Origin of the sequence: Rufibacter hautae, from assembly GCF_008271695.1 — a bacterium.
In the GTDB taxonomy this organism is placed as follows: Bacteria; Bacteroidota; Bacteroidia; order Cytophagales; family Hymenobacteraceae; genus Nibribacter; species Nibribacter hautae.
Window position 1 is genome coordinate 230,686 of sequence record NZ_VKKY01000002.1, and the last position, 115,343, is coordinate 346,028.

Annotated in this window: 72 protein-coding genes and 1 tRNA gene (2 of these 73 only partly in view); 50 read left to right on the forward strand and 23 right to left on the reverse strand. The window is 48.5% G+C overall.

Annotated elements, in window-relative coordinates; all coding sequences use genetic code 11:
- The 19 genes from FOA19_RS10010 to map form a co-directional block, all read left to right on the forward strand.
- A protein-coding gene (locus tag FOA19_RS10010; RefSeq protein WP_149090698.1) for an acylase crosses the window boundary here: on the forward strand, positions 1-1,672 show its 3' portion. Its footprint begins 545 nt before the window's first position; the window shows 1,672 of its 2,217 coding nt (coding positions 546-2,217); its start codon lies off the left edge, out of view; it ends in the stop codon at positions 1,670-1,672.
- A gap of 569 nt (positions 1,673-2,241) precedes the next feature.
- Positions 2,242-4,695, forward strand: a complete 2,454-nt coding sequence (locus FOA19_RS10015; protein ID WP_149090699.1) for an outer membrane beta-barrel family protein — start codon at positions 2,242-2,244, stop codon at positions 4,693-4,695.
- A 233-nt stretch (positions 4,696-4,928) separates the two neighbouring features.
- On the forward strand, positions 4,929-7,355 hold the full coding sequence (locus FOA19_RS10020; RefSeq protein ID WP_149090700.1) for a DUF4982 domain-containing protein: 2,427 nt from the start codon (positions 4,929-4,931) through the stop codon (positions 7,353-7,355).
- A 165-nt stretch (positions 7,356-7,520) separates the two neighbouring features.
- Positions 7,521-7,673 (forward strand): hypothetical protein, encoded by a 153-nt coding sequence (locus FOA19_RS23345; protein ID WP_190300356.1) that lies wholly within the window; start codon positions 7,521-7,523, stop codon positions 7,671-7,673.
- Between the two features lie 275 nt (positions 7,674-7,948).
- Positions 7,949-8,137 carry a hypothetical protein gene (locus FOA19_RS10025; RefSeq protein ID WP_223808826.1) on the forward strand — a complete coding sequence of 63 codons (189 nt, stop codon included), beginning with the start codon at positions 7,949-7,951 and terminating at the stop codon, positions 8,135-8,137.
- Between the two features lie 171 nt (positions 8,138-8,308).
- Positions 8,309-8,851 carry a hypothetical protein gene (locus FOA19_RS10030; RefSeq protein WP_190300357.1) on the forward strand — a complete coding sequence of 181 codons (543 nt, stop codon included), beginning with the start codon at positions 8,309-8,311 and terminating at the stop codon, positions 8,849-8,851.
- Between the two features lie 154 nt (positions 8,852-9,005).
- Positions 9,006-9,470 (forward strand): YybH family protein, encoded by a 465-nt coding sequence (locus tag FOA19_RS10035; RefSeq protein WP_149090702.1) that lies wholly within the window; start codon positions 9,006-9,008, stop codon positions 9,468-9,470.
- Positions 9,471-9,642: 172 nt separating this feature from the next.
- Positions 9,643-10,101, forward strand: coding sequence for a hypothetical protein (locus tag FOA19_RS10040; RefSeq protein WP_149090703.1), 459 nt, complete (start codon positions 9,643-9,645; stop codon positions 10,099-10,101).
- 173 nt (positions 10,102-10,274) lie between these two features.
- Positions 10,275-10,859: a hypothetical protein gene (locus FOA19_RS10045; protein ID WP_149090704.1), complete on the forward strand. Its 585-nt coding sequence runs from the start codon at positions 10,275-10,277 to the stop codon at positions 10,857-10,859.
- 94 nt (positions 10,860-10,953) lie between these two features.
- The gene (locus FOA19_RS10050; RefSeq protein ID WP_149090705.1) at positions 10,954-11,511 is read left to right on the forward strand and encodes a hypothetical protein; all 558 of its coding nucleotides are present in this window, start codon (positions 10,954-10,956) and stop codon (positions 11,509-11,511) included.
- Positions 11,512-11,593: 82 nt separating this feature from the next.
- A complete protein-coding gene (locus FOA19_RS10055) occupies positions 11,594-12,208 on the forward strand; it encodes a hypothetical protein (RefSeq protein ID WP_149090706.1) in 615 nt (204 codons plus the stop codon).
- A 76-nt stretch (positions 12,209-12,284) separates the two neighbouring features.
- Positions 12,285-12,515 carry a hypothetical protein gene (locus FOA19_RS10060; RefSeq protein ID WP_149090707.1) on the forward strand — a complete coding sequence of 77 codons (231 nt, stop codon included), beginning with the start codon at positions 12,285-12,287 and terminating at the stop codon, positions 12,513-12,515.
- Positions 12,516-12,631: 116 nt separating this feature from the next.
- Positions 12,632-12,877 (forward strand): hypothetical protein, encoded by a 246-nt coding sequence (locus FOA19_RS10065; RefSeq protein ID WP_149090708.1) that lies wholly within the window; start codon positions 12,632-12,634, stop codon positions 12,875-12,877.
- Between the two features lie 644 nt (positions 12,878-13,521).
- Positions 13,522-14,373 carry a sialate O-acetylesterase gene (locus tag FOA19_RS10070; protein ID WP_149090709.1) on the forward strand — a complete coding sequence of 284 codons (852 nt, stop codon included), beginning with the start codon at positions 13,522-13,524 and terminating at the stop codon, positions 14,371-14,373.
- A gap of 326 nt (positions 14,374-14,699) precedes the next feature.
- A complete protein-coding gene (locus FOA19_RS10075; protein WP_223808941.1) occupies positions 14,700-15,578 on the forward strand; it encodes an alpha/beta hydrolase in 879 nt (292 codons plus the stop codon).
- A 325-nt stretch (positions 15,579-15,903) separates the two neighbouring features.
- Positions 15,904-17,580 carry a glycoside hydrolase family 43 protein gene (locus FOA19_RS10080; RefSeq protein ID WP_223808827.1) on the forward strand — a complete coding sequence of 559 codons (1,677 nt, stop codon included), beginning with the start codon at positions 15,904-15,906 and terminating at the stop codon, positions 17,578-17,580.
- 150 nt (positions 17,581-17,730) lie between these two features.
- Complete coding sequence (locus FOA19_RS10085) at positions 17,731-20,259, forward strand: glycoside hydrolase family 9 protein (RefSeq protein ID WP_149090711.1); 2,529 nt, start codon at positions 17,731-17,733, stop codon at positions 20,257-20,259.
- A gap of 324 nt (positions 20,260-20,583) precedes the next feature.
- Positions 20,584-21,042: a hypothetical protein gene (locus FOA19_RS10090; protein ID WP_149090712.1), complete on the forward strand. Its 459-nt coding sequence runs from the start codon at positions 20,584-20,586 to the stop codon at positions 21,040-21,042.
- A 102-nt stretch (positions 21,043-21,144) separates the two neighbouring features.
- Positions 21,145-21,909 (forward strand): type I methionyl aminopeptidase, encoded by a 765-nt coding sequence (gene map / locus FOA19_RS10095; RefSeq protein ID WP_149090713.1) that lies wholly within the window; start codon positions 21,145-21,147, stop codon positions 21,907-21,909.
- A gap of 118 nt (positions 21,910-22,027) precedes the next feature.
- On the opposite strand, the gene FOA19_RS10100 is transcribed toward map, so the two are convergent.
- Positions 22,028-25,108: a beta-L-arabinofuranosidase domain-containing protein gene (locus FOA19_RS10100; RefSeq protein ID WP_149090714.1), complete on the reverse strand. Its 3,081-nt coding sequence runs from the start codon at positions 25,106-25,108 to the stop codon at positions 22,028-22,030.
- Between the two features lie 595 nt (positions 25,109-25,703).
- Complete coding sequence (locus FOA19_RS10105; RefSeq protein WP_149090715.1) at positions 25,704-26,972, reverse strand: anthranilate phosphoribosyltransferase; 1,269 nt, start codon at positions 26,970-26,972, stop codon at positions 25,704-25,706.
- A 496-nt stretch (positions 26,973-27,468) separates the two neighbouring features.
- Here FOA19_RS10105 and FOA19_RS10110 point away from each other — a divergent pair, with 496 nt between their 5' ends.
- The 12 genes from FOA19_RS10110 (at position 27,469) to FOA19_RS10165 (ending at position 42,589) form a co-directional block, all read left to right on the forward strand.
- A complete protein-coding gene (locus FOA19_RS10110) occupies positions 27,469-28,578 on the forward strand; it encodes a neutral zinc metallopeptidase (RefSeq protein ID WP_223808828.1) in 1,110 nt (369 codons plus the stop codon).
- An 863-nt stretch (positions 28,579-29,441) separates the two neighbouring features.
- On the forward strand, positions 29,442-30,311 hold the full coding sequence (locus FOA19_RS10115; RefSeq protein ID WP_317132027.1) for a sugar phosphate isomerase/epimerase family protein: 870 nt from the start codon (positions 29,442-29,444) through the stop codon (positions 30,309-30,311).
- Positions 30,312-30,473: 162 nt separating this feature from the next.
- Positions 30,474-31,136 (forward strand): 3-keto-disaccharide hydrolase, encoded by a 663-nt coding sequence (locus FOA19_RS10120; RefSeq protein ID WP_317132028.1) that lies wholly within the window; start codon positions 30,474-30,476, stop codon positions 31,134-31,136.
- Between the two features lie 64 nt (positions 31,137-31,200).
- Positions 31,201-31,671 carry a VOC family protein gene (locus FOA19_RS10125; RefSeq protein ID WP_223808830.1) on the forward strand — a complete coding sequence of 157 codons (471 nt, stop codon included), beginning with the start codon at positions 31,201-31,203 and terminating at the stop codon, positions 31,669-31,671.
- A 77-nt stretch (positions 31,672-31,748) separates the two neighbouring features.
- A complete protein-coding gene (locus FOA19_RS10130) occupies positions 31,749-33,101 on the forward strand; it encodes a Gfo/Idh/MocA family protein (protein ID WP_149090718.1) in 1,353 nt (450 codons plus the stop codon).
- A 76-nt stretch (positions 33,102-33,177) separates the two neighbouring features.
- On the forward strand, positions 33,178-34,245 hold the full coding sequence (locus tag FOA19_RS10135) for a DUF6807 domain-containing protein (RefSeq protein WP_149090719.1): 1,068 nt from the start codon (positions 33,178-33,180) through the stop codon (positions 34,243-34,245).
- A gap of 102 nt (positions 34,246-34,347) precedes the next feature.
- On the forward strand, positions 34,348-36,666 hold the full coding sequence (locus FOA19_RS10140) for a DUF7133 domain-containing protein (protein ID WP_149090720.1): 2,319 nt from the start codon (positions 34,348-34,350) through the stop codon (positions 36,664-36,666).
- A gap of 508 nt (positions 36,667-37,174) precedes the next feature.
- A complete protein-coding gene (locus FOA19_RS10145) occupies positions 37,175-38,143 on the forward strand; it encodes an MBL fold metallo-hydrolase (protein ID WP_149090721.1) in 969 nt (322 codons plus the stop codon).
- A gap of 516 nt (positions 38,144-38,659) precedes the next feature.
- Positions 38,660-39,280: an RNA polymerase sigma factor gene (locus tag FOA19_RS10150; RefSeq protein WP_223808831.1), complete on the forward strand. Its 621-nt coding sequence runs from the start codon at positions 38,660-38,662 to the stop codon at positions 39,278-39,280.
- Position 39,281: 1 nt separating this feature from the next.
- Entirely contained in the window at positions 39,282-39,941 is a 660-nt protein-coding gene (locus FOA19_RS10155; RefSeq protein ID WP_149090723.1) for a hypothetical protein, read from the forward strand.
- Positions 39,942-40,002: 61 nt separating this feature from the next.
- Positions 40,003-40,632 carry a hypothetical protein gene (locus FOA19_RS10160; RefSeq protein ID WP_149090724.1) on the forward strand — a complete coding sequence of 210 codons (630 nt, stop codon included), beginning with the start codon at positions 40,003-40,005 and terminating at the stop codon, positions 40,630-40,632.
- A gap of 673 nt (positions 40,633-41,305) precedes the next feature.
- A complete protein-coding gene (locus FOA19_RS10165; protein ID WP_223808832.1) occupies positions 41,306-42,589 on the forward strand; it encodes a DUF5690 family protein in 1,284 nt (427 codons plus the stop codon).
- A gap of 1,451 nt (positions 42,590-44,040) precedes the next feature.
- On the opposite strand, the gene FOA19_RS10170 is transcribed toward FOA19_RS10165, so the two are convergent.
- The 7 genes from FOA19_RS10170 to FOA19_RS10200 form a co-directional block, all read right to left on the reverse strand.
- On the reverse strand, positions 44,041-44,640 hold the full coding sequence (locus FOA19_RS10170; protein WP_149090726.1) for a hypothetical protein: 600 nt from the start codon (positions 44,638-44,640) through the stop codon (positions 44,041-44,043).
- A gap of 757 nt (positions 44,641-45,397) precedes the next feature.
- Entirely contained in the window at positions 45,398-48,604 is a 3,207-nt protein-coding gene (locus FOA19_RS10175; protein ID WP_149090727.1) for a type I restriction endonuclease subunit R, read from the reverse strand.
- Positions 48,605-48,611: 7 nt separating this feature from the next.
- Positions 48,612-50,657 carry a DUF262 domain-containing protein gene (locus tag FOA19_RS10180; protein WP_149090728.1) on the reverse strand — a complete coding sequence of 682 codons (2,046 nt, stop codon included), beginning with the start codon at positions 50,655-50,657 and terminating at the stop codon, positions 48,612-48,614.
- Positions 50,635-52,137 (reverse strand): DUF262 domain-containing protein, encoded by a 1,503-nt coding sequence (locus FOA19_RS10185; RefSeq protein ID WP_149090729.1) that lies wholly within the window; start codon positions 52,135-52,137, stop codon positions 50,635-50,637. Before FOA19_RS10185 ends, FOA19_RS10180 begins: the two co-directional genes overlap by 23 nt.
- A 13-nt stretch (positions 52,138-52,150) precedes the next feature.
- The gene (locus FOA19_RS10190) at positions 52,151-53,419 is read right to left on the reverse strand and encodes a restriction endonuclease subunit S (RefSeq protein ID WP_149090730.1); all 1,269 of its coding nucleotides are present in this window, start codon (positions 53,417-53,419) and stop codon (positions 52,151-52,153) included.
- The gene (locus FOA19_RS10195) at positions 53,416-54,984 is read right to left on the reverse strand and encodes a type I restriction-modification system subunit M (protein WP_149090731.1); all 1,569 of its coding nucleotides are present in this window, start codon (positions 54,982-54,984) and stop codon (positions 53,416-53,418) included. Before FOA19_RS10195 ends, FOA19_RS10190 begins: the two co-directional genes overlap by 4 nt.
- Positions 54,985-55,109: 125 nt before the next feature.
- Positions 55,110-56,690 (reverse strand): reverse transcriptase/maturase family protein, encoded by a 1,581-nt coding sequence (locus FOA19_RS10200; protein WP_149090732.1) that lies wholly within the window; start codon positions 56,688-56,690, stop codon positions 55,110-55,112.
- A gap of 503 nt (positions 56,691-57,193) precedes the next feature.
- Between FOA19_RS10200 and FOA19_RS10205 the strand changes: the two genes are divergently transcribed.
- Complete coding sequence (locus FOA19_RS10205) at positions 57,194-58,444, forward strand: WYL domain-containing protein (protein ID WP_149090733.1); 1,251 nt, start codon at positions 57,194-57,196, stop codon at positions 58,442-58,444.
- A 66-nt stretch (positions 58,445-58,510) separates the two neighbouring features.
- Here FOA19_RS10205 and FOA19_RS10210 read toward each other — a convergent pair whose 3' ends face one another.
- Positions 58,511-63,388, reverse strand: a complete 4,878-nt coding sequence (locus FOA19_RS10210) for a RecQ family ATP-dependent DNA helicase (RefSeq protein ID WP_149090734.1) — start codon at positions 63,386-63,388, stop codon at positions 58,511-58,513.
- A gap of 851 nt (positions 63,389-64,239) precedes the next feature.
- Between FOA19_RS10210 and FOA19_RS23350 the strand changes: the two genes are divergently transcribed.
- The 3 genes from FOA19_RS23350 (at position 64,240) to FOA19_RS10225 (ending at position 69,202) form a co-directional block, all read left to right on the forward strand.
- Positions 64,240-64,584: a hypothetical protein gene (locus FOA19_RS23350; protein ID WP_223808833.1), complete on the forward strand. Its 345-nt coding sequence runs from the start codon at positions 64,240-64,242 to the stop codon at positions 64,582-64,584.
- A gap of 174 nt (positions 64,585-64,758) precedes the next feature.
- A complete protein-coding gene (locus FOA19_RS10220) occupies positions 64,759-66,354 on the forward strand; it encodes a hypothetical protein (RefSeq protein WP_149090735.1) in 1,596 nt (531 codons plus the stop codon).
- A 1-nt stretch (position 66,355) separates the two neighbouring features.
- Positions 66,356-69,202, forward strand: a complete 2,847-nt coding sequence (locus FOA19_RS10225; RefSeq protein ID WP_223808834.1) for a phospholipase D-like domain-containing protein — start codon at positions 66,356-66,358, stop codon at positions 69,200-69,202.
- A 420-nt stretch (positions 69,203-69,622) separates the two neighbouring features.
- Here FOA19_RS10225 and FOA19_RS10230 read toward each other — a convergent pair whose 3' ends face one another.
- Complete coding sequence (locus FOA19_RS10230; RefSeq protein ID WP_149090737.1) at positions 69,623-70,336, reverse strand: helix-turn-helix domain-containing protein; 714 nt, start codon at positions 70,334-70,336, stop codon at positions 69,623-69,625.
- A gap of 31 nt (positions 70,337-70,367) precedes the next feature.
- Positions 70,368-73,493, reverse strand: coding sequence for a DUF6371 domain-containing protein (locus tag FOA19_RS10235; RefSeq protein WP_149090738.1), 3,126 nt, complete (start codon positions 73,491-73,493; stop codon positions 70,368-70,370).
- Between the two features lie 142 nt (positions 73,494-73,635).
- On the opposite strand from FOA19_RS10235, the gene FOA19_RS10240 reads away from it, so the two are divergent.
- The 3 genes from FOA19_RS10240 to FOA19_RS23755 all read left to right on the forward strand — a co-directional run bounded on the left by FOA19_RS10240 (position 73,636) and on the right by FOA19_RS23755 (position 76,778).
- Positions 73,636-74,559 (forward strand): hypothetical protein, encoded by a 924-nt coding sequence (locus FOA19_RS10240; protein ID WP_149090739.1) that lies wholly within the window; start codon positions 73,636-73,638, stop codon positions 74,557-74,559.
- Positions 74,560-74,692: 133 nt separating this feature from the next.
- Positions 74,693-75,094, forward strand: a complete 402-nt coding sequence (locus FOA19_RS23355) for a hypothetical protein (RefSeq protein ID WP_190300359.1) — start codon at positions 74,693-74,695, stop codon at positions 75,092-75,094.
- Positions 75,095-75,098: 4 nt separating this feature from the next.
- A complete protein-coding gene (locus tag FOA19_RS23755; protein ID WP_223808943.1) occupies positions 75,099-76,778 on the forward strand; it encodes a recombinase family protein in 1,680 nt (559 codons plus the stop codon).
- On the opposite strand, the gene FOA19_RS10255 is transcribed toward FOA19_RS23755, so the two are convergent.
- The 4 genes from FOA19_RS10255 to FOA19_RS10270 all read right to left on the reverse strand — a co-directional run bounded on the left by FOA19_RS10255 (position 76,738) and on the right by FOA19_RS10270 (position 82,642).
- Positions 76,738-76,812, reverse strand: a tRNA-Glu gene (locus FOA19_RS10255). The two genes, FOA19_RS23755 and FOA19_RS10255, sit on opposite strands and share 41 nt — an antisense overlap.
- Before the next feature lie 406 nt (positions 76,813-77,218).
- On the reverse strand, positions 77,219-78,526 hold the full coding sequence (locus FOA19_RS10260) for a hypothetical protein (RefSeq protein ID WP_149090741.1): 1,308 nt from the start codon (positions 78,524-78,526) through the stop codon (positions 77,219-77,221).
- Positions 78,527-78,806: 280 nt separating this feature from the next.
- Entirely contained in the window at positions 78,807-79,352 is a 546-nt protein-coding gene (locus FOA19_RS10265; RefSeq protein ID WP_149090742.1) for an RNA 2'-phosphotransferase, read from the reverse strand.
- Between the two features lie 68 nt (positions 79,353-79,420).
- On the reverse strand, positions 79,421-82,642 hold the full coding sequence (locus tag FOA19_RS10270; protein ID WP_149090743.1) for a S41 family peptidase: 3,222 nt from the start codon (positions 82,640-82,642) through the stop codon (positions 79,421-79,423).
- A 489-nt stretch (positions 82,643-83,131) separates the two neighbouring features.
- On the opposite strand from FOA19_RS10270, the gene FOA19_RS10275 reads away from it, so the two are divergent.
- Positions 83,132-84,442 carry a PepSY-associated TM helix domain-containing protein gene (locus FOA19_RS10275; protein WP_149090744.1) on the forward strand — a complete coding sequence of 437 codons (1,311 nt, stop codon included), beginning with the start codon at positions 83,132-83,134 and terminating at the stop codon, positions 84,440-84,442.
- A gap of 490 nt (positions 84,443-84,932) precedes the next feature.
- On the opposite strand, the gene FOA19_RS10280 is transcribed toward FOA19_RS10275, so the two are convergent.
- Positions 84,933-86,603, reverse strand: coding sequence for an amidase (locus FOA19_RS10280; protein ID WP_149090745.1), 1,671 nt, complete (start codon positions 86,601-86,603; stop codon positions 84,933-84,935).
- Positions 86,604-86,766: 163 nt separating this feature from the next.
- On the opposite strand from FOA19_RS10280, the gene FOA19_RS10285 reads away from it, so the two are divergent.
- On the forward strand, positions 86,767-87,903 hold the full coding sequence (locus FOA19_RS10285; RefSeq protein WP_149090746.1) for a DmpA family aminopeptidase: 1,137 nt from the start codon (positions 86,767-86,769) through the stop codon (positions 87,901-87,903).
- Positions 87,887-88,738, forward strand: coding sequence for an aminotransferase class IV (locus tag FOA19_RS10290; protein ID WP_149090747.1), 852 nt, complete (start codon positions 87,887-87,889; stop codon positions 88,736-88,738). Before FOA19_RS10285 ends, FOA19_RS10290 begins: the two co-directional genes overlap by 17 nt.
- Positions 88,739-89,133: 395 nt before the next feature.
- Here the strand turns inward: FOA19_RS10290 and FOA19_RS10295 are convergent, their stop codons facing one another.
- The 4 genes from FOA19_RS10295 to FOA19_RS10310 form a co-directional block, all read right to left on the reverse strand.
- Positions 89,134-90,261: an endo-1,4-beta-xylanase gene (locus FOA19_RS10295; RefSeq protein WP_149090748.1), complete on the reverse strand. Its 1,128-nt coding sequence runs from the start codon at positions 90,259-90,261 to the stop codon at positions 89,134-89,136.
- A 175-nt stretch (positions 90,262-90,436) separates the two neighbouring features.
- Positions 90,437-91,195 carry an SDR family NAD(P)-dependent oxidoreductase gene (locus FOA19_RS10300; protein WP_149090749.1) on the reverse strand — a complete coding sequence of 253 codons (759 nt, stop codon included), beginning with the start codon at positions 91,193-91,195 and terminating at the stop codon, positions 90,437-90,439.
- 22 nt (positions 91,196-91,217) lie between these two features.
- Positions 91,218-93,386, reverse strand: coding sequence for an alpha-glucuronidase family glycosyl hydrolase (locus FOA19_RS10305; RefSeq protein ID WP_149090750.1), 2,169 nt, complete (start codon positions 93,384-93,386; stop codon positions 91,218-91,220).
- Positions 93,387-93,540: 154 nt separating this feature from the next.
- Positions 93,541-94,593: a LacI family DNA-binding transcriptional regulator gene (locus FOA19_RS10310; protein ID WP_149090751.1), complete on the reverse strand. Its 1,053-nt coding sequence runs from the start codon at positions 94,591-94,593 to the stop codon at positions 93,541-93,543.
- A 582-nt stretch (positions 94,594-95,175) separates the two neighbouring features.
- Here FOA19_RS10310 and FOA19_RS10315 point away from each other — a divergent pair.
- From FOA19_RS10315 to fsa, 8 genes are all read left to right on the forward strand, one after another.
- Complete coding sequence (locus FOA19_RS10315) at positions 95,176-98,301, forward strand: SusC/RagA family TonB-linked outer membrane protein (protein WP_149090752.1); 3,126 nt, start codon at positions 95,176-95,178, stop codon at positions 98,299-98,301.
- Between the two features lie 10 nt (positions 98,302-98,311).
- Complete coding sequence (locus tag FOA19_RS10320) at positions 98,312-100,273, forward strand: RagB/SusD family nutrient uptake outer membrane protein (protein WP_149090753.1); 1,962 nt, start codon at positions 98,312-98,314, stop codon at positions 100,271-100,273.
- Between the two features lie 301 nt (positions 100,274-100,574).
- A complete protein-coding gene (locus FOA19_RS10325; RefSeq protein ID WP_149090754.1) occupies positions 100,575-102,176 on the forward strand; it encodes a glycoside hydrolase family 43 protein in 1,602 nt (533 codons plus the stop codon).
- A gap of 95 nt (positions 102,177-102,271) precedes the next feature.
- Positions 102,272-103,960, forward strand: a complete 1,689-nt coding sequence (locus tag FOA19_RS10330; protein WP_149090755.1) for a glycoside hydrolase family 43 protein — start codon at positions 102,272-102,274, stop codon at positions 103,958-103,960.
- 117 nt (positions 103,961-104,077) lie between these two features.
- On the forward strand, positions 104,078-105,250 hold the full coding sequence (gene uxuA, locus FOA19_RS10335) for a mannonate dehydratase (protein ID WP_149090756.1): 1,173 nt from the start codon (positions 104,078-104,080) through the stop codon (positions 105,248-105,250).
- A gap of 11 nt (positions 105,251-105,261) precedes the next feature.
- Complete coding sequence (uxaC, locus tag FOA19_RS10340) at positions 105,262-106,725, forward strand: glucuronate isomerase (RefSeq protein WP_149090757.1); 1,464 nt, start codon at positions 105,262-105,264, stop codon at positions 106,723-106,725.
- Positions 106,726-106,732: 7 nt separating this feature from the next.
- Positions 106,733-109,666, forward strand: coding sequence for a glycosyl hydrolase 115 family protein (locus tag FOA19_RS10345; RefSeq protein WP_149090758.1), 2,934 nt, complete (start codon positions 106,733-106,735; stop codon positions 109,664-109,666).
- A 426-nt stretch (positions 109,667-110,092) separates the two neighbouring features.
- Entirely contained in the window at positions 110,093-110,767 is a 675-nt protein-coding gene (gene fsa, locus FOA19_RS10350) for a fructose-6-phosphate aldolase (protein WP_149090759.1), read from the forward strand.
- Between the two features lie 422 nt (positions 110,768-111,189).
- Here the strand turns inward: fsa and xylA are convergent, their stop codons facing one another.
- Together xylA and FOA19_RS10360 are read right to left on the reverse strand one after the other, a co-directional pair.
- Entirely contained in the window at positions 111,190-112,521 is a 1,332-nt protein-coding gene (xylA, locus tag FOA19_RS10355) for a xylose isomerase (protein ID WP_149090760.1), read from the reverse strand.
- Between the two features lie 27 nt (positions 112,522-112,548).
- Positions 112,549-114,030, reverse strand: coding sequence for a xylulokinase (locus FOA19_RS10360; protein ID WP_149090761.1), 1,482 nt, complete (start codon positions 114,028-114,030; stop codon positions 112,549-112,551).
- A 384-nt stretch (positions 114,031-114,414) separates the two neighbouring features.
- Between FOA19_RS10360 and FOA19_RS10365 the strand changes: the two genes are divergently transcribed.
- Positions 114,415-115,343, forward strand: partial view of a LacI family DNA-binding transcriptional regulator gene (locus FOA19_RS10365; RefSeq protein ID WP_149090762.1) — the 5' portion only. Its footprint extends 100 nt past the window's final position; only the first 929 of its 1,029 coding nucleotides appear in the window; it begins with the start codon at positions 114,415-114,417; the stop codon falls past the right edge of the window.

Consider the following 115,343-nt stretch of genomic DNA (forward strand, 5'->3'; position numbering starts at 1 on the left):
CTACGAGTCAAACAAATCACTGGGCTACAACAGCTACGGCGATGGACTGGAACATCCGGCCTTGTTGGCCGAACCGAAAGGCTCCAACGGCTTCACCATCTCGGGCAAGCACACCGCCTCCGGTAAGGCCATGCTGCTGATCAATCCGCACACGTCTTTCTTCTTTCGGGGTGAAGTCCACGCGGTGAGCGAGGAAGGCCTTAATGCCTACGGTGCCGTGACCTGGGGGCAGTTCTTCATCTACCAGGGCTTCAACGAGAAAACTGGCTGGATGCATACCTCAGCCTACGCCGATGTGGTAGACGAGTTTGAAGAAACCATAGTGAAGGAGAACGGCAAATTGTTCTACCAGTACGGCAAGGAGAAGCGGCCGGTGACCTCGTCAAAAGTGACCCTGGCCTACAAAGACGGCCGCGAGGTGAAAGAGAAAACCTTTACCACTTTCCGGACACACCACGGACCCATCACGCACCAGAACGGCGACAAATGGGTAGCCACGGCCCTCATGTGGAAACCTGTGGAGGCGCTGACCCAATCCTACACCCGCACGAAGAAAAGCAACCTGAAGGAGTTCAACGAGATGATGAAGATCAGGACGAACTCCTCCAACGGCACTGTTTACGCCGATGCCGACGGAAACATTGCCTACTACCACGGCAACTTCTTTCCGCGCCGCGATGCAGCCTTTGACTACACCAAACCCGTGGACGGCTCAAACCCCAAAACCGACTGGCAGGGAATCCACCCGCTGGAGGAAACCATCATTGTCACCAACCCGGCCAACGGCTGGATTCAGAACTGCAATTCCACGCCGTTCACCAGCGCCGGCGAATACAGCCCCAAAAAAGAAAACTACCCCGTGTACATGGGGCAGTCGCCGGAGAATTTCAGGGGCATCCACGCGGTTCGGCTGTTGAAGAAAGCCAATGACCTTACCCTGGACAAACTCATCAAACTGGCGTATGACCCGTACCTGCCGGCGTTTGAGGTGTTGATCCCGGGCCTGGTGAAAGCCTACGATGTCCAGAAACCAATCGACCCCAAGCTGAAGGAAGCCATAGACGTGATGCGCAACTGGGATTACGCGGTGTCCAAAGAATCCGTGCCCATGTCCCTGGCGCATTTTTACGCGACCAACCTGTTCAAGAACGGCAGCGCGCCGCAGGGACTGAGTTTGATTGACCGCATTTCCTATTACGCCAACACTGCTCCCGAGAAAGAGCGCCTGGAGATTTTCTCCCAGACCGTAGCGCAAGTGCAAAAGGACTTCGGGACCTGGAGAACACCTTGGGGCGAGATCAACCGGTATCAACGTTTAACTGGCGACATCAAGCAGCCCTTCAATGACGCGGCGCCCAGCATTCCGGTGGGCATGGCCTCGGGGAACTGGGGAGCATTGGCCTCCTTCGGGTCCAGCGCTTACAACACCAAACGCCTGTACGGTACTCTGGGCAACAGTTTTGTGGCGGTGGTGGAGTTCGGTGACAAGGTGAAGGCCAAAACCCTGTTGGCTGGCGGCCAGAGCGGCGACCCTAAATCCCCGCATTTCTCCGACCAAGCCCAGCGCTACGCCGATGTCCAGTTCAAAGACGTCGCCTATTACCGCGAAGACGTAGAGAAACGCGCTGAAGCCACCTACCATCCGGGCCAGAAACCAATCTTAACCAAGTAAGAATCTGTTTATGAGCCGTTTTGAGAAAAATGGCTCATAAACGGGATATCAACTTAAAAGGCCTCTCCAACCGGATAGGCCTTTTGGTTTTAGGTCCAGGCAGCCGAAATTCCCTTACAAACCCAGACCTTCCTGGCTAATCAAAGATAAGGCTGTGGGACAAACCAGATTTGCCTTAAAACTAGACTTGTAATTGATTATTATCCTTTGATCATGAGGTTATTAATTCTTGAAGTTGACGCTCATCTTTTTCCCAATCAGAGTAGAAGATCTTTGAAATTATGTTAACTTTAATATAGTAAATGATACGTTTTCGTTTTTGCCGATAATGAGTTTGGCTACCTGGCAAAAAGCAACGGCCTCCTTGTCCTTGTTTTCTGTGGTCTCTGTTCTGGGGAGCATGCGTTTCTGAGAAACAGTTGTCACAGTACTTTCATCAGGCTTCCCCCCATCCTTATAGTTCTCTACAGAGTTCCAATCGCCCATCCCTAATGGAGTGCTTCGGCCTCAGATAAACTGTCCCTGGTATTTGAAATCAATTCCTGCAGAGGATTTCAGGAAGCTTATCTATGGAACAATCAAACAAGTCATGTTGGGTCATTTTGCTGACCTTTCTGCTGATGGGCCACTCGGCTTTGGGGCAGTTCTCCATCTCAGGGAAAGTGGGGGAGAGGGCCGCCGAGCCGATGCCTTTTGCCAATGTGTTGCTGCTCAACGGCACGGACTCGGTATTGATTAAAGGCATGCTGGCCAGGGAAAACGGTACGTACGTGTTTGAGAACGTTAAGGCAGGGCAATACCGGGTGGCCGCTTCCATGGTGGGGTACGGGAAATCCTTCAGTCCGGCGTTTTCGGTGCCTTTTTCTGAAAACGGGTCAAAAGAAGTCAACCTGGTTCTGTCTGGGGGCAGCACAGCCTTGAAGGAGGTGAAAGTGGTGGGGCAGAAGCCTTTGTTTGAGCAGCAACTGGACCGGCTGGTGGTGAATGTGCAGGGCAGTATTGTATCTGCGGGGGCTACGGCGCTGGAGGTGCTGGAACGTTCTCCGGGCATTACCGTGAATCGGCAGAGCAGTACCATGAGCATTGCCGGGAAGGACGGGGTGATCGTGATGATCAACGGGAAACAGAACCGGGTGCCTATCTCGGCCCTAATCCAGATGCTGGGCGGCATGAACGCGGGCAACATCGAGAAAATAGAGATCATCACCACGCCCTCGGCCCAATACGATGCCGAAGGGAATGCCGGCATCATCAACCTGGTCCTGAAAAAGAATGAGAACTTTGGAACCAACGGGGCCTATTCGCTCACCCTGGGCTACGGCTGGTATGAAAAACCGTCTGGCACCTTCAACCTGAACCACCGCACTGAAAAACTAAACCTCTACACCGATTATTCCTTTTTCCGGGATCATTCCTACAACCGGATAAAGAACACCCGGCAGGTTTCATATGAAGGTGAGATTCTCCAGACCAGCAGTGTGAACCGGCGCGAACCAGTGACTACCAACCATACGGCCCGCGTAGGATTTGATTATACATTTTCGGGCAAGACTACTCTAAGCGGGTTGGTTTCGGGATTCAGTGACAGATGGTCAACCGGGCCCAAAGAAGAAAGGGGAGCCTCGCAGACGTTAAGGAACGGAGTCTTAGAATCAGGTGTGCGGTCTACCCACGTGGAGGAAAACCATTGGCGCCACATTATGGGGAACCTGAGTTTTAACCACAAGCTGACTCAAACCCAGGAGTTCAGCCTGGATACCGATCTCCTGTTCTACCACGACAGAAATCCGCATGAATACACCAATGCCTACACCTTTTATTCCCCTGCCGAAGTACGGGAAGAGAAGCTCACCATGGAGAAAACTACGCCCATCCACCTGTGGGTGAGCAAAGCCGATTACCGGAACAAACTAAGTGAAAACACTACCCTGGAAGCCGGGCTCAAGGCCACGCTATCTGAACTGGAGAACGAAGTGGCGGTACAGGACAACCGGGACGGGGTCTGGACGCCCAATGCTGAGTTCAGCCAGCACATCCGCATGCTGGAAGACATTGGGGCGGCCTACGTGAATTTCTCGCACCTACTGCCTTTCAAAGTGAAACTTCAGACGGGCCTGCGCTATGAATATACCCATACAGACCTGAGCACTATTGAGGGAACGCCCATCGTGAACCGTCGCTACGGCAATCTCTTCCCCAGTATTTTCGTGTCCCGGGACCTGACCAAAAAGAGCAGTCTGCAAGTGTCTTACAGCCGCCGGATCATGCGCCCCACCTATGATAACCTGGCGCCCTTCGTCTACTTTATTGACCCCAATACGTTTCTGTCTGGCAACACCAACCTGAAGCCCACCATCACCGATGCCCTGCAGACCACCTACCGTTTCCATGACAGGTTCCTGGTAACCTTGGGCTACAGTTATGATCATACACCCATAATTGATTGGCAAATGCACCTGGATTCGGCCACAAACAAACAGTATGCCCGGGCCGAAAACCTCAAGCACCGCCGTAATTACTCCCTCACGTTGTCGCTGCCTTTCAACCCAACGGGTTGGTGGCAAATCCAGAGCAATTTCTTGGCCACCTGGATAAACAACACCGGCCTTTACGACGGCAAAGAGATTACCCTCAACAGCGGTTTCGCCAACGTGAACCTGAACCAAACTTTCAAGCTGCCCAAAAGTTTTACGGCGGAAGTCTCCGGCTCTTACCAAACCCGCACACCGTTTGGGATCTCCTACATCAATCCCTTCGGTTCTCTCAATGCGGGAGTCCAGAAAGAACTACCCGATGAGAAAGGCGTTTTTAGGTTATCAATAAACGATATTTTCTGGACCGACCGGTTTAAGCTTTTATCCGATGTAAAGGAGTTGAACCTGTACTCCAGTTTCAGCGGCGTTTTCTCCGATCCCCGCATTGTGCGACTCACGTACTCGCGCAACTTCGGGAACCGGAAAATGAAAGTCGCCACCCGCCGCGAGACCAGTTCTGAGGAAGAGCGGAAACGGGCCAAAAACTAAATGCCATTCAATAGAAAGGTTTTGCCTTTGTTTTCTAAAAAGCCTCTCTAAATGCTTGGAGGGGCTTTTTGTATGAAGCGGCGGTAGTTGCCTTTGGTTTGCCTTACATTGAAAAGCAATTGCGTAGATTTGTAGTTGTTTTTAGCGGAAGGATTGTCCTTTAAACTGTTGGGAAAAGGTGCCAAATCCGCTAAAAGGCCAAAGTGTAATTTTTGATTTTCATAAAGAAAAGTATGACAAACAAGTGGTTATTCTCCTTGTTGCTGTTGGTCTCGCAGATCTCCTTTGCGCAGGTAAGGGTGGTGACGGAGCTGACGGATAACTGGAGGTTTAAGAAAGGGAAGCATGACCAAGCCTTCCAGGTCGGGTTCAACGACAAGGGCTGGCAGAAGGTAACGGTTCCGCATGATTGGGCCATCTACGGTCCTTTTGACAAGGAGATCGACAAACAGGTGGTCGCCATTGAGCAGAACGGCGAGAAGGTCCCCACGGAGAAAACCGGCCGCACCGGGGCGTTGCCCTACATAGGGGAGGCCTGGTACCGCAACGAGTTTACGCTGCCCAATTACAAAAAGGGGCAGAAAGTACTCCTCGTCTTTGAGGGCGCCATGAGCGAGCCCAAGGTGTTTTTGAACGGGCAGAAAGTTGGGGAGTGGGCCTACGGATACAGCTATTTCTACTTTGATGTCACAAACCAAATCCAGGAAGGGAAAAAGAACACCCTGGCGGTGCAACTGAGCAACCGGGGAGAATCCTCGCGTTGGTACCCGGGCGCCGGTTTGTACCGCAAGGTGCAGCTTATAGTGAAGAACCCCGAGAGCATTGACCAGTGGGGCACTTTTGTGACTACCCCGTTCATCTCCGCGAACCTGGCCAAGGTGAACATCAAAACCAAGGTATCGGGCAGCAACGTGCGCATGGTTACCCAGGTCCTGGACGCCAAAGGCAACACCGTCGCTACCGACAGCACGGGCAAACTCTTCGGGAACCAGTTTGAGCAGAACCTGGCCGTGGCCAACCCGCAGCTGTGGAGCCCCGAGACACCTTACCTCTACACGGCCGTCACCAGACTGTACGCGGGCAACGTGTTGCGCGACGAGGTGTCTACCCGCTTCGGGATACGGGAGATCAGCTACAAACCAACAGTAGGATTCAGCCTGAACGGCAAGGTGCGCAAGTTTAAGGGCGTCTGCCTGCACCATGACCTGGGTCCGTTAGGCGCCGCCGTGAACAAGGCCGCCCTGCGCCGGCAGCTGCAGATCCTGAAAGACATGGGCTGTGACGCCATCCGGAGTTCGCACAACATGCCCTCCATGGAACAGCTGGAGCTGGCCGATGAGATGGGCTTCATGTTCCTGGCCGAGAGTTTTGATGAGTGGGCCAAACCCAAGGTCAAGAACGGCTACAACCGCTTTTTTGAGGAGTACGCCGAGAAAGACATCGTGAACCTGGTGCAGGCCACCCGCAACCATCCGTCCATCGTGATGTGGAGCTCGGGCAACGAGGTCCCCGACCAGTGGGGCGCCGAGGGCGTGAAACGCGCCAAGTGGCTGCAGGAGATCTTCCACCGAGAAGATCCTACCCGCCCGGTAACCGTGGGCATGGACCAGGTGAAAGCCACCATGGCCTCGGGTTTTGGGGCACTTTTGGACATTCCGGGTCTGAACTACCGCGTGCACCTGTACGAGGAGGCGTTCAAAGCCTTCCCGCAAGGCTTTATTCTGGGTTCTGAGACCGCTTCTACCGTGAGTTCGCGCGGCATCTACAAGTTCCCGGTGGAGAAAGCCGTAGAGAAGCAGTACCCCGATTTTCAAAGCTCCTCCTATGATCTGGAGTACTGCTCCTGGTCTAACCTGCCCGATGATGATTTCGTGCTGCAGGACGACAAACCCTGGGTTATCGGCGAGTTCGTCTGGACCGGCTTTGACTACCTGGGCGAGCCCACCCCGTATGACGATAAGTGGCCTTCACGCAGCTCTTACTTCGGGATCAATGATCTGGCCGGGTTGCCCAAAGATAGATTCTACCTATACCGCAGCCGCTGGAACAAGGAGGCCGAGACTCTGCACATTTTGCCGCACTGGAACTGGGAGGGAAGAGAAGGCCAGACCACCCCGGTGTTCGTGTACACGAACTACGACAGCGCCGAGCTGTTCGTGAACGGCAAGACCATGGGCGTGCAGAAAAAGCACGCCGCCACCCCGCAGAACCGCTACCGCCTCATGTGGATGGACGTGAAGTACGAGCCCGGCACCGTGAAAGTGGTTGCCTTCGGGAAGGACGGCAAGCCGGTGGCCGAAAGAGAAGTGAAGACCGCCGGGAAACCGCACCGGATTGTGCTGCAGCCAGATAGAACCCAAATTTCTGCCGATGGAAAAGATATCTCCTTCGTGACGGTTTCGGTGGTGGACAAGGACGGAAACCTTTGCCCCAAGGCCACAAATCAACTTAACTTTAGCGTAAAGGGCACAGGCACTTACCGCGCTGCCGCCAACGGCGACCCCACCTCGCTGGAGCAGTTCCACTTGCCTACTATGAAGCTGTTCAGCGGCAAATTGGTAGTACTGGTGCAGTCTACCGAGGAAGCTGGAAACATGGAACTTGAGGTGAAAGGCAAAGGCCTGCAGACCGGAAAGGTAAGCCTGACCTCTACCCGTTAGTTTAGAGCAGTTTTTCTAGAAACGCTTCAAAAACCACAACAGCAGTATCTTGTCTTGCAAAAGATGGGGTACTGCTTTTTTTGTTTCCTAGGGGGGTTACTTGGTAAGTGACTACCTGAGGAAAGATGCTTCGCCCTAGATACCGGCTCCTTTGGGATATGTGCCTTGCTGGACAGACTGCGGGGCTTGGCTCTTGTATGGCTCAGCACCACCGTTGAAGTAAAAGACATGTCGGTGCTGCGAAAGTCTTGGGAACAGACCTACCTCAAGGAAGATGCTTACCTCAGCTGCTCAATCACTTATCTGAAGAAACTGTAGCTGCTAAACTATTCCCTGAGGATTATTCGAACTTATCACTCTCTGCTGGTGTGTTTTCTTCTTGCCCACCGGGATTATGGTATAGGAGAAATAGACGCATTTACCACAGAGCAGATAACCTAATAACACCGCCAGATGGTACTAGCCAGGCGTACTCTTTTACCTTTGTGAATCAGAGCATCCACGCCGTTACGTTCTACTAGCAACGGGTTTTAGGCCACCAAGGGCTGGAGTTAAACGAGATTGGGTGCCCGGAAAAGCCAAACAGGCTACCCATGGTGCTGAGCAAGGGGGAAGTAGCTCGGATTCTTTCCGCCACTCGTTCGCAGCGCACTTCCTGGAGCATGAAAACGGATCTGCGCTACATTCAGGCGCTGCTAGGCCACCAAAGCAGCAAAACTACTGAAATTTACACGCACATTACCAGCCATGGCTTGGAGGGGAAGGATCAAGAGCCAGCTTGACAATCTATAAGTAATGGGTATATTGGATGACAAACATATAAGGAAGGGAATCTATTAAAAGGGTTTTATCAAAAAGCCTTGCAAAAAAAGGTTGCTGTTACTCCAGCCAAGGTGCCAATAACCGGAACTGCTCCTTATATACTGTAGTTGGGCAAAATTGAAAAATTAAACATGTTTAAAAATAGACTTTTCATCCCTGTTTTATTGATAGTCCTTTTTGGAACCTTCTATTTTCTGGATAACAGATTGAATAAGGATTACTATGACTATAAAACAGTAAAGGTAAATGACAACGAATTTTTAATCTTAAAAAGGAATTCAGAAATATCAATCCTTAAGTTGAAGAACCAATCGATTGAGACAGCCACGGCGAATTACGACTGGTTTATTGGTAAGGAAGCAAATATTGACTTAAATAATAGTAATACCTATAAAACTGGAAGTGGAATCACAGGAGATGGAATAAATAAAAACAAATTGACTCCTATAAAATTTTCAGATTACTTATTCTATTGGTCACCAAATACAAATGGGAAGGGGTTTATCTATCTTAATCATTATCCTGAAGTAAATGAAAACAATGGTCTATTTTATTGGATTGTGGTACCAGAAGAATTGATGACTAATTCTAAAATCCGAAATTTAGAACCCAAAATGAAACCATTAGGAGTAAAAAAGGAGAATCTAATTAGCTGGGCTGTTAGCAAAATATAAAACAACTTTGCCCAACGGTCTCGTATAAAAATCATGCTACGGCCGACGGCCTTGCACGTTTTTTATACGAGACCGTTGGGCTTAATTTGAAGAATTCTGCAAAGCGAAAAGCCTAGAATTTTATTAGCATCAAACTAATTATCACAAAAATTAAATGAAAAGGCTTTTTCTCATCTTAATAGTAACTTTCTATTTTGTTGTGCAAGCTAATTTAACGGCTTATGCTCAAAACTTACAATCAGTAAAGCAGACTCTTACTGATTGGAATGAAGCGATAATGTATAAGGATATTGAGAAGGCTATTAGTGTTTTTGACGATAATGCGAATGTAATTGTGATTGGTTCAGGAAAAGAAGAGGTTCACAAGGGAAATGCAGAAATAAGAAAGTTTTTGGAGCGCTTCTTTACCAATCCGTTTAGCGCTTCATGGGATATGAGCAATGTGAGTATTGACAGTAATAAAAAAACTGCATGGGCATTTGTGAATGGAGAAGCTACTATAAAGGGGGATGATGGCTCAATAATTAAAATGCCATATCGAATAACTGTAGTAATGGTTTGGAAAGGGGCCACCTGGAAGTGGAGACTCTTTAATGGATCAGTTCCCGAGAAGGATTAGGATCGCCACCTTTTAGGTGATTGCCCTTAAGACAGGAAATATAAAATATAATTGTCAATTATTGTAAACAACAAACTAAGCCCAACAACGTGTAAACGCCAGCATCGGCCGACGGCCTCCGCCGCCGTTTACACAAGTACGTTGGGCGCCATATTTAGACAGTAAACCACACATGGACGAGCTAACATCTATTAGAGAAATTTTAGCAAGGCTTGAAAAATTGCTTTATGGATTTAACTATGAATGTTATTTCCAATTTGAGCTTCTGGTTGAAACAACAGACCTGACAACTGCTCGGCACAAACTCAATTCTACTTATGATTTAACTTGGCAAAAAGACCAAGGTATTACACCTATCTCGCACAACGAGTTCAAAGAAGACATCAATGATAAACTCAATTATCGTGGCCATGAGGGTGCTGGAGTTAGCCTATCTGAAGAACAAGAAAAGCTCTTTCAGCAAGAGGTAAGTAATTTATGGACTTTAATTGAGCGGAAATTTAACCCTAATAAGACAGATATATTTATTCACCCAGAAATTTATACTTGGATTTTCTGGGGGTTCTGTTTTTTGATTGTTTCAAACGAAGAAGACAGAGTTTACTTATTTGAAGGTTTGTCAAGTGATTAACTAAAAGATAATCTGACCGCCTAAAATGGCCTTTATGCAAGGGTGGCTGACGTGCATGTTACCAGCTTCAGAAATTTAAATCAGCTTTTTATCTCCTTCCAGAACTGATGGAACAGGAAATACCACCACTTCATAAATACCCGTTTCGTTTGGGGTAAGCTATAAATAAAATTATGAGTCAAGGCTTTTTATTAAAATCAGAAAATAAGCCTACTCTGTTTTCTTGGGATTTAGAAACCGAAACCAAGAATGTAGAGCGTTGGGTATTGGATAATAAAAATTACTCAAAAAGAGATATAGAGAAGGAGCTTTCAATCTTGAAGAATCTTGCTTTTGACTTTTTGCAGGTAATTCAGGAAAAACATGTTTCACCAGAGCAACTTGACAGGTTAGAACAAGCCATTTCAAGCGGGGCAGCAGGTGTTTGGGAAAACGCGGCATTGAAACTGGAGCGACTTTCTTACCACTTCATAACTGCAAAAGAAAGGATAGAAAAACTAATTTACAGTACTGATGTAAAGATTGTGGACAGAGCCTTGACAATGCTAAATGAATCATTTTCAGAAAGGGAGCAATACGATATTATTTCATGCGCATTATCTCATAATTCCAAAAAAATAAGAGCCAGGGCTTTAGGAACAGTTTACAAGCTAAAAAAGAAAGTATTCCTCAACATCCTGGAAAGAAGAAGAGGAATAGAAACAGAATCAGAAATTAAGGAAACAATAGATTTTACATTAGACTTTTTGAAAAATTAAAAAAAGCCTATCCCTAACGGCCTCGTATAAACGTCACCTCGGCCGACGGCCTCAGCAGTCTTTTACACTAATCGTTAAGTGTGATTATATAAAAATGAATAAAGAACAGAGACGGAAACTTAGTCAAGAATATAAAAGGAAAGACTTGGAAAAGTTTCTTGAATCCGACAATTCTGTTTTGGTGAAGTATGCTAAAGTCAAATTGGGCTTAAACTCAAAACCATTAACAAGCACGGATACTTTAAACATTCCTGATGAGCAGTTGATTGAAGCATTGAATTATAAAATTGAGGAAGCGGCAGAAAAGACTTATAGAGGAAACCCTAAACTGCACAGAAGCAGCGAGAATGTTTTAAAGAATTTTCCAGGCTCTTACCAACTCGTTCACTATACCCGACAATTTGAAATGCTTACGGACTTAGGAGATGGTGTTAAGTTTTTTGAAAATACCCCAAAGGAAGAAATAGAGATTATCGCTGAAAGTTACGTTTTGATTGGGTTTGAGAGCTTCAGCAACCTGATTAGGGAAGTTGCTAAAAATAACCAAAACTTAGAATTGGTTGAGAAAGAGTATGCAGTTCTTAAAACAGCTATAGATAAATCAAGAATTGAGTTTATAAGAAAAAACGCATCCCAGTTTGAAATAAAATAAAACCCTTAACAAGGTGTAAACGGCATCTCAGGCGACGGCCTTGCTTGTAGTCTATACTGGACCGTTGATAAAAATAAAGAATATGAAAAACCAACATTTACTTCTAATCCTACTGATTCCCTTTCTAACCAGTCAAAATTCTTGCACTCAGCCTGAAAAACAGGAACGATCAATACTTGCAGAGCCCTCTCCTTCAGCGCCCCTTACTACTTCATACAAAGGAGGGGAGATAGAATACTTAGATGGGGGGAGTGTCCGCATAGCCGGCAAGCTACCCTTGGTTTCAACAGTCCAAAGGATGAATAGTCTACTAGGTAAACCAGATAGTGTCGTAGCTATCGATTTGGATGGTTGCACCTCTGGGTTCAGGAGCGAAGAATCTAAGATGGTTTATTACAGCGGGTATGTGTTTGAGCAGTTTCGGGACACTTTATATTTTATGGATGCCACCTTCACTAAGAGCAATGGTAATTTTTTACAGTTCAATGACCTGAGGCTGGATTCCTCCACCACATTGGAGGAAATCCAAAGGCGCTTTCCCGCTTCAGCCAAAGAATTAAACCCAGTAACAATGACCGAGTTCGGTGAGGTACTACAACTTTCCCTAGCTCCCTACAAAGAACCTACCGATAATAGATGGGTTCTAATTTTGAAGAATGGGAACTTGGTTTTAGTGGAGAATTGGTTCGGTTGTTAAAATTTCATTTGTCAACCACACCTATAGGCCACCTGAGTCGCTCATAGCTTAATCCGTTGTATCAAAGTAGAATCAAATGTCAAAAAAGCATTACATAGCTTTGGTTTACCCAATTGGAGAAGAGGTGAAAACACGTATTGATTTTGACTCCGAGGATGCGGAAACAACAGTCTATGAACTTCTCAAACTTGAGGGATATGAAATCTATCAATTCATCCTCCCCGACTACCAGTATCTTATGCCTATAAGTGATCTTGGGGATAAAGGTATTAGGTTGAAAAAGAAAGAAAGACTTGGTTCGGCTTAAGCAAGAAAGTAGAGCAAGAACTTCTTATCTTCCCTAAGAAGGGTTTCTTCTATCCTTACCAGTACGGCAGCTATCTCTATCTCTATAGCAGGGAAGACATAAAGGCAACTGAGTTCATGAAATGGATGGAAGAGCAGTTTCCCCAAAGATGGGCTGACTTTGATGATGCTCTGGCAGGTGTGAACAGCAACGCCATCCACCTCATCAACGATACCGCTTACATTCTTATAACCAACCACGATTACCAGCAAGAGTTCGGCTTGATTGCAAGCCAGGAAAGTTGCGCTGCTTTAACAGCCAAACTGAGGGAAGCAGGCTTTGAGAATTTTGAAGCTGAAGAGTACGTGCAGAACAAAAATTAACATGTTACAATAACAACTATGCGGCAACTCTGTCGCCGCATAGTTGAGTACGCTGCTATTAGAACAAAGGAAAGGTTACCTTAGAATTCTAACTGGAGGCCTTTCCTTTATTAAAAGATTATCTTCTAAGAACTAATCAACCAAAGCATTTAAGGTAGCGCTGGAGAGCGCATGGCAACGGTTGCTTGCTACGTGCCTGGAGAATTACCTACCTATAACAACCAACTTGTCCTGAGCCGCAATTCGCCCTTTTACAACCTTACACCTTACCTTCGCTCTCCATTAATCCTTGGACCAAGCTAGAGAAGCGGTCTTTCTGTTCCTGGTTCTTAGTTTGCTTAGCGAAGGGCAGGCCAGGATAGCGCCAGCATACTGCCCACCGCAGGCAGGTAGTTCGAAGCAGAACAAATTACCCTATGCTTTTAAACAGAGACAATACACCAAAAGCTGTACTAAAATCTATCCTTCAGTTCCGCAATTGAGGATACAAGTAGGGGTTTGACAGAAATTAAGTGATTACTTGAGCTATTTGGTTAATTTTTGATATCTTAATGCCAACGTTGGCATTTGTATGCATGTATAGTGGCAAAAGGTAGTTTAACCTTAAGGACAAAAGAAATAGAAAGAAGTAAACAGAAGCGGCTATGAAATTTAAATTGAGCTTTTCCTTGCTGGTGGTCCTGTTTGTGATGCACACGACAGCCTTCGCCCAGGATCCTAATTTTTACATCTTCCTGTGCTTCGGGCAATCCAACATGGAGGGGCATACCAAGTTTGAGCCGCAGGACACCACCGCCAATAAGCGGTTCATGGTCATGGAAGCGGTAGATTGTCCTAAACTGGGGAGGAAGAAAGGGGAATGGTACCCCGCTACGCCTCCTTTAACCCGATGCAATACCGGTCTTACCCCCGCTGATTATTTCGGCCGGACCCTGGTAGCCACGCTCCCAGACAATATCAAAGTAGGCGTCATCAATGTAGCGGTGGGAGGCTGCAAAATTGAGTTGTTTGAAAAAGGCAGTTACCAATCTTATGTGGCCACCGCCCCCTCCTGGATGACGGCGGCCTTGGAGCCGTATAATAAAAACCCTTACGGCCGCCTGGTGGAGATGGCAAAACTGACCCAAAAAGACGGGGTCATCAAAGGCATTCTGATGCACCAGGGAGAGTCGAACACCGGTGATACCACTTGGCCCACCAAAGTGAAAGGAGTATACGAGAACCTGTTGAAAGACTTGAATCTCAAACCTAAAGCAGTGCCCTTGCTGGCCGGGGAAATGGTAAGTAAGGAGGAGGGAGGTAAATGCGCCAGCATGAATGCTATCATCGCCCATCTGCCCCAGGTGATATCTAACGCGCATGTCATTTCCTCTGAAGGCTGCCCGGCTCTGGAGGACCAACTGCATTTCACCGCCGAAGGATACCGAAAACTAGGAAGACGTTACGGCGCCAAGATGCTGTCTTTGTTGGGGTACAAAAATATCCGGACTGAGTAAAGAAGACCTCAGAAAGGAAAAACGCTGAGGCTCAAAAATGGTAGTTGTTAAGTCAACACCAAGGGAGCATTCCAACTCTTAAGAAAGGTAAAGATAGGAGAAGGCCTTCTTCATGGGCCCACCAATTGCTTCGCTGCTCATCAAGGAAAAGTTTTGCAATACACCATTGCCTAATGATAATACAGGGAATAGGGAAACTCTGAACTCCTGTAAACATGACAAATCATTTAACGATCATTTATAATCATCTCACCATGATGCACCATCAGATAAAATTGACCCGAAGATTCCTACTGGCCTTCTTCTTAGTCTCTTCTGCCACCGCCATGGCGCAGGACGGCACCATCTATCCGCTCAAAGCCCCTGCCGAGCCGAAAGCTATTTCGCTGGGCACAGGTGGTGTCAAAAACCAGAAAGCGCCCGAAACTTGGTTCCGCCAGTGGGGTGACCCTATGGCGCGGAACATCTCTACTGCCACCCTCACGCCCTTTCTGCCTGCCCCCGGCAAGGCGACTGGTGCGGCCGTGATCGTGGCTCCTGGCGGCGGTTTCAGATGGCTTTCCATGGACAACGAGGGCTGGGAAGTGGCCAAGGCACTGGCCGATAAGGGCATCGCGGCTTTTGTCCTGAAGTACCGCCTCAATCCTACTCCGGAATCGCTCGAAGACTTCAAGGCATCCATGAACCAGCCCCGCCCGGCTCCAGCCGCGTCTGCCAGCACATCGGCAAGCGCAACCCCGCCCAGCCCACCACAAATGGACCTGTCTAACCAGCTACAAGATGCCGAGACGGCTTACGCCATGATCCTCAAGCGGTCCAAAGAATGGGGGGTAGATACCAGCCGCATAGGCATGATCGGCTTCTCGGCCGGCGCCATGCTCACCATGCACTCCACCCTCCACTCCAAGACTATGAAGCTGGCCTTCATCGGCCCGATCTATGGCGGAATGGGGCCGGTGGAGGTTCCCAAGAACGCTCCGCCCATGTTCAACGTGATCGCCACCGATGATTTTCTTTTCCGCGGCCAGTTCGGGGTGGTGGACTCCTGGTACAAAGCGCGCATCCCCGTGGAGTTCCACCTTTACCAGAACGGTGGCCATGGGTTCGGCTTGGGCAACCCAGACCGAACCAGTAATCGCTGGTTTGATGCCTTCCTCCATTGGCTGGATGTCAATAAATTTCTCAAGCCCCAGGCTAAGAAGTAAAAAGAAGGTCCGCTAAGTGATTGTTTTTCACAACAAAGGCGTACGCACTCGGCGACTACCGGATAAGTCGGCAAATGCGAGAAAGATGCCTGTGGGTTAAAGCCATTTATCTGGCACCTCCTGAATTGGAATCGTTTTAGGCATGAAAATCAAAAAGTAGTGCCAAAATCCTTTTCCTGCTCTTCTGATTCAGGAGAAAAGCCAGGAATCTAGATTGAACATTAACAGCTAAAATTATAAGATGAAGAGAATTGAATTTGGATTTGCTCCTCAGGGAAAAAGGCGGGTAGCGATGCTATGTGTTTTAGTGGCCTTATTTTCATTTATGGCCCTACCTGGAAATAGCCAGAATATAAAAAAGAAGGCTAAAAACGCCCCGGTGTTTTCCAACTCTGTCTATGAAGGCAACGACAAAGTTTACAGTGACAATCCCCTGAAACCAGGTGAGTTTTACAACCCTATCCTACAGGGCGCCTATCCAGACCCAGCCATCACGCGCAAGGGCAACGACTACTACCTGGTAGCTTCCACTTTCGCTATTTTCCCCGGGGTACCAGTGTTCCATTCAAAGGACCTGGTGAACTGGACGCAGATCGGGCACGCGTTGGACCGGGTGTCGCAGCTGGACGTGCATGATACGGGAATCAGCGCCGGTGTGTATGCCCCGGACATTGAGTACAACCCCAACAATGACACCTTTTACATGATCGTGACGGCATTTGCCGGGGGCGCAGGGAACATTGTGGTGAAATCGAAGGACCCGGCCAAAGGATGGAGTGAGCCGTTCAAGCTGAATTTCCAGGGGATAGATCCCTCCCTTTTCTTTGATGACAACGGGAAAGCCTATGTGGTCCACAACGATGCCCCGGATAAAGGGACAGAACTGTATGAAGGGCACCGCGTGATCAAGGTGTGGGACTATGACCTTGAAAAAGACCAGGTCATTGCCGGAACCGACAAGATTATTGTAAACGGCGGCGTTGACCTCTCCAAAAAACCGATCTGGATTGAAGCTCCCCATATCTACAAAAGGAACGGAAAGTATTACCTGATGTGCGCCGAAGGCGGTACCGGCGGAAACCACAGCGAAGTGGTGTTTATAAGCGACAGCCCTAAAGGTCCTTTTACCCCTGCCCCCAACAACCCAATCCTGTCCCAAAGACACCTTAGCCAGAACAGGCCCAACAAAGTAGATTGGGCCGGCCACGCCGATTTAGTAGAAGGCCCCGATGGCAAGCACTACGGCGTGTTTCTGGGTATCCGCCCGAACGAGAAGAACCGCGTTAACATCGGGCGAGAGACCTTCATTTTGCCTGTTGATTGGTCGGGCCAGTTCCCGGTTTTTGTCAATGGACTTGTACCTATGGAACCGAAGCTGAAAACGCCTGCCGGTGTGGAAAACAAAACCGGGAAAGAAGGCTTCTTCCCCAATGGCAACTTCACCTTCACGGACAACCTTACTTACAAGAACCTGGACTACCGGTGGGTGGGTTTAAGAGGCCCCCGCGAGGCGTTTATTTCCCAGACAAAGAAAGGGCTGCAGATCAATCCGTTTCCAGTGAACATCAAAGAGGTGAAGCCCACCTCCACGCTCTTCCTCCGGCAGCAGCACAATAGTTTCACCTATACCACCACCCTGGATTACAAGCCTGCCTCAGAAAAGGATCTGGCGGGGATTACGTTGCTGCAAAGCGAGGCCTTCAACTACGTGTTCGGCTTGACCAGAAAAGGCAAAGACGCTTACCTGGTTCTGGAAAGAACCGAGAAAGGAGCCTCTAAAGTAATAGCCAGCCAAAAAGTTGATATCCAAAAGCCAATACAGTTGCGGGTAAAGGCAGAAGGAGATGCCTACCAATTCAGCTACTCAACGGATGGGAAAAGCTTTATGGATCTGGGCAGCCCGGTCTCGGGAGATATTCTTTCCACCAACGTGGCGGGAGGTTTTACGGGCACATTGATAGGCTTGTACGCTACGTCAGCCAATGATGTACAGCCGCAGTAAGAAGTTCAGATAGCACAGATTCACACCAGTAGCTGACCGGTGGTTTAGACTACATTTTTGATTTTTGGCTTTAAAACGCTAAGGCGTTTGGTTTGCCTTGCCACCTTTGAAACCGGGCCATTATTGAAGACCTATTATAATTAAATCAACATGAAAAGACGGATACTTTTACTAGCAGCCATGCTATTCCTGGGGGCATACCAGTATGCCTCGGGCCAGGATCTGAAGCTCAATGACCGTGAGTATTTTGAGCAGCAAGGCGTGAATGTGCTGGTGTACAACAACCTGTTTACCGGAGGCTTCAACGATGAGAAGAACGCCGGGATAGAATTGATTCACCACGGCGTGAGAACGGCGCAGGGCGGGGCAGTGCGGCTCTCCAACACGCCGGAGCAATGGGACCTTGTTCCTGATATTCTCAATCGCAAAGTAGACCGCGCCGCTAAAACGGTAGAGGCTACGCTACAGTACAAAGAGTACAACTTTGATTCAAGGGTAGTGGTGACGGCCAAGGGCAAAGGCGTGGAGATCGCCGTTTACCTGGACAAACCCGTTCCCAAGGAATTGGAAGGAAGCGCCGGCTTTAACCTGGAGTTTCTGCCCTCGCAATACTGGGCGAAGAACTATCTAGTGGATGGTCGCCCCAACCTCTTTCCGCGGTATGTGGTAGGCAACACCGTTGCCAGGCCCAACACCCAGAAACCGAAGCAATACAAAGGCTACGTCACTTCCGATGATCGGGGAACCGGCAAATTCATAGATCCGCTTCCGCTGGAAACAGGCCGCACCTTTCTGTTTGCGCCTGATTCCCCGGAGCGGATGGTAAGAATTACCTCGCCAGATGCCGACCTGATGCTGTTTGATGGCCGTATGCTGGCCCAGAACGGCTGGTTTGTGGTGCGTAGTTTGCTTCCAGCCGGTAAAACAGGCAAGGTATTGACCTGGACTGTGGAGCCAAATGCCATTAAAGGCTGGGTGAGAGATCCTAATATTGGGTTCTCTCAGGTAGGCTACCTCCCTGCGCAACCCAAAGTTTCTATTATTGAACTAGACAAGAAAGACAAACCCGTTAAAAGCGCGGCCATCTTCAAAGTAGGCGATGACGGCAAAGCGACCAAAGTATTTACCGGCAAAATCAATACCTGGGGTGACTACTTCAAGTACCACTACGTGAAGTTCGATTTCTCTCCCGTGAAGACGCCCGGTATCTACTACATCCAGTACGGAGACACCAAGACCAACAATTTCCTGATTGGCGAGCAGGTGTACAGCAAGATTACCGATGCCACCAGCGACATCTGGATTCCCATCCACATGAACCACATGTTCGTGAACGAGGCATACCGAGTGTGGCACGGCGAGCCTTTCAAGGAAGGATACCGCCAGGCCCCGCCCAACACCGATCACTTTGACCTTCACGCCCAAGGACCAACTACCGATACCAAGTACAAAGCCCTGGACCTGATCCCCGGCCTGAACGTAGGCGGTTTCTTCGATGCCGGGGACTTTGACATTGAGACCGGCTCGAACATCAGCGTGGTGCAGAATTTTGTCAAAACTTGGGAGAGTTTCAAACCCCAGCGCGACCAGACGTTTATTGACCAGAAGCAGCGTTATGTAGATCTTCACCGCCCCGATGGGATTCCGGACGTGTTGCAGTTTATTGAGCATGGCACCCTGAACCTGGTAGCCCAGGCAGAGATCATCGGTCACATGGCCCAGACCCTCTCCAACGCTGTGCTGGATAACTACCACCACCTGGGTGACGCCGCCTCCTTAACAGACGGCCTTCCTTACAACCCCAAGCTTGGCCCGTACGAAGTAGCCAAGGATGGCCGCTCCAGCGGCGTAAAAGATGATCTTTGGGCCTTCACCAGCCGCGAGCCTGAACTGGACCTCAGAGCAGCCACTATGTTTGCGGCCGCCAGTCGGGCCTTGAAGGGGTACAACGACGACCTCTCGGCGAGAGCGTTGACACAGTCAAAAAGACTCTTGAAAGAAGCTACCGCCTTACTGGCGAACCAGAAGCAGGATACAAGTGGCCGGGGCAATGCTGCCAACATGGCCACCAACCTGCAACTGTACATCGCCACTAACGAAAAGCAATACCTGGATAGATTCCAGGAGCTTCTATGGCCTTCTTTGGAGCGTAACGTGAGCGGCAACCTGTTGACCGCTCTGGATGCTATCCCGCACCTGGAGGCCTCCTACAAAGAAAAGCTCCGCCCCTATGTGGTGAAGTACAAAGAATACATTGGTGGCCTTGAAAAAGATAATCCTTACGGCGTGCCCATTGGCCTTACCAACTGGGCCGGCAGCGGAGACGTGATGAGCTTTGGGACCACCGTTTGCTTTGCCAGCAAATACTTCCCCGAGATCATTGAGGGTCAGCATGCTTTCAAAGCCACCAACTACCTGTTTGGCGCGCATCCGTACCACAACTATTCTTTAGTAGCTACCGTGGGTGCTACCCGTCCTAAAGCAGTCTTCTACGGGAACAACCGGGCTGATTTCTCCTTTATTCCGGGCAACGTGGCCCCGGGTATCCTGTTCAGAAAACCCGACCACTTTGAGAACTACGACGACTGGCCTTTCCTGTGGGGCCAAAACGAAGGCACCATTGGTGGTAATACCGCTTACCTGATCTTTGGGTCGGCGTTTAAGAACTTAGTGAAGTAATCTGGTTTCCCGATTCAGGTTAGCGCAAGAAATAAGAGCATTGGGTAGCTGCTTATTTCTTGCGCTATTTTTTTAAAGTGGGCATAAAACGGAATTGGATTTATGGGCAGTGCCAGCAAGAAGATAGAACACCTCCCTTAAACTGAAAACACTAACTTTGGCTAAAATGCAGTGGGGTAGGTGACGTGCCTGAAGTTTCATCAACAGGTGTAGACTGCTGCCACGGGTAAGTTGTTTGTCAGGAGACCGCTGGCAAACTGCAATCATTCCTACCTCTGTTGGTTAAGTCTACAGTTGGCAATACTATTAAAGCATTCAGAACCATTGAGAAAATCTCTAAAGTATTTGATCTTACTTATTGTATCAATATGTTATGGTTGTGCATACGAATCTAAAAATAGAGAAAAACTCACTTCTTCTTTCGAGGACAATTTCGGATTTAAGCCACCTGAAAAGGTCAAGGAAATAAAACTCAAAAATTTAGCCATTTATGACACAGAAGCTAAATGGATGGCATTCACATATGACTCACAAGTTTTTGAAAAAATTATTGCTCACGACCAGCCTTTGAAAATAGCTGAAAATAATAGTTCTGAATTCGAAAGCATTGTTGAAGAATTAAAAGGAAGTGTAAATAATCCTAAATGGATGAAGATTCCGAATGAAAAAGTGGCTCGGATTTATTACAAAAATGATTTTTTGGACCATACATTTAGTGAATATTACTTGTGGACTGATTGCGAAACTGGATTGACATATTTATACGTGAGCTTTTTTAACTAAAAATACCATTGCCAATCACATGTATACGCCTGCATTGGCCTAAGGCCTTAGCCATTCGTCGCTTACACAAGAACTGTAAATGAAATTCTTAATAGTTAGCCTATGTCAATATCAAGTGAATCCGAGTTCATCGGGATGCAGAAAATAAGCGAGGTGGTGGCGTTAACCCTTAAGGAGATGCGGAACTATGCCCAGCCCGGGATGACCACCAAAGAGGTGGATAATTTTGGAGGAGCGTTGCTGAAGCAATTCGGGGCTAAATCAGCGCCTGCTTTGTCCTATGGCTTTCCTGGGTGGACCTGCATCAGTCTGAATAATGAAATCGCCCATGGGATTCCCTCAGGTCAAAAGGTGCTCCAAGAGGGTGATTTGATCAATATTGACGTGTCTGCGGAGCTTGATGGTTTCTGGGCAGATAATGGAGGCTCTTTCGTGTTAGGGCAGGACATCCATAACCATTTGCCCTTGGTAAACGCTTCCAAGAGGATCCTAAGAAAGGCCATTGATCACATAAAAGGGGGAGTGCGCATTGCTGAAATAGGCCGCTTGATTGAAAATGAAGCAAGTAAATCTGGGTATAAGGTGATCAAAAACCTGACGGGCCATGGCATTGGCCGGAAACTGCACGAAGAACCCAGCGAAATCGCCAACTACTATGACAGGCTGAACCTGAAGAGATTCAAAAAGAATTCGGTAGTGGCCATTGAAACCTTTATCTCCACCAACTCCACCATTGCCAATACTATGAAAGACGGCTGGACATTGGTTGGGAACAGGGGCGGGTTTGTTACCCAACATGAACATACCATTGTGATCACCGATGGCAAACCGATCATTCTCACCGAGATGAATGAGGTTTGGGAGTAAGGATAGTATTGGTGCTGGCAAGGGAGAGTTAAGGAAGTAGAAAGCATCAACGCCAGCAAAGCAGGAAGGGGCCATCAATATGTAAGTGATGGCCCCTTCCTGCTTTTGGGTTTTAGGCTTATTTTAGGGTAACATCCAGGTAAACAGAATGCCGGCCGTAAGAGTCATAGAAGGGTTTGTACACCACATCGTCAATCGTGAATTGTAACTGCTGGGGATCACCTTTGATGGACTTGCCCAGGTCTTCCGCATCCAGGGTTACCTTACGCCATTCTTTTCTTGCCTCCGGTTCCTGGGCTGCGAGCAAAATAGGGCCGTAAAACAGACTGGCGATGTTGGGCTGGTCCATCACTGGGTCCAAGTGAAACTGGAAAGGCATTTTCAATTCTATGACATCCCCATTTTTCCAGCTGCGGTTCAAGGTGAGGTAACTGCCCGGTTTGGCATCAAGCTTTTGTTCTTTGCCATTGATCTTCACAAAGAAGCCTTTGGTGGCCCAGCCCGGCACCCGCACATTGACATCAAATTTTCCGCTGCCTTTAATCGTCAATCGCGTTTGGTCTTCCTTCGGGAAATTGGTGGTTTGCTCCACGGTTACCTTGTGTTCCGTCCAATCCAGGGTGGAGGGAATGAAGAGGTTTACATAGAGCGCCTTGTTGTCCTTGCTCTTGAAGTAGATGGAGTTCTGGAGTTTGGTACTGCTTTCAATGGCCGTACCGTTGCAACACGTAAAACCTGCCATGTTGGAGTTGCTGAACTGTTTTGTAGATCCGGGTCTGAGCGGAACGTGGTAGGTATTGGCAGGGCTATCCTCCGCTACCGAGGCTAGGATGTGGTTGTACAGCGAGCGCTCATAATAGTCCATCAACTCACCCCGCTGGTCATAGCGAAACAGGTCACTGGTTAATTTCAGCATGTTGTAAGTGGCGCAGGTCTCGTTCTGCCCGCCGGCCGCGAAGCCGTTTTCATACAGGGTTCCCGGTTGGGCCACGAAACATTCCGCATTGTTGGGGTTTCGCGCGCCTGCCACGCCGCCAATGCTGTACATGTAATCATTGACCATTTTGTACCAGAAATTATCGGCTATGTGGTAGTACTCCGGGTTTTTGGTGGCCTGGTACGTTTCTATACTTCCCACCACTTGCGGGATGTGCTGGTTGGCATGTAATCCCCGGAAGAGGTCCACGTTTTTGGCCAAACCATGGACGTGGGATTTGTCGCCGTAGAACACCCTGATGTTGTCAAACAATTGCGCTGTTTTAAGGTGATTCGGTTTGCCGGTGATTCGGTACAGCCGGGCCATGGCCTCATTCATGCCGCCAAACTCCCCGGCAATGTAGGTGTTCCACATCTTGATGAGGGTATCGGTGGGCAGCTTGTTCAAGCGGGCGTACACCCAGTCTCCCATGCCAGACGCGGTGGCCAGGGCTTTCTTGTTGCCGCTCACTTCGTATACATCCATGAGGCCCGCCAGGATCTTATGTAAAGTGTAATATGGGGCCCAGACCTGGTTTTTCTGCCCTCCGTACTTGGCTCCGTTTTCCAGCATGATAAACTGGTCCGGAGGGTAAGCGCTGATGTAGCCCACGCCCCAATTCCAGTAATCGGTCCGGATGCCTTCATCGCTCAGGTCTGAGTCGTATGCTGATTTACCGGGACCATGCGGCACCTTGGTAGGGTCTGTCACTTGCTTTCCGCCGGCTTCTTTCGCCTTCCCAGACAGAAGGGATAACTCATGGAGGGTGTTCACCATATCCCCCATCTTTTTAGAAAAGTTGGCTTGAAGCGCCTTGTCATAGCCGGTGCCGGCATAGGCTTGGGCAATGGCCGTGAGGTAGTGGCCGGTGGCATGGCCTCTTAGTTTGGTGTCCTGGCTGTCCCATACCCCCAAAGGCTTTGCGCCTGCGGGTTGTTTCTGCCCGAAAGCATGGCGGAACATGTAGAGAAACGAATTAGGGTCAGTTTTCGCGAGGGTGGTTATAAACTTGTCTCTGTTCTCAATGAACTGAGTTTCCTGGCCCTGCGCATCTTTTTTCAAGGTCACCTTGCCCAAGTTAAAGGCCATCAGTTTTAACTCTGGCTTAGCAGTTTTCTGAGCCGCCTTCACGGTGACCAATGCCTTTGGCTGGAAAGGTGTGCCTGCCACCCGCCCGGTCACGGTATAGCGGCCGGGCTTCAGAACAGCGCTGTTGTCTGTATCTGCTGGCCAGATTACTCGTACCTTGGGGCCTTTGCCTTTCAGTTCATTTTTGTAGGTGCCCGGTACGTGGCTGGGTAAGCGGGGCAGATTTCCTACTTCCGTCTCCACTTCCACATCAGAGACCTGAACTAAATAGGCGTTGTATAGCTGCGGCTGGGTTGAGGAAAAACGAGGCAGGTCATCCTCGGCCTGCTTGCCGGTGGTGTTTACCATCCCGTCATTGACGCCTCTGCCTTTCTGGGCATTGGTGTAGATGCCGGAGACTTGTCTGCCCGTCAGGGGCACGCGGTAAATCCGGAAATCATGAACTAACGCGTTCAGATTGGGGTCCCCCGGCAACAGCGATTTTCCAATATAAAGCAGGTTGCCGCCGGTTTGCTGACCGAACACCTCGGTTAACTCCCGCGGTATATCTTTGGCTTCGCCCACCCGTTTGCCGTCTACATAGGTGAGCAAGGCCTTTGAAGGAACATCTACCACAATGGCCAGGTGCACCCACTTGTTTCCTTCTATGGCCGGCGAAACGGCTCCTTTTTTAGTTCCTTTTTCACCCGTGATCAAGGCCTGGAAACCTTCCTGCGCTTTTGTGCCCACAGGAGCCGCAAAGAAATGCCGGTTGGCATCTTTCCCGAAATCAAAAAAGCGTTGCCCCGGCTGCGTTGAGCGCAAGTAGACCCACCCTGAGATACTCAGCGCTTCTAAATCTGTCAGGGCTTCTACCGGAAGGGTCACAAAGGCATTGTCATTGCCGGAAAGTGACAACACCTTGCCAAACTTGGGGTCGTTGACAAAGGTTACCTGGGAACTCTGAGCTTTGCCATGCAGGGTATTCCGGGACCAGTCTTTCAGGTCTCCGTTGAACACATAGCGCGCGATCATTCCCGTTTCGCCAATCCCGTCCAGTATCTGGTCTCCATTCTGTGCCTGCGCGGTGTTCAGGCGCTGGGTCAAGACAAAGCCTATCAGGAGGACGTGTAAGAGTACTTTGTGCATTTTCATATTTTAAGTCTATTTTTTTAAAAACCAGATTCCAGGATAGGAGCTGATGAAGGTGAAGTGCGATGAACAGAATTTTCTTCATAGCACGCTCTGTTCACCTGAAGCGGTATTGCTCTACCCGGTTTGCATCAACTCTGTCTTTATCCTTTAGGAAATTGATAACAGTGTGATAACGTCCTGTTAACCAATTCTTTTATAGAAATGAGGTATCGTTTATTTACTTCTTTAAAACTATTAAGAGTCGGTGGGTTTCTATAAGCTTATTTTAGCCGATAATCATATGATATTAACAAGTGCCTTTTTGTGCGGAAGGATTGGTACTGGAGGAGGAGGGTTGGCTTTGGGGTAGGGAAGTGATTTCAAATGCCTGGGATTTGGAGGCACTTGGAAAACCTTAAGCCAGAACTAACGAGTGCCTTCGATCTACTTAGGTAAATTATTATCATCACTGAACCAGAGATTGGCTTTGTTCAATGATTACTGCTTCAATTTGTTTGGAGGACAATTCCTTCTAGTAGCGTTTTCTTCTGGATGGTAAATAATAACAGAATGGAATGTTGATTCGATAAAAGGCCGATAGGGAAACTCGCCTTCGCTAGCCTTGAGGCAAATGGGCCTGAATCCATTCCAACCCCTCCAAGTAGAGGTGAATTCCCAATCGTACCCGTTTGTCGAAATCTTCGTTTTGGGTAGAACCCTTTTGGCTAAACTGGCCGATGAGTTGGAGGTTGTCTTCCAGTTTCAGGTCTGTCACGTGCTCATCCGCCTCCGTTCTGAAAGGGGTGAATTTCTCCTGGGTTGCCTCAAGGGTGTGCGATAGAAAAGAGCCGTCCGGTTGCAGTACAGCACAGGTGATTCCGCTGGCTTTGGCCAGGGAGGGAGCCAGGGTACCTTCCAATCCTCGCTTCAGCACAATGACTCCTTTAAAGCCCGCCATGCCCGCCAGTTTGATCATTTTCTCTATGTAGGTGATATGGAAAACAGAGGTAACCAGAATCTGGGCCTTACAGGGATTCAATACTTTCTCCAGGGTAGCCAGGAACGGACGTTTAAAAATTAATTTCCTCCTTTCAACCCACGCATCCAAGGCCGGTGAAAGAAGCTGCTGATTCAAGGCCCACCCATAGACTGGGGCAGTTGTCTCCAGATCAAGGGTACTTTTCAAAAAACGGCCCGAAAGCGCCTGGTAAATATCCAGTGTATTCAGGGAAACTTTAGGCCCGGACGATCTTCCCATCGAGACAATGGCCATCAACCCAGCCTTCTGGAAAGCTTCGGCCAGGAGAGGCGTGATCATATAGGAATGCTCTACCCCGTCAAAAGGCTCCGCTAACTGGACAAGTACTTCTGTTTCAGGCCTGATTTCCTGAAAACCTGCCGAAAAGGTGGCATTTGCTGCTTCTATCAAGCCATGGTACTCCTCTTCTGTTTCATACCTGATGCGGAGCATGCTCGCGGCCATTCCCCTGAATGTTTCTCCCGGGGCATCAGAATAGAGAAAGGTCCCCAATTGCTTTGCTTCGTCTTTGGTGAGGTGCGCCTTGTCCAGTAGTTTGATGCCTATCTCCTGAAGGGAGGCTGGGGCATCGGGGCAAAGCACGTGATAAAGGTCTTTTACTCCGGTAATAGGTCGGTTATCTAAGGCAAAAAGCAGTTTTTGTTCCTCCTCGGTTACTCCTTTCGCCAGCAAAGAACCAAAGAAAGCTCCTTTTTGAATAGGGATAAGTTCACCGTAAGTGAGATAGTGGGTAATCTCTTCTATCTGAGCGCTGGACAAGGGCTTGCTGCCATGTTTTCCTATTCCTATCACCTTGATGCCTTGCACCAAGGGGTTGTCTAATGAAGCTGAATAAGAAGTATCCATGGGGAAGTGATTTACTGTTTACTGGTAATACCTTTAGAAAAACGTTGAGCTGGCGCTTGCACCACCAGAAAAGCCAGTTCTCCAGCTTTCTTCGGCTCAAAGGCTTTGTGTTTCAAGGCTGTTTTGCCAAAAGTAAGCGGAAAAGAACCTTTAACACCTAATGATCATAGATCGGATACAAAAAGAAGTTTCCTCACAAGTATGGATATGTTAAGCAACTAATCCCAAAATGGAAAATATATAAATTGATAGCACTACTAAGTGGCGCAAGGCAACATACCTGTGTCTGTATATATTTAGGGTTATCTGCTGATGAGAAGCACCCGTTGCCAATAGATAATTTCCAATTTTAAAATTTTTATAGAAGACATAGCTAATTAAACTAATTCTTATAATAAGTTGTATATTAGAGTACTACAATCCAAATTATCCTTTCTCAGTATCATATTAACACCTTAACTAAATAAAAAATTTTATGCGATTAAGATCCCTTACAATGGCATTGCTTTGCGGCGGGGCTACATTCCTAACCGTTTCTTGCGAGAACGAAATTGAAGAGATGGACATGAAAACCGTCTCGGCACGTAATGCCGTGGGTTTGGCTATCGGCCAGGATAATCTTGTCCTTAATCTGCCCCCGGATTACGGGCAGATGAGTGAAAACCTCAGGAATGCCATCGTAGGCGAAGCGGTGGCCCCAAGCGAATGCTACAATACGCAATTCGTGGCTGTCCAGCGCAAGTACGCCGTGCCCCTTGTGGCCGACCCGGTGGCTATTCAGAATTACAGCCTGTATACACAGATCAACCAGATCTACTCCTACTTTTTTGACAGGGGAGAGCAGTACTTCGGTGCAGGAGGTGAGTACACGCAGTTGATGACCAAGCGTACGCGCGAACTGGAGAAGTTCTGGAACATGCCCGGCGAGATTATCGTGAATGGCCAGCACGTCGCCACGCTGGAAAACCGAGAGGCCCTCGCAGATGTCATTGAGGCATTTGCCGAAGGCGTGACCTCACGCGAGCAGGCGTATGCCATCGCCGATGTGTTACTGGCGGAAAATGCCAAGTCTCCGCTTCTGCCTGAGTCCCCATACTTTTCGCTCGATGGCTTTGCCACGCCTTACGATAACCTGATTGTGATAGGTGATGGCCTGGTGCAGATGGTATCCGAGTCCGGCGTGGATGCCGACATCGTCTGGACGGGAGTTCTTGCCCACGAGTGGGCGCACCAAATCCAATTCAAGAACATGGGTACCTGGTATCCCAATGGAGCCGCCGCCGATCCGGCAGAAGACACCCGCTATACCGAGCTGGAGGCCGACTTCCTGGCTGCGTACTACATGACGCACAAACGTGGCGCTACTTATAACAGCAAGCGAGTGGCTCAGTTCTTTGAACTATTCTTCCAGGTTGGTGACTGTGGCTTCTCTAGCCCGACCCACCACGGCACACCTCTGCAGCGCATGGCCGCTGCACAATTGGGGTTCAACCTAGCCGACAATGCCCAAAAGCAAGGCCACATCATGAGCATCGAAGAGGCGCATAGGTACTTTGTGGCTAACGTGGGTAAGATCGTAACTCCGGCCACCGTGTACGTACGGTAGCCCAAGCTAAACAATAGAAAAGGCTGGCCCACAAGGTCAGCCTTTTTTGTGTCCAGAAAATGGCATTGTCGTTACCAGTGTTGAGGTTCTATTAAACAAACCATGGTGGAGCAACTTCGCAGCGGGGGGGTAGACTGCAGATATTTTGACCTTGATGATTCACAAACGTTTGCGCTTGACCTTGCCGACGTTGATGGTACCTTTCCGCCAACTGGTTACAAGGTTGGCATGCTCACGTAGAGCAGGCGGTAGCCATATCGTGCATGTGGGCGTATTCGCCGAGAGGATAACATGGATGCTCACTTTACATGGCACCAGATGATCGAGTGGGATTCTATAGACACACCTCCACCCGGATATTTTTATGGAAACCTTCACAGATCCTTACCTGCCAAATAACCTTACTTATGGCTGCGGATAGTTGGCACGCAAGCGCAAACATCTAATTGGTTAAGCAGGTGCTGGATGGAAGAATGTCGTATATTTCGATGATCCAGAAAAATATAATTTACATCCTCGGCAGGCCTGCAAAGCAATCGGAGGGTTCTTGCTTGAGAACATAGACGCGCTAAAAGCCTTGGATAGCCAAAGAGAGTAGGTATCCTTTTAGCTCACAAGCTTTTCATTATTTCTTTAATTTCTGTTGTCACTGAATCTAGTTGAGGGGTAGGATGCTTGATCACCAACTGAACCCGCTTATGCTAAGAGCCCTATAGTTGGTTCCTGTTTAGTTTTGCTATATTGAGGAATACTATTGTAATATGTAATTAATCTCCCTTTTATTAGTCCAAATACAAAAACTAATTCTCTTGAATTTTATGACTTCAGAAATTTCGCGCAGGGAGTTTATTGTAAAAGCAGGAGTGGCAGCGCTAGCACTTCCGGCTTTGTCCTTTATAGGCAGTGTCGGAGCCGTTTCGGTGCCGGGTATGAAATTAGGGTACGCCTCTATTACCTGGGGCGGAAATGATGAACAGGCCATCAAAGATATTTCCTCTCTAGGCTTTAAAGGCATACAGTTACGCGCGAATACCTTTAAGGAATACGGGACAAGACCTGATGCTCTGCTGGATATTCTCAAAACTCATAAACTGGACCTGTGCATGTTCTCCAGCGGGAATGCCAACATCAACACCGGCAACGACAAAGCGGTAATCGACCAGCATCTGGAGAACGCTGCCTTCATCAAGAAACTAGGTGGCCAGTTGATGCAGGTGACCAATTCCTCACGTCCGAAAGAAGGTGCCCCTAACACGGCCGACCTGAAAAGCTATGGCCGCCTGCTAAATGATATTGGCAAGCGCACGCTCGACCTTGGGGTACAGACGGTCTACCATAACCACATGCACCAGCTAGGGGAAACACCCGAGGAAATAGCAGTCATCATGGAGAACTGCGATGAAAAATATGTAAACCTGCTGCTGGATATCGCCCATTACCAACAGGGGGGAGGAAATCCGGAAGCGGCCATTAGACAATACAAAAGCAGGATAAAGGCATTGCACCTGAAAGACGTGCGGCAGACCCCAGAAGCGGGCCCTAAGGCGTACAAATTTGTGGAGCTTGGGCAAGGTGAGGTAAACCTGGCCACTGTGCTAGTGGCTCTTCAAGAAATCCAATTCAAAGGCTGGGGAATAATCGAGTTAGATGCGGTGCCTGACAAAGACAAGACGCCGCTAGAGTGTGCTAAAATCAGCCATACGTACCTGAAGTCTAAAGGAGTAAAAATTTAATGATTTCTGTAAAACAGGCCATAAATGAGAAACCTAAGAAACAACATAATAATGGGCGCTATGGCAATTGGAACGGTAGTAGCCTGCAATAGCCAACAACAGATGACAGCAAGTGCTACGTCTACTGCTGAAGGAATTACATCACCTGAAAGCCATAATACCTTGACTGCAGTAGAGAAAAAGGCAGGCTGGAAGTTGCTCTTTGATGGCAAAACCACCACCGGCTGGCGGGGTGCCTACAAAGATGCGTTCCCGGAGCAAGGCTGGAAGATAGAAAACGGCGAACTGGTCGTGCTCAAATCGGGTGGCGGTGAATCCAGAAACGGGGGCGATATTATCACAGAGCAGCAGTACGACAACTTTGAGCTGACCCTGGAAGCAAAACTAACCCCGGGCGCCAACAGCGGTGTCAAGTATTTTGTAACGGAGCGTCTGCCTAAAAGCCCGGGCTCTGCCATTGGCCTGGAGTTCCAGATTCTGGACGACGATCTGCACCCCGATGCTAAGATGGGAAAAGACGGCAACCGCACCATCGGCTCGCTCTATGACCTGATTACTGCCCGAAATAAAAAAGTAATGTCCATTGGCGAGTGGAACAAAGTGCGCATTGTTTCCAACAACAAGCACGTGGAGCACTGGCTGAATGGGGTAAAGGTGGTGGAGTATGAGCGGGGTAGCCAGAAGTTCAGAGATTTGGTAGCGGCCAGCAAATACCAGAAGTTTGAAGGATTTGGGGAGGCGCCGCAAGGCCACATTCTGCTACAGGACCACGGCGATGAGGTGCGTTACCGCAACATCAAACTCCTGAATCTGAATACGAAATAAAACATAACATTACAGAACTTCAGAATAGGGCTTGCCATTACCGGAAGCCCACCCCATCTGCCACATGAAACTACTTCTCAAGTTCTTATTAATTGGCTTATTCATGACCCAACTACATTCTGCGCAGGCACAGACCACTGCTGCTACAGAGAAATCCGCCATCAGATTCAACCATCTTGCTTTGCACGTGTATGACCTGAAAAAGAGCTCTGCTTTTTACGAGCAGGTCATGCAGTTCAAAAAGATACCGGAGCCTTTCAAAGACGGCCTGCATGATTGGTTCAGCATAGGTGATCCTTACCAGCTGCACCTGATACAAGGCGCACCCAAAGAGATCTACCAGGATATCACCCGTCATTTTTGTTTCAGCGTGCCATCTCTTGATGCTTTTATGGAGCGCATCCGCAAACACAACATCAGGTACTACAACTCAAAGGGGGAGCCCGACAAGATAAATGTGCGGGCCGATGGCGTGCAGCAGATTTACATCCAGGACCCGGACGGTTACTGGCTGGAAATAAACAACGAGTATTAATCAGCAATAGCATTAGATAAAAGTGCTCTTTTTATTCTGAAGAACGTGTAAAATCAAAATCTAAAACAGCAATACCTATGGACTACAAAGACCACAACCCCCGCCGGGACTTTATCAAAAAAGCTGCGCTCGGAACAATAGGCTTCTCTTTAATGGGCATCGGCATCAGTGCAAAAAGTTACGGCCGAATTTTAGGTGCCAATGACCGCGTACAGGTAGGTATTGTAGGGTTTTCGAACAGGTTTAAGCACTCGTTGTATCCGGCGTTCATGAACCATTCCAAAGAGCTGAACTTTGAGTTTGTAGGTGTTTCAGACATCTGGAACCGCCGCCGCGATGAGGCCGAAGCCTTCATCAGAGAGAAGTCGGGTGGTAAGATCAAGAAGTACCGCAACAACGATGAGCTGTATGCCTCCAAAAACCTGGACGCGGTCATCATCAGTACCGCCGATTTTCAGCATGCCCTGATGGGGGTGGAGGCGGTGCGGAACGGGAAGGATGCCTACATAGAGAAGCCGCTGGCAGAAACCATGGAAGATGCCCGTGCGGTATTGAAGGCAGTAGAGGAAAGTGGTAAGATAGTACAAATAGGATCTCAGCGACGCAGCGCGCCCAACTACATTTCTGCCAACGAGTACATCAAGTCTGGCAAGTTTGGTGACATTACAATGGTGGAAATGAGCTGGAACGTGAACCAGCCGGGCCGCTGGCGCTTGCCTAAACTGGTAAACGAAATCCGGCAGGAAGACACCGATTGGGAGCGTTTCCTGATGAACCGCCCCAAAGTGGCCTGGGACCCGCGCAAGTACCTGGAGTACCGTTTGTTCTGGCCTTACTCTTCCGGTATACCCGGCCAGTGGATGTCGCACCAGATTGATACCGTGCATTGGTTCACCGACCTGGAGCACCCGCGCAGTGTGGTAGCCAACGGCGGTACCTACCTGTGGCAGGACGGTCGCGAAAACCCAGATACTTTAACGGCAGTTTTCGATTATGGGCCGCTAAACGACCCAAAGAAAGGCTTCCAGGTTGTGTACACTTCAAGGTTCACCAACAGTGCCGGCGGCGTGAAAGAGCTGTACTACTCAAACGGCGGTATGTTGAACCTGGACACCAACCAGGTGACTTCAGAAGGCGGTCTGTCGCAGAGCATGGCCAATGAAATGGGCCTGAAAGCTAACCTGCTGGCAGATTATACCCTGCCTACCCGTGCTGAAAAAGTATCTACCGATGCCAACACCGGGGGTGACCCCATGACCTCGCTGCACATGCGTAACTGGATGGAATGTGTGCGCAGTCGCAAAACGCCCAATGCCTCGGTACGGGCTGGCTATAACCATTCCCTTGCTACCATCATGACCCGCGTAGCCCTGCAGACTGGCAAACGCGTCACCTTTGATGATGCCAAGCAGGAGGTAATTGTTAGCTAATCCAATCTTAGAAGAGGCTTCAAATTACCGGCTCCTGAGACAAGGGCCGGAATAGATTTTCCAAAGCTGAAGGCACATGAAAACAAAACCAATAAAGCTTTTTGTAGCACCACTGCTGGCCATGGCGTTGCTGATGGGCAATAACCTACAGGTTGCCGCACAGGGCAAGGCAAAGCGCTTTGTACTTACAGAAAACAAGCAGGAGAAGCGGGTAGACGTAACCGTGGAGGGCAAGCCATTCACTTCGTATGTCTATCCGGATGTACTGAAAAAGCCGGTGTTGTATCCTATTCGCACCGCTAGGGGAAACTTTATTACGCGTGCTTGGCCCATGGACCCAAGACCGGGCGAAAGGGTGGACCACCCGCACCACGTGGGCTTATGGTTTAACTTTGGCGATGTTAACGGACACGACTTCTGGAACAACTCCAATGATACCGGCAGCCACAAAGGCCCTTTTGGCACCATTCGCCATACCAGAGTAAATAAAATGACCAACGGAGATGCAAAGGCAGAACTAGAGGTAAGCTCAGAATGGCAGAAGCCTGACGGTACGGCCTTAATCAAAGAAGATACTAAGTACGTCTTTAGTGGCGAGGGTGATAGCCGCATCATTGACCGAATCACCACCCTGACCGCGCTGAAGGAAGATGTTTTGTTCAAGGATAACAAAGAAGGAGTTATTGCCATTCGTCTGGCCCGTGAACTGGAGCATCCTTCTACCAAACCAGAGGTGTTTACTGATGCCAGCGGAAAGGCCACGCCGGTACCAGTAATGAACAATGAAGGCGTCACCGGCCAATATCGCAGCAGCGAAGGCAAAGAAGGCGACGCTGTATGGGGTACCCGCGGAAAATGGGTGAATCTGACTGGTGTTGTGGGCAATGAGCCGGTATCTGTGGTGTTGATGGATAACCCGCAGAACATAGGCTTCCCTACCTACTGGCACGCCCGTGGGTATGGCTTGTTTGCCGCGAATCCTTTTAGCCAAAAAGTAATGAGCGATGGCAAGGAAGAGCTTAACTACAAGCTTCCTGCTGGTAAGTCAGTTACTTTCCGGCACCGGGTGGTCATCCAATCGGGCAGCAGCCTTACAGAGGCGCAGGTAAATGCCCAGTACCAAAAGTTCACCGGTAAAAAGTAAAATCAAGTACCAGTATCGTGTTTCAAACCAGATGGTGCGGTTCCTGCTATGGGTAAGATAGCAGGTGCCGCACCATCAGCATTAGAATTGTAGCAGTACCGCATGAAAAGCTTTATTCATAGTGCCTTGTTGGCCGTCACCTGTGCAGGCATGTTGCAGGGATGTCAGCCGAACAGTAATACCCAGGTTGTGCAGGAGGAAGGAAAGCCGCTTGAAACAGACTCGGTTAAAATAAGGGAGATGTACGCTTCCTCGCCCGTGTTGTCGCCGGAAGCATCGCTCAAAAAGATGCAGGTAGAGGAAGGATTTACGGTGGAACTGGTGGCAGCGGAGCCCCTGATTAATTCGCCCGTAGCCATGACCTTTGATGAAAAAGGCCGCATCTGGGTAGCAGAGATGCAGAACTATATGCCCGATACGGCCGGCACCGGCGAAGGAATGCCCACAGGCAAGATTGTCATTCTGGAAGACAAGAACGGGGATGGTACATTTGACGACCGAAAAGTATTCCTGGACTCGCTTGTGTTGCCACGGGCGCTCTGCCTGGTAGAAGATGGCTTGCTGGTGGCCATGCCGCCCAACCTGTGGTACTATGAAATAAAGCAGGACAAACCAGGCAAAAGGACCCTGGTAGATAATAGCTATACCCAGGGCGGCAATGTGGAGCATGAGCCAAACGGCCTGCTGCGCGCCATGGATAACTGGATTTACAGCGCTAAATTCACCAAGCGCTACCGTAAAAAAGGAGACAAGTGGCTTATTGAAAAAACGCATTTCAGGGGACAGTGGGGCATTGCCCAGGACAATCATGGCAGGCTTTATTACAACAACAACTCCCAAAACCTGTTAGGCGATTATTTCGCCTCGGGCATGGGCGCCGCTAACGCGAACCAACAGACTGTGGCAGGCTTTGATGTGGACCTGGTAGGCAATAACAGGGTTTATCCGGCCAGGGCTACCACCGGGGTAAACCGTGGGTACCAGGAAGGCGTTTTAGACAAAGACTTGCGCCTGGTAAACTTCACAGCGGCCTGCGGACCGGTTATCTACCGAGGTGGGTTGTTTGGAGAAAAGTACTCCCAAAATGCTTTTGTAGCTGAACCGGCGGCCAACCTGATCAAGCGCAACATTCTAACCGAAAAAGGCTACCAAATGCAGGGCGCGCAGGCGTATGCAGGGCGGGAGTTCCTGGCAAGCACCGATGAGCGTTTCCGGCCCGTCAACCTGTACGATGGTCCCGATGGTGGATTGTATGTGCTGGATATGTACCGAGGCGTGATACAGCATAAATTCTACTTAACCGATTACCTGGCGAAAGAGATAGCCCAACGGCAACTGGAGCAGCCCATCACCTTTGGGCGCATTTACAGGATAGTTCCAGCAAAAAGAGCAGCTAAACCGGTGGTGGTGCCTCATGAGCCAATCCAACTGGTAAAGCTGCTGCAGCATACAAACGGATGGGTGCGAGACAAAGCACAGCAGCAGCTGGTAGATAAAAAGAATCCGCAGGCTATCCCGGCCCTGCGCCAGCTCCTGAAAGAGACAAAGCAAACTATAGCGGCCGCTCATGCGCTGTGGGCCCTGGAAGGAATGGATGCCTTGCGGCCCGAAGACGTTTTGCCCCTGCTAAAACAGCCACAATGGTCCATCCGGATGCAGGCCCTGAGTGTAGTACCCTCCGTAATGACGGCAAAGAATTACGCCCCTTTTGCGCAGGTGCTTAAGCAGCTGGTCGCAAAACGTGATTCGCTGGCGGCTCCGTATGTGGCATTTCTTGCACCTTCTATTCGTCAGTTCGATAAATCTGCTGCCGACAGACTAGTGCAGGCAGTTGTAACCCAGTTTCCTAAAAACAAATATGTGGCGGATGCCGCCATCAGCAGCATGCAAGGCAGGGAAGAGGTATTCTATCGAAAAGCCATGGCTGCCAAGGATACAAGTTCTGTGCTACACGTGCGGCTGGGAGAAGTGCTGGAGGATATGCGGAAAGCAAAACACGGCAAGAATCCTGAACTGCTGGCGAAAGAATTCCCGGTGGGCGCCAAACTGTACCAATCCACCTGCCAGTCCTGCCACGGGGCAGATGGGAATGGCGTGAAGCGCTTGGCGCCGCCGCTGAATAACTCAAACTGGGTAACCGGCAGCAAAAGCAGGTTATTATCCATTGTCCTGTATGGCATGACCGGCCCCGTCAAAGTGAATGGACTATTGTACCAAACCCCCGACATTATGGGCGAGATGCCAGGCATTGGCCACAACAAGGCTCTGTCTGATAAAGATATTTCCGAACTGCTGAGCTTTATCCGGAAGTCTTGGAACAACAATGCCGGTAAAGTAGAGGCAGCAGATGTGAAGCAAGCCCGCAAAGTATACGAGGGCAGGCAGAAAGCATTCACCATGGGAGAGTTGAATACACTGTAAATGGGGCTTCAAATAACGCTCTCGAGGGGATTGCCCTTCTTGCACTTTCTGCACTATTGAGGTTATCCAAAGGACCGAGTCTGGCCAAAACAGATCCACTTGGTCAGACCCAAGGCGTTCCAACCAGGTTAACTTAAGCCACCCTTCAATTACAGGCTGCCAGCCCCTGCCTCCTAATGACCTTTGCATAAGGCAATGGGAATGAGGCTTATATCCCCGCCACCCGGTCAAGATAGCGGCAGGACCTTCGAGGCATCCCACTACCCAGCCAAGGACCGAATCGTAGGGAATCGGACCCCTTGATATTGTCTGAAAAAAGGCTATATTAGAACCGGCCTGGTGATCCAGGACCGCCCCAAGCCAACCCGCCACCAATGGATCCCCGTATCTGGCCTTCCATCCTAAGTGATTGAAAGGGCAGAATCTTCAGTCCCCAAAACCATGGCCCATTGAAACGCACCCTAGCCAGGTGCATTGAAGTTAAACCCTGCGGGCAAACCCACATGCTATGAGAAGGAGAAAATTCTTAAAGGGCAGCGCTGCCATGATCGGCGGGTTCCCTTTCCTGCATCTCGATGGTTTGAAACTCTTAGGTGGGGGGTTCCCTATGGAGGAGGAGGTCTTTACCTTTGAGGTCGGCCAAATCCGCTGTACCGTCTTCCGCGATTTGATGTTCAAGTACCAGGCTAAGGATTATTTCATCAATGCCAGCCCCGAGGAGCTGGAGCCCTCATTACGCAGATACCACGTTACCCCTGATAATATTCCGTCCCCCTTTATCGCCGTCTTGCTTCAACTGGGTGATAAAAAAATCCTCATTGACACGGGTATGGGTTTCTCAGAGAAACCCTTGGTGTTCAGGGGCAACCCGTACGTGATCAAAGGCAGGCTGCATCATTTGCTGCACCAGGAGAAAATAAAAGGGGAGGACATCACGGATGTCATCATCACCCATTTCCATCCTGACCATATCGGGGGCCTGTTCACCGAGCAGGGTAAGCTGAATTTCCCGAACGCCAGGTTTCACACCCACGAGGACGAGTGGGCTTATTGGCACTCATCCCTGTCAGGCAACCAGCCGGCCTTGTTCAGGTACTTCATCGAAAAGAACATCACGCCCTTGAAAAACCTCAACCTGAATCTGCTAAGGGGTGACTTTGCCGATGTGCTGCCCGGCATAACGGCAGTCAAAGCTGAGGGGCATACCCCCGGACAGATAGCCATAAACATCCACTCAGGAAAGAACCACCTGCTCTACATTTCCGACGCCTTCCTTCACCCCCTCCACATGGAGAGGCTGGACTGGCAGACGAATTATGATTTAGACCATCAGAAAGCCCGGCAATCACGGGTCAAGCTTCTTGAGTTAGCGCATAGAGACGATATGCTGATAAATGCCTTCCATTTCAGCTTCCCTGGCTTGGGGCGTATCGATAAATCCGGCTCAGGTTGGGTTTGGGGATACACGGGGAAGTAAAGAATGCCTCTACCCATGATTACTGCCTCCTGTGGGCAGCCCACCCGGCACCTAGCATGGAGCCGGTGGCAGATGCCCGGCGGATTGCACTTCCTGCACCATGGGGAATAGTGCCGATAGTTCCAGTAGTGCGGTACCTAAAGCAGGGCGATTCTGCCCTGGCTTTCTCTTGCCCAATCTAGACGGATTTATGGGCCGGCTCCCCGGTTTCAACCTTGTCAGTCCCCTTAAGGGGCCTTACCCGCCGGCACTAGAAGAAACCAAGACAAGCCAAAATAGACCCACCCGGTCAGACCAAAAGCGTTTCCATCGGGAAAACACACCCCCGCCATACCAGGCATTCCTTTCAAGGATGCCATTTAATCTATAGGATCCGCCCATTGTCAAATGAGAAGGGTTTGGACCGTACGCATACACAGCTCCTCCTGTCTTAAAGCCAGCCGGCACGGCTTCGCCCTGTGCCAAGAAGCGGGTCGGCAGGCAGGGAAATTGGGTACTGGGTTAAAAAAAACCGCCTTGCTTCTCATTGCAAACCAAAGGATTACAGCCAAATTCCTGGGCTACACTGTGGATTTTCCTCCCGAATTGAAAAAAAAAATCGCTGGTTCCCCTAAGGAATCCCAATTTCTGCCGACTAACCGGGAAACACCGAGCATCTTGAAAGAGCAGTTCCTTTTACTCATAGAAAACCACCAGGGCCTTATCCATAAGGTCTGCAATATGTACTGCAGTTCCAGGGAAGACAGGGAGGACCTCTTCCAGGAAATAGTGCTGCAACTTTGGCGCTCCTACCCGACCTTCCGGGGCGGCTCCAAGGTCACGACCTGGATGTACCGGGTCGCTCTCAACAACGCCATCACCAGGGTAAGGAAGGAGTCCAAGTCGGAGAGGTTCGCTGAGCTGGGCCCCGAGGCATTCCAGGTGCCAAGCGTGGAGGGCGACATGGGAGAGGAGATGGCGGCAATGTACGGGGCAATAAAGAAACTATCGCAGGTGGACCAGGCCATTATCCTCCTCTACCTGGAGGACTGCAGTTACCGGGAAATGGCCGAAGTGCTGGGTATCTCGGAGTCGAACGTGGGAGTCAAACTCAACAGGATCAAGGGGCAACTGAGGACACTTATAAGCAAAGAATAGTATGGATCTGGACGAATTCAAAAAGCGCTGGGGCGCCACCCAGAAAGAGGGGCCTGATCAGCAGGGGCATACCCGGGAGGCGATTGACAGGATCATCAAGGGCAACACCTACTCCCTGGGGGAGCTGCGGGAGAAGAGCGCCTTCTGGAACAGGATCGGTGGGTGGAACTCCGCCCTAATGGTGCTGCTGGCGGTCGGTTTTCTGGTTTGGCAATACCACAGGGGCATGGCGGGGGCCGCTCTGGCCGGAAAGCTCCCCTTGGTCGCCGTCCTTATAGGTTTCGCCCTGTTCTCCAGTTGGACTTACCGGCGGCAGGAGGAGATCTTCACGGAGAACACCGACGCCAGCTCAACCGAGGCGCTCCGCAGGACCCTGTCGGAGTTCAGGAGATACTACCGGTTCACCAACACTGTCTTCCTAATTATTTCCCCAGTGGCCTTTTACGCAATGTTCGCGGTTTTCCTTGACCGTCTTGTTCTGTCCCTGGGCGCCGTGGTTCTGGCTTCTGCGGCCCTGACCGGCTTCTCTTTCTTGCTCAGGTACTGGTACTACCGGGCCATCTACTTCAGGAGGATAAAGGCTATGGAGGCCAACCTACGCGAACTGGAGGATATCCCCGGGGCAATGGAGACACTAGGCAGCCATACTCCGGCAAAGTAAAGCCCAGCTATCAATACAGTTTTTCCACTCTCTTAACTTCTAAACCCTTAAACTTTTCAAAATGAAACAAATCCTATTTACCCTGGCCCTGGCGTTGGTTTACCTGGTAGCCCCTGCACAAAGCTTCGAAGGGAAAGTAGTGTATAACAACACCTACAAGAGCAAAACCCCTGGCCTCTCAGACGGGCAGCTGAGTTCGATGATGGGGAACCTACAGAGCTGGTACATAAAAGGCGGGGATTACAGGTCAGAGACCAACGGGGAGCAGATGGTCTGGCAGCTGTACCGCAGCGGCGAGAACAAAGTCTACAGCAAGTTAGCCGGATCGGCTGCCCTGCTCTGGAATGACGGCGCCTCAAACCCCGACAGCGTGCTGAGCACGACGCTCCGGAGGGATGCCACCGAGATCCTGGGTTACAAATGTGACGAGCTGACCCTGGTTTGCAGGAGCGGGGTGCAGAAATACTACTTCAGCTCTAAGCTTCAGGTGGACCCGAACCTTTACAAAGGTCACAGGTTCGGCAACTGGTACGCCTTCCTCTCCAAAGCCCACGCGGTCCCCTTGATGATGGTCATAGAAACCCCTCAGTTCACCATGGAGAGCGTGGCGTCCGGAGTGCATCCCATGAGCCTGGACAATGCATTCTTCGCCCTCCCCGCGGATGCGAAGACCATGAAGAGCCCTTACTGAGAGCGCTCTCCGGGTTACCCCGGGCGGCCACTCAATGCCAGAGCCCCGGATCGTAGTAGCTGTGTGTCCACCCTGCCACTACGATCCGGGCCGGTGACGAACTAACACTGAAACATGTAAAAGCCAACTGCCCCTAGCCTACTTCCTGAGACATCTGCACTAAAAGGGGCCTAAGGGAAGGGGCTCCTTTGTTTTAGGGGGACTAGACTACCTGCCAAAAACCCTTTGAGGGGCTGCACTTCTTGCACTATCGAAAGTTTATAGAAATCGACCTTTCCGCTGTCCCTCTCTCTTGCCCAAATTATCCCCGTGTATACGGGAAAAGAGGTTACCGCCCCCTTGACCTAGTGAGATAGGATAGGATCTCGCTTGCGACTCGCCAACGAATCATGGGTTGGATAAAGGGGAACCTTCGATAGCAGACAAAGAGAAATAGGCGCTTATTCTCAAGGATTAAAAAGGCATATGAATAGGATGTCGGCAAGGACATGAAGGGAAGCGACCGCCAATAAACTATCCATCAACTTTTCGTCGGCTAGGTTTCTAAATTGAAAAACAGAGCAAATCCACTTTGCCACTGCCAAACTTCCGCTGCTATTGACTACATTCCCAAGGCAAGCGCAGAAATACCAACCTGATAACTTAGGTAGAGAGCATGTCTGAGAAAACCGGAATGACAAAGAGCCAGATAATGGTAGGCCTATATGCCGCCTTGGTGGTTTTCCTCACCTACATCATGATCTTCGGCTTCAGAAAATCCTTTACGGTGGCTACCTTTGAAGGTCTGGAAATAGGAGGGTACAGCTACAAGACGGTGCTGGTGATCAGCCAGATGTTGGGTTACCTGCTGGCCAAATTTTACGGCATAAAGTATATCTCAGAGCTTAAGCGAACCGGAAGGGGTACCGTTATTCTCCTCTTGACGGGTATATCCTGGATAAGCTGGCTGTTCTTCGCAGTGGTGCCCCTGCCCTACAACATCGTCTTCCTTTTCATAAACGGCTTTCCCCTGGGCATGCTCTGGGGGGTTGTTTTCTCTTACGTGGAGGGCAGGAGGAGCACCGATTTTATCGGGGCCACCCTGGCGGTGAGTTTCATCTTCGCCTCCGGTTTCGTCAAATCCGTGGGGGCATGGCTGATGGTGCAGTTTGGGGTGTCGGAATTCTGGATGCCCTTTTACACCGGCCTGGTCTTTGTACCGCCGCTGGTGCTTTTCGTGTACCTGATGGAGAGGATCCCGCCACCCGATGGGGAAGACGTCCAGCTCAGGGCAGAGCGTACGGCCATGACCCAAGGAGACAGGAAAAGGTTTGTCAAGGAGTTTTTCCCCGGTATCGCCATTTGCGTCCTGATCTACTCTTTTGCGACGATCTTCCGGGACATCAGGGACAACTTTGGGGCCGAGATGTGGAAAGAATTGGGGTATTTCAACCAACCCGCAATATTCACCAAAACGGAAACCCCCATCACCCTAATCATCTTGGTGCTGATCGGGTCCATGGTGCTCATCAAGGACAACCACAAAGCCCTGCAGACGGCACATGTATTCATCCTGTCGGGGTTTGCCCTCGCCGGAGGCGGCACCTTGCTCTTCACGGCTGAATCTATCGGGTCCGCCTGGTGGATGATGCTTGTCGGGCTTGGCCTCTACATGGTCTACATCCCTTTCAACGCCGTTTTCTTCGACCGGCTGATTTCCACCTTCCGGTATACCGGGAACGTTGGCTTCCTGATTTATCTGGCAGATTCGTTTGGGTACGTGGGCAGCGTGGGGGTATTGTTCAGCAAGGAGGTTCTGAAGGTCCAGTTGGACTGGGTGACCTTCTTCTCAAACAGCGTGATGGGCCTTTCTGCAATAGGTGTCTTGCTGACTGCTTTTTCCATGGTGTATTTCGCGAGGAAGTATCAGACCTTCAGGTCAAGGGAGATAAGGCCTGCCTCTAAAGCTACCCGCTAAATAAAGTATATGGCCGACCTGGCTGCCACCCATGCCTTTCTCCTGCATCAGTTTGGCTACTGAATCCTAGTCCGCCTTCCCTAATGTCCGATCCCAGGAAAATTTTGCCTTCCCTGATTATCCAGGTTTCTATTAATTTCATTTAACTATGATATGAATGAAATGCCGCATAACAGTATAAAGCAAACCCGAAACGTGCTTTACATTGTTTAATGAAGCCTTTCATTTAATCAAATTTCATTTTACTGGATCTCTATGGGTAAGATGAAATATATTGAAGGAGGAGTTTGATATTGATGAAGAAATTGGAGAACCTTTAGTTGCTGTGATAGCTGGTATTGTAGCGTCTGGCATACTAGACTTTTAGTTTATAAAATCCTAAAATCTTCAAAACAGGCACCCACGCAATTTTCAAAATCATCCTGCAGGAAGTGTGTTTACCATGCTTAAAGGACTAACTTTAGTTTTGTGCCTAGGAGGGCAGATTAAATGGTGGCCGCTGCTCGGTGTAAATGGCCCCAAAGGAAGTAAAGGTGTTATTTGTTTCTTGTACACTTATTGATAAGCCCCTCCTTTCTTTACTCCTGAGATAAGGCAAGACAAAGTAGGATGGTATCTATTACTGCGCGTAAAAAGAGCCCCGCGTAATTTATTACGCATCAACTTTGGGAGCAATAAACAGGTTAGGGTGATAGGGGGAAAAGAAGAAGTTGTACGTATATGCGTACGCATTAGAAAATAAGAAGCCAGTAAGTGCTTGTCTTACTGGCTTCTTATAATTATACTCTGTAGACCGTAGGAGTGAATTATCGAACCTTATCCACAATGATTTATCAGTTCTGAGTGATTATCTAAATATGGAGAGATAAGGGTTGAATTCGGATGGAAGTCTGCTGAACATAAGACTGGTTATGTGCTCTGCATGTGATTCGCATTATACAGATGGAGGCGATTTTTCCGGAAGCATTTCAGAAGCATCATCATAAGCACCAATCCTATAGAACTCAAAAGTAGCAACGAGGAGCAACAGTGTTTGGGCAGCCTTGTTGTTCCTCGTTGCGGGGGCTATAGCTCTAGTTTTCTGCCCTCGAAGTGCTACCTGCAGCCTGAAAACCGCTTGTCAGTGTCCGGTATCCGATAGGAAAGCCCAACCGTAGAATCGGCTTCCGTACCGAAGTTGCCGCAGGTACTGCAACAAAGCGTAACAAGTAAATCAACCCTAATCAACGCTGATTAACGGGGAACTGACTCAGATCAACAAAGATTGCAACGCAGTGCAAAAAGGATTACAACACAGAGTAACACCTTATGGATCGAGCTTTTGAGTAGCTTGGGCACCGTGGTCAGCCGATAAGCAAATTGTTGTTAGAAAGGCTTAATAGACTCGTATAAGCTGCGCCAAGCCTTCGACCGAAAATCGTGTTTACACAAGTCCGTAAGGTGACGTTTCTTTATTTTACCATTTGACCTTTGATTTGAGTAACTGCTCTCACTATAGTCTCCTTGTCGAATCCAACAAATTTAAATTGTTCTAAACGGCTGGTTCTATAATCATCATTTTCGATGAATCGTGTCGAAACAACAAAACGAACATTTCCTATCTTCTTTTCTTCAAATTCAGTTTTGTCGGTGTCTAATAAAACACTTTCTATAATTTTGAAGGCTTCTTTTAAAAATCCGGTCGGTAAATATTGGGTGCCTCCCGTTTGTATTTCAATTTGTCCATTTTCATGTTTCATCAGAACTAGTTGAATTTGGTCTATTCTTCTACCTACTAAAGCATTTTTACTATCAAATTCTATGTCGCTTATTTCTAAGTTATATGATTTACAATTAGGACATGATTTTTTATTCTTTTTTAAATAATCCTTTATTATTGTTTGAAATTGATATTCAGATTTCATTAACCGGTTTTCATAAAAATCACTATATGAGTCTGCGATTAAAATTTTGTGCCTCATTCCATCTGTCTTCAGACAAGTTTTGCAAGCAAATTCATAATTTAAAAGTTTCTTATTATTGTCTGATTTAAAAAAGTCGAAAAGTCCCATTATACGTTTTTTTAAGAGTAGAATTCAATAAGAGAATGTGAATGTAATATTATCCAAAACACCATTTACAAAAAATAATGAAGATATAACAGTTTTTAAGGTCTCAGCGTTGTTGTTATGTTCGGTGACAGGGGATAGGAACGCTGTCCTAGCGGTCGTCATTAACAAGTGGTCAGACAGTTGAGAAGCTTATGGAGATGTTGCTTTCCGTGGTAGACAGGGGTAATTCGGCGGTAAAGCTGTCCCAAACCTCCTAAAACACCTTCTGCCGTCTATTAGCCGCCATCTGCCTCCCGGTGCCGCCGCCATCAGCCGCCGCCTTTAGCCTCGATTTGCCGCCTAGCCGCCGCCAGTTTAGCCGCCTAGCCACCGCCACTTGCCTCCCAGCCGCCGCCTGGTAGCCGCCAGCCGCCGTCTAGGTGTCCCTGTAAGTGGGCGCTGCACTCCCCTGGGTATGGGCCAGGCAACGGCACCAGGTGCGCCGGTCGGATCGGCAGCCAACGATGCGGACAGCAAAGTAGCTGCATAATAAAACGGCCAATTCTTGATATGAGAATCTTTATTAACTCATTTGAAACCAATATATCTACTTTAGACAACTCATAAATTGTTAGTTGTTCTAGTTTTATGGAATAGGTAGGTGAGACAAACAAGGAGAAGTTCCTTACCTGAATGGCAGGAGATAACGGTATGAAGCTACTTGGGTGGGGGGATTGCCGCCCAAGCATTGGTCAAAATACGAAAGAACCCCAAAATCTTATGCGCTGGCCTTAGAGTATGTACTATAAGCACCTCCTGGATAATTAGTGTAAATGTGCTGATACACATTGATCGTTTTCTCACCTACTTCTGCATCTGTGTAAGCCTTCTGAGGGAGCCACTGCAGCGCATCAAAAATTAAGGTTTTTACCTGAGCGGTAATTTGCCGGCTTTCCCTCCAGAGTTCAATGCGTAACTTCTCAGCCTTTAACTTAGTCAGAATCTCCTCGGCTACTTTCTTTACTTCCTTCACTTCTGGCTCTTCCAGCTCTTTTCCTGAACGCAAAAGGTCAAAGATGGCCAAAGTTTCCTGGTTCAGGTTTTCTCGAAATGCTCTTGCCTCTTCTTTGCTAAGTTTTTGAATGAAATCGCTGAGGTTATTGAAAGCACTTATAGTATCTTCTATGTTCTTCCCTTTATTATACTCAGCAATAATTTCCTGGTAACGCTCATAGAACTCTAATCTAAGCGGGTTTTCTTTTAGCATCTGTTCCAGCTTTTGCTCTACGGCTCGCTGCAGGTCAAAAACCACCGTGTTTTTGCGGGGTGTCTTTTTAAAGGCTTCCCGAAGCTTATCAAAATCTAGGTTACTTAAATCAACATACGCATCTTGCTCAGCAACTTGGGAAGGGTGCACTAGCACACTGGTATTTACTACCTGTTGTAAATCTCTGATGATGCTAGTGACGTCTGCGGCTTTGGTCTGTTGGTTAAGCTGTTGGTAGATGGCTTCTATGGCATTGAACTGCCGGATGAAAGGCTTTACCTGGTCTTCTGGGTAAAGAGCGTGGTACTTCTTGAAAACATCCCTGGCGATTATCTCAAATTTGGTGCGGGTGGTTTCATTGAGGCATACACAATCAACCGCTTTCTTGATGTTGGCAATCTTTTCCATGGGCTTGGCATCTGCGTTGCTGAGGTTACCCAAACTGAAACCTAACTCACTTAGATAGCCTTTTACCTGCCTGATTGCTTCCTTCAGTTCATCTGCCAGTTGTTCCAGCAGTTCAACTGGCTTTTTATTATCTTCTTTTCCGCCGCCAGTATGCGGCCCACGGCCTTTGTCGCTTTCTCCATAAATGGAGTAGGCCTTTTCTAATTGCTTATAGACATTGCCATAGTCTACAATGAGCCCATTTTCTTTTTCATCATCATATACCCGGTTAGCCCGAGCAATGGTTTGCATGAGGGTATGGCCTTTGATAGGCTTGTCCAGGTAAACAGTAGAGATGGCGGGGGCATCAAACCCAGTGATCCACATGGCACAAACAATGGCCAGCCGGAACGGGTTTTCTTCATCTTTAAATTCCTTCTCCAGATCGCGTTTCACCATTTTTTCACGATGAGGCGCAATCTCAAGCTGCATTTTTTTGAACTTGTCTACCTCATTCTGCTCAGAGCTGACAATGACGCAGACTTCTGTCTCTTCTACTTTTTTAAGTTTACGCAGCAGCGCCTGCTCTTCCTGTTGATCTGTAGCACTAGCAATTTGATTTTTAAGATCTACAATATAGAGCGACCAATGCTTCATGATCAAGTCATACATGCGTACGGCTGTGGGTTTGTCCAAAGCAACCAGCATGGCTTTGCCTTGGTAGCCCCGCTCATTAAAGTGCCATACAAGGTCTTTGGCAATAGAGTCTAGCCTAGCCTCAGCGGTCAGTATCACATAGTCTTTCTGGAAGAGATAGGCCAGTTTTCGTTTCTGGTCTTCATCCAGGTTTTCGTCCTCCAAAATGTCGGCCATTTGGTCGTCTAGCTGCGGATTCTGAATACCTAGTTTTTCGCCCCGGTTCAGATAGCGCAAAGGCAGGGTAGCTCCGTCCTGAATGGCACGTTTAAAATCATAGACAGAAACGTACTCCCCAAAGATGTTTTTGGTCAGCTCTTCTTCTTCTTTAATGATGGGTGTACCGGTAAAACCCAGGTAAGAGGCATTAGGAATACCGTTAAAGCGCATGTTTCGGGCAAAGGTACCTGCTTGAGTGCGGTGTGCTTCATCAGAAATGACGATGATGTTTTTGCGGTCTGTTATCTTGGGGTATTCGCTTTCCGTCTTGGGGTCAATGGAGAACTTATGAATTAGCGAGAACACGTAGCGGTGATTTTGCTTAAGCAATTCACGCAGGTGATCGCGGCTTTTAGCCACCACGTTCTTATCAGAAACGGCCCCGACTCCTGTAAAGGTATCATAGAGCTGCCGTTCCAATTCACTGCGGTCTACCACAATCAGGAAGGTATAGGAGCCGCCGAACTTACGGTGAATCTTCTGACAAATAAACACCATAGAATAGGACTTGCCACTGCCTTGCGTATGCCAGAAAACACCCAGTTTGCCCCGCAGTTCTTCTATGCTCTCAGCCTGGTCAATCACCTTGTTTACCCCAATGTACTGGTGGTTTTTGGCCATAAGCTTCACCAGTTCACCGCCACTATCATCAAAGAGGAGGAAGTTCTCAAAGATATCCATGAACCTGTCAGGTGCGCAGGTGCCGCGCAGCATGGTATCCAAGCTTACCATACCTTCTTCTTCCTCGGTAATCCGTTTCCAGTCCAGGAAGTATTTATAGGGGCTAGTAAGGGTACCTACCTTGGCGTCTGTGCCGTTGCTTAGGATAATGAAAGCATTGCAATGAAACAGGTGCGGAATGGAATCTTTGTAATCTGTAAGATTTGCAGTGAAGGCGTTTCTGAGGTCTGTATGGTGCGCCTTCAGTTCAAAGAAAAGCAGGGGAATGCCGTTTACAAACCCTAATACATCCGGCCGACGGTTGTATAAATCACCAACTACTTCCAGCTGCCTTACTGCCAGAAAATGGTTGTTTTCATACTGCTCGAAATCAAATACCCGCAGTCTTTTCTTTACCAGTTCTCCTTTATTATTGGTAAAGCTTACGGGTACTCCGTCTTTTAGAAGCTCGTATTTATCTTTATTTAACCTGGCCAAGGTTTTATCTGCACTTTTCTGCTCAATCTGCTCCATAGCCTGCCCATAAGCAGCAGCGGGCAGGTCTGGATTCAATAGTTGAAGGCTTGCAAGCAGGTAGCGCCTTAAAATAACCTCAGATTTGTTTTCACGGCCCAGCAACCCGTCTGGTCCAAAAGATTCTTTTTTCCATGCGGTTTTTACTTCCCAGCCCAGTTCTTCCAGAACATCTTGGGTAGCAGCTTCTATCAAACCATCTTCGGAGTATTCGTAGCTCATGTTGGGCTTAGTTTTGGCTGAAGTAATCCTTAAAGTAATTTATCATGTCTTCTCTATGAGATTGGCACAAATCCCAGCTCCATCGCTCATTTTCAAAAATAAGAGCTGACTTCAAGGAGTCAAGTCGGTGGTTTTCGGCTTTAGCGATAAATTCACTTCTTTTAACTGTATAAATCTTATTACTGTATTCAGAATTCATACCGGACGTAAGCAAAACCAAATTACCAAAGTCGTCTAATTTACTATGCTTTGCATCTGGGCTGTCACTAAGCTCCCATACTAAATTTAGATCTAACTCATTCCGGTTTTGTGGTGAGATATGCTCTACTGAGTTTTTAGAGGTTATCCGGAAATCTTCCCAATCTTCTTTTTGGGATTTAGTCAGTTGCTTTTTATCAAAAATAGTATCGCGGAAATACCATAGAATAAAATCCAGCTTGTAAAATACATAGCTAGGGTAATCTGTGCCTTTTTGTGCTTCAAGGCCTAAATACTGTACATCTGCCTTTTTAATTTCGCTGCCAGGTTTTAACAGATTCCAGCTTCTCACTCTTAAAGTCTCATTATTACCGGCACAAAACATGGCATTATCCACGTTTCTTAAGTACCTGTATAATTCCTCAGTGGAGTCGCAGGAACGCATTTTATTTAATAATGGGGTGAGCCAATAGCGGCTAATAGTTTCCTGCGAGTGGTAAAGCATACTTTGCAGCATCATAAATCCGCTATTCTTTTCCGGTTCTCGACGTTGCAACGCCTCTTTGTTGCGGTATAATTTCTCTATGGTAAGTCTTTCATCTCTACCTTGACCAACCCACTTTACAACATGTTTGTCAAATCTCAGGCGAACTTCCCAAAGCAGCTCAATAAATGCTTTTACATCTGTCTCATTCCAATAATTTGTAAAATACTTTTCAAAGATTACAAGCAGCTTCTTCTCATCGATCTCTGCAATTTGCTCTTGTTCAAGATCAGTGTTTTTTTCGAATTGGAATATTCTTAATACATGGAGCAAAAGCATTGGGAAAGAAAGAATACTCCTGTTTTCAGGAGCATCATATACTACATCGTATCCGCTGTTGTCTTCTTTTGTGCCTGAAACAAGGTCTTCGGGGGTTTCCAGAATATCAATTAAATGTTTTGGTGTATTTATAGCTAGATTATTGAGCCTACCAATGATATCCTTAGGTAGACTAACTTCCTCCTCCTCTTCGTTTTCTCTCGTTGAAGTTGTTAGGTCCCGCCATTTTAATTTCGCAATCTCTTTTATGTTTTTCTCCAGGTAATTATCCATTATGGCGCAGGCATCCCAAACCTGTGCATATTTAGTCCGCTCTTCCGAGGATTCTATGTATTTAAGTAACCTGGGCTTAAGAATCTCGTGGTGCTGCAACTGAACGCCTCTGTTATTAGAAACTTCAAAAAGTTTATTCTCATCTGTGTTATGGGGCATAATGGTTACCATTATCCGGAGATTATGCATTAGAAAATCAGAAAAGCTACTTTTCTCTGTTTCTGTAAATGCTTTATCTTTTATAAACCGGTTAATAGTTTCAAGAGCAGACGAAATAGGTTTTAATTCAGCCTTTGCATCTGAGCTGATAGCAGTGATATTTGTGCGGTTTTCAGGATTATTAAAAAATTCGTTAGCAAAATCACGGATACTAAAATTTAAACGTGCTTTAGACTTGCTTTCTTCCCCATAAAAGTTAAAGGCTGTAAGTGAGTGTTTTAACACCGAACCTATCAGCCATAACGTTGTAAACCGTTGCTGCCCATCTATCAAATCAAATTCAACTTGCTTTTTCTTGGGAGTGGTCACAGCTTCTTGATTAGTACGTGCAAGAATTACCCCGCCCAAGTAATAGTGTGGCAACTCGTTTCGAAACGCTTTTTCAAGGTCTTCAAGCAAAGTTTTTATCTGGTCGTCTTTCCAAACGTATAGCCGCTGATAGATAGGAATATTAAACCGCTTATCATCTTTAACAATTTCTGCCAATGTGCTGAAGTGCGAAACAACCGGGTATCCTTTATGCAGATTTAAACTTAGCATTTATCCAATCTTTTTTATTTGTTAATGCGGCTGCTTCTGGCTGTTGATAGTAAGCCACCAGGCTGCTTTTATATTTACCCTGCACCCCATTGCCTTTTACCTCTTTATTGTAGTGGGTATTATCTGTTATGCTTTTTATAAATTCAATTACCTCTTCAGGCAGATAAGCTAGTTCAATTATGTCCAGCAAGTTTTGGCTTTGGTCACGAACAATCCGGATAGGGGTTTGTGCTACAATGCTGCTTTGATTAATCCTGTAAGAACCCAGCAGGTAATCTAGCCACAAACAAAAGCGGTAAAGCTGGTCTTGTCCAAACTTGTCATAATAAAGCAAAGTACATAATTCAAAAAAGTCAGTCAGGTAAGAGCTAAAGCCTGATGCTTTATAAACTTTTGTATAAAAATCATTTACAAGCCAAATTTCAGAATTCTCTTCATGTTGCTTCCTGAAAATAAGACGGTACAGATCGTTATACTTCTGGGTATAAAGGAAAAAACCCATACCTTTTTCTAAAGGTTGACGCAGCGCAAAAGGATAATCTACTGGCTGTGTTTGCAACGCAATGGAAGCCATTCTTACACTTACACCTGAGGTAGCAGAAAACTCCAAGGTATCAGCCAAGCGGTTTTTTGAACTTGGAAACAACGAAATACCACCATCTTTGCGTTTGATCTTAGTATTTTTCTGAAACTCCTTTAAAATTAACTCTTTGTTTTCAAACCCAATCTTTTGTCCTTTCCAACTTCTGCCGCGCCAGATGTACAACCGAAAAAGCCTATCTAGGGCTTGATTCTGGTTTGAGAAGTCCCAATTTCGCGCAGCAATGCGTTGTTTTTCAGTTTCTTCCTGTTCTCCTTTAAGTGCTTTTAGGTGGTAAGATTTTAAAAAATCAACTGCACTTAAGGTTACACCCCTATTATTCTGTGACTCAAAAAAGGTAAAAGCATCATCTTCAGAAGAAGTAATTATAAGGGTAGCAATTAGGTCATCCAGTAACGCTTTTAGTTTTTCTTCAGGAAAGAAGCTTTCAATTTTTCCTATTATAAATCTGTGATTTTTATGAATATTTTCCTGCGACTTTGGTGAATCAAAGTTTAACTCTAAACGATTTTTCAAGGTAGCTATCTGACTACTTTCTTTGTTTATAGCATAATCCAGAATTAGAAGAGTGGTGAGCCGTTGCTGTCCATCAATTATTTCAAGAGCAGTTTCGGTTTTCTGGTGTAATAAAATAGTACCAAAGAAATAATATTCCCCGGCTTTCCTATCGTTGTAAAATTCCTCCAGATCTTTAAACAGGGCTTTTACTTTCTCTTCATCCCAAACGTAAGGACGCTGATAATCTGGAATGCGTAAAATAAATGGTTCTGGTAATGCTAGTAAATCGCTTAAGCTGCATACCCCAATTTCTAATTGGCCGCGGTTATTATGCCCCCTATTTTGCTGCCTGACTTTAGGTATGTCAGCTAAAACTTCCATATATGATTGTTGATTAAGCTAATTCTTCCTCCTCAGCTAATGCAAATTGTTCTTGTCTTGCTCTCTCTATCGAAAGCGTTCCGTTCATTAGGCGTGGTAATAAAATATCACGAGATTCTTTAAGAAGTCGGATTTGTCTTTGAAGATTAAGAATCACTTCAAAATTGCTCTTAACTAGATTATGAAACCTGATTAAAACTTCATCAGTGGGATGAACGGCAATCATTTTTTCAAATTTGCCTTTATTCACATTAGTCATTGTAGCTCCATTACTCCCTAATCCTTCTAAAATGGGCTTTAGCTTTCCGGCTAGACAATAGAAATAATATTGATAGTATTCTTTATAAAAAATGATAGAATTTATTTGCTGGTTTGTTTGGCAAGCTTCTGAAGCCAATGCATATACTCCAGCGCTACCAATACAGCTAACCATCAAACTATTCTTAGGTATAAATTTTTTCTTCTGTGTATCGGCTCCAATTCTAGACAGGGTTTGATTTGTTTCCAAAACATAAGGGAACCCTGCCATGTCTGGAGTCTTTACAAACGGCACTTCACCATGAAAAAAGTCATTATTTGAAGTTGAAGGTGTTTTGCCGGTTTTTATTTCACCAAAGAACCCGAATTCTTTTCCTATCCAACCCTCGGGCAAACCAGTTTCAGCATTTACTTCTAGCTGTTTGCCGTTAATCCTGAATTTCACGAACCATTCCATATAGGTGCGCTGCGCCAGCTCTTCCAACAGCTTTATGCGCTTGAGATTGTTCTCTATTAAATTATCATAACTTGATAAAATAAAACCAATCCTTTTTTGAATAGATAAATCTACTGGAACAATAACTTCAATTGCGCAGAAATTGGATTTACTTACATGGTGTCTTCCTGAGGCAGTACCAGGGTTAGCGCTACTTACTTTAGGTAAATTATATTTTAATAAATAGTAGATGAAATCTTTATCATACAAGGTTTCATCAGGAATAACCACATTTACAGATTGATTTGTAAAGCATGGCCTATCTGCTTGAAACATTTTTTCACCAACTGTTCCAATGGTAACAACACCAGTTGCTCCTTTTGGAATGTATGAGTTCTTGTACTTCTTAAATGCTTTATCTGAATATGTATCTTCCCAAGTAGAGACATATCTTCTGTCAATATCCATATCTGTGGGTTTTATAAATGGATATGGACCACCGTATAGTTCTTTATCAGTGGTTAATGGTGTGTTGCCAGTGATAACCTGACCTAAAGAGCCAATATTTATTACTTTCCAACCTTTCATACCAATTCCTTCAAATTATTTGAAATTGTATTAGATAATACTTTAGCCTCGGCATTCAAGCTGTCTAGCTCTTCTTGAATTTCCAGTAAGCGGCTTTGGTAGTCAAAAGCATCATCAAGTTGTATGGTTACGCCTACGTACCGGCCAGGAGTAAGACTATAGTCATTCTCCTCCACATCCTTTAAGCTTACAATTTTGCAAAGACCGTCTATATCACGATATTGCCCATCTGGGAAGAGGTCAGTGAACCAGGAATTGTCAGCACTTACTTCAGGTTGCTCTCCGCGGTAAAGCTTCATGATAGCCGTAAGCCCTTCCAGTTGTTCCGCGCTAAAATCATTGATAGTGGTAGTCACTTTCCTGAACACATTGCGGGCGTCCAGCATCAGAATCTTGTCTTTGTTTTCAGCACGTTTGCCTTTGTCATAGAACCACACATGACATGGCAGGGAGCGGGTATAAAAAAAGTTGTTCCCTACACCTACAATACAGTCTACCGCACCGGTTTTGATCAGTTCCTGTCGTATTAGTTTCTCGCTGTGTCCAGCATCGGTGGCAGAACTGGCCATGACAAAACCGGCCCGGCCATTTTCATTCAGGTAGCTGTAGAAATACTGTATCCACATGTAGTTGGCATTGTCAGTTTTAGGCACACCGAAAGGTAGCCGTTTGTCAGTCTTCACAAACTCTCTGCCTTTGTCTACCTTGCTCACATTAAATGGCGGGTTAGCCATCACAAAGTCGCATTTGCCTACCAAATGGTGCGGGTCTGAATAGAAGCTGTTGCTTTCTATGATCTTGCCCTCAATGCCATGTATGGCCAAGTTTATTTTAGCCAGTTTGGTGTTGTTGGTTTTTTGCTCAGTGCCATAGCACTTAATGGCTTCGTTTACTTCTTTGTTGGTGTGGCCTTTTACAAAATACCCCGTTTGCACAAACATACCGCCAGAGCCACAAGCAGGGTCATGGATAATGCCGTGATCAGGCTCAATAAAATTCACAATTAGTTGTACAAGGCTAGGTGGGGTAAAGAATTCACCGCCTTCCTGCGCACCGGCTCCTTGCATAGAAAACTTCATCAGGAAGTACTCATAAATTCTTCCAAACACATCTCCAGTGGCTTTCTTTACCGCATCTTTGTTAAACACCCGTACTAGGTCCCGTAACAGGTCGCTTTCAAATTCTTGGTAATTCTTAGGCAGGTTGCCTTCCAAGTCAGGGTATTCGGCTTCAATCAGCTTCATGGCATTATTGATGGCCTCGGCAATGTCTTTGCCTTCTGGCAGATTGGCCAGGTACTCATACTTGGCTTCCTCAGGCAGCATGATTGCCCCCGCAGATAGGTAATCTTCTTTGGTAGCCGCCCGTTTGCCTCGTGGTCCGGCGGGTATGCTGGCTTCTACCACAGGCGTGGCTTCTTCATACTTGTTTTGGGCGAATCGCAAAAGCACCAAACCTAATACCGGGTCTTTGTATTCGGCGGCAGTTAATTTACTATTAGCACGGAGCGCGTCAGCGGCATCCCACAATTCTTTCTCCAATTGACGGATTTGGTCTTGGGTCATTTTAGGAAAATCGATACGTTTTGAAATGGGGTTGTTATTGGAACAGGTACTTAAATATGGTTAAATTAATATTATTAACCAGTTTCCCAGATTTGATTTTTTAGAACTTGCTAAATGCTAATTACTTACTTTTGGGTAATGTGTATATCAATGGCTTGATGTAATATGCGGTAATGCTTGCGGGCTTGTTTTTGGATGGCTGGTTCCTGCATCAATTCACCTGCTCTTTTAAGGTAAGTAAAATAGTTCCCCCGGCTTTTCTTTGGAGACTTTGGGGAGAACTTAACAAATCTATACCTTCCAATATTGTCTTTTTCTAATTTTTGGTAAGATTTACTGGTAACCTTTCTTTTATTGCCATGAAAGCTATAAAGCTTGAATATCCTTTTCTTAAATAGTTCTGCAGCAGCAAATGGGCTTTTTTGTTGCGATTTACGAATGTGGCGGCCAGACCTTTTCACAGCCTCAATCATTCTTCTGTAGAATTTAGCAAGATTTGCTGACTTAACCAGTGTTCTGTGTCCATAGAATTCAAACCCTAAGTAATTTAAGGGCAAACCTGGGTATTCTTCACCTTCAATAATTTTAATACTGGTTACTAGGGAATTATTATCTTTATCAGAGCCACATTTAAAGATAAATTTTTCTGTTTTGTCTTTAGATAGTTCTACTTTGAACCTTTCGAGCATCTCATTTATATATCCTTCTACTCTTTCACAATCCCTCTGTTTGCAAATAATTAGAATATCATCTGAGTACCTTCTATAAAAGCAGCCGCTTTCACTACCTAAATTTTGATAAACTAATTTATCGAATTCTAATAGATATAAATTAGCTAAAACTGCGCTGATAGGCAAGCCTTGTGGAATTCCTCTAAGCTGTTTCTGTACATTCCGGAAAGGGTTTTTATAAACAAGTAATTCTTTGCTTTCTATTTTTTCACGTAACTCTTTTGGCGATTCAAAAAATGCCTGAACTCCTTTGCTCCGTAGCTCAGCTAATTTTTTTTCATCAAAACCTGATTTTCTGCTTTTTTTACAGGGGTAGGCTCGCAGGTCATCAAGTAACACATAAGAAAAATTTGTGGCTGCTTTAAAAACGTTGTAATGATCAGGAGGTAGAGTATTCTTTCCTAATAAGTTATACCAAGCTCTTTTAAGGACCTTATGATCTAGACTGCTGAAGAAGCTTTTCAAATCAAAGGTTAGCACTTGACAATCACCCGTGAAAGCAGTGGCTTTTATCTGCTCAAAGGCTTCATGGGCAAAATGTATTGTACTCTTATTGTATCCCTCCTGATTATGCTCTATTTTTCTATAAGCGGTTATGCATGCTGATAGCCCAGTGGTCTTTGCCAATTCCTGTTCATATTTTTCCTGCAGTATTGATGCGTAGTATCCAAAAATCAAAGCATCTATATGGGTTGCATAATGGAGCGGACGCTTTTTAGCAGTCTGTACAAATTTGTCCTGGTCAGTATCTTTATAGCAATGCTTTCTTGCTGCCTGTCCATTTACCTTGACCTTTTTAAATTTCCGTTCTTTGATTATACAATGTATAAGTGGGAAAAAGGCATGCTTAGAGATGAACCTTGGATTAGTAATTTTTGATTTAATCAGAGCTCCTTCCTCAGATACATTTATTTTTTGTGTCAGGTGTAAATACCCTCTACTTTTTAACCATGTGTCTTTTTTTTCTTGTTGCATCTGATAAAGTTAACCCAAAGGCAAGTGGCGCGGAAAATTTGTATTACAAACATACCCCTAAATAAATAGGGCAAGATCGTTACCCAAGTTCTTGAGTCTCCGCTAATGTGAATTGTATAAAGAAAGTGTTAAACAAACTATATAGAAGAAAGACTATGACAATAATAACCATCCTCCTCAAGCTTGTATCAAGCTTCTTATGTTTCGCTCCTATCATGGGCGCAGAAGAATCCGTATCTTTGGTACCTGTTATTCAGGCAACCATCGAGTTTGTATCCAGCACCGTGAGTTTATTTGAAGCAAACGGAACTAATCCATAGCCTGTTTTCCGTCTGTTGAAAACAGTGGTTCAAGAGGTTGATAACACTTCTCCTCTCAAATCTTTGATCCATCAAACCAAATGTTTATAAATTTTAACCATCGCCCTTGGGTTAACATTACAAATATATTATTATTTGTTAATATTGCTATTGAAGATACGTAATAGTCAAATTGATAAGGTCATGAACAAATTCCCTTTTAGCCTTGGAGACATTGTTGCCATCAAAACTCATCCCTTTATTGAAGGAATGGAGAATGTTTTGATTGGTGGAGATTCTGGACTTCTTTCCCCGCTAATGGTAATAGTAGAAGTTGTGAAGGAAAATGAAGGTATCCGGGATCAAAAAACTGGTCATCAAGTAAGAAGTGAATATAAGTGCCTATGTAAATGGTTTTCACATAAAACTTATTCATTCGAGGAGAAATGGCTTAATGATGAGCAGTTAAAATTAGTCCAAAGGGCTAAGGACATTGTTGATGTAGAAGAGTTATACTATGGTAAGGAGATTACATTTTCAACCCATGCGCTAGAATCTAATAAAAAGAAGATTTCTACCCAATTTGAAGATATTTATTTTAGTGATAACTCGACTAAACATGCCTTGAAAAATAACGTTACGATAAATCCATTGCTTAGCTACCAGCCTCCAGTTATGCAGGTCTGCTGTGTAAAACAGAATGAAATTAAGGAGCCGTTGTTTGATAGGAAAAAGGGACATGAAATAAGGAAAGTTTCTAAGATAGTAGTTAAATGTTTATGGTTTAATGCTTTATTGAATAAATTCTCTGAGGAATTCTTACCAGTAGAATCAATAACAATAATTAATTATACTGCAACTTTAGCAATCAAATTAAAACAAATAAAGGAAGCTATTGAAGAGAATAAATTCCTAAGGTTTAGCCGAAAAGGGAAAAAATCTACAATTGTAAAACCAAAATCATTTATTTATGATGGCGGTTACTATAAGTTGCGGGGATTTGATTATTTTCTTAATAGGTTTGGTACTTTTGAAGTAAATGATCTCCTGAATTTAGAGACATTACATTCTCCATTTGTTGAAAAAGCTCCGAATTTCAATTTGTTATCTTTGGAGACTGATTTAACTGAAGATTTATTTAATAATAAAATTTTTGATTCTATTTTAGATATCATTAATAAAGCGAAAAGCTTAGATCAATATGTAAGGATACATTACAAGAATAGACAAGATAAGTTCTCTACCAGAACTTTAAAAGCTAATAACCTTTATACTAGTTCAAATAGAAAGTTAATTTTTATTGACGCTTTCTGTCAATCCAAAGAAGAAGAAAGAACTTTTAGGGTAGATCGCATTCAGCAAGCAGAAATTTTAAATCTTAAGATATCTGAAGTGGGTACACCTGATGATTTGCAAACAGGCAGTTCCTCACAACCAGTACCTTCTCCGTTATAATAAATGGATAATTGTAAGTAATGGTGGCTTTCAAACAAGCTTATGCGAGGGCATAACTTTTAGACTTTAAGATATATAATTATCAATTATTGCAGATTTGTCACTTTGCCAAAATAATCTTGGCAAAACAATCCGATATTCTTTCCTCTCATCCTCACAGTACCAAACTACTATATGGGCTATTACAGCCTTGTGCAATTTATAACCTTGTTGCCGTAGCTTTTCTATCCGCTCTTTAAACTTAACTGAATAAGCTACTACCTGTTCACCTGTATATAATACTTCCGCTAAAGACATCAACCCAACGCTGTAGTCAAGAGGTATGCGCAATTCATTACCGGATCTCAAAGGTTTTATAGCTGAGATACTAGTTGGCCTTTTAAAGAAGCTCAGCCATACATCCTTCATCCCTAATTCTAATTGCAAGTCAGAAGGGGATGGGTAAATGGTATGATCTGCTACTTTGCTCAGTTCTGGAACAAATATATTGTCAAAATATGGCTGATCAGTGTGAATGTAAAGGTTCTTTTTTGCTCGGGTAATGGCTACATAAATGACTCGTTTGCAGGCTTCGTCATGTAGCGGGAAATTGCGGAGCATTATAAATACATGATCAAACTCTTTCCCTTTAGCCTTATGCATGGTAGAAACAAGCACTGTATTTTGCTCCGGGAAAACGAAGTCCTCGGTTCTCGCTTCTTGCAAGAATACTAGCCAATCAGACCAAAAGGTTCTTCCTCCAAAGTTTCGTTCAAATTCTGTGATAACATCAATGGCTAACGTTAAATTAACTGAATTTGCAAATTCTTTAGCAATCCTGTTTTTGCTTTTATACCAGTCTTCTTTTGCTATATACCCTAAATCTGAACTTATTTTGTCATGAATATACCAGCTAAAACATTTTATTTCCAGTAACTGCCGAAGCGAAAACCCATCCTGAGCCATGATAAGGCGGCTTGGGACATCATTTTGGAGTAGCAGGTTTTGCACCAGTAAAGCTTCTTCATTTGTATGTGTCAGCACGGCTGTAGTCCCTGAAAGTCTTTGCTTCATGACATCCTGCACCAAGGGATGTATCAAGTCTGAAGCAGGTAGATAGCGGATTAGGCAAATAGAGCCATAAGTTTGGTTTTGTGCCACCAAGGGCAAACCGGCTTTTAACCTGTCGGATTTGAATAGCCGAAGAAATTGGTTAGAGAATTCTACCAAATTATAGCAAGCCCGATAGTTGATGCTGAAAAGATACTTTGTTGCTTTCTGGTCTCTCTCAAAGTCCCGCATAAAGGCTATGGAAGATCCCCTGAACTCATAGATGTTTTGATCATCATCCCCAACCACGATTACTCTCACTTCATCCGCTAACTCAATTATCTTGTTCAGGAAATCGTACTCTTGCTGGCTTATATCTTGGTACTCATCAACTACAATGACGCTTTTACATTTTAGTCTATCACTTGGTATATCATCATTAGCCAAGCTTTCAGTAGCCTGCTTTATAACATTGTCAGATTTCTTTAAATCACCTACACGGCCTAAAAGCTGAAAAGCAAAACCGTGGTAAGTATATATATCAATGTGATAGGCAGATTTACCAATCAATTTATGCAGCCTTTCTTTGAACTCTGTAGCGGCGGGCCGTGAGAAGGTTAACATTAGAAATTGCTCAGGCTTAATATCTTCCATCATCAACAAGGCTGCGACCTTGTGCACAAGTACACGAGTCTTACCACTCCCAGGACCAGCACCAACTAGAATGTTAAGGCTTTTATTATCCTTAATTACCTGTGTCTGGTCTGATGAAAGGGCTCCAAAAATTTCACGGTACTTCTTTTCTGTAATGGGTTGTTTAAGCTTCCCTTTCTCATGCCGGAAATGACGTTGAACAAAGGCTTCGTACCCTAAGTTGAAGTAATCATTAACAAAACCCAAAGCTTCAATGTGGTTGCGGAGTTGCTTTTTTGCATATTCTCCAATGATATGTATCTGCTCTACCTTTTTCTCATAGTGTCGCTCTAGCTTTTTGTAGTCTTCGTTAGTGTATTGCTTTCGGGTATCCTCTATTAGCCTTTCTATGGACATAGGGTTGTAAAGCACAAACAAACCACCTTCTAGTTTTATAGAACCTATAGTATGTAAGTAAAGAAGGTCTGCCTCATACTCTGTAAGTGAAGCTTTAGCCAAGGTTATATTTTTAACCTCTACCTGCTTTTTCATTTCCACCATTGAAAACTCAAGAGCAGCATCTTCCTGCTTTTTTCTATTGGCAATCTCAAGAACATTCTGTTCACATAACCATTTTACTACATCCGTCGCCCGGGTGAGACGGTCATCGATTGCCTTTTTTATTTCTTGTTTATCTTTGCGAAAGCCAATACGGTAGAGTAGGGTATGGGCATCAATACGTTCTTTTTTAATGTAATGCTTATGTTCCCAAAATTGCAACAGGTTTCTTATTGCCTCAATGGAGCTTCCATTACATCTTTTTTCAATGAGTTTTTCGTTTAGATCCCGCAGATGAGTCTGTAAGACAGTCGGAGCTTCTTCTGAGGGTGCTAATATATCCAGTAGGGCCTTTTCAATTATAGCATAACGTTGGAAGCAGCGTTCAGAATTCTTTTCGCTTCTTGTCGGATTTATTAAAGCTGTTAAGTCTTTGGTATCTCCAAGTAGGCCAAGCTCTTTGAAGTGCAGAAGAATATTTACAACATTTTCTTTTTCAATACCTAAATGATCAGAAAGGGTATCTACCAGTGTGTCTTCACGTGAAATCAGGTACTGGAATATGCGGATAGCCTGTTGAAGCTGATCGCCCGGAAATTTATCTGGGTTAGCATTGATAACCTTGTTAGCGGCCTCTACATTACGTACCAGTATACTTTGGGCAAAAATCCTTGGGGAGTTCATTTCCCTTTTAAGGTAACCCACATCTTCTAGAGCGGCTATGGCTGCCTTAACCTGAGTTTCCAGGTTCATAATGTCTGTATCCCAGCCAGCTTGCTTGGCCAGCTCTAATGCAGACTTTGTGAATTTAAGCCGCTTAAAGTCTTTAACAGCTTTCCAAATTTGGCCAACTTCTTTTTTTGATAGCTTCGTCTGGTTTAGAAGAGCAAAATGGTCATTCAGGTCGTTTTCATCAAAGAGTAAATGACAGTTAGCTTCCATGGAGGGGTTTCTTCCTGCGCGCCCTGCCTCTTGTATATAATTTTCAAGAGAGTCAGAAATATCATAGTGTACTACAAGCTTTACATTTTCCTTATCCACACCCATTCCGAACGCTGAGGTCGCCACAATCACATTGGTTTCGCCTGCCATGAAGCTGTCCTGAATTCTAATCTTCAAGTCAGACTCCATTCTGCCATGGAATGCAGCGGCTTTAATGTTTGCCTTTTTTAACTCTTCAGCAACATATTCGGCAGTCTTGGTTCTGCTCACATATACAATTGCCGGTTCAATGGTATGCTCTAGCAAGTCTTTCAGTTGCTGCAATTTTGCTTCCTTCCCCTCTGTCTTTGAAGCATTGTAGGTAAGGTTAGTGCGGGAAGCAGTTGTTTGATATAAGTTTAGATCTAAGTCGGCCTCTTCTTTGAAATAAGTGATTATATCTTGTACTACCTCTGGCTTTGCAGTTGCGGTGAAGCAGGAAACGGGAATAGGTTGTTGCAGGTTTTTAGCCAAGGTAAGCTCTTTCAAGAAGCGACCTACATAAAGATAATCCACTCTGAAATCTTGCCCCCATGAGGAAAAGCAGTGCGCTTCGTCAATCACAAAGCGCTCAATTTGCCTACCCTGCAAAAGCTTATAAATAGTGTTTGAACGAAGAGATTCAGGAGAAATATATAAGAGGTTAGCCCCTCCATCCTGAACCCTTTGAATGGCATCGGCCCGCTCCAATGGGGAAAGTAGCCCATTGATTGCAATGGCGGTAGTTATATCAAAACGGTTCCGGAGCACATCTACCTGGTCTTTCATAAGAGCCTGTAGTGGAGAAATAACCACTGTTAGAGCACGGTTTGCCTCACCTTTCATTAGCGCTGGCAATTGGAACGTAAGAGATTTGCCACCGCCAGTAGGGAAAATGGCCAGCAAAGATTCTCCCTTTAAACCTGCTTCCACTACCTGTTGCTGCAATGGGGTTTGTTCGGTAGGAGTAAACTTTCGGAAACCTTCATACCCAAAGTATTTTCTAAGCCCTGCCACAGGTGATAGAAAGCTTTCGCAGTAGTTGCAGGCAAATTGGTGGCAAGATGTACCCCTTAGCAGTTGCAACACGTTCACAATCTCCGGGAAACGGTGCAATAACCACGGAGGTATGATGGAACCTTGATCTGGGGCATTAAGAAGTACTAGGGCGTATGCAAGTGGTACACGCTGCTCATGAATTAGGGGGTACAAGCTTACAGTAGAACAGATTCTATTATAAAAGAATGACTTAATATTGTCCTCTAAAGAATCTATTACCACCTCAGGCATACTTTCCTCCAACAAATTAAAGAATGCACTAAAGGCCTTTTCTCTGCAAAGAAGATTATATAGAATCTTTTTGAGTGTTGGAGGTAGGCTGTAATAGGCGAGGATACAGTCCTCTAAAAGGTCAGCTGCTATTTTTGAATCCTCTACAGGATTGTTAAAATAATCACTTACTAATCGATAATCTTTAATTAATCGGTGATAAGGCCGATCAGGAAAGAAGAGTGGCGAAAGGTAAAGAGTGTCAATAACGGGTTTCTCAAGAAGACTTATGGACGCTCCTGCTGATGTCAAATAAGGGAGATCATGGGCCAAAATATTATGGCCACAAAGAAATTGTGAGTCCTCTTGAAATTTTTCAAAATCGTTTATGGAGGTTCCATGCCATGAATTTCCTTTAAGCCAAACACCAATGCTCTGAATTCTTTGTTTAGGCGAAGTACTAACTTCTAAGTCAAAAAAGGCAATATGCTCCATTTAATTAAGGCATCGAAACTTTATTTTGCTAATTTATTAAATAAAGGTTTTGGATTCTAATATATCTATTGATTATGATTCACTTTAAGGTTCTATGACAATTAGGGTCATAAGCCAGAATGGTAGCAAGTTTGTTAGACCCTTTATTTTTCCCTTAGCTAGGACTTTCTTAAAATTATCATCAAAGTAAGTTAGCCAAAAGCACACCATCCATATTGTGTTAGTGTATAATCGGCTATTATTGTAAATTTTTTATCAGCTAAATCTATTGTTATTTTGCGTCTAACAAAGATCATGCTTTCTGTTTTATGTGAAGATTTTAAAGGGTGAATAATATTAATTATCTGTTCAGATATATCTGAGATATGAGCATGATTATATTCAAAATGAGTAATTTTGAAAATTTTATTATTATAATTAAAATAAGTATTCCTGCTTGGGGCTGTGCATTTTTTATTTTCTGCAGGATATATTAGTTTTTTTTAATATATTGTAAATCGTAACATGCTGGGCTGTTACTTTATGGACTGTAAATTTATAAGTTTAGCTATCTATAAGGCAGATACGTTTTCAGCTTTATAGATTTATTGTTTACTAGATCACAGTCTGTATGTAATATTTTGTACTAGGCAAATATGTCATTAAAATAAATAGTAGGCGTCTTTTTTTTGTTATCATAATTATGGAATTTTGATAACAGGCTCGAAGACATTTTCAACAACCCTGACCCGAAGAATGCCAAGAAGCTAGAAAAGATTCTGATCAAGCGGCTTAAAAAGCAAGAAGGCAACCCCAATTTTAAGAAGATCAGTGAAACGCTGGAAGATCTTCGGGATAGAGCTGAAAAAGGGTTGATCACCTCTATAGAATTTGTGAAAGAACTCTGCAAACTCGTCAAGGAAACCCTGCAGGCCGTGAAAGAAGTAGCAGAGGAAATACAGGATAAAACTCCTAAAGCAGCCCTAACCGAATTGTTTCTGGAACTAAAGACGGAACAAACTCCGGCAGTGGTTGAACGCATTGTGACCGATATAGACGCTATTGTACGGGTAGTAAGCTTTCCTGGCTGGCAAAAGAGTGTTGCCGGTGAAAGGGAGGTGCAAAAATCTCTCCGGCAAGCTTTATTAAAATACCAGCTTCATAAAGACCAGGTACTGTTCGATAAGGGGTATAGTTATATCAAAGAGTATTATTAGGAATGAAGAGTTAACAAAGCTTGTAAGGGAAAGCAGGGAAGCACTTTGCATATTCTAATTCCAAAACTTAGGTTGCAGTGGCATAGAAACTGACGCTAAAGTTTAGTGCAATTTTTATAAAGCAAAGCTGATTTCTGGGCATTCAGTCTTATTATTAATCGTTGCGCCGAAACCATGACTAAAGTAATAGATAAAAATGAAGTCCGCCTTCCCTTTTTTGGAGATCGGTTATCGTTCGTCCGGGGTCTTGATCCATTAGGACTGCAGAATCCATCTGCACAAGCCTACTCTTACTTGTTGCCTGGATTGAACAACGTTACAGGTAGGCTGCGGAGTTACAGCTTCTATTGCTGGTTACTAACCGAGTATGCACGTCAGATTCAAACAACGGATCCTAAAGAACAAAAACGGTTTGTTCGCCGAGCAGAATACATTTTGGCATTGATTGCAGCTCATGCAGATACCAACGGAGTGGCAGGTAGTCTTTATGCATTAAGACAGTTGAATCAGGGTGAGACAAGTTTTAATATAGGTTCTGCTACCTACAACCCTGATGGCTCTACAACAAATACCTACTGGCAATACAGTTTCGGCGTGTTTGGTCAGTATTATCTGGGTTCAATCAGGCAGATCGGATTGATTGAAGAACCTCTGGATGCTAGTGGTAATTTGCTAGGCATCTATAGGCGCACGTCCAGCAATAAAGAGCTATTGATAAGTGGCGAGGCCCTTGCGGCCGCCTTTGATGAAAATGTTAGTCCAGAAAACAAAGGGCTGTTTTTGAGCTGTTTAAGAAAGGGTACTATTGATTTAAAGCAGGTTGAAAAGCTAACACCAGATTTCAATCTTGCCCATATAAGGACCGGCACAGAAGAACACAACCTGTTATTACAGCTCATGCTAGATTTAGATGAGCCAGCCAATGCTGTGATAAGCCAAAAGAGTATGCGCAAAGCAACTCTTCTGCATGTACTTCGCTATGCCGATACCCACAAAAGCGGAGTAGAGCAGCGAAAATTTACTTTTTATGCATACCAAGCTAAAGGTGAAGTCAACCACCATTCAGATGATTGTTTATTCGGTTGGTATTATTACCAGCTTAACGAGTATTGGCAAGTTGCCTGTACTGCTATTTTAAACGGATTATTAGATTATCTACAGGAAAGAGAAGGTCCTGGGTGGATGCTGGTACAGGAACTGCTGCAGGAGAGCACAAAAGAAATAACTGAGTTGCTAATACAAGGTGAAGTCATTGATTCCGGAGATGTGACTATTGCTGAAGCCTTGACTGCAAACCTGGATCCGGAGCAAGTGCTATACCAAGACCTAATGAGAGCAGAAGGAGTAGTTAGAATGGCAATGAGTTTTGCCCTTATCTGGCAGCTTTACCAGCAGAACAAGCAGTATCTGGATCGTCTTGAAGAATATACTTCTTCTATCGGTATTGACAGTAAGCATGATGTTGTTTCCTTCTGCCGCAAATTTGACCGATATGTTACCTTACCTGTACATAAATTCTTAGAAGAGTTCCTGCTAAGTAATATCATTTACAGACATCAATATGTAGCTTATCATAAAATAGGGGGAGGGTCACAATCAACCCAGAAGTTTATCATTGAAGATAATCACATCCGGCATATCGGCAATTTTGACCCAGGATTTACAGGCCCCCGAATCCGCAATCTTATAAACTTTCTACAAGACTTAGGCTTACTTGATGCCGAAGGTAGGCTCACCGATGCTGGCCAATTACAATTAGCTCAAAACTGAAATGGCACTACAAAGGCAGAATATATTAGATTTAATAGGCAAGAACAGGCATAAGTATTCATCCTGCATCATTACCTGCTTTAGTTTCGATTTTACCTTTTTCGAAGAACGTGTGATGACTGCCCTTCGGTTGGCAAATGTCAGGAACGTAAATGTGTTGGTGGATGGTAAATTCCTCGAGCAGTCACTTGAAATGGTTACTGGAAACGAGTTTAAAAACCACAAAACCTACAGCCTTACTCCGGTTTATGAGACTGGAGTTTTTCACCCCAAGATTATGCTACTGACAGGGCCAACCCAAGGACTGTTAGTAATTGGGTCTGGTAATCTTACCTCCTCTGGTTTAAGTACCAATGACGAAATTTGGGCAGCTTTTCACCTTAATTCCCTTGACTGCAATAATGCTCCAGTTTTTGCGGCAGCCTGGCAATATCTGCAAGGCTACTTTCCACAAGTTAAAGGATTTAACCAGCAAAAGCTGGACTGGATAACACAATACTCCCCTTGGGTAAGGGAACTTGCCTTGATTGCTCCCGGCAAAACATTTATTCCTCTGGATGATGAACTGGAAGTGAAATTTGTAGCAAATACAGCTAGTGTCTCCATTTACCAGCAGTTGATAGAGTCTCTGCCAAAGAGTAAAGTAAAGAAGCTAAGTATTGTGTCTCCTTATTTTGATGAGAAAGGAACAATCCTGGAGCAGCTGACTGCCGACTTCGAAATCGAGGAGATTGCATGCCTAACTGACCAGCAATTCGGAATATTGCCTACCAAGCTAAACGAAATACTTTACAACCAAGTCGCTTTTTACGACTGGAAGGATTGCCTGAAGGATTTTGATACCAGGTATAACCGGTTACACGCCAAGCTTTTTCATTTTGAGTATACAGATGGTTGGGAGTATTTACTGATAGGTAGTCCAAATGCCACCATTCAGGCATTAGGCTCAGTAGCAGATTTTGCCGTAAATGGCGAGGCAGGTTTACTGTTGAAGCGCAAAAACAAGAATGGCTATATCAGAGAGCTTGGTATAAACACTAAAAATGGCCCCACCTTAAACGTTAAGGCAGCAGCCAAGGGAAAAACGCACCGGGGGGACAGTACTCCAAGCATCAACTACGAGAACAAGATTTTGTATGCTGAAAGAAATGGGAGCCGGTTAACTGTGCATTTAAAAAAAACGTCAAAGGCAGTTTATGAAATACAGGTATTGAATAGTAGTAACGAAGAGGTGGAAATCCATTCTTTACCAGCAGTATCAGAAGAAGCTGTGATTATCCTGCAGCAACCAGATAAGGCCTTCCGGTTATTCCTTGTTTCTGATGGGGTACGGGTGTCTAATTATTCTTTAATCCATAACATATCTTACCTGGTAAAAAGTACTCCGGACCCAAGTCATGATAAACTAACCCAAATAATAGAAGGCTTTCTTGCAGACCCTGAAAATGGAATTTACTCTGACCTACTGAAGTACATCGATTATAGTGTGGATGAAGAGGAATTTGGCTTACCAGCTCAGCCACTTAGGGGTGCTTCTGGATTATCAGTTTCAACCAATACTACCATAGATCATATCGGTCTAACAGAAGAGGAGCTTTACAAATTAAGATCAGCACAAGCAAGAGACTTGTTGTTGCTCAATACTTCCAATGTTCAGATTGCCGATATCCTGAATATTATTTCAAAAGGAATGGTCGTGCAAAGTAGTGAGGTACAGGAAAACGCTGAACAAGCTTTATCTCAAGATGATATAGAATTTCAGATGGGCTCAGAGCAGGAGGTAGATCAATCGGTTATCAAAAGAGCGAGAGGAGAGGCAGAGCAAAGAGCCATTTTCAAACACCTAGATAAGATTGATAAATTCTTCAGCAATCAGCATAAAAAGTTCTTCGAAACCCGAATGCTGCAGGATGTTCCTAAGCGGCCCATTACTTTAAAAGAACTTTCCAATGTTTCGGTGATGACTGACTTGCTATATATGTTTTATGGCAAGAGTTACAATGTGTCAACCATTGAAGTAGGCCTATATTCCACTAATAAGACAAAACCTATCATTCAGGAATTAGAGAAGGAGTTCGGAATGGTGAAGACTAGTAAGATAAACAGAGACAATTTTAGCATTGTATATTTTGAAATGTTTCCTGAATACTATCTTGAATTTAAGAAGAGGGTTGCAGCTAGTGGAGCTAATCTACTGGTAAATCAAGAAGAATTTTCGCCAATCACACGTTCCTATCCGTACTTTTTTCAGGAAGACTTAAAATCAATTCTTATTGAAACTTTTGGTTGTTTTCTGCTCTGCGCTAATTCTAAGGCGGGATTTCATCAGTACACAAATGAAAGTCAGAATGAAAAAGTAATTTTTTACCGTGATTCTATCTTCAGGAAATGTACGTTCCTAATCCTTAATATTCGTTGGAGGGAAGATGAATTAGTATACCGGGACATACTACTTCTTGACCTTTTACAACTAGTTTGCCCTGATAAGTTAAGTACTAAATATACTAAGGAGCTGAAATTGGCAATTGAAGACTTATATAAAAGTAACCAACTTAAGTCAGAGCACTTTTCTGATAACCTCAAGTATTACTTCTCTAGTTTGATCCCAACTGTACAATCCTGGCAAAGAATATTCGAAACTGATAGTAGTAGTTTATCAACTAATCGCTCTTCTTTAGGGTCAGGTACCATTATCTATCATCGTGAACTAGGTTTCGCTACTTTGAAACAATCGGGCAATAATTTTATAACATTAGTAAAACCATGTTTACCATGGGACGATTATAAGGGAGAAAACACTATGAAAATAGTTTATCCATTGACTAACATAATACTATTTAAAAATTAATCTTTGGGAACGAAATTAATTTTGTCAATCTCTGAATTTATTTCCTGTCCCAAAAGCTAATTTTACAGCTGTCCCATACTTGTCCCAGTGTTAATTGGGATAATTTAAAATACGTCCCAGCTTCTGTCCTAAGCTACCGTTGAGCAGGTTCTGAACATTGGATCTAAAAAGCTACTCATAAATCATGTGGTACTGCGAGCAGATGAGAAGCTCCTCAACAAGGAAGGTGACCGTATTGTACAGTAATTCCTAAGAGAGTATCTACTGTTTATCCAGACTTTATGGAAAAACTGCCTACTTTATAAGCTGAATTTGATAATTGGGATGAACAGCACTGATTTAAAAACAGCAGGGACTCCCATTATAGTTGCCCCTGCTGTTGCCCATTTATCCTGCCAACACTGCAATCAATGGTACCTGTTACAACGACTCTAAATCTGGAAAGGTAGGTAAGTCAACTAGGATGGGAGTAAAGACATCAAGCCGCTCTATCTTCTTCATAAACTGCTCCAGCACGACTCCCGCCTTTACCACTAGCCCACGTTCAGTTTGCTCTAACTCCGGCTGCTGACCCAGGAAAAAGAAGAGTTTATCTAAAACATAGGCCATATAGAGCTCCTGATAATTAACTCGGCATGTTGAACAAGTGTCCCTGGCGCTTAAAATGAAATCACCTACCCGCTGTTGCCTGCTTTTGATATGCGAGTGCGCCAGCTCTTCGTTCCCCATGTTATTAGTAAGCGCTGAGCGTGTATTATACAAGAAATCCTGATAGATACAAGCGAGGTTGAACTTGAACCGCCCCAGGAAAAGCGCTTCAATAGCCCGGTTTTCTTGCTCTTTTATCTGCATTTCCTGGGCAGCTACTCCGTTTTCACTCTCTTTTTCTGTCCCAAGTGCGTCCCAGCCTTTCTCTGGGACGGCTGCTGAAGTAGTCCCAGCCAGCGTCCCATGGCTTACCAGAACAGTCGTGGGACGCGTCCCAGTTGCTGTCCCAGGACCTGAATCCTGTATTTCCTTTACCATTCTGCCTACCCTGGACTTGCTGATTCCTGTTTCTTTGGCAATTTCTCTGATGGAATAGCCTTGCCCGTGCAGGTGCTGCACCTGTGCGTGTGAATCTTCTTTTTTCATCTTTGTTATTAATTCTTAGTTGGTTTAAAATTTATTTTGCCACACCCGCTCCCGCAGCGATTTCATCAGCATGCAGCGCTTTGGTTTTATCAGCCACGATCCCGAAGTACTTGGCTGTTTTTCCGTTTTCCTTGACGACGACCATGTCCGTATCAAAAAGGAGACGGAAGAGCTGCATGGCTTTTTCTTTGGTGAGCTTGATGGCTATGTCTCGGTCACTGTTCATCACCGCGGTAACAGTGTCAGCGGTTACCCGATTACCTATTTTACTATTAATAGAAGTTGATTCGGTAACCTTTCCTTCTATTGCCTGCTTGTGCCGAAGAATCCGGTCCACGTCCCTTTTATCGGCAGGCCCTAGGCGTTCGTAGTGCTTTATCCTATCACAGGTATCCAGCCGGTTGAGCAGGTCCCCGAATTTCCTGGCTCCCCTGTGCTCGCGCATCTGGGACACTATCCCTGCTTTGCCAATGTCCCTTTCCTGCAGCTTGAGGTAGTTTTTGAATACTGGCAGGGCTGCCTGGCCTGTGAAAAGGTCCTGGTGTGCTTCCTGCAGCTGACCGGCCTCCTCGCTCATCCGCACATCGTATCCTAGCCGGACAATCTGTCTGCGAAGCTCCAGGTCACGGGTGGCATGGTGAAGGGCCGTATAGGTAGCCGTGGTGCAGCATGTTTCCAGAAGTGCCAGAGCCTGCTCCTCCACACATTTTCTGGCGGCTTTGGCTGCCTTGTCGAGCGCTTGGGTTTCCGGTGTCTTTTCTACCTTCACCTGCCGGGGATCCTGCATCACAATATGGCCTTCCGCCTCCATTTGAGAGTAAAAATCGGCTGTTGCCGTGCTCCGAATGATTGCTTGCCCAACTTCATAGTGAATGAGCAGCTTGTTTACCTCATAGCACTCCGTCTCCTTGTTATAGCTGCAGTACTTGGCTGTCTCCCTTAGATAATAGGAGCCCTTTGGCAGATATGGGCTTAGGTCCTGAAACTGGGTGTTGAGCAGGTTCAGGGTTTGGCATTCCTGTTGCGCAAACTTCTTGATAGCCTGGTAGGCCGCTTCGCTGTCATACTCTTTCCCCTTCCGCTCTTGCTTGTACAGGGTTACCGGCAGCAAAGGCATCTTACGGGGGCGGGCCATGAACTGCAAGGCATTGGAAACGCTCAGATGCTCGTTTTGATGCTCTGCCATAATCACCCGCAACCGCTGGTTATACAAGTCCACGCCACAGTCTATGAGGGAAGTCGTAAAGAGGAGGCGTATGTTTTCCGGAATGTGTTTGGAATCTGTGATGGCCTGATACGCACCTCCGGCCACTCCCTTGGATTGTGAACTTAGCACCGCTACCTGCCCCGTTGGCAGCCCTTGAAAGCTGCTTACAATCTGGTCGATGAGCTTTAGGTCGTTGAGCCGGACAAGGTACTGGTAGTTGGCAAAGTCAAGGGTAGGAAGCAGCTTGGCCAGTTCATGCTGCACCTTGCCTTTGCAGGAGATGGGGGTGAGCTGTATCTTGTGTGACTGCCCGGCCTTTACTTCCACGTATTTGAACCCGTATTCCTGCAGGAAGCCCGGAGGCGTCGCCGAGATGCACAGCACGTTCTTAGCCGCTAATAGCTGCCTGAAGAGGTATTCATACTTGGGGCGCTTGTCGGGCATGCCGTAGCCGGAGAGCAGCTCATGCACTTCATCGCAGATAATCAAATCATCGTCTACCACAGGGGGCAGCTTGGCAAAGCTATCGTACGTACAGACCGTTATTTTGCTGTATAGGGAAATCTGCACATCTTCGTTTGTGACCCCCTGTTTGATGATGGCAATCTCCCCGTACCTGCTCTTGGCGATGGCATCCACAATGACAGTGAGCGGCTCTAAGATGATGATACGCCCACGGACACTGCGAGCCAGCTCTTCCAGGGCAAAAGTGGTTTTGCCTGTTCCGGTTCTAGCTTTGAGCAATACCTTGCCGTGGTGCTGTATGTAATCCACCAAGGGAGCAGCCTGCTCACCGAGGAACCGATTCACAAACAGCTTGTAATCGGGCCCTCCGTGTCCCTTCCTCAACTGAAAACGCCAGTCGGTAATGTCAGGGCGCAACCCGTCCCGCAGCGCATCTGCCAAATCATAGCCATCTTCCCGGTCCGGGGACAAGTCCACCGGGATAAAATCCAGTCCGTGTTTTTCAAGCATCCGGCAGGTGCCCAACGAGCGGCCAGCTTGGTCGGCATCAATCAGCACATAACCGGATTTTACTTGCAGGGCCCTTGCCTTTTCCTTGCTTAGGGAAGCAGCACCGCCTGTAGAGACAAAATCAAACTGGGGATAAAAGAAACTGCCTAGCACAGCTGTCTTTTCGGACTCCACCAACACGACAGGAACCCCCTCCCGCAGTAGGTGGATGCCATAGAGGCACTGCCCGTACCTCTTACCAGCAGGATTCTTCAGGTAGAAGGGCTTTGTGACCTTGTTTCCGCCAATGGAAAAGATGAAATGTTTCTGGTTGAAGTAGGAGCCGTCCCAATTCTGATGGCCAAAGACGGTGTACACTGTCCCAACCCTGGTGGAGGTGCCGACGTGCCATCGCTTTAGGTGCTCGTCTGTTACGCCCAGAGACCGCGCATAGCCGTGAAAAGTCGAGTGGAGCCGCTGGGACACATTGTCCCACTGCCGGTGATCCACATATACTTGCTCAGGCTCGTTTACTGGTTCCTTAGGAACAGCAGGGCGTGGCATCGGCTTCCGGAGCGGTGCCCGGTGCCCGGAGGAGGAATATCCTAGCTTATCCGATAGCAGGACTAGCGCCTCTTTAAAATCGCAGCGGTGGTAAAACTGAAGTACCTGGAGGACGTTGCGGGTGGCATCGTCCCCAAACTCTTTCCCCGTGAAGTCTTTTACCAGGAACAGGCCCTTGTGCAGGTAAATGTTTACCCGCCTTGAATTGTCCGTTTCAAAGACCTTGCCCAGCCTCCTGTAGTTAGGAAAGTACCCGCGCAGCACCTGCAGGGTTTCGGAGTCGGCCAGCAGCTCGTCGGCCCTGGGTAGTTGCGGCCCGTTTCCGGAGATGAGCCTAGGGCGGCTTCCCGTTTGGTCAATCACGTCCGGTGTGGTGGGACGCGTCCCATGCAAGGCCATTCCCATGGCCCGTGCATCATTTCTAAAGGTCACTTATTCATTTCAGTGGGGGAACCTCGGGCCTAAGTGTCTCCTAGAGTACCGGGTTCGAATCTAACGTGGGTTTAAAATTTATTTTACATGCAAGTATACAGGTTAATTCTGGTTTCTTACATTTGCGTAAACAATATATTACATGGAAGATAAATCTGTTACGATAGATATCCCTATTAATGTCGAAACACCCTTTGATTTCTATATGGAGATGGTGCAGGTCCTTGGGCATAAGCAGTTCTCCCTGAAGGACGCCGGGATCACTTCCCGGGTGCATAACAACTGGCGCAGCCTGGGAATCATCCCCGATGCGGAGGAGGACGGGAAGAGGACCTACTTCGACTTCATCCAGTACCTCTGGATCCAGATCGTGAAGGACCTCCGCAGGTTCGGGCTCCCCCTTGAGACCATCGCCGTTGTCAAGGATTACCTATTCGATGAAGACTACAGGGCCGGCATAGAGTGGAGCAAAGAAGATAAGGCGGCCCTGAGGAAAACAGTGGAAGATGGAGCTAAACGCTCACTGACGGAAGAGGAGTTTGGGATTATAGAGGGAAGCCTGAATTCAAGGAGCACTATCCTGCCGTATCTTTTCTATCCGATTGTGTTGGGGCACTTCCAGCACCGTTCCAACTCCAACATCTATATCTTCGCGAGTGGCAAGGTGGCTGTCTGGAGTGAGTTCCTGCTGAGCTTTGACTCAGGGGAAAAGCCTGACCTCAGCACCCCCCACATCAACATCCCGCTCGGGCACTACTTCGCCCAGTTCCTCAGCGACGAGACCAAGGCGGAGTTCCTGCCCAAGGTGCCGATCCTGACAAGGGAGGAGCAGGAGGTGCTTAGGGCCATGCGTAACGATGAGGTAAAAGAGCTCATTGTTAAGTTTTCCAAAACAGGCAATAAGCGCAGGGCTGATTTGATCACCAAAGTAGACAAGCAGCTCTCGGACAAGCAGAAAAAAGAAATCGCCCGGATCCTGGGCACCCGCGACTACAGCACCATCACCATGAAAACGCAAAACGGAACACAGCTCTCCTTCGAGGAGGCCCAGCGAACCAGGCTTTAGCCCTCCTTCGGGTGTGTTCCCCCGCTTCTGCCAGCAATGGCTCTATTGAAAGTCACTGAAGAACTCAGGACAAACATCCAAGTTGCATTTTAACTGAAGAACTCAGACAAGTGCGGAAACTGGGACAATCTCCGTGAATGTAAATCAAACAACCTTAAAAGAAAATGTAAAGCGAAAGCAGCAACAACAACAACAACAACAACAACAACAACAACAAGCATTACAAAAGCACCAAGAACCGGCAGAAAAGCAGTTACAGGCACTGCAGGAAAACGGCCCCTATAGGCAAGTAGAAGAAGATGGGCAGCTCAGGTCCTACCATGTGGAGAGACTATTGAACACGCCTGGATACGGACACCTGGCAGAGGAAACAGCCTCCGATATGGTGGAGCAGATGCTCCGCTTGTCCTGCCTGCTCTACGGGCTGGTAATGGAAGAGCCGAAACAGCAGCAATCTGTAGAGGCTTCCGTTCAGGAAATAGAATCGGTAGCAATGGTCAAGCAAAAAAGGAATAACCGTGGCGGCAACAGATAAGACGATGAAAAAACAAGCAGCAACAAAAATCAACGGCGCAAAAGCAACAGAAGGTAGCGCTACTACGACTAACCTTAACAATGCCCTGAGCATCTTTGCCCGGCCTGGGCAGGTAGGGAAGAAAAGCAAAGCCGCTGCCAGGGGGAAAGTCGCCGTTATCTACACCCGCGTCTCCACTAAAGAGCAGGCCGAGACAAACCAAAGCCTGGAAACGCAGCTGGAGCGTTGCCGTGCCTATGCCGAGCGCCACGGTTATGAGGTGGTAGAGACCTTTGGCGGCACTTATGAGAGCGCCAAGAACGATGAGCGGAAGCATTTCCAGCTCATGCTGGAATTTGCGAAGAAGAGCCGCCAGCAGGTGGGCTACATTATCGTCTATAGCCATGACCGCTTTTCCCGCTCAGGCTCCAATGCCATCTACATCACGGACCAGCTTTCCCAGATGGGCATCTCGGTGGTGGCCGTCACCCAGCCGGTGGATACCATGACCTCCGCAGGGAAGCTGCAGCAGGGTATCCAATTCCTTTTCTCCCAGTTCGACAACGATCAGCGCAGGGAGAAGTGCATGGCGGGCATGGAGGCCAAGGTGCGCAAAGGCTATGTGGTGGGTAAGGCACCCATGGGCTATGACCAGCTGAAGGTGAACGGGGAGCAGGTGATAAAGCCCAACAAGACGGGCAAGCTGATCCGGCAGGCTTTCCTGCTGAAAGCGGAACAGGGGCTGAGCAACACCGACATCATCAGAAGGCTCAAAAGCCAGGGCCTCCCGCTCTACGACCAGACGCTGACCAAGATATTCCGCAACCCCTTCTACTGCGGGCTCATTACACATGGACTGCTACAGGAGGGGGAAGTTATAGAGGGAAGGCACGAGCCGCTGGTGTCAAGGGATGTTTTCCTGCGGGTGAACGGGCTCCAGTCTCAGAATGCCCAGGGTTATACCCAGGTGAAGGAGGACGAAAACCTGCCGTTGCGCCACCACATCAAGTGCGGCTCGTGCAGTAAGCCGCTTACTGGTTACGAGATGAAGAAGAAGGGTATTCACTACTACAAGTGCAACACCAAAGGCTGCTGCCTCAACCGCAATGCAGGCAAGATGCACGAACTGTACCAAGGGCTGCTGAAGGAGTTCCAAATCGACCCGATCCTGCTGCCGCAGGTGCAGGAGATGATGGGACAGGTGTTTACAAAGCTAAGCCAGGAGCACGGGCAGGAAGAGAAGCGACTGAAGCTGCAGTTAGCGGAACTGAAAAAGAAACTGAATACGCTGGAGCGGCGCTATGCCTACGGGGAAATTGAGCGGGAGATATTCCAGAAGTTCAGCGGTGAGCTGAAAACAGAGGGGCGGGAAATCGGGGTGAACCTGGAGAAATTGTCTGGACCTTTATCGAACCACCAGATGCTGGTGGAAAACGGGCTGAAATTGGCGCTAAGTCTCTCATCCTCTTGGACTAAGGGAGATGCTTTACAGCGTAGAAGGCTACAGGCGTTGGTGTTCCCGGAAGGGGTGCAATATGACCGGGAAAAAGAGGGGTATCGAACCACCAGGGTAAACTCGATTTTCGGCCTTGCAAGCGAGATTTCGCAGAAGATGGGGGAAAAAGAAAGAGGGAAAAGCAGTAGTGAAACTGACTTTTCCCTCTTGGTAGTCCGTAGGGGAATCGAACCCCTGTTACCAGAATGAAAATCTGGTGTCCTAACCCCTAGACGAACGGACCATCTTTCGGTTTTGATGGTGCAAATATAGAAGGCCGTTTTTTATCTGCCAAACATCTCTCAGAAAAAAAGTTTAGTTTTTCTATCTAGAACCGCTCTCCTTCTACTAAGTGTCTGATTTTGAAGAAAGATCAGTGGAAATAAATTTTTGAACTTTTATCACGCCTCCAGGCTGTTTTCAATAAATCAGTCCTAAAACACCGATCACTGGTACATGCATGGTTTTTCTTCTGGTAAGAAACACCAACTTGGCTTCATAGTCCAAGGAATGTATCCACTCAAAATTACCTATGTTCAGCAATTTCTGTTCTTAGGCATTTATTAGAAAACAGGCTCAAAACAGAATGAGCAGTCTATGGTCCACTAAACTTCTCTTTCCCTGGGTGGTTTTAGGGCAGCTAGATAAACCTAATCAAAGCTGGCTTTGCCGCCGTGCTTTTCATAGTTGTACAGCTGGCGGGCCAGTTCAAAAGTGGTGGGGTGGTCAAGTCCCGTCTTCTGGCGGGCTTTCTTCTCGGTTTCCCCTTCCTGGAGATAGGCCACGTATTCTTGGTAACTGCCTTTGAGGTGCTGGAGCAAGCCGTTGAGCGATTCTGAGGTGCTTTTGAGTTGTTCTGCATCAAAGGTGTCTTTTTCCAGGATCTCTTCTACCAGGTAAAACTCCTCCTGAATCATCTGGTGGGTTCCGTCTTCACCCAACACCAGGGGCTTGTATACCCTGAAGTAATGTTGCTCTGCCAGGAAAGTGCTGCCGGTGCAGTCCTTCAGATTGATGACGATAGGAGAATCCGGGAGGTTCAGGTCAGGCGTTTTGTGAAAAAAGGCCAGGATCTGCTGCCCCTGTTCCTGGTATTGGGAAAGCAGGCTGCAAAGTTCTCCCAGGTCAAAACCCAGGGAAACATCCTTAGAGGAATCTCCCTTGTTGAGCTTTCCGGTTACCGTGATGGCCGTGTCTACGTCATAGACAATCTCCTCCATTTCAAAAATATCGGTGAGCAGGATTGATTCAGGACGGTACGTAGCCGGGTCAACCCCGATGAGGGAGATAATCTTGTCCTCTGGAAGGGTAGTAGGTTGGGAAAGTTGCTGCGCCTCCTTGGCAAGGCTGGACACAAAAATGCTGTGCTCCGCGCTTTCGCCCAGGGCCTTCAATTGTTGCAGATACGTGTCAAGGAACTGCAGGTGCGGTTTCAAGGCCTTGTAGATCTTTGTTCTCCTGAAGGTCTTACGATGGTAATAAAGCAGGGTGGCCACCTCTCCGTAGCAGTCCAACTCCTTCACCGATTCCATCTCCTGTAACACGGCCTCAGGCGAGGCTTTGTCTTTTAGCAGCATTTCCTCAAACAGGAAAATAGGATAATCATGGGTGGGCTGGCCAATCTCCGGCAGCACATTGAAGGCGCTCATCTTCTCTGATTTAGCCTCCTGCAGTACCTCCAAGTTGGTTTTTACGGGTGCCATGAGGTGCTCAGTGGCCGCAGTTTCCAATTTTTCCTGGGTTCCCTGAATCACTTCTTCGCTCAAAGGAGCTTTTTCTGTAAACTGCCACAAAATCTGCAGGTGCGTGTGGGAAGGCGGCAAGCCATAAGCCGCCATAATCTCCTCCTCCAGGTGGATTACTTCCTCAAACAATTCAGTATTCTCCTCAGGGCCGCCTTTCTCTTTTAATTCCTGATAATGGTGGTAATATGTCGTTAGTTTTTCCGTCACCTGCATAAATCAGTTGTTTTCTTTCAGAAGTTAAAAGATGGCATTGGGTGTTTAAGGGCTTCTTTTTAAAAGCAGAGCCAAAACTGCCGCAATTATGGGTATGTATCTGGCATAATTACACCAGTGTTATCAATAATACGGCGATCCTCCATTAGGGGTGTTGTATTATTAGGATAATTTGTAGCTGTCTGCACCATTACGGAACCCAAATCATAAAGGTCCTGCTGTAAGTGCCTCTTAGAATTAACTGTAAAGGCAGATAAGGTATTGTCCTTTAAGAAAGCCGTTAGGATAATTTAAATTCTTGTAGATACGCAGGCGCTACATAGTCTGTGAGCCACACGTTGTTTTCTGATAGGTAAAAGGAGATTACTTTGAGGTGCATCTGCCCGCTGAGCACTGTGAAAACGTATGGTTTGCCGTGCCGACTCCCTACCTGCAGAGCAGTCGAAAGATCGGAGGAAAGGTGTACATGCAGGCGGGACTGTTTCTTGACACCATCTTTGAGGATGTGTGCTGCGTTGTTAACAGACGTTCCGTGGTACAGAAACTCTGGTGGTGTTGCCGGTGGCAGGCCAACATCTACCAACACAGAATGCCCTTGGTTGGCTCTGATCTTTGTCTGGTCAGGGTTAAAGGAAAACCGTTGCTTGTTATTGGTTTCCACCACCCGCTTCAGCTGCACCAAGTCTACGGTCATTCTTTTCTGCTGTAGTTTAGCCAGCAGTTCCTCTACCTGGGCCCATCCGTTTTGGTCCAGGGTGATCCCAATCTTTTCGGGCTGGTGCCGAAGCACCAGGCTCAGGAGTTTGCTTATGTCCTTGTCATTCATGAATCAATAATACGCAAAAAGAAAGCCCCAGCGTTGGGCTAGGGCTTTCCTGTCATAAGGTAAGAAGGTTATTTTACTTCTTTCAGCAGCTCTTGTACGGCTACTTCCAATTGCTGGTCTTTGCCTTTGCTTACCTGCTCAAACTCGTTCATCACTTTCACGTCTGGCTCGGTTTGCAGGTTCTCCAGATAGCGGCCTTGCACGTCTTTTACGCCTAGTGGCGGAACGCCCCAGCGCACGCTGTTGTCCTGCAGAGATTCCCAGCCCGCGAAAGTACAGGTACCTGGTACTGGCATGCCTACCAGTTTACCCAGTTTCAGATCCTGGTAGCTGAACGCGAAGCAATGGCCGTCTGAGTAGTTGGCTTCGTTGGCCAGCGCAATGCTGGGTTTGTTCCACCGGAAGGATGGTTCAATTCCGGTAGAGCGGTTGTCAGTGGTGTAGTTCAGGAACATCTTACCGCTTAGGAACATAGCCAGATCGGCTACCAGGTCACCTCCGCCATTGTTGCGAGTGTCCACTACCATGCCTTTGCGGTTAGCGTATTTCCCCATCACTTCTTCGTACACGGTGCGGTAGCTTGGGTCGTTCATGCCCGGGATGTGCACGTAGCCCAATTGTCCATTGCTCAGGCGATCTACTTCCTCGGCGTTGCGGCGTACCCAACGCTTGTACAGCAGGCTGCTTTCCTCACTTTGTGAAATTGGCTTAACGGTAATGTCGCGGCGCTTCTTGCTGACAGGGTCATAGATGGTAACCAGGGTGTTTTTGCCGGCTTTGCGGTTCAGGAACTGGGCGTAGTCTTTGTCTGAGGACAAGGTTTCCCCATCGATTTTCTCGATCACCATACCAGGCTTCACATCGAAACCGGCTCTTTGCAACGGACCTTCCAAAATGACCTCGTCTATTTTGAGGCCGTTTTCGGTAAAAGTTGGGTCATAGAAAACTCCCAAAGATGCAGTAGCATCGGCGTTCACAGGCACGTTGGAGAAGCTGGAGCCGGAGTGTGACACGTTCAACTCACCCAGCAATTCGCTCAGCATCTCAGAGAATTCGTAGTTGTTGCTGATGTGCGGCAGGTATTTCTCGTAGTCGCCTTTCAGGGCATTCCAGTTGGCGCCGTGGAATCCGGCGGTGTAGAAGGTCTTCTGCGTGCGGCGCCACACATGCTCAAACATGAAGGCCCGCTCCGCAGCCACGTTCAGGTTCATGTCGCCGCTGATAGCCACGTTCTCCTGCTTGTTCGCGGTAGGGTCCAGTTTGATCACGCGGCCATCGGCTAGAAGGAACAGGTTTTTGAAATCTTTGTCCCAATCCATGCTGGCGCGGTTGGCGTTCAGGGTCACGGCCATTTTGGTTTCCTTTGTGCGCAGGTTGGTGCTCCAGAGGTTATAGCCTCTCTCAAAGCGGGCCAGGTAGTACAGCGTTTCGCCGTCTTTAGACACCAAGGCATCGCCTAGTTGCGACGAATGCAGCGTCAAGCGGGATTTGCGGGTTTTCAGGCCTTCCCAGTCAATGGTCAGTTCTTCGTCCTTTTTCTTCTTTTTGTCTTTTTCCTTTTCCTTGGCCGCTTTTTCATCGGCTTCTTTCACCAAGGCGTAGTCTTCTTTGCTTAACCGGAATTTGTCATACGCCGCCTGGGTCATGAACATCGCGAAGATGTCTGACTGAGCCCCGCCGCTGTTGGCTTGGGCGCGCATACCCTCGCGGGTGCTGTTCCAGATGAGCATGTTGCCGCCGGCCATCCACTGTGGAGAATCATCCTGGTAGCCGCTCTCGGTCAGGTTGATCTTTTTGCTTTTGCCATCGGCGGAGATCAGGCCTACTTCGCCGTTGGCGAAACCCGGCTCCGAAAAGTCAAAGGCAATCCACTTGCTGTCGGGGCTCCAGGTGAAGTACTGGTCGTTGTCACGCATGGAGAAAAGCTCGTTAGTGGTGAGCAGCGTGCGGACCTTTTTATCGGCGATGTTGTACACCTTCAGGGTCATGCGGTCTTCCACAAACGCGATCTCTTTGCCGTCCGGCGAGAATTGGGGCTCGTAGTTTTCCTTGTCGTTGTTGATGACCGGGGTCTCGTTGAGCAGGGTAGAGGCGTAGAAATAAGGCTCCTCTTTGCGGGTGATCTGCGTCTGGAAGATTTTCCAGCCTTTGCCGCGCTCGGTAGCGTAGATCAGGGTTTTGCCGTCTGGCGAGAAACTCACGTTACGCTCCTGCTCAGGGGTGTTGGTGATGCGCTTGGTGGCGGTTCCTTCCACCGCCGAGACGAATACCTCGCCGCGGTAGATGAAGGCCACTTCCTTGCCGTTTGGCGACACCGCCAAATCTTGCACGCCGTTGCCGGATACCGGGACAATGCGCTCGTTGTTGGCTTTCACATCGGTGGCGATGACCACGTTCACTTTTTGCGGGGCGCCGTTGCCCTGCAGGGTGTACAGATCCCCGTCAAACCCGAAGCACAGCACCCCGTTGGTGGAGGCAGTGAGGAAACGTACCGGGTGCTTGGTGTAGTTAGTTACCTTGGTGGAGGTTCCGGGCTTGTCCATGGCCATGCGGTGCACGTTGAAGGTGCCGCTTTCCTCGCTCAGGTAATAGATGGTTTTGTCGTTGTCGGTGAACACCGGGGTGCGGTCTTCGCCAGCATAGGTGGTGAGTTTGGTGTGCTTGCCGGTTTTGGTGTCAAAGCTCCACAGGTCGCGGGCCACGGAAGAGACGTGGTGCTTGCGCCACTGGTTCTCGCCGCCTTTTTTATCCTGGTAAAGCATGATCTGGCCGTTCTGGCTCAGCTTCACTTCCTCGGCAGGCGTGGTCAACACCTGCTGTACGCGACCGCCGCCAACGGCTACTTTGTAGAGCTCTGGCGAGGCAAACGTAGGAAACTGCCGGTTGGCTGCCTGGTCCATGCGGGTTGAACCGAAGTAAACCGTCTTGCCGTCTGGGCTGAACTCATAGGGATACTCATTGGCCGAGTGGAAGGTCATGCGTTTGGCCTCGCCCCCAGTAGCCGGCATCTGGAACAAGTCAAAGTTTCCGTAGCGGTCAGAGGCAAACACAATGGTTTTGCCGTCTTTGCTCCAAATTGGCATGAAATCGTGCGCCTCATGCAGGGTGAGGGGCAGGGCTGTGCCGCCGCTGGCCGGAACCCGGTACAGGTCACCTTTGTAGGTGAAGACAATGGTTTGGCCATCTGGTGAGATGGATGAATAACGCAGCCAGGAGGGTGCGTTTTGGGCTTGTGCCACACTTATTGTGCTGGCTACCAAAGCCCCGGTGTACAATAGTCTTTTAAGCATAGATGAGTAGAAATGCGCAGTAAGTTACGGAGAGCTTGCTTGATATGAAAGAGACAAAGAGCCTGCTGCCATAACCTTTTTGGGGGTTGATCGGCAAAATTGCATGCCTATGGTTTAGACATTTTAACCCGATTGACAATTCCATAAAATGCCCTGTTCTAAGCTTGGGTTCTTTATCAGTTAGAAGCCTCGTTCTGGTTTAAAATAGGAAAACCTGAATATTATTTGATAGGCCTTAGGTTACAGCTTTCACCTTCGCGGGACATCAAAGGGAATCCACTTTCTACACTATTAGCTAATTGTAATATTTGAGAGGCCTTTCTTTTGCTATTGTTTGGAATTAATCTAAATAGGTGGTTAGTTTGCCATCGTTTGGAAAAGAGGCCCGCGCATACTTGCCAGCCTTTCAGCGAGGTATCGGTTTTAAGCCCACTTTCTTATAAACTGCCCTAAACAGAAATCAAGTAAAATCATAAAGTAAAAGCATCCATGAAAAAAGGGTTCACCTGGCGCAAATTGTTCAATGACATCCACCTTTGGTTAGGGCTAGCCAGCGGGCTGGTGCTGTTTCTGGTGTGTCTCACCGGTACCATCTTCACGTTCCACAGCGAGATTGAGGAAGCGCTGGAGCCGGCCAAATTCAGCGTGCAGGTACCAGCCAATGCGGTGGCCCTTTCTCCGGATGAACTGGTAGCGAAACTGCAGCAGACCCAGAAGGGCAAAGTAACCGCCATTCAGATCCCACAGGACCCTGCTAAGCCGTACCGGTTCACCCTAAAAAAAGAAGAAGGTGGCAAAGGCGGCAAACCGGAAGGGGAGAAAGCCAAAGCCGAAGGTGCTAAATCTGCAATGGCAGCCGGTCCTGGTGCTGGTGGCGAAGGCAAAAAAGGCGGCAAAGGTGGTCCTGGCGGACCAGGCGGTGGTCGTGGCAAAACGTACCTGGTGAATCAATACACCGGCGAAGTGAAAGGCACCACCGATGGCCCGGCCCACGAGTTCTTTGAAACGGTAGAAGCCATTCACCGGTCCTTGCTGGTGAAAGGTGAACCCGGCGCGCTCAACCCCGGTAAAATCATTGTGGGAGCCTCTACCATTATCTTCGTGTTCATCATCCTGACGGGGCTGGTGATCTGGTTCCCTAAGAAACTGAAGAACTGGAAACAGGGCCTCAAAGTAAAGACCAGCGGCAACTGGAAACGCATCAACCATGACCTGCACAACTCGTTGGGGTTCTACTCTTCCTTTTTCCTCCTGATCATGGCCCTCACCGGCCTGTGCTGGTCCTTTGACTGGTACCGCGAAGGCGCCAGCGCTGTCCTGGGTGACCAGATCTTCAAGCAGCGCACCGAGAAACCGCTGACCTCTGATCTGGCCGGTTTAACAACCCAAAAGCCAGCCATTGCAGATCTGATCAAGATCTCCAACGGCATCTTGCCTTACGAAGGGAATTATCGCATCAGTTTACCTTCAGATTCTACCGGCGCCGTAGTGTTGAACAAATCAAAAAGCGGCTTCTTTACGCTCTCGGCTTCTGATAAAGTGCAGCTGGACCAGTACACCGGCAAGACTTTGAAAGTGGAGAAGTTTGAAGACAAGAAGTTCAACGAGAAGATAGCGGCCAGCGTGAGAGGTCTGCACCTGGGTGAAATCTTCGGGACGTTCTCTAAGATTCTCTACTTTATTGTTTGCCTCATTGCTACCAGTTTGCCAATCACCGGTACGCTCATCTGGTGGAACAAACTAAAGAAAAAATCAAAAGGCAACCAGGTGGTGGCCAGACCTGTGGTTACCAGAGCGTAGGGCTGCTGGCTTGTTTTAGAGCTGATTTTCCTAAAAGAGCTCCAGAACAGATTCAGTAAGTTTGGGTCTTGTGCCTCTTAAATTAAGTTTAGAATTAGCGTCAAATGCAAACGGGCTTGAACATAATGTTCAAGCCCGTTTTGTTTTGGTTGATAGCAGGTTGATCTTAAAAGGACTGGGCTTTCTAAGCAACCTTATTCACCTTTCATTTTCATCCTAACCTACTCTCCATTACTATCCTGACAACCCCCTATTACCATCCTGACCCACCCTCCACTGTCATCCTGAAAGGATCTTGTGGGCGAACCAGAAAAGCCGAGGTTCCACTGCCACTATCGTTCGCTACCAAGGTCTTTCTAAGATGATAAATGGAAGGAGTGCTTGGGTGAAATTGTTGTTCATAGAAAAAACGCTGGTGGGTTTAGGGCCTCTTTTCTATAAAAGAGGCCCTAAACCCACCAGCGCTAAACCAGGTCAACCCCGAAACGCCTTACGACGGATTAGTGGTCTTCAGGAATTGCGGAGCTGTCCGGTGCTTGGTGAGTTGCTCGTAGGCATAGGCAATCCCGAACAGTTTAGGCTCGGAGTAGGCACCCGCGAAGAAAGAAATTCCCACCGGTAGACCCTGCACCTGACCCAAAGGAACCGTCACGTGCGGGTACCCCGAGATTGCCGCTGGGGTAGACATGCCGTAGCCGGTGAAAGAGTCGCCGTTTACCAGGTCAATGCACCAGCTTGGGCCATAGGTTGGTCCGGCAATGGCATCTAGTTTATTGTCTTTTAGCAGCTTGTCAATGGCTGCGCGGGAGCCGGAAACCTGTTTCTTCACGGCGTCTTTGTACTCTTTCGTGTTTAAGTCGCCTAGTTTGTCAGACATCTCCAGGATCTCCTGCTTAAAGAAAGGCATAGAAGTTTTCTCGTTCCGCTTGTTGTATTCAATCACGTCTTTGAGGGTCTTCACCTGGGCATTGGCGGTGGCCAGGTACTTGTTCACGCCGTCCTTGAACTCGTACTGCAGAATCTTGAAGCTATCCCTGGAGGCCTCCCGAATGCTCTTCATGGCTTCCACTTCCACAATGGTGGCGCCTTTGCTTTTGAGTTGGTCTAGGGCTTGGCGCAGCAACGCATCAATAGCCACATGGCCTTCCAGAAAGGATTTCTCCACGCCGATGCGCTTGCCCTGCAGGGCGTTCGCGTCCAGGAACTGGGTGTAATCTGCATGCGCTTTGCCAGTGCTTTCCTTGGTCACGGCATCGTTGGGGTCCACTCCGGCCAGCACGCCCATGAGAATAGCGGCATCGGTCACGGTCCGGGCGATCGGTCCGGCGGTGTCCTGGGTGTGCGAGATGGGGATAATGCCGGACCGGCTCACCAGACCCACGGTGGGCTTAAACCCTACCACACCGCTCACGGCTGCCGGGCAGACAATAGAGCCGTTGGTCTCGGTGCCTACGGTTACGGCGCACAGGTTAGCGGACACGGCCACCCCTGATCCGGAACTGGAACCGCAAGGCGTGCGGTCCAAGACATACGCGTTTTTGGTTTGGCCGCCGCGTCCGCTCCAGCCGCTGGAAGAGTTCGTAGACCGGAAATTGGCCCACTCGCTCAGGTTGGTTTTGCCGATGATCACTGCACCCGCCGCCCGCAGTTGGCTCACGATGAAAGCGTCTTTGCTGGCTTTGTTATCGCCAAGGGCCAAGGCGCCGGCCGAGGTTGACATTTTATCATGGGTATCCACGTTGTCTTTCACCATCACCGGGATGCCGTGCAGCGGTCCGCGTACTTTGCCCGCTTTGCGCTCCTGGTCCATGGCCTCGGCAATTTGGAGGGCGTCTGGGTTCACTTCAATGACCGAGTTAATTTTTGGCCCGCTCTTGTCCACGGCCTGAATGCGGTCCAGGTACAGCTGGGTGATGGCTTTGGAAGTCAGCTCACCCGACTGCATTTTGCGCTGCAGCTCCTGGATGGTTACTTCGTTCAGCTGAAAATCGGTTGGATTCGTATTGGCGGCGGCTTCGCCTTTGGTTTCTTTGGTCGGGGTTTCGGAGCCGGTGGTGGCGGTAGCGGTGGCCGTTGGGGTAGCGGCGCAGGCGCCCAGCCCGAAAGCCGATAAAGTGATCCCGGCCAAAGAACCGGTTCTTAAGAAATTTCGTCTGTTCATTCGTTTGGATTTTGTAGAAAGATACTTCATCCGGGGGTAAAATGAAAAGCTTCTTTCGGGCCTTTTTCCGGAAATCGGCCGCTAAACGGGCATTGATTTGAAGCAGAGGAAGGTATTATTCCCGCAGAACAGATAGATTTACCCTGGCAACTCTCTTCGGCAAATGAAACCTGTTCTGCTATTGCTTCTCATGATGGTCATCACCCGTTCAACCCAGGCCCAGGAACGGAAACGGGTCCGGGAATACGGGATCAAGATTGGCGTGCTGCCCACCGGAAAGGAGAACGCCATCACCGATGTGGCCGGCGTGCAGGTGGGACAGGTGACCCTGAACAAAGGCAACGACATCCGGACGGGTGTTACCGTCATTCTGCCGCACGCCGGCAATCTGTTTCAGGAGAAAGTGCCGGCGGCGGTTTTCGTGGGCAACGGGTTCGGGAAGCTGGCGGGCACCACGCAGGTGATGGAACTGGGCAACCTGGAATCTCCTATTATCCTGACCAATACTTTAAGCGTGGCCACTGCCATAAACGGCGTTATTTCGCACACCCTGCAGCAATCCGGCAACGACAAGGTGCAATCGGTGAACGCGGTGGTGGGCGAGACGAACGACGGTGGCCTGAATGACATCCGGGGAAGACACGTTACGGAGAAGCACGTGCTGGAAGCTATCCAGAAAGCCAGAGGCGGCGCGGTGGAGGAAGGAAACGTGGGCGCGGGCACCGGCACCATCTGCTTCGGATTCAAAGGCGGCATCGGGACCTCTTCCCGCAAGCTGCCTGCCAGTCTGGGCGGTTACACGGTGGGCGTACTGGTGCAAACCAATTTCGGGGGCGTGCTGCAGGTGGCCGGGGCCCCGGTAGGAGAGGAGCTGGAGAAGTTCTCGTTCCGGCAGCAAATCCTGGAAAAAGCCGACGGTTCCTGCATGATCATCGTGGCCACCGATGCGCCCGTGGATGCCCGTAACCTGGAGCGGATGGCCAAACGCGCCATGCTGGGCCTGGGCAAAACCGGCGGCATCGCCTCCAACGGCAGCGGCGATTACGTGATTGCCTTCTCGGCTAACCCCAACCTGCGCATTCCGCACGAGGCGAAAGAGAAAACCCAGACCACTGCCCTGCTGCGCAACGATGAAATGTCGCCGCTGTTCATGGCTACCATTGAAGCCTCCGAGGAAGCCATCCTGAACTCCCTGTTCAAAGCCGAGACTACCATTGGCAAAGATAAAACCAAAGTAGAGGCCCTGCCGCTAGACAAAATCCTTGACATCCTAAAGAAACACCATGTCATCAGACCATAGATTGTACACCTACCTCAACGAGGAATTTCAGCCGCTAGAGAGCACGTACCTGCACGTAAGCGACCTGGCCATCCAGCGCGGCTACGGCATTTTCGATTTCTTCAAGACCCAGCACGGGCACCCGCTTTTCCTGGATGATTATCTGGACCGATTCTACAACTCTGCCCAGCTCATGATGCTGGAAGTGCCGCTATCTGCCGAGGAACTGAAAGTCGCCATCACCCGCTTGATCCAGATGAACGGTTTGGCAGACTCGGGCGTGAAAATGATTCTGACCGGCGGATACTCAGAGAACGGCTACAACCCAGGTCCGTCCAATCTTCTTATGGTAGAGCAACCGCTCACGTTGCCCTCACCTGAGCAACTTGCCGCCGGCATCAAAATCATTACCCATGAATACGTGCGAGAACTAGCCGAGGCCAAGACCATCAACTACACCATGGGCATCCGGCTCATCCAGAAAGTAAAACAGCAGGGTGCCGATGACGTGCTTTACCACCAGAACGGCGTGGTATCTGAATTCCCGCGCAGCAACTTCTTCCTAGTAAAGGCAGACAATACCCTTGTAACCCCGGCCAAGGATGTGCTTAAGGGCATTACCCGCAAAAACGTGCTGGAAATAGCCGCCCGAAAATACAACGTAGAGGAAGGCACCGTAACCCTGCAAGACCTCGCCCAAGCCAAGGAGGCGTTCATGACCAGCACCACCAAACGCATTCTACCCATTGTAGCCGTAGAAGGCAAATTGGTGGGGAATGGAAAGCCCGGTGAAGTGTCTTTGGACTTGTTGCAGGAACTTGTTCAATTAGAAGAAGCGCAGGCAGGAGTCTTGTAGCTTGCTGGTATTAGGGAGTCAAAAGCCTTCTTAAAAGTGAGGACTCTGCAATACCGCCAATTGCGTCCAATAAATGCAGACTCTCCCCTTGAGGGGAGCGAAGAGGGGAGAGTCTGCTGGTTTGTAGAATGCTGATTTTCATTTCAATCAGTTTAGAAGTGAAAAGCTGGATTGCATAGATGGAATGCGTGCTCTCCTGTGTAAACACCCCTCTTTATCTCCCCTCAAGGGGAGAGTTTGCTTTAAAGAAGCGTAATCGAAAATTTTAAAGCCAGTTCTTCAGGTGCTGGAAACAAGTAAAAAACCTCCCTGTTTAGGGGCTGTTTTTATGAAAACAGCCCCTAAACAGGGAGGTTTTGTTTGGGCCAAATACAACCCCTAACCTTAAAAAATTACTACTTCTTTGCCACCGACTGCACAATGGCTTGGAAAGCAGGCTTAGGCTGGTAGTTGCGGTCGAAGATGAGGGGGTAACTGGTGCGGCCTTTGATGGGCCAGTCGTTGAGCCAGGAATCCGCGTCGGTTACGCCCCAGAAAGTTACGCGGGTGATTTTGTCTCTGTGCTTGTGGAACAGCGCGAAGAGCTCGGCGTAGCGTTTGGCCAGTTTCTGTTGTACCTCCTCAGGCAGGCCCGTGGTGTACACGTTGTATTTCTGGTCGAAGACAAAGGTGGCGTCAATGTCCGCGCCCTGGCGGTTGCTGGGGTTAGGAAGCACGTCAATGTCCAGCTCGGTGAACATCACTTTGCCTACTTTGGAGAACTTGAGGATGCTTTCCTCAATCTGCTGGATGGAGGGGTGCTCCAGGCCGTAGTGCCCCTGCATGCCAATGCCGGTTACCTTCAAGCCTTTCGCCTGCAGGCTTTTCACCAGTTTCACGGCGCCATCGGCTTTGGCAGACTTCCAGAGGTTGTAGTCATTGTAGTACAGCTCGGCTTTGGGATCGGCTTTCTGGACGGTGGCAAAAGCGTTGGACAGGAAATCCTCCCCGGCGATCTTGTACCACTTGCTTTGCCGCATGGTGCCGTCATCGTTAAGGGCCTCGTTTACCACATCCCAGCCGTTGATCTGGCCTTTGTACCGACCAGCTACGGTGGTGATATGCTCGGCTTGGCGCTTCAAAAGCTGTTCTTTGGAAGCAGGCTTGCCGGGCTCCGCTTCAAAAACCCAATCGGGGGTTTGCTGGTGCCAGGTCAGGGTGTGGCCCACAATGAACAGTTTGTGCTTTTTGCCCAGCGCCACGTAATCATCGGCGGGCTTGAAGTTATACTTGTCTGGTTGCGGATGCACGTTCCCCCACTTGAGTAAGTTTTCCGGGGTGATGGTGCTGAAGTGCTTTGAGATGATCGCCTCGGCTTTGGGGTCTTTGCCGCTGGCCTGCTGGTAGTTCAGGGCCGCGCCCACGTAGAAATCATCCTTGAACACCTGTTTCAGCGAGGGCTCTTCTTGGTTTACCGTGGTGGCCACGCAACCCAGGACCGCAAAGGCAACCCCGGCCGCGAGTATGAATCTGTTTTTTCTCATGGGCTTCGTATTCAATCTACTGTTAGATTTTGTAATAATAAATGCCAACGTTGGCATAATCAAATAAAGTTCTAAGAATCTTCAAAAGGAAGGTAATTTTCACCCGTTTCAGACCTGAATTTGTAAAAACAGGCCTGAAACGGGTGAGCTGATTAACCTGATGAAAATAAGGGATTTAGAACCCGATGGAGTTGCCTCCGTCCACCGGTAACACCGTACCCGTCACGTATTTGGCGCCTTCAGAGGAGAGGAAGTACACGGCGTCGGCGACATCGGCGGGCGTGCCCAGTTTACCCATGGGCGTGCGGCCCATGACCTTGTTCTTGCGCTCTGGGTCGTTGTTCAGGGCAGTGGCCGACATGGCGGTGGCGATGAAACCAGGCGCCACGCAGTTCACCCGAATGCCGTTGGGCGACAATTCGGTAGCCATGGCCCGCGTCATGCCCTCAATCGCCGATTTGGAGGCGGTGTAGGCAATCACTTTGGGCAGGCCGTACTGCGAGGCCATGGAGCTGATGTTCACAATGGCGCCGGCACCCAGCGGCAGCATGGTTTTCACCACCTCGCGGCTCAGCGCGAAAACGGCGGTCACATTCGTGAGCAGGATGCGCTGGAATTCCTCATCGGTCACTTCCTCAAAGTTCTTCTTCAGGTTGATGCCCGCATTGTTCACCAAAATATCGATTCTGCCATGCTCTCGGCTGATCTGCTCCACCAGGGCAGGGATGCCCGAAAGGTCGCTCAGGTCATGTGAAATGGTCACGCACAGTTCCCCGAAGGCCTCTCTGGCGCTGGCGAGTTTCTGCTCATCGCGGCCAATGACAATGGTTTTGATGTTCTCCTGGATGAATTTCTCTACAATGGCCAGGCCTATGCCTGAACCGCCGCCCGTCACAATGGCTGTTTTGGTTGCTTGTGTGGTGTCTTGGGTCATGTTTTCTCTTGTTAATGCTGTATCAGATACCCGGGGCGAATTTGGGCTCTATTTTCATATACTCCTCTAAAGTACCCTGGGGTTTTTCCAACTCCTGCGGAATTGGCCGCTTGGAGAACGTCTGGAAGTACAGAAGGCAGGCATCGCGCCACCAGCGGGCGTCTTTCTCCTGGATGTCCAGGTACTGCTTCACCTGCTCGTACCTTTCCTTGTCTACCTGGCCGGCCAGCGAGTTCCAGGTTTTCTGCATGGCTCTTACCGAGTCTACACCGCCGGAGTAGCGGTAGCACAGCTCATCCCACAGCGTGCGGCCCGATTTGGTTTTCGCGTCCCAGGCCACGTGGTGGAACCACAGCAGCACTTCCTCGGGGCAAGTAGCGGGGTTGCCCCACATGGCCTGCACCTCGGGTGCGTATTGTGACAGTGCGTTGCTGCCGGTTTTGGTGCGGTCAAACCCGATGCCTTTCTCGTCGGCGCGGTGGTAGTACACCGATGTCCAGTCGGCGCGGGGTTTGTCTTTGATCCAGGGACCAGGTCCGTAGTGGTGGCTCCAGCCCATGAGGTGGTGCAGGCCCATGGGGGTCATGTAATTCACCACCGCCTCGCGCGAGCCCATCATCATCTGCTTTATAGGAGCCACTTGGGAAGGAGCGTTGGAGAAGGTCATCTTGATCCATTCCTCGGCGATGCCCTCTGAGGTCAATTCATGGTCCCAGGCCAGGCGGCCGAAGGCGTACCAGTTGGCTTGCCCAAACGGATGGCTTGTCCAATTCCTGTCGTTCCCGATGTTGGAGACGCCGGCCATGCCGGAGATGGGGTGGTTGTCCAAAGAGCCGTCCACTATTTTGCCCGCGGTGGAGCCTTTGCCTTTGGCGTAGGTATCAGCGGCCAGGGTTTCCTTGAACATAGGCGCCAAATACGCCAGGTGCGTGCCCTGGCCCAGGTATTCCTGCGTGATCTGGAACTCCATCATGAGCGGGGTTTTGGGCATGGCCCCAAACAGCGGGTGGAACGGCTCGCGCGGCTGGAAATCAATGGCGCCGTTCTTCACCTGCACCAGCACGTTACCCTGGAAAGTGCCGTCCAGCGGCTTGAACTCGGTGTAGGCTTGTTTGTGGCGGTCATCGGGCACGTTGTTGTCATACACGAAGGCGCGCCACATCACAATGCCGCCTTTTGGCGCCAGCACCTCGGCCAGCATGTTGGCACCGTCGGCGTGGGAGCGTTTGTAGTTCTGTGGACCCGGTTGTCCCTCTGAATTGGCCTTCACCGTGAATCCCCCGAAATCTGGGATGTAGGTATAAATCTCGTCCACCTTGCTTTTCCACCAGGCTCTCACCGCAGGGTCCAGCGGATCGGCGGTCTTGAGTTTCCCGATTTCAATGGGCGAGCTGAAGCGGGCGGTCAGGTAGACTTTGATGCCGTACGGCCGGAACGCATCTGCCAAAGCTTTCACTTTCGCCAGGTACTCCGGCGTGAGCACCAGCGAGTTGGCGTTCACGTTGGTGAGCACGGTGCCGTTGATCCCGATGGAGGCGTTGGCGCGGGCGTAGTCAAGGTAGCGCTGGTCAATGTAGTCAGGGAGTTTGTGCCAGTCCCAGATGGAAAATCCGGCGTAGCCGCGCTCTACGGTGCGGTCCAGGTTATCCCAGTGATTCAGTATCCGCAGTTTGGTTTTGGGGCTGCTAGTTACGTTGAGCGCCTCCAGGCTTTGCTGGGTTTGCAGCAAACGCAGAAGATGGAAAGTGCCGTACAGAACCCCTTTCTCCGAATTGGCCGCAATAACGGTATAGGCGTTTCCTTTGTGTTTTTGCGAAAGCAGCAGAAAACCCTCCTGCCCGATGTCCTTTAATCTTTGGTCCAGCCCCAGGTCTTTGATAAGCGGCGAGGTGGTTGGCGTACCGACCACCAACCCTCCTTTTTTGGAAGCTTGGTCAGACACCGTCACCTTAGAACCCAGAAGCCCACTTAGACCCATTTCCAATTCGTCTTTCACTACCGTCAGGGTAGGTGAGGTGCCCTGTACCACCACTTCGCCCAAGCTTTTGCGGTATTGCTTCAGGAGGTCCTTGTTCTGCAGCAGGTCATAGCGTTGCCACAGGCGGTAACCATCCTCGGCGTGGGAGGGCAGTTGGCTAAGAAAAAGGACCACCAGCAGGGCGAAACGGAAAAGGTTCTTGCTTAGGTTCATAGGCAAAGGGGAGGTTTGTCAGGTTGGCGTTGGGGTTGTTTCAGGGCTGTTTTAAGTAAATCGGGCTTAAAACAGCATGTTGTATTATTTAGAAAAAGAGTCAGTCGCCATTTCCTTAGGTACTTTGGGTCAGGAGAGATGGCGCCGAGTTCTTTTACATGATAATGGCTTTTTTCTTATTGCTGGCTTTGCTTTTCAGGGAAGACTCCCGGATGATGAGTTCAGACCGAAGATGGATGGTGTTGCCGGGAATCCGCTCGCCGGTGCCGTTCATCTGTACCAGCAGCACCTTCAACGCCACTTCGCCCATTTCCTGGCCGGGGTAATTGACGGTGGTCAGGTTGGGCTCAATCACCCGCGAGATAGCGTCATTGTTGAACCCAATCACTGCCATGTCTTTGGGGATGGAGATACCGGCTTTCTTCAAGGCTTTGATGCAACTGACCGCACAAAGATCATTAGAAACGAAGATGCCATCGGGGAGCGGGTTCATCCGGAGGATCTGCTGAGCCGCTTCTATCCCCGCTTCTTCCGTCATTTGGCTGATGAGCACATTGGTTTCTACAAAAGGCAGATCATGGTCCACCAGCGCGTATTTGTAGCCTTTGAGGCGGTCTGTGTACACGTTCCTTTTGAGGTTACCCGTGATGTGCACAATGTTGGTGCAACCCTGCTCAATCAGGTGCGAGGTGGCTTTGTAGGCCGCCTGCAGGTTGTCTATCACAATGCTGGTGCAGTCTTTATGGTCGGCCACGCGGTCATAGAAGATCACCGGAATGCCTTTGGCGATAAAGCTTTCAAAGTGGTCCAGGTTCTCGGTCTCAAAAGACAGCGACACCAGCAGGCCGTCTACCCGGCTGTTGAACATGGTATTGGCATTGGCCTTCTCTTTATGGGCCGTCTCCAACGACTGGCTGATGATGAGGTTATAGCCTTCCTCGTTGGCCACTTTCTCCATCCCCGCAATCACCGATGAATGGAAAGGACTGTCTAGCCGGGGTACGATCAGGCCGATGGTGTTGGTGCGCTGTTTCCGGAGGTTACTGGCGAACATGTTTGAACGATAGCCCATCTGGGAGGCTGCCTCAGATATGCGCTGCTTGGTCTTATGATTGACCGCCGGATGGTCGTTCAAAGCCCTGCTTACCGTGGTGGGAGAAAGGTCTAATTCTCGCGCTATATCATAAATGGTGATTTCCTTCTCCATGTGCGTCTAGTCGTTCGATAACAAATATATGAAATCGGTTTCAATTTTTTAATGGTTCTAGTTTTTAATATATGCTTTTAATGCCAAACCCTTGCAGTTGTTTTATGCCTGTTTAAACAAAAATGACCAGAAAACTTCAATTATAAGGGTGAAAGGTGCAATTATGAGGCATGGTGTGATAGGAAAAGTGATTTTGGACAATGTGACACAAGGAGCTTAAATGCAAGAAAGAAACTAACAGGTCTTTTATTTCCATTTTTTGAAAAAGGTAATCAAAATCCAATCAGATATTTTGAAAAAAATTATGAAATCGGTTGCAATGTTTGAAAATAATATTCAAGTTTGTGAAGAGCATAGGAGAGGATGGGAGTTTTAACTCCCATAATGCAAGGACGAAGAGCATGTATTGATGTCTTTTCCCAAACAAAAATTGCCGATAATCCAGATGGATGTGCTCAGGAATGGAGAGAGAAGGCGAACCCTGGGTTGCTCCTGGGAAGCCTTAAAGCATAGTGAATACCCCAATTCTTACTTGAACATATACTTTCCCTTAACCGCACATTCAACTTAAAAATCTTATGTATGAAAGGTAATCTTACCCAAAACCCCAGATCTCCTATTTCGCGCTATCGCAAATTGGAAATCCTTAAACTGGCTTTCCTGCTGGTGGTTACCCTCTTTGCTAGCCTGCCAACCTACGCCCAAGGGGGCTTGACGGTGAAAGGCCGGGTTACTGACAATGCCGGAGGCGGGCTACCTGGTGTTACGGTCCTGTTGAAGGGAACCACCACCGCTGCCCCTACTGATGTGGAAGGGAACTACTCCCTCACCGTGCCCAATGGCAACGGCACCCTGGTGTACTCTTTTATAGGGTACCTTGCCCAGGAGGTAGCCATTAACAACAGAACCACGATCAACGTGACCCTGGCAACCGACCAGCAGACCATTGACGAAGTAGTGGTAGTGGGCTACGGTACCCAGAGCGCCGAGGCCGTGACCGGCTCAGTGGCTTCCATTAAGGGAGACGCTTTGCGCGAAGTGCCAGCGGCAAACATCTCGCAGGCGCTGCAAGGACGATTACCGGGTGTGGAGTTTTCCCAATCCTCTTCTCAGCCAGGTGCCTCCATGCAAATCAGGGTTCGGGGCGCTCGCTCCCTCAATGCCAGCAACGATCCCTTGGTGGTGCTGGATGGTATTCCATTTGCAGGCTCTATCGGGGACATAAACCCCAATGATATTACCAGTGTTGACATCTTGAAAGATGCCTCGGCGACTGCTATTTACGGTTCACGGGGTGCGAATGGGGTGATTCTGGTAACCACCAACCGGGGAAGGCAAGGACAAGAAGCGAAACTAAGCTACAACAGCTTTGTTGGCGTGAAAGATGTTTTCGCAAAATACCCTATGATGAGCGGTCCTGAGTTTGTGGCCCTGCGCAAGGCGGCCCGTACGTACAACAATTCCGTGGACGAGGCTGATGATGTGAACACCGACTGGCAAGACCTGCTGTACAAAAAAGGCATGGTAAACAGCCACGACTTAGGCGTATCTGGGGGAACTGAAAAAGGGAGTTACAACTTCAATGCAGGGTATTACAATGAAAAAGGGGTAATTCCAACGCAACAATACACCCGTTACTCCGTGCGTGGTTCCCTGGACCAAGGTGTAGGTAAATACCTCCGTTTAGGGTTCACTACCTACAATAACTACAATGTGACGGCCGGCAACAACGTGGGTCTTTACGGGATTCTGAGCATGTCACCCATTGCCAATCCCTATAACGCAGACGGCACCTGGAAAAGAACGGTGAAGATGCCCTTAGATGAACAGTGGGTTTATTCAAGAGACATTGTAGAGGATTTGAGCGACAGATGGTTAAGTGAAACCAGAGCGTTTGGTACGTACAACACCATTTACGGGGAAATTCAGATCCCAGGGGTGGAAGGTTTGAAGTACCGTGCCAACCTTGGCGTAAATTATCGCCAGAGCAATGGTGGGGCCTATACTGCCCAGGGAATCGGCAGTGCCACTGCCACTACTCCTTCTACGGCATCGGTTAGTAACTCCCATACTACTGACTGGACCATTGAAAACCTTGTGACCTATGATCGCACCATCGCTGAGAAGCACATGATTAACGTGGTGGGGTTATACTCTGCGTCAGATAGCAAATTCAACAGATCTCGCGTGGCGGCAAGGGACATTCCTTCAGATGCCTTCCAATTCTATAACTTAGGGTTGGCTGCCGGGGAAATCACCGTGGCCCCTGGTGACCAACAATACTCAAAAAGTGGTTTGATGTCCTGGATGGGTCGCGTGATGTACTCCTATGATGATCGGTATATGGTAACCGCTACTGTACGTTCTGACGGTTCTTCCAGATTGGCTCCCGGTCGCAAATGGCATACCTATCCGGCCGTTTCGGTTGGTTGGAATATTGCCAGAGAATCGTTCATGGAGAATGTGAAGCTGGTGAACATGCTGAAACTTAGAGCGGGTTACGGGAAAACCTCTAACCAATCCATTGAGCCCTACGCCACCCTTGGTCGCCTGAGCAGCAGACCGTATAACTTTGGTCCTGATACGTACCAAACCGGGTTGTATGTGACAGAAGTGCCTAACGCTAACTTGGGCTGGGAGTTCTCTGAAACCTTTAACTACGGGGTAGATTTCGCTCTCTTGAACAATCGGCTTTCCGGTACGGTAGAGTACTATGCCACCAGAACCAACGATATCTTATTGAGAGTAGGCCTGCCTGCCTCCACAGGGGTTGGGAGCTACGTAGCAAACGTGGGCGAAACCCAAAACAAAGGGGTGGAGCTTTCCCTTAACGGTGTGATCCTGGACAACTTGAACGGCTGGACCTGGGAAGCTGGGGTCAACCTGTATGCCAACCGTAACGAACTGGTAGCACTGGCCGGTGGGCAGCAGCGCGATGAAGGGAACTGGTGGTTTGTAGGGCATCCCATTAATGTGATCTATGACTACGAGAAGGTAGGCCTATGGCAAGCCGAGGATCCCTACAGAAGTATTCTGGAACCGGGCACCGATGAACAGATTGTAGGTTCCATCAAAGTGAAATACACCGGCGGGTACAATCCTGATGGAACGCCAGTAAGAAGAATAGGACCTGATGATCGTCAGATCATGAATGTGAACCCTGATTTCCAGGGAGGTTTCAACACCCGCGTGTCGTATAAAGGATTTGACTTAAGCGCAGTGGGAGCCTTCCAAAGCGGTGGCCTGTTAAATAGCACGCTGTATGGCTCATCGGGGTACCTCAACATGATGAGCGGCCGCCGCGGGAACGTGAAGGTGGACTACTGGACGCCAGAGAATACAGATGCCAAGTATCCCAACCCTGCCGGTAAAAGAAGCGGAGACAATCCAAACTATGGCAGTACCCTGGGTTACTTTGATGCCTCTTATTTAAAAATACGCACTATTTCCTTGGGGTATAACTTTGATAACAACACCTGGCTGAAGACCGCTGGTTTTGGCAGGTTGCGGGTGTACGCCACGGCTCAGAATCCATTTGTGTTCTTCTCGCCTTACAACAAGGAATCCGGCATGGACCCTGAAACAAACTCTTTCGGTAACGAAAACGCGGCAGTACCCTTGTCTGACAACCTGAGACGTCTGTTGACCTTAGGTACGAACGCTCCTGCCACCCGCGGTTACTTGATTGGTTTAAATGTTACCTTCTAAAAAGAATTCAATGAAAAGATATATCAACCTAAAAGCATTTGTTGGGGCAGCCGTTATCTCCATGTTTACAGTGGGGTGCTCTGATATCCTGGAAGAAGAGCCACGTAGCGCTTACACCCCCGATTTCTTTCAAACAGAAAGAGGTGTTCAAGGAGGCTTGACCTCTATGTACGCGCACCTACGCTACATCTACGGGCAAGCCTACTATTACAATGCCACTCTAACCGGGACGGATGAAGTGACCTATGCCAGGGATGCGGATGAAAACTTCAGGGTGATGGACCTTTCCAACCAAGGGGTTCTTACCTCCAGCAACAGCCGGGCCGATGTGCTCTGGGGAGCTGCCTTCCCGAACATCAACACTGCCAGCGGGATCATTGAAAATGCCGCCGCCGTTGGAACAATTTCCCCCGCTCTAATTGCCGAGGCCAGGTTCTTCCGGGCCTTTGATTACTTTAAGCTGGTGCAAACTTTTGGGGGAGTGCCTCTGGATTTAGGATCAGGAGAACTGAAGTTCAACACCAATCCTATAAGAACCTCCAAGCGCAACACGGTGCCGGAGGTGTATACCAAAGCTATCTTTCCTGATCTTTTGCAGGCCATTACTGACTTGCCAGAAAGAGGCCGGGTAACCGGTGGAGCTACAAAAACCTTGGCCCGTCTTTATTTGGCAAAAGCATACCTTACGTATGGTTGGTGGCTCCAAAACCCGAATAATATTCCAACCTATCCAGAGACGTCCCGCACAGATCCAGATGGCAAGGATGCACAGTGGTATTTCCAGCAGGCATATGATATAGCAGCCACTGCTATTGACAACCCAGGGCCATTTGCCTTACAACCTACCTTCTATGATGTGAACGTGGGGTCTAATGACCGAAACAGTGAGATTCTGTTATACGCCGACCATACAGAGAAAAGCGAGTTTTACAACGGGGGTAGCCTTACCTTCGGAAGTGGCGGGGCACCGGATAACTTCGCCGGTTGGATGATGACCTGGAACTACCCCAACATCACCAGCTTCACTAATGCTAATGGAACGGGGTCTATCAACTCTGTTCAGCGCGAAGCATCACAGGACAAAGGACGTCCCTGGACCCGTATGGCTCCTACCATAGATGTAATCCAGAATACCTTTGCTGACAAAACTCTGGATTCTCGTTACGACGGAACCTTCACCACCGTTTACCGGGCTAATTGGCCCAAAGCGGGAGGAGCTACCGTTCCTCAGGTGGTGTACAACGCCAACCTTCTGCCCATTCGGCCAGGCGAGCCAGTCCTGAGTTTCTTGAATGAAGATCCCGCTACTCCCATTGCTTATCCTACAGGTACCGGTAGAAGTAATATTGGAGCAGGTGAACTGCCCGGAAGAGCAGATTACGTCATAGCGCCCAGCGGCATAAGCCGGATCGTATATCCAAAACTTTGGAAGCTAGGCACCTACCGGACAGACAATGGCGCGGGATTAGGACAACCTAACGCGGGCAGCACCCGTCCGTTCAACATCGCGAAATTCTCTGAACTGTACTTTGTCGCCGCTGAGGCTGCGGTGAAAGGTGCTACTACACAACCAGGGAAAAGTGCCTATGATTTGATAAATGTTATTCGTGCCCGCGCTGGTAAGTGGCGTTTTGACAATAACGGGAATACCGCTAAAGTAGAGGATAATAGCGCAGCTATGGTTGCAGGCACCCCAACTACCATTGACATCAACTACATACTGGGAGAGCGTTCACGTGAGTTTTATGGCGAAGGATATCGTTGGTTTGACCTGGTGCGCACCCAGAAATGGAATGAACTCGCTTCTACGTACAGAATTGGGGGCAGTAACTACGGGGAACATACGCCAATGACCGTAACGCGTACCATTCAACCATTCCACTATCTGCGGCCAATTCCTCAGAGCCAGTTAGATGCGATGCAAATGTCGTCCGAAGAAAGAGCGAACTATCAAAACCCAGGGTATAATTAATCTTGTGTTCTCCCATAAAAAAGATTGGCTGCCCAGATGGAGCAGCCAATCTTTTTATTGCTTTTTCCACTCCTCGTTTTAAGGTCGTTTTCTGAAAAGTAGGGCAAATTCAGTCGTAGAAAGTGAAAGTTATAATGGGCTAGACTCTTAATTTTTCTACTACCTTTTCTCCGCTGAATTTCTAATTACAAGTGAAATCTATAAGGGAATAGAAGAACAAAATACGCATCTTTAGTCTCCTGAATTTTAAGTTCCCCTGAGTTATTGTCCAGCTCTGCTTCTGAAAAACCATTACCTAAGAATGATAAAACGACTCTTCCAAATTGGTTTTCTTGCCCTGCTTTGCCTTCTTACAGCCTTGCCTTCAAAAGGCCAGAAGGCTACTAACCCCATTGTGTTCGCTGATGTGCCAGACATTGCGGTGATAAGAGTAGGAGATACCTATTACATGAGCAGCACGACCATGCACATGAGCCCGGGTTTGCCCATCATGAAATCAAAAGACCTGGTGAACTGGCAACTGGTTAGCTACGCCTATGACACGCTGGCCAGTGTGGACGAACTAACTCTCACCAACGGGAAAAGCACCTATGGAAGAGGCTCCTGGGCCAGCAGCCTGCGCTTCCACAACGGCACGTACTACGTCACCACCTTCGCCCAGACAACCGGCAAGACCTATCTCTACACCACCAAGAATATAGAGAAAGGACCCTGGAAAGTGACTTCCTTTAAACCGTCTTACCATGACCATTCCCTGTTCTTTGAGGAGGACGGGCGTGCCTACCTGGTGTATGGCGCCGGGAAGTTGAGGTTGGTAGAACTCAAAGCTGACCTTTCCGGTCCGAAGGAAGAAACCAATCGGGTGTTGATTGAAAACGCGAGTGCCCCGGCCGGAGCCAACGTCGGCCTCCCCTCAGAAGGATCGCAGCTGTTCAAAGTGAACGGAAAATACTACCTGTTCAACATCGCCTGGCCCAAAGGCGGCATGCGCACGGTGGTGGTGCACCGCGCCGATAAAATTACCGGACCTTACGAAGGGAAGGTGGTGCTGCAGGACAAAGGGGTAGCGCAGGGCGGACTGATTGATACGCCAACCGGAGAATGGTTCTCTTACCTGTTTCGGGATTATGGCGCCGTGGGCCGGATTCCGTACCTGGTGCCGGTGAAGTGGGAGAACGGCTGGCCCGTCCTGGGCACCGATGGCAAAGTACCGGAGGCACTAAACCTACCCGCCAGCAAAGGCCTGATTCCCGGTATTGTGGCCTCAGATGACTTCAGCCGAAGCAAAAACGAGCCAGCTTTGCCCTTGGTCTGGCAATGGAACCACAACCCAGACAATTCCCTTTGGTCCGTTTCTGCCCGGAAAGGATTTTTGAGGCTTAAAACGGGCGCGGTGACCCATGACTTCCTGCAGGCCCGGAATACGTTAACCCAACGCACCATCGGGCCGGAAAGCACCGGCGCCACCGCCCTGGATTTCTCCAACATGCAGGAAGGGGATTTCGCCGGCCTTGCGCTTCTGCAGCAGAAATACGGGCTAATTGGGGTTAAGATGGAGAAAGGGACCAGGTATCTGGTGATGGTGAATGCCCAGACGGGTAGTTCAGTAGAGGAGGCCAGGGTACCCCTGAAAGGGAAAAGGGTGTACCTGAAAGCGGAATGTGACTTCAACGAACGCAGGGATGTTGCCACCTTCTATTATAGCCTGGATGGGAAGATTTGGAAACAGTTCGGCACGGAACTGAAGATGGCCTACACCATCCCGCACTTCATGGGCTACCGTTTCGGGTTGTTCAACTATGCCACTAAAAACCCAGGCGGCTACGTAGATTTTGATTATTTCCATATCGCTCCCCAGATAAGCAAAGCGAGTAAAATACCGTCCGCAAAGGAAAACCAATAGGCTATTTTAGACCAGTTTTTATAAAAACACCCATGAAACGGAAAAGTCTTCTTCTTAAAAAGGCATTCTTAGTTCTTACCTGTTGCCTCGGGCTTATGAACCAGGCCAGCTTTGCGCAGGACACCCAGAAGTTCAACAACCCTATCCTGGCCGGTTTTTACCCAGACCCAGCCATCTGTCGGGTAGGCGAGGACTACTACCTCATTCTCTCCACGTTTGCCTACTTCCCCGGGGTGCCCATCTTCCACAGCAAGGACCTAGTGAACTGGAACCAGATCGGCAACATCCTGGACCGGCCTGAGCAGCTGAACCTGACCAAGCACCGGGTAACCAGGGGCATCTTCGCGCCAACGCTTTCTTACCATGATGGCATCTACTACATGGTCACTACCTTGATTGACCGCGGCGGGAATTTTGTGGTGACCGCCAAAAATCCGGCGGGACCGTGGTCCAACCCAACCTGGCTGACGGATGTCCATGGCATTGACCCTTCGTTGTTTTTTGACGATGACGGCAAAGCCTACATCATCTACAACAGCGATGCACCAGACAACAAGCCGCAGTACGATGGGCACCGCACCATCAAGATGCAGGAGTTTGATTATAAGAACCTGAAAACCACCAGCGCACCCATTATCTTGGTGAACGGCGGGGTGGACTTCTCCAAAAAACCGGTCTGGATTGAAGGTCCGCACCTCTACAAGAAAGACGGTTTTTATTATCTCATGGCGGCCGAGGGCGGTACCAGCGTGAACCACTCTGAGGTAATCCTCCGGAGCAAAAAGGTAAACGGAGACTACGTGCCCAACCCCAATAACCCTATCCTGACGCAGCGCCACCTGCCGGCCAACCGGAAGAATCCTGTCTCGGCCACTGGCCACGCCGATTTGGTACAGACGCAGAACGGCGAGTGGTGGGCCGTTTTCCTGGCTACCCGCCCCTATGACACCGAAGACCACTACAACATAGGCCGCGAAACCTTCGTGGCACCCGTGACTTGGAAAGACGGCTGGCCCATCATCAACGCCGGCCAAGAGGAAGTGCAGTACTCTTATCCTCGGCCTAAACTGCCTTTAGGAAAGAAGCCATCGCTGCCGGTGAACGGCAACTTCACCTACAGAGAAGATTTCAAGGAAAGTAAACTGCCGCTGTATTGGTTGATGCTCCGGGCGCCAGGACCTCAGCCCTGGTATAGCCTGAGCAAGCCAGCCGGAAGCCTGACGCTGGAGGTGAGACCCCAGACGGTTTCGGGGGATGAAAACCCTTCGTTCCTGGCCAGAAGACAGCAGCATCTCTACGGCAACGCCAGCACCAAAATGGATTTCAATCCGGCTTCTGCAGACGAGTTCGCGGGGGTGGTGGCTTTGCAGAGCGAGACGCATTACTACGCCTTGGGCAAAACCATCACCAACGGCAAAGAAGTAGTGCAGCTGCGCAAGTCGCAGGATACGTCCAAACCAGGAACTCCGGGAACAACCGTACTGGCCGAGGCTCCTCTGCCAGGTAGTGCCCTGAAAAAGCCGCTTTACCTGAAGGTGGATTTCAAAGCCGGCAAGTACGCTTTCTACTATGGCACGAAAGAAGGGGAGTGGAAGCTCCTGCAAGACAACGTGGACGGCACCTTCCTCAGCACCCGCACGGCAGGTGGTTTTGTGGGCGTGACCCTGGGCATGTACGCCACCTCCCAGGGAAAACCCTCCACCGGAAAAGCCACCTTTGACTGGTTCCACTACGAAGGCAAAGACCCGATCTACGAAACCTCCGCCTCGGTGAAAGCCAAATAGGGACAGTTGGGTGTTTATGGGCCCTTTTCCTGAAAACACCCGCCAACAAATCATCGCCAAATCACCCCATGCTTACCGCAGAAAGGTAAGAACAAGTCATACTTAACGATTCACTTTATGTCATTACTTCAAAGCTGGAGATGGTACGGACCCAACGATCCGGTGACCCTGCAGGATGTGAAACAAGCCGGCGCTACCGGCGTGGTAAGTGCCTTACACCATGTGCCGCACGGCGCGGTGTGGCCCCTGGAGGAAATTCAGGAACGCAAGCGCATGATTGAGGAAAGCGGCCTTACCTGGGCCGTGGTGGAAAGCGTGCCCGTGCATGAGTCCATCAAAACCCGCACCGGCGATTATGAGCAATATCTGGAAAACTACCGCCAATCGCTCCGCAACCTGGCCACCGCCGGTCTCAAAATCATCTGCTACAACTTCATGCCGGTGCTGGACTGGACCAGAACCAACCTGGGGCTGGAACTCTGGAACGGCGCCAAAGCCCTTTACTTTGACTGGACCGACCTGGCCGTTTTTGACCTGTTTATCTTGAAACGCGAAGGCGCCGAGCAGGACTATGCTGAAAAAGTGGTGCAGCAGGCCAAGGAACGGCACGCGGCTTACACCCCGGAGAAACTGGCGGAACTGAGCGAGATCATCCGGATGGGCGTGCCCATGGAAGGCTACATTTCCTTGGAGCATCTCACCGAGAGCATCGGGATTTACAAGAAAATCGGCCATGCCGGACTGCGCGAGAACCTGGCGTATTTCCTGGAATCGATTATGGACGTTTGTGAGGAAAACGGCCTCAAAATGACCATCCACCCCGATGATCCGCCGTACCCGATTCTGGGTCTGCCCCGCATCGCGTCCAACCAAGAAGACCTGGAGTTTATCCTGAAGCGGGTAGACCGCGCACCCAACGGCATCTGTTTCTGCACCGGCTCTCTGGGCGCGGGCGGCCACAACAACCCGGTAGAGATCCTGAAATCCGTAGGGGACCGGGTGTACTTTGCGCACCTGCGCAACGTGCTGAAAGATGAAAATGGCAACTTCTACGAGTCTGACCACCTGGCCGGCGACGTGGACATGTACGGCGTCATGAAAGAGCTGGTGGCCATCAACCGCACCCGGCAGGAGCCTATCCCTTTCCGCCCCGACCACGGGCACCAGATGCTGGATGATCTGCACAAAGTCACCAACCCGGGGTATTCGGCCATCGGGCGGTTGCGTGGGCTGGCTGAGCTGCGCGGCCTTGAGATGGGCATTGAAAGAAGCATTTACGGGGCCACCTAATCCAACTTACCATGCAGGAGCGCATCCTTTCCACTTTACCCAATTCTTCTCGCGGTTTTTTACCTCCTGCCGGAGCCTTCCTGCAGGAGGATTTCCTTTTGCAGACCCGGTCGGCGCAGGAGTTGTACCACGGGTACGCCAAAGATCTGCCCATCATAGATTACCATTGCCATCTGTCGCCGGAAGCTATTGCCCTGAACCAGAATTATCCCAATCTCACCAGCATCTGGCTGGCCGGGGACCATTACAAGTGGCGGGCCCTGCGCACCTTAGGCGTGGAGGAGAAATACATCACCGGCGATGCCCCAGATGAGGAGAAGTTCCAGAAATGGGCGGCCGCCGTGCCGTACACCCTGCGCAATCCGCTTTTCCACTGGACCCACATGGAGCTGAAGAACCCGTTCGGGGTGAATCAACTGCTTTCAGAACGGAATGCGGGCGAGGTGTACAGGCACTGCAATGCGTTGCTTCAGAAACCGGAGTTTACGCCGCAGGGCCTGCTCACGCATTTCAACGTGGAGATGGTGGGCACCACCGATGACCCCACCGATGACCTGTCGTTTCACCGCCAATTAGCAGAAAACGGCTTCAAAACGAAAGTGCTGCCTTCTTTCCGGCCAGACAAGGTATTCCATCTCTCAGGCGGGGATTCTTTCAGGGAATACCTCATGCTTCTGGCCGGCGTTTCTGGCTTGGAGATCTTCAACCTGGATAGCCTGCTAGAGGTGCTGGAAAACCGGCTCAACTACTTCCATGCCCACGGCTGCCGCCTCTCGGACCATGGGCTCACGAGTCTGCCTATTGGGCAAGTGCCGGCCCACGAGTTGAACAAAGTGTTCACCGATGTGCTGCAGGGCAATGACCAAGAGGCCGCCCAGTACCAAGATGCCTTTGCCCGGTTTCTGCTGGTGGAGCTGGGCCGCATGTACTACCAGAAAGGGTGGGTGCAGCAATTCCACGTGGGGGCCATCCGGAACAACAACAGCCGCATGCTGCAGGTCAACGGCCCTGATACTGGGTATGATTCCATCGGGGACTATGGGCAGATTCTGAGCATGGCGGCCTTCTTCAACCAACTGGAGCAGGAGAACTGCCTCACCAAAACCATCCTCTACAACCTCAACCCCGCCGACAACGCGGCCTTCGCCACCATGATCGGGAATTTCCAGGGCGGCGGCATCAAAGGCAAGATGCAGTTCGGCTCAGCGTGGTGGTTCCTGGACAATCTGGACGGCATGAAAGAACAGATGAACGCGCTCTCCAACATGGGTCTTATCAGCTGTTTCGTGGGCATGCTCACCGATTCGCGCAGCTTCCTTTCGTACTCCCGCCACGAGTATTTCCGGCGCCTGCTCTGCAACCTGCTGGGCGAAGAGATGGAACGCGGGCTACTGCCCAATGACCTCCCCTGGATAGGGAAGATCGTGCAGGACATCTGCTACTACAACGCCAAAGACTATTTTCCCCTAAATTGATTTCCGCATGAATGCAGCCTCTTTCCTGAAAAACAAGCCTAAAACAGCGTCTACCCTGACATCGCGATGGCAACCTCTGGTCCTTTGCCTGGTCTTCCTGCTTTGGGCTCCCGCCGCTTTTGCCCTGGACGATGTGCGCTACATCACAAACCAGAAGAAAAACGATGCCTTTCCGCTTTTCACCGAAGGTAAATCTGCCCCATTTTTCGTGAGCGACAAGGATTTCACCGGCGTGATCAGAGCGTTGAAAGACCTACAGGCCGATGTGAAAAACGTCACCAAAGCAGAGCCGGCTCTGACCGTGGGGCAGAAGGCGCCCAAAGCCAAGACGCTGGTGCTGGTAGGTACGCTGGGCAAAAGCCCGCTCATTGACCAACTGGTGAAAAGCAAAAAGCTGGACGTGAAAGACCTGGCCGGCAAGTGGGAGACCTTTGTGGTGCAGACCGTAAAGAAACCCATGAAAGGCGTGGACGAGGCCCTGGTGATTGTGGGCAGCGACAAACGCGGCACCATTTACGGCATCTATGACGTGTCTCAGCAGATTGGCGTGTCGCCGTGGTATTGGTGGGCCGATGTGCCCGTAAAGCAGCAGGAGAACCTGTATGTGCTGGAAGGGCGCCATACCAAAGGAACCCCAGCCGTAAAGTACCGCGGCATCTTCATCAATGACGAGGCCCCGGCGCTTTCTAATTGGGCCAAGGAGCAGTTCGGCGGGTTCAATCACAAGTTCTACGAGAAGGTCTTTGAGCTGATTTTGCGCATGAAAGGCAATTACCTCTGGCCCGCCATGTGGGGCAGCGCCTTTAGCGACGATGACAAAATTAACCCGCAGACCGCTGATCTGTACGGAGTGGTGATGGGCACCTCGCACCATGAGCCGCTCGCCCGTGCCCATGACGAGTGGCGCCGGAACGGTGGCGGTCCCTGGAACTACAATACCAACCCCGAGAAGCTGCGCGAGTTCTGGACCGGCGGCATCAAGCGCATGAACGGCTTTGAGAACATCGTGACCGTGGGGATGCGCGGCGACGGCGACGAGCCCATGAGCGAGGAAAGCAACATCGGGCTGCTGGAGCGCATCGTGGCCGACCAACGGAAGATAATCTCTGAAGTCACTGGCAAAGATGCCTCCCAAACGCCGCAGCTGTGGGCCCTGTACAAAGAGGTGCAGGACTACTATGACAAAGGCATGCGCGTCCCTGATGACGTAACTCTGTTGCTGGCCGATGACAACTGGGGGAACATCCGCAAATTGCCAAAACCAGGCGAGAAACAGCACTCCGGTGGGTACGGCATCTACTACCACTTTGACTACGTGGGCGGCCCGCGAAATTACAAATGGTTGAACACCAACCCGATTCCGCGCATTTGGGAGCAGATGCACCTGGCTTACGAGCACAAAGCCGACCGCATCTGGATTGTGAACGTGGGCGACATCAAGCCCATGGAGTTCCCCACGGAGTTTTTCCTGGACTACGCCTGGAACCCGGAGAAGTGGCCCGCCGAGCGCCTGGAAGAATACACCCGTCTGTGGGCAGAGCGCCAATTTGGTGCGGAGCATGCCTCGGCCATCGCGGATATCCTGGCCAAGTACCCCAAGTACAACAGCCGCCGCAAACCGGAACTCCTGGCCCCAGACACCTACAGCCTTACCAACTACCTGGAGGCCGAAACCGTGGTAGAAGAGTACAACCGCCTGGCCCAGGAAGCAAACCGTATTTACCAGGCCTTGCCGGCCCAGTACAAAGATGCTTACTATCAGTTGGTGCTGTACCCGGTACAAGCCTGCGCCAATCTGAACGAGTTGCACGTGACCACCGGTCGGAACCGCCTTTATGCCCAGCAGGGGAGAGCCGCCACCAATGATTTGGCTGCCAAGGTGAAAAGGCTTTTTGACCGCGATGCCGCGTTGACCCAAACCTACCACAAAGAGATTGCCAACGGAAAGTGGAACCACATGATGTCGCAGACGCACATCAGCTACACGTACTGGCAACAACCCGAGAAGGACGTCCTACCCGAGTTGAAGCAAATCAACTTGCCTGCCGCCGCTGAGATGGGCGTGGCGGTGGAAGGATCTGACCAATGGTGGCCTCAGGCGAAAGAAGTGGCCGCGCTGCCAGCTTTCTCCCCTTACCAAAAGCAAGGCCATTACCTGGAGGTGTTCAACCGCGGGTTGCAGCCGTTTGATTTCACCATCAAGTCCAGCGCTCCATGGCTCAAAGTTTCACAGGAGCGAGGCACGGTAGCCAAAGAGCAACGCATCTGGGTAAGTGTGGATTGGGCCAATGTGCCTGCGGGGCCGCAACGGGCTACCTTGACCATTTCGGGTCCGAAAGGGAAAACCGTAACGGTCCATGCCCTAGTGGAACCGACCATATCTGCTGCTACGCAACAGGAAGGATTTGTGGAGGCCAACGGCTATGTCTCTATGGAGGCGGCGCATTACACCCGCGCCGTGGAAGGCAACAGCATTCAATGGAAACTCATCCCTGATCTGGGCCGCACCGCCTCCGCCATGACCACCCTGCCAGTTACGGCCCCTAGCCAGACACCCGGCGGAAACAGTCCGCACCTGGAGTACAAGGTGTACCTGCAGAAAGAAGGTCCTGTGAACGTGCAGGTGTTTCTGTCGCCCACGCTCAACTTCCACAATACCCAAGGGCTGCGCTACGCGATTTCCTTCGATGACGAAGCCCCGCAAATCATCAACATCCACACCGACAAATCTGAGCGGGAGTGGAACAAGAACGTGGCCAATAACATCAACCTGACGGTATCTAAACATCAGCTGAAAAAGCCGGGCGAGCACGTACTCAAGTTCTGGATCGTGGACGCTGGTGTGGTCCTGCAGAAACTGGTAATAGACACCGGCGGCTTAAAGCCCAGCTACCTGGGTCCGCCAGAAAGCGCTAACCTGTCTGCGACACAAGTGAAATAACTGTTTAGGGCATGTTTTGCAGAAAACAGACCCTAAACTAAACTAGTGGTAACGTAATGTTTGTACCAGAGCATAGGAAATTCTAAAGTCTAATGTTCCTTTCAGAGATTAGCCGATTAGAAGTAGATGTACTCAGCTTATTTAATATGTTAACTTTAGTGGCTGTAAGAAGTTGAACAGTAGCCAAAGCTTCCACAGCTCGAAATTTGATTTTTGATGGAAAGATACCCGTATGGTCTTGCCTTCGTCACCAAAAACGCCGTACTATAGTTAATTAGATTCCTGATTAGTTGGAGGATTGAAGGTAAATAGGTATAATTGTCATTAATACATTTATAAGTAACCTTTCGGGAATCAATTTATATTAAACGAACAAACCGGTTGTTTTCAGCCCTTTTTTCAAAACGAAACCTAAAACCATTTGCTATGAAGTTTTTCATTGACACGGCTAATTTGGCCCACATCAAAGAAGCCCATGACCTGGGTATTCTGGACGGAGTAACCACTAATCCTTCCTTAATGGCCAAAGAAGGCATCAAGGGAACCCAAGCCACGTTGGACCATTACAAGGCGATCTGCGAGATAGTAGACGGTGATATCAGTGCTGAGGTGCTTTCCACTGACTTTGACTCCATGGTAGAGGAGGGCGAAACGCTGGCGGCGCTGCACCCCAACATTGTGGTGAAAGTACCTATGATCAAAGACGGTCTGAAAGCCATCAAATACTTCTCTGACAAAGGCATTAAGACCAACTGTACGTTGGTGTTCTCGGCCGGACAAGCAATCTTAGCTGCCAAAGCGGGGGCTACATACGTGTCTCCATTCTTGGGCCGTGTGGATGACATTGGCTGGGATGGTGTTCAGTTGATTGAGCAAATCGCTAATATCTACGCCATTCAGGGGTATGAAACCCAAATCCTGGCGGCTTCTATCCGCAGCTCCCTCCACATTGTGAAGTGTGCCGAGGCCGGCGCGCACGTGTGCACCTGTCCGCTGGAGCCAATCTTGGGCCTATTGACCCATCCGCTTACCGCCAGCGGCTTGGCCAAGTTCGTGGCAGATGCCGAGAAGATGAAGGAGATTATGCAGGAACAAGAATAGTTCTTTTCACAGGAATAAGCTTATCAGTACAGCAGAAGACCTTGTACAGATGAGTAGGAAATCGGGCTCCGAAAGAGCCCGATTTTTTTGCGCCTAATTCAGCCGTTTAAACATTTATTTTTAAAAATCAGCTTTAAAATACCTGATTTGCCTTAAAGTCAACTTTAAGAAAATAATTGCCGCAGGTGAACGAATGCGAAGCTTAAGAAACTACCTTTAACAGAAAAAGGCTGCCTCCAATAGAGACAGCCTTTTTGGTATGCATTACATGAAAAAACAATTGGAGTGTTGACAAGACAACTCTAATTGGAAAATATGATACTGACCACCCAAGCAGCAGGTTTATCCTTCCTTTTGATTTTCATCAGGAGATAGCACTGGTTACTTTGCCACATAGGCGGTAAGAAGTAATTTTTTACAGACTAGATGAATCTGTTGATCAGGTTCTCCAGGTACTCCTGACGGCCGCTCTGCAGGGTTGGCTCACCTTGCTCAATGGCGTAGGCGCGCAGATCCTCTAGCTTCAGTTTGCCTTGCTCAAACTCTTGGCCTTTGCCGCTGTCAAAAGAGGCGTAACGCTCCTGGCGGATTTTGCTGTAGTCAGAGTTTTGAAGGATGTTGTCAGCGGTGATCAGGGCACGGGCAAAGGTATCGGCACCACCGATGTGGGCGTAGAACAGGTCAGCCGGATCAGTGGAGTTTCTTCTGATTTTAGCATCGAAGTTCACACCGCCGCCTTGCAGGCCACCGGCCTCCAGGAAGATCAGCATGGCCTCGGTCAACTCGTTCAGGTTGTTCGGGAACTGGTCAGTGTCCCAGCCGTTTTGGTAGTCACCGCGGTTGGCATCTACAGAGCCCAATACACCGGCATCGGCGGCAACCTGCAACTCGTGCTGGAAGGTGTGGCCCGCCAAGGTCGCATGGTTCACCTCGATGTTGATTTTGAAATCACCCAACAGGTCATGCTGACGCAGGAACCCGATCACGGTAGCGCAGTCGTAGTCGTACTGGTGCTTGGTGGGCTCCATTGGCTTCGGCTCAATGAAGAACGTTCCTTTGAAGCCTTGGGCACGGGCGTAGTCTTTGGCAGAGTGCAGGAAGCGGGCCAGGTGCTCCTGCTCGCGCTTCATGTTGGTGTTGAGCAAGGTCATGTACCCCTCACGGCCTCCCCAGAATACGTAGTTTTCACCACCCAAGGCGATAGTAGCATCCAACGCACCTTTCACCTGCGCAGCCGCGTGAGCCAGCACATGGAAGTCTGGGTTGGTGGAGGCACCGTTCATGTAGCGCTCGTGCGAGAACACGTTAGCAGTTCCCCACAGCAGTTTCACGCCTGATTCGGCTTGCTTCTGCTTCGCGTATTCCACCATGGTCTGCAGACGACGCTCGTTCTCCACCACGTCATTGCCAAAGTCTACCACGTCTACATCATGAAAGCAGTAGTAAGGCATGCCCAATTTAGTGATGAACTCAAACGCGGCATCCATTTTGGCTTTGGCGCGCTCAATTACATCTGAACTCTGGTCCCAGGCGAAGTTCAACGTTGGCCCTCCGAATGGATCAGAGCCGTTGGCGTTGAAGGAGTGCCAATAGGCCACCGAAAACTTAAGATGCTCTTTCAGGGTTTTGCCCGCCACTACCCGGTTCTCGTCATACCAGCGGTACGCCAACGGGTTGTCAGACTCCGGACCTTCAAACTTTATCTGTCCTATTCCTTTAAAGTATTCTGTGTCTACTAAGGTGTGATTTGCCATGGTTGTGAATGTATAAGGGTAAATAAATTAGTCTCTTAATTGTTTCAGTAATAAAGCTTTCCAGTCTTGGTACGAGGTTTCGTAGGCATCGGTCTGGGTTGGCTCAATAACTTTCAGGCGCTCAAAGCGGCTGAAGGCTTCCTGCGCCGAGGAGAACACCTGGGCCCCGATACCGGCACCCAAGGCCGCGCCCACGCTGCCGTCGTTCTGGTAGAGTTCCACCGGCACGTGCGTGGCATTCACGAAAGCCTCGGCAAAGAGCGGGCTCAGGAACATGTTCGCATTACCTGCCCTGATGACCTGCGGATTCATGCCGTTCTCGCGCATGATGTCCAGCCCGAAGCGGAAGGTGAAAGCGATGCCTTCCTGCACCGCCCGGAACACGTGACCTTTGGAATGGAGATTGAAATCAAGCCCGTGGAACTGCGCCCCAATGATGCGGTTGTTGAACACGCGCTCGGCCCCGTTCCCGAAAGGGAAGATACGCAGCCCGTTGCTCCCTACGGGCGCTTTCTGGGCCTCGTCGTTCATCTGGGGGTAGGAGAGGCCCTGGCCCATGTTTTCCTTTACCCAGCTGTTCATGATGCCCGTGCCGTTGATGTTCATGAGCACGCCCACGCGCTTAGACTCCGGGGTATAGTTCACGTGCGCGAAGGTGTTCACGCGGGACTGCGGGTCATACACCAACTGATCGCTCACGCCGTAGATCACACCCGAGGTTCCGGCCGTGGCCGCTACCTCGCCGGGGTTGAGCACGTTAAGGGAAAGCGCGTTGTTGGGCTGGTCGCCTGATTTATAGGCCACCGGTATGCCGGCTTTCAGAGACAGGGAAGAAGCGATCTCGGGCTTCACCTCGCCATGGGACGAAAACAAGGGCTTCACGGGTGGGATGATGTCTGGGCTGAACCCAAAGAAATTCATGACATCGGCAGACACCTCGTCTTTCTGGAAATCCCAGAAAATGCCCTCAGACAAGGCAGAAACGCTGGTGGTGATCTCGCCGGTCAGTTTCATGGCGATGTAGTCGCCGGGCAGCATGATCTTGTGGATTCTGCTGAACGTTTCGGGCTCGTTTTCCTTTACCCAGGCCAATTTGGCGGCGGTGAAGTTTCCCGGGGAATTCAGCAGGCGCGAAAGGCTCTGTTCCTGACCGATGTGCTCCAGGGCCTTCTGTCCGTAAGGGACCGCGCGGCTGTCGCACCAGATGATGGACTGGCGCAAAACCTCCTGGTTCTCATCCACAATCACCAACCCGTGCATCTGGTAAGCAATCCCAATCGCCCCAATGTCCTCAGGATTGTAGGCGCCCGAGGCGTTGGCTTTCTGGATGGCGGTTTGGGTATGCTCCCACCACATCTCGGGGGCCTGCTCAGCCCAACCCGGTTGCAAAGAGTTGATTTTGGACTCGGTTTCTGGAAACTGCGCCGAAACCAGACATTTCTGGGTGGCCGCATCTACCACCGATACTTTGATGGAGGAGGTACCTACGTCTATTCCTAATAGGAGCATAAAGGGCTTTGTTACAATGACATCAATTCAGGACGAGGGCTAGGAAAAACAGTTTCAGATTTTCTGCAGCGTTTCCCAAATGCCAACGTTGGCATAATTTTAACGGAAAATTCTGAGAATAGGAAATATAAGACGCAGAAACCCTCATTTTTAGTGAAAAAAACATTGATCCGGCCATAAGGGGAAAGTAATCCCTAGTTGAGTAAACGGCTTATTATGAGGAGTTTAAATATTAGCCAGTTTCCTAAATGGCAAAGTAGCGCCGGAATACCTGCATGTTTTAGGCGTGTTTAAGCAAAAACGTGCATAAATTGAAAAGAAATTGGGATAGCTTTAAGGACTTTTCCGGCAGGTAAGTATTTTTGGGCACACACAGCAGAGACATTGAAGAAAACAACCATACATGACATTGCGCGGGAGCTGGATGTGACCTTCTCCACGGTGGCGCGGGCCCTCAATGACCATCCGGCCATCAGTGCCGCCACCAAAGCGGCGGTGCTTGAAACGGCCAAACGCCTGAACTACCAGCAGAACAAACTGGCTTCCTCCCTGCGTTCCGGGCGCACCAACGTCATCGGGATCATTGTGCCCAGCCTGGACACCAGTTTCTTCAGTTCGGTGGTGCACGGCATTGAGAAGGTCATGAATGAGAACGGCTACAGCATGCTGCTGTACCAAACCGGCGAGTCACTGAAGCAGGAGCAGAAGGGGATTGAGACTTTTCTGCAGTCCCGGGTTGACGGAATCATCTCCTCGGTCTCCGGGGAAGTGGAAGGCCGCGAGTTCTACGAGCAGATCAGCAAGCGCCAGGTGCCGCTGTTGTTTTTTGACCGTGCCATCAACGAACTGCCCGTGCCTTCGGTGACCATCAATGACTACCAAGCCGGTTTTGTGGCTACGGAGCATCTTATCAAAGAAGGGTACAAGCACATTGCGCATTTCACCTCAGACCAGAACCTGACCATTTTCAAGGAGCGTTTCCGGGGGTATCGCGATGCCCTGCAGCAGTATGGCTTGCCAATGAACGAGGATATGATTTGCAAGGGCCGGTTGTCTTTGGAATTTGGGAAAGACTCGGTTACGCGCCTTTTAGAGCAGGAGAAAAACTTTGACGCCGTTTTTGCCGCTGAAGACTATACGGCCATGGGCGCCTTGCAGGTTCTGCTGGAAAGAGGCATTAAAGTACCCCAGCAAATGGGTGTCATGGGCTTTGCGAACGAGGCGTTCGGGGCGTTCGTGACTCCTTCGCTATCCACTGTGGACCAGCAGACCATAAGAATGGGAGAGGAGACTGCGCACCTGTTTCTGAAACT

Bases quoted from the DNA above. Each gene is read 5' to 3' on its own strand.
- FOA19_RS10015 (WP_149090699.1), top strand. From the start codon at position 2,242: ATGGAACAATCAAACAAGTCATGTTGGGTCATTTTGCTGACCTTTCTG.
- FOA19_RS10020 (WP_149090700.1), top strand. From the start codon at position 4,929: ATGACAAACAAGTGGTTATTCTCCTTGTTGCTGTTGGTCTCGCAGATC.
- FOA19_RS10025 (WP_223808826.1), top strand. From the start codon at position 7,949: ATGGTGCTGAGCAAGGGGGAAGTAGCTCGGATTCTTTCCGCCACTCGT.
- FOA19_RS10030 (WP_190300357.1), top strand. From the start codon at position 8,309: ATGTTTAAAAATAGACTTTTCATCCCTGTTTTATTGATAGTCCTTTTT.
- FOA19_RS10035 (WP_149090702.1), top strand. From the start codon at position 9,006: ATGAAAAGGCTTTTTCTCATCTTAATAGTAACTTTCTATTTTGTTGTG.
- FOA19_RS10040 (WP_149090703.1), top strand. From the start codon at position 9,643: ATGGACGAGCTAACATCTATTAGAGAAATTTTAGCAAGGCTTGAAAAA.
- FOA19_RS10045 (WP_149090704.1), top strand. From the start codon at position 10,275: ATGAGTCAAGGCTTTTTATTAAAATCAGAAAATAAGCCTACTCTGTTT.
- FOA19_RS10050 (WP_149090705.1), top strand. From the start codon at position 10,954: ATGAATAAAGAACAGAGACGGAAACTTAGTCAAGAATATAAAAGGAAA.
- FOA19_RS10055 (WP_149090706.1), top strand. From the start codon at position 11,594: ATGAAAAACCAACATTTACTTCTAATCCTACTGATTCCCTTTCTAACC.
- FOA19_RS10060 (WP_149090707.1), top strand. From the start codon at position 12,285: ATGTCAAAAAAGCATTACATAGCTTTGGTTTACCCAATTGGAGAAGAG.
- FOA19_RS10065 (WP_149090708.1), top strand. From the start codon at position 12,632: ATGAAATGGATGGAAGAGCAGTTTCCCCAAAGATGGGCTGACTTTGAT.
- FOA19_RS10070 (WP_149090709.1), top strand. From the start codon at position 13,522: ATGAAATTTAAATTGAGCTTTTCCTTGCTGGTGGTCCTGTTTGTGATG.
- FOA19_RS10075 (WP_223808941.1), top strand. From the start codon at position 14,700: ATGGCGCAGGACGGCACCATCTATCCGCTCAAAGCCCCTGCCGAGCCG.
- FOA19_RS10080 (WP_223808827.1), top strand. From the start codon at position 15,904: ATGGCCCTACCTGGAAATAGCCAGAATATAAAAAAGAAGGCTAAAAAC.
- FOA19_RS10085 (WP_149090711.1), top strand. From the start codon at position 17,731: ATGAAAAGACGGATACTTTTACTAGCAGCCATGCTATTCCTGGGGGCA.
- map (WP_149090713.1), top strand. From the start codon at position 21,145: ATGTCAATATCAAGTGAATCCGAGTTCATCGGGATGCAGAAAATAAGC.
- FOA19_RS10100 (WP_149090714.1), bottom strand. From the start codon at position 25,108: ATGAAAATGCACAAAGTACTCTTACACGTCCTCCTGATAGGCTTTGTC.
- FOA19_RS10105 (WP_149090715.1), bottom strand. From the start codon at position 26,972: ATGGATACTTCTTATTCAGCTTCATTAGACAACCCCTTGGTGCAAGGC.
- FOA19_RS10110 (WP_223808828.1), top strand. From the start codon at position 27,469: ATGGCATTGCTTTGCGGCGGGGCTACATTCCTAACCGTTTCTTGCGAG.
- FOA19_RS10125 (WP_223808830.1), top strand. From the start codon at position 31,201: ATGAAACTACTTCTCAAGTTCTTATTAATTGGCTTATTCATGACCCAA.
- FOA19_RS10130 (WP_149090718.1), top strand. From the start codon at position 31,749: ATGGACTACAAAGACCACAACCCCCGCCGGGACTTTATCAAAAAAGCT.
- FOA19_RS10135 (WP_149090719.1), top strand. From the start codon at position 33,178: ATGAAAACAAAACCAATAAAGCTTTTTGTAGCACCACTGCTGGCCATG.
- FOA19_RS10140 (WP_149090720.1), top strand. From the start codon at position 34,348: ATGAAAAGCTTTATTCATAGTGCCTTGTTGGCCGTCACCTGTGCAGGC.
- FOA19_RS10145 (WP_149090721.1), top strand. From the start codon at position 37,175: ATGAGAAGGAGAAAATTCTTAAAGGGCAGCGCTGCCATGATCGGCGGG.
- FOA19_RS10155 (WP_149090723.1), top strand. From the start codon at position 39,282: ATGGATCTGGACGAATTCAAAAAGCGCTGGGGCGCCACCCAGAAAGAG.
- FOA19_RS10160 (WP_149090724.1), top strand. From the start codon at position 40,003: ATGAAACAAATCCTATTTACCCTGGCCCTGGCGTTGGTTTACCTGGTA.
- FOA19_RS10165 (WP_223808832.1), top strand. From the start codon at position 41,306: ATGACAAAGAGCCAGATAATGGTAGGCCTATATGCCGCCTTGGTGGTT.
- FOA19_RS10170 (WP_149090726.1), bottom strand. From the start codon at position 44,640: ATGGGACTTTTCGACTTTTTTAAATCAGACAATAATAAGAAACTTTTA.
- FOA19_RS10175 (WP_149090727.1), bottom strand. From the start codon at position 48,604: ATGAGCTACGAATACTCCGAAGATGGTTTGATAGAAGCTGCTACCCAA.
- FOA19_RS10180 (WP_149090728.1), bottom strand. From the start codon at position 50,657: ATGCTAAGTTTAAATCTGCATAAAGGATACCCGGTTGTTTCGCACTTC.
- FOA19_RS10185 (WP_149090729.1), bottom strand. From the start codon at position 52,137: ATGGAAGTTTTAGCTGACATACCTAAAGTCAGGCAGCAAAATAGGGGG.
- FOA19_RS10190 (WP_149090730.1), bottom strand. From the start codon at position 53,419: ATGAAAGGTTGGAAAGTAATAAATATTGGCTCTTTAGGTCAGGTTATC.
- FOA19_RS10195 (WP_149090731.1), bottom strand. From the start codon at position 54,984: ATGACCCAAGACCAAATCCGTCAATTGGAGAAAGAATTGTGGGATGCC.
- FOA19_RS10200 (WP_149090732.1), bottom strand. From the start codon at position 56,690: ATGCAACAAGAAAAAAAAGACACATGGTTAAAAAGTAGAGGGTATTTA.
- FOA19_RS10205 (WP_149090733.1), top strand. From the start codon at position 57,194: ATGAACAAATTCCCTTTTAGCCTTGGAGACATTGTTGCCATCAAAACT.
- FOA19_RS10210 (WP_149090734.1), bottom strand. From the start codon at position 63,388: ATGGAGCATATTGCCTTTTTTGACTTAGAAGTTAGTACTTCGCCTAAA.
- FOA19_RS10220 (WP_149090735.1), top strand. From the start codon at position 64,759: ATGACTAAAGTAATAGATAAAAATGAAGTCCGCCTTCCCTTTTTTGGA.
- FOA19_RS10225 (WP_223808834.1), top strand. From the start codon at position 66,356: ATGGCACTACAAAGGCAGAATATATTAGATTTAATAGGCAAGAACAGG.
- FOA19_RS10230 (WP_149090737.1), bottom strand. From the start codon at position 70,336: ATGAAAAAAGAAGATTCACACGCACAGGTGCAGCACCTGCACGGGCAA.
- FOA19_RS10240 (WP_149090739.1), top strand. From the start codon at position 73,636: ATGGAAGATAAATCTGTTACGATAGATATCCCTATTAATGTCGAAACA.
- FOA19_RS23755 (WP_223808943.1), top strand. From the start codon at position 75,099: ATGAAAAAACAAGCAGCAACAAAAATCAACGGCGCAAAAGCAACAGAA.
- FOA19_RS10260 (WP_149090741.1), bottom strand. From the start codon at position 78,526: ATGCAGGTGACGGAAAAACTAACGACATATTACCACCATTATCAGGAA.
- FOA19_RS10265 (WP_149090742.1), bottom strand. From the start codon at position 79,352: ATGAATGACAAGGACATAAGCAAACTCCTGAGCCTGGTGCTTCGGCAC.
- FOA19_RS10270 (WP_149090743.1), bottom strand. From the start codon at position 82,642: ATGCTTAAAAGACTATTGTACACCGGGGCTTTGGTAGCCAGCACAATA.
- FOA19_RS10275 (WP_149090744.1), top strand. From the start codon at position 83,132: ATGAAAAAAGGGTTCACCTGGCGCAAATTGTTCAATGACATCCACCTT.
- FOA19_RS10280 (WP_149090745.1), bottom strand. From the start codon at position 86,603: ATGAACAGACGAAATTTCTTAAGAACCGGTTCTTTGGCCGGGATCACT.
- FOA19_RS10285 (WP_149090746.1), top strand. From the start codon at position 86,767: ATGAAACCTGTTCTGCTATTGCTTCTCATGATGGTCATCACCCGTTCA.
- FOA19_RS10290 (WP_149090747.1), top strand. From the start codon at position 87,887: ATGTCATCAGACCATAGATTGTACACCTACCTCAACGAGGAATTTCAG.
- FOA19_RS10295 (WP_149090748.1), bottom strand. From the start codon at position 90,261: ATGAGAAAAAACAGATTCATACTCGCGGCCGGGGTTGCCTTTGCGGTC.
- FOA19_RS10300 (WP_149090749.1), bottom strand. From the start codon at position 91,195: ATGACCCAAGACACCACACAAGCAACCAAAACAGCCATTGTGACGGGC.
- FOA19_RS10305 (WP_149090750.1), bottom strand. From the start codon at position 93,386: ATGAACCTAAGCAAGAACCTTTTCCGTTTCGCCCTGCTGGTGGTCCTT.
- FOA19_RS10310 (WP_149090751.1), bottom strand. From the start codon at position 94,593: ATGGAGAAGGAAATCACCATTTATGATATAGCGCGAGAATTAGACCTT.
- FOA19_RS10315 (WP_149090752.1), top strand. From the start codon at position 95,176: ATGAAAGGTAATCTTACCCAAAACCCCAGATCTCCTATTTCGCGCTAT.
- FOA19_RS10320 (WP_149090753.1), top strand. From the start codon at position 98,312: ATGAAAAGATATATCAACCTAAAAGCATTTGTTGGGGCAGCCGTTATC.
- FOA19_RS10325 (WP_149090754.1), top strand. From the start codon at position 100,575: ATGATAAAACGACTCTTCCAAATTGGTTTTCTTGCCCTGCTTTGCCTT.
- FOA19_RS10330 (WP_149090755.1), top strand. From the start codon at position 102,272: ATGAACCAGGCCAGCTTTGCGCAGGACACCCAGAAGTTCAACAACCCT.
- uxuA (WP_149090756.1), top strand. From the start codon at position 104,078: ATGTCATTACTTCAAAGCTGGAGATGGTACGGACCCAACGATCCGGTG.
- uxaC (WP_149090757.1), top strand. From the start codon at position 105,262: ATGCAGGAGCGCATCCTTTCCACTTTACCCAATTCTTCTCGCGGTTTT.
- FOA19_RS10345 (WP_149090758.1), top strand. From the start codon at position 106,733: ATGAATGCAGCCTCTTTCCTGAAAAACAAGCCTAAAACAGCGTCTACC.
- fsa (WP_149090759.1), top strand. From the start codon at position 110,093: ATGAAGTTTTTCATTGACACGGCTAATTTGGCCCACATCAAAGAAGCC.
- xylA (WP_149090760.1), bottom strand. From the start codon at position 112,521: ATGGCAAATCACACCTTAGTAGACACAGAATACTTTAAAGGAATAGGA.
- FOA19_RS10360 (WP_149090761.1), bottom strand. From the start codon at position 114,030: ATGCTCCTATTAGGAATAGACGTAGGTACCTCCTCCATCAAAGTATCG.